Consider the following 115,343-nt stretch of genomic DNA (forward strand, 5'->3'; position numbering starts at 1 on the left):
CCGCAGCGGACGAGTCCCACGCCACCTGATGCTCCGCAGGTGCGCGAAAATCCCACATCGGCACGATCTCTTCGCCAAGCATGGCGAGGAAGAAATCGGCCGCACGCTCCGCTGTCTCCAGATATCGGGCTTCGCCCGTATACCGGAAAGACAGCGCAAACCCGTGCAACGCCCAGGCGGTGCCCCGCGCCCAGGCGGAACCTGGAGCATGGCCCTGCCCGCCATGCTCTCGCAGCTTCTGCCCCGTGTGTGGATCAAACTCCACCACGTGGCAGATGGACCCGTCAGCGCGGATGAATTCGCGCGCCACGGTGTCAGCATGTGCTTCCGCCAGCCAGCGGAAGCGAGGATCGCCGCTCTGCTCGGATGCCCAGTAGAGCAGCGGCAGGTTCATCATGCTGTCAATGATGGCTACGCCGCGCGTATCCATTGCTGACGAGCTGAAGTTCCAGGCGCGGATAAACTCACCGCGCACGTGGAACCGGGCAGCGAGCAGGTTGGCGGCAAGCATGCCGCGCCGCCGTCCATCCATGCTGCCCGTCTGGCGGTAGTTGGCTACGCCACTAAGCAGCCAGATGAACCCCAGATCGTGATCCACCGATTCGGGATCACGCAGACAACCCTCCAGTTGCCGCTCACAGCTTTCGGCAATACGATGTAGCGGAGCGACCGCTTCACTTTCCGGCGCATCCCCATAGACCAGCCATAACAATCCAGGCCAGAAACCTGCTGTCCACCATTCCGGATCATTTCGATCATACGTCCCCTGCGGGGCAGTGTGTGGAAAAGTATCCTTGATCCGCTTTGCATTCCGAATTGTCTTGGTAGCCCCCTGTTGCCACGCTTCCTCGAGCCATTTTACCGACGTTGATGTGTTCATGAACATATCCCTCCTCGATTCAATACCAGACATCTATGCTTGATGCTCCAGCTCATCCTCAACTTATCTATAGCGTTGTATGCCGTAACTACATATCTATCAGTTAAATATCACTAATCATCCACGAATAACACTTTTAACTATCATTCGATATGTTTAGAGATGTTTCGAAATCTAATGATCCTCGACCTAAACGCCTTCATGTTTAATCTCGCCCAATCGGATCGTAAATGACAACCTACGTGCTCCGTTCACTTCAATCCGGGCTTCCTTCAGTAAACCATTACGGGAGGCCACAGCCTGTTCCTCCAGATGAATTATGGCTCCCTGATCCAGCGCTGTAGATTCTACATATGCTCCTCGATACTCCGTTCGTACACTATGATCCGTATGGGTAATCACCGCCTGTTCGCGACCATCATGGAACATCAATGGAATGAGTGCACCTACCGCCGCAATCTCACCTTCGAATTCATACGTTATAGTCAGCACATCCGCCTGTTGCACATAATGGGTACGCAATGTTTTAATTCCGGGTAATGGACCGACCCATGTCACGGCAAAAGCATTCTCCAAGGCGTTCACGCCATCTTCTGCCGCTCTTTCCTCCAGATGCTGCTGCTCCACTTGGTTCCGTGTATCATGGTCCACCTTCTCATATACAATGGAACCACCTCCCTGAGCAGGGTCTAATCCAACATCCCGATCATATGCACCACCGGATGGAATCCCCTCTGCAAGACTGTGCCATACCCCATCTGGTGTCTTCCAGGCAGGACAGTAACTGAGCGGACGGACCGCCCCTTCGGCAAATTCCGTGAATCCGGCCTGCACATGGCTGGCGGCGGACGGACCAATCAGACCAGGTAACCCGGTCTGCTGAATCCGTACCAAACCAGGGATAGTATACGGATCATTCATCGCCGTGTGTAATACCAGTTGCTGACCAGGTACTGATGCAATCACGGTTTCGAACCACCCATCGGTCTGCAAAACCCTGCTGCCTAACTCGGAAGGAAGATACACCTCGCTCACATCGTCTCCCGGATCACTGAGACAAGCGTGGGCCAATGCTGCTGCCGTCCACAGGTTGTAACAGGTATGATTGGTATAGATTTCATACCCGTGCCGATCTTCTGGCGCGTATTCATTGCGTACAATTTTCAAGCGTCCATCATCCATCTTCCAGCGCTCAACAGCAGCAAAACACCGATTGGCCGCACGTGCAAAAGCACCCGCCATCACCGGATCTCCCGCCTCCAGAGCCTGCGTTGCATGTGTGGAGCATACATAAGCTGCGGCTGCTTCATTCCACTGATGCTGGGAGCTGCGACCACGCGGTGGAATCTCACCAAGCGGCGAGAGCGACAGTAGCGAGCTGAAGGCACCATCGCGCAGCTGCTCACGCAACCTATCGGCAGTGGCACCTTCGTAACCAGCTTCAAGCATCACCCCAAGGTGATAACGGGTAGCAATATCATAGGAAAATGGACAATTTGGACGATCCAGCGGTCCATCCTGATACAACCCAAGGGCCGTAAACCGGGGCACATGATAGGCTTCCAGATAACGATCCATCCACGTTGTATCCTCACTCGCCAGCTGTTCATGCCACCGTAGATATTCGCCAGAGATCATAATGGCGTTCCAGTTAATCATGCGATTGGGATTGTTCATCTTGCTCATCGTAAATACATAATCTTGTTCAGGGTGGATCGTCTTAAGTGCCTCAGCCCAGATCTGTGCTTGTTCAGGCAGATGTGATTTCAACAACATATAAGCTCTCATCAAGAGCAACGGAAAAAAATCAGGGTGATTGTCAGGTGCGGTACCATTGACCACGGCATCAATGCTCTGTGACAGGGCTGCCGCTGCGGAATCAAGCAGATCTGTACGGCCCGCATCAACCAGAACTGCCGCAGCCATCGCATAGGCCGGTGTAGAATAATATCTCTCCACACCCGAGAACGGGTCGATAATTGCACCCTGGCTGTCCTGATATGGTGTGTAAGCGCGAACAACACTTTCAACAAGTGCCAACTTGCGCTCCCTATTCCAGCCGTCTGCCGGAGGGCGTCCCGCTTGTTCTGCCAATGTACGGTAACGTTCGAGTTCATCTTTCCATGGATACGTGGACGCGGATGTATATTTACTCACGCATGCTCACCTCGGTTTCTCCCATTTTCGGTTCAATAATGAAGCGCACCTCACATACCGTTTCAAGCGGATTAGAACTTTCTATTCGAACATCCGTCTCATCAATCACACCAGTCCACGATAGTGACGTTCGATAGAATGTGACTGGAACATTGTCATGATCAACTGTGTCCAGTTTCTCCGTAAGAATTTGCCATTGGTTCGCATCATATGTCATATGGACCGTTCCATGTACACCTTGCCAGCGAAGATTACCGCTCTTCACCACCTCAGGCTGTACTCTACTCATCCATCGTTCCACTACGCTCGAACATCCTGCATCTGAATCATCCACCGAAGAGAATCGTTCTGCCGAAGACACCATCCTGCTCTTCCATTGAAAACGGTCAGTCAGACGCAATTCTGCTCTATCTCTGCTACCACCAGAAGCCATCTTCCAATGAAATTGGCGCGTATACCGAGCCAGTGAAGCTGCCCCAGAGTATGCGGATGTTAGATCCATTGTTGCATTCAGCTCACAGCCACCCTCTGCCAGCTTTGCCTCTAACACATGGGCTTGCGCTTGTCGACCGGAGCATTGCTCCTGGCCTTCAATGAGCGGAACGTTATGACCGGATGACGAGATGTGGAACAGCTGCTCTCTGCCTGGTGCAAAATACGCTTGGGTATACAACCCTGCTCCTGGATCACACAGAATATTCTCACCACCGCAATGGATAATGAACTGCCCCAGATCATTATGGTTGTGAGGTTCATCGTTATGCCCGCCTTTAATGGAAATAGCCACATGAAGGGGTGCGCCGTTCGCATGTTTTGTATCCGGAGAATCGAACAATCCTTTTGCAATCATCCATCCCAGATTTTGAAAAATAAATCCTCGTTCAGCCTGCCCAGAGGCACCTTCATCACCGTACACTGGCGGATCGCTCCACATCACGTTCCGCAACAGATGAGCCCAGCGATGACAGGAATCATCGGTAAGCAGTGGAATATGAAGCGGAAGATCTATCTGCAACCCAACCCGGGACGCGAGTAGGGAGAGTAATCCGGGAGGGATCTCTTCCTGCTCGGCACTGTCCGAATAATTTACGAATGTTCCACCTGACAAATGAACTCGCAACGGGAAGGCTGCGATGGCTGTTATTTTGGAACCCGTCAGCAGATCTAGTTCGCCCTCACTGTACTGACGAAGCATCTCGGCATAATAGGTGAAATAACCGAATCCATATACCCAATATCCAATGCCTTCGGCACAGCCGCCATCCTCGCCATATCCGCTCAAGAATGCGTTCATACAGCTGACCGTATGGGAGATCGATTCCTGTAGTGTGAACTCATCCTCGAGCAGCAACAATGCGGCCATTCCACAGCACCCACCGCAGACCGCCGACCAGTTGTGATCCGCTGTCTGCCAGTGGAACTTCCGTTGCTCCCGGTAAAGCGGGATGAAGATTCGCCGTTCTGCTTCAGACCTGATCCGTTCTATGACAAGGCGATCCAGCCGCTCGGTGTGAATGGTCACAATCTCGGCCAGCATATGTACCGTCTCTGCAGCGAACAGATCGATGTTCCCATTCACCTGGTTGACCTCTCCCGTACCCAGATGCGCGGGCAAACACCACGTATACTCACCACACACGTCCCACAACATTTCTTCCAGCGCTTGCAGTGCATCCGGCCTAGCCTTGTCCAAGGCGAGCATCGCCGTAGCAGCAAGTCTGCCCCTTCGATCGAAATAAGCCTCTTCATAGGCTTTTCGCTCACCCCTATCGCTGAACTGTCGATATAGACGGAACGACAAGGAAGGCATGGGTTCTTTCAAGGCACGTTCACCGTAAGCCTTCAAGTCTGTGTATAACGTAGCCAATTCAGGCCGGGATAACTTCTCCAAGAGTCTGTCGGCACTTAAGGAACTCAATGCTCTGCTCTCAGTACCACGTTGGTTTATATTTTCATTTTCGACTTCGTGAATGGAATCTTCCACTGGATTCACCACTCTTCGTTAATGGATTGTCATGCCCATATTATAATGTAATCGATTTCATTTTACCGGATATGATAGCATTTTTGAAGAATTATCCATTAGAACCCTTTCCACGACGTTACTTCCTTCTCCTTCCTAACACAAAAAAACGAAGAACCTTCGTCAGGTTCTCCGTTGTATTCGGCCTGTCACCACAGGCTTTTTATGGTTATCTCATATTCTTAACTATCTTATATCCTCATCCTCAATTAATCCTGAATACCTATAATGCTGCTGCCCATATCGCAACTGTCCGCTGTTGTTATTACACAATCCCAAGCGGAGAATTCTGTACAACAGACAACCACTGGCGTGCAATCAGCTCATGACCTGCGGCGGTTGGATGTACGCCATCCCATAACCAGTACGCTGCATCCGCCTGTTTCAGAGCGTCATTAAACGTCTGCTGCAATGGCACCCACACAGCTCCAAATTCTTCAGCAAGACCTTGGGCCAGCTTCTGATATTGACCGATATACTCTTCCCAGGCTTCCCATTTCTCCGCGGTCGCTCCGGTTCTCAGAATAAACGGCTCCATCAAAATCAGCCCCGTATCCGGCATCACTTCCCGAGTTTCCTCGAGTAAATGGCGATACGCCCGTCCGAAACGATCCGTTACCCCGCTAGGTTCACCATTCATCGTGCGCCAGGCATCATTAACCCCAATCAGGATGCTGATCAGGTCCGGTTTTAGACTAATTGTATCCTCATTCCAGCGTGCGTACAGATCGGATGCCCGATCCCCGCTGATGCCTCTGTTATAGAAGGTTTTTTGCTTGCCCGCCAGTTCCATACCCAGTTTGCTGGAGATTAGATACGCATATCCGTGTCCGAGAAAATGATTTGGATCATCATTGCGTGATCTTCCCCCATCTGTAATCGAGTCTCCCTGAAACAATATAACGGATGGACTTGTACTCATGATTGAAATCGTTCCTTCCTCTTGTGCAAAATGGAAATACTGAACACCTCAGTCTCCATTTTATCCCTTTCGGCTACAATAGAAAATAGCGTTTTCATCACTGAGGGTCGCCATCTTATGACTCTCCTAGCAATTATCCGATCCAATATCGCAGTATCATCATAGCCACAATACCGACCAATACGGTTCCAAGTAGACTGCGTGTCCAGATGGCTACTGCAATCGTAGGCAGGGAGGCCCACAGAGCTGCATTGTGCGTAATCGGCACCAACTGGTTGTCCGACATGAACAGTTCCTGACCAATTAGCGCTGCCATAACCGCTACGGGTACATACTCCAGCCAGCGTAACAACCACATCGGAATCTGTATCTTGCTGAACAGCATCAGTGGCAGTACACGCGGGATAAATGTTAACAGCGCCGAACCCATAATAATCCAGAATACATCCCATCTTACTTCCATCGTTCCATGAACACTCCCATCGTTGCCGCAATGACCGCAGCCACAATGACACTCATACTGCCAAGTGAAGCCATGCTGGCGAAGATTACACAGACAACGGCGATAATCGCCACACTAATGTGTATTTTTTTGTTTTTGCGATGCACCAACTGGAGTACGACCAGTCCAATAAACATCGCTGGCAGGGCATAATCCAGACCCAGTCGTTCCGGGTTAGTGATCCAGCGTCCAAAGTACGCTCCCGCCATATTAGCCACGAACCAGTTCAGATATGCGGTAATATTCAGACCGTGCATCCAGCGTTCACTAAGCCTTTCCCTGCCAATCGCACGTGTCATCGCCACGCCGAAAGACTCATCGGTAAGCAATGAACCAATCCACATATTTTTAAGCGGGGTCAGATGCCGAAAATACGGTGATACAGCTGCACTGAGCAACAAATGACGAAGATTCACAAAAAATATGGTGAACATGATGGCTATTGCTGATCCATTCGATGCGAGCATGCCTGCTGCAATGAACTGAGCCGATCCTGCATATAAAATCAGGCTGAGCAGAGCTGTTTCCGCCAGACTCAGACCTGCGGTCATTTCAATGACACCCGCCGCAAAGCCAATACTCAAATAACCAAGCAGGGTTGGGATACAATCTTTGACCCCCTGCATGAATGTAGCCTGATCCCGGACCTCTTCCATGTTTTCCTGTCCAGATATCTGTAGTGTACTTTGGTCCAACTGCCGTACAACCCCTCTCCAATTTCTGTCTCCATAAACCGATATATATGGATGTAGATCCATCCAGGTACATTCTCCATGAAAACAACTTCTTTATGTATTCAACATGACCAGGTACATGCCTTATGGATTTCGCAATCTGCATAATTCACTTCACATTAATTCAGAAATATACCACAAGATGTGCACTAAGAGAGAGACAGATTACTTTTTATAGAACAGATGTAATCCTAAATACCTACAAAATCGAAAAATATTTTCGTGAAACTCATAAATTATGTTGAATAAACGCGAAATTTGTCATACGATAGCACCAGAAACTTCTGGAAAGGATGGAATGAAATATCTTTTACCAGATGGGCTTGTCCACTAGACATGGGGATGGGTTACACAGAGGGGGAATGTGTATGAAAAAAAATCGTAAACAAGGGGTCAAAAGAACAATGCAGATGAGAGAGAAACTGATTTTGTCATTTGCCATTGTATTGCTCATTCCAACCATTAGTCTGGGCATTATCTCGTTCCAAACAGCTGATGCCAAGGTTGAAGAGAAAATGTATGAGAACGCGATCAGCAGTGTTACTGTGCTCAACCAGACCATTGACCAGATCATTGGTGCAACACGCAAAAATGTTGATTTCCTGGCAAGTCAGCTGGATGCAGGCAATGTCGGACCCAATCAGGGTGACGAAACCGATACCATCCGTACCTTGCTCGACGCGTATAAGGAAACGCATGATGACGTGGAACTTGCCTCCATCGGTACCGATCAGGGCGTGTATATTAACTCCCCTGTAACTGCGGTGAACAAAGAAGGATATGACCCGCGCGAACGCCCGTGGTATCAAGCTGCTACGCAGAACAAAGATGTCCCTACCGTAATCACCCCCTACTTATCAAGCAATACCGGCAATGTTGTTGCTTCGGTAGCTCAGACCTCAGCGGATGGCCATGGTGTCGTCTCTGTCAGCCTATCGCTTGAAGCCCTCTCGAAGACGGTTAATTCCACCAAGATTGGCGAGAAGGGTTATATCTATATCATTGATAATGCCAATAAAATCATTGTACATCCTACCGAAAAACCGGGGACCGAAGGAACCATGGCACCCTATAAAGATATTTTTGCACAGAAAAATGGAAGTCTGACCTATACACTAAATGGAAACCAGGAACACGCCTTTTTCTCCACCAATGAAACGACGGGCTGGACCGTGGTTGGTGTCATCGACAGTGGGGAAGTGACGGCTTCTGTCCGTCCGATCCTATACACCACACTTATTGTTGTAGCGATTGCAATTGCGGTAAGCTCCATCATTATTTTCTGGATTGTGCAATCAATCACCAAACCACTGAACCGCTTGGTGAAGGCATCTGACGAAATTAGTAATGGTAATCTGACCATCGAGGTTGCTGTATTGGGACAGGATGAATTCGGCAAGCTGAGCACCAGCTTCAATAAGATGAGCGAATCCCTGCGAACCGTTATTCAGGACGTGCGACACACGGCTGACGAGTTAACCGCCTCATCCACACAATTGGCAGTCAACTCATCGGAGACAACCAAAGCAACAGAGCAAGTCGCCCTGATCACGGAAGAATCCGCAGCTGGACTTGAGAAACAAACAAGCAGCCTGAAACATACGGCACTACAGATGAATGAGCTTGCTGGAGGTGTGGGACAGGTAACGAACAGCACACAGCAAGTATCCGAAGCTGCCATGCAAGCAAGTGAGCTCGCGGATAAAGGGAATGCTACCATGCAAACGGCCGTATCCGAAATGAGTTCCGTGAGTCGCTTTGTGCAAGGTATGGCAGATACTGCTGGACGACTTGAACAGCATTCCACATCCATTGGTGAGATGGTATCTGTCATTACAGATATCGCTGCACAGACCAATTTGCTTGCTCTCAATGCTTCTATTGAAGCAGCACGTGCAGGTGAGCATGGACGTGGCTTCTCCGTTGTTGCCAGCGAAGTCCGCAAGCTGGCGGAACAATCGAGCCTGTCCGGCCAGAAGATTGTAGAGATGGTCGGAGCGATTCAACAGGAGATTTCAATGGCCAATCACAATGTACAGATCGGGCAACAGGATGTAAGCAACGGCATTCGTGCCGTTCAGTTTGCAGATGAAGCTTTTGCTCAGATTAGTGAGGCTGTTGGGGTCGTCAATCATCAGCTTGAGAACATTGCAGCCGCCTCACAACAGATGTCTGCAAGTACAGCCGAAGTGGTGCAATCCATTGATCAGATCCACGCCATATCGGAAACCAATGCCGATGGAACGGAGAACATCTCTGCTGCTACGGAGGAGCAAGTTGCTTCCATGCAGGAGATATCATCCTCTGCTGATTCCCTTGCCCATCTGGCTCACAAGCTGCAGAAGCTGGTGGAACAATTCAAGCTGTAATCGTTGAACCAAAGATTATTTACACTGACACTACGATGACAGAACAACCTTCCAATCGCTGTTATCGTGCAAACGATTAGTTCGACTTATAAAATTAAGTAGTCTGTAATACCAAAAGCCCCTTTGCCATCATATTGGCAAAGGGGCTTTTGGGTAATGAAAGGTCAGGAACTTTGGATAGGAAATGACTCTCCTATTCAGCAGATTGCTTAATATCTCCGTGGTACCCTTGATCTCCGTAGGGCTCTAACTGTTCAAACCAGCGATTCAGACATTTGGCGAGTGCATCTTTGGGATCGTTATACGGGTTATCGTCTTGTTTCAATGTCTCCAGCACCTCGATCACAAACGCATTCTCTCCATATTCATTCCATTCAGCCTGCAATCTTCGATTCAGATGGCTACCCATCTGTAACATAAACCGTTGTCCGTTAATGGTTTTCAGATTAAGTGTGCTATCGATATAAACTTTGCCGTTACGTTCATTCCGAATTTGGTAGACGCCCGCTTCCGTTTTGACTTCTTTGGCCTGTTCCTGCAATTCTTTGCGACGATTCATCTTCTCCTGCTCCCCCTTTTCTTTGCGCTCCTGTTTTCCAACTTTGGCGCTCTGTTGATCTGTGTGGCTTCCCAACCAATACTGACTGCCGTCTGGCTCACGTTCCAGCAAACCATAGTCGATGAGATACCTCCGTATTTCCACGTAATCATCATGAACTTCCTTCAGCAGCTCATTGACCTGTTTCTCGGAATATTTGCGCTCTGTCTCGAATCGTTTGGCAATCTCGGTGAGCACAATATATTTATGCTTTTGCTGCATATGAAACGTCGTCAGCCGACCGACAGTACCCTCTGGAAAATACTTGTTCAGCACCTTCTCCCGATCCTGTTCTGTAATATCAAATGAGTTCGGATGGATCGTATGTTCATGCCTTGTCACCGGCGCCACCCATTCGGCTGGAGCCTGGGTATCCTTGCTTTTGAGAAGTTCCATTAATGCCAGGAATATCTTGGCCTGCCGTTCCTTCTCCTTTAATACAAACCGATGATTCCGGATCGTGGAAGCACTCCCGATGCCAAGGGTCTTCTGTACTTCAGCATCCTTCTTGCCTTCATAGAATTGTGACAACAAGCCCCGCTGGACATCAGACAATCCGGTTACGCTTTTATCCTGCTCCAGCAAATATTCAAATACCGATCCATGAACCTTCTCAATATGCACTCGCATATAACGGGCTGCCTCATAGAGCACTCCATCTTCAGGATAGATAATCCCCGCTTCCGTCCTGTATCCGCAGCAGACACATATATAGGCAGGACCCTCCTCCATATAACCATGCTTGATCTCTTCCAATGAAGCTGTTTGCAACCAGGGTTCCGATGATTTCATGTAAAAGCTCCTTTTTATCATTGTTATGGTCATTCCAATCGTATATTAATCAAATATTTTATAATTTTGTTTGTTTATTTATAGATATAATATAATTTTGTTTGTTATATGTCAACATAACGGAAAAGAATACTGTGTTTAAAGACATAACGTATGCCCCTTGTTCAACAGAAAAAAGACCGCAGGGTCGCAACCCTGCAGTCTCATTTCAATCCCTGTTACAACTTAAACCGTTCAATCATGCTTTGCAGATCTTCAGCCATACGTGACAATGCTGCCGAAGAAGCTGCAACCTCTTCCATTGTAGCCAACTGTTCTTGAGCTGCCGCTGATCCATCTTCCGTTCCAGAGGCAATTCTGTCCGACAGAACCATTGTATCACTTACTGCCTTGTTGATATGACTCATGCCGCCATCAATCTGCCGGGAAGCCGCGGATACTTCTCCAGCTTGTGCAGCCACCAACTGTACCGCAGTACGAATGTTATTGAATGCTTCGCCCGCTTCTGTAACCATCTGCGAACTCTTCACCATACCTTCTCCCGTACGGGCAAAAGTGGATTGCACCGCATTGGTTTTCTCCTGCATCTCATGCATAAGCACATTAATCCGCTCGGCTGAAGCGCCTGAACTGTGAGCCAGTGTCTTCACTTCGTTGGCTACAACTGCGAATCCACGCCCTTGTTCGCCAGCTCTCGAAGCTTCAATGGACGCATTCAATGCGAGGATGTTCGTCTGCTTGGCAATGGCCGTAATCTCGGCCACAATCACAAGAATCTCTTCATTTTTCGCGCGCAGATCTTCAATCACCACAGACATGGCTTTGCTCTCGTCATTCACCTGCTGAATATGGGTAACCGCTTCTTCCACTGTAACCATACCCGCTTCCGACTTGGTGGAAGCATCCAGAGCGATACGAGCGGTGTCTTCAGCACTGGATGAGATCTCTTTGACTCCAATGGACATTTCGCCCACAAGTTGGCCTGTAGCAGCGAGACTATTGTTCTGCAAAGTCGTTCCTGCAGCTGCATCCTGCATCAGTTCAGCCACCTGTTCTGTGGCTTTTGATGTCTGCTCCGAACTTGCCATCAGCTCTTCCGAAGATGCCGCCAGCTGGCTGGACGTATCATGTACCTCTCCAAGCACATTACGCAGTGAAGTTGTCATCGTGTCGAAGCTTTCTCCAAGCAGTCCGAACTCATCCTTGCGCTGCAAACCTACCCGAACAGTTAGATCACCGGCACTTACTTTCGATGCTGCCTGTGTTAATTGTAGTAATGGCCGATGAATGCTGCGGATAATGAAAACAAGCAGAATCAACCCAATAACCAATGCAGATGCCACAATTGTAATGGAACGAATCAAAATAGGCATTACGGTTTCAGTTGCTTCGGAAGGAACCATCTCGCCAACAATTTTCCAGCCTGTCACCGGATTGGTGAAATACACAGCTTCCACTTCGTGACCATCATATGTATACTTCACGGTTCCGCTTTCTTTCGTATACATCTCATTAATGTAAGCTTCATCCGACTGTGTACCGGATTCAATATTATAGTGGAACAGGAATTTACCCCCGTTATCCAGCATGTACAGTTTTCCTTCTTTACCAATACGTATCTGATCAACGGATTCTTTCAGATGATTGAGACTGACATTGGCACCGAATACCCCTTTGCCGTCAGCCAGCTTGACCGCTGCGGTCACAACCCATTCGCCCGTCGAAGCCGACTGGAACGTATCCGAGATTACCGGTTCATCCTGGGACATACCCATCGTATACCATGAACGTTCTCGAGGATCATAATTCTGTTCCTCGGATTCAGGGGACTTCATCCAGCTGCCATCTTCGGCACCTGCGGTGAGTACACCCAATTCCTTGTGATTCTGAGACATCCGATCCATCTGCCTTTGAAGCGCAGGGGATTTATTAATAATATCGTTTGAAGTAATACCCGCAGCCATCTGCGCTGCGTTATCCTTCTCCATATCCAGCATTTGATTTATCTGCAGACTAAGCATTTCTGTTTTTGCCTGTGCGGAACGAATAATCTCCATTTTAACCTGGTCAGCAGCTTTTTGATAAGACAACCATCCCACGGTAATGCTCGGTACTATCAGGAACAGGAGCAATGCAGCGATCAGGCGTTTTTTTACGGTTAAAGTAAACCAATTTCGAATCCTTTTCTTCATTTAACTATCCCCCATCATAATCTTCACCCATCCTTTTATCGGACAATCGCTGTAAAAATATTATGTATCGATACTAAATTAGTACAAATTTAATTTAAATGATCTGATCAGATGATATGGATTATACCCGCTTAATCGTTTTGACCCTCTACGCGAGATCGTTTACAATGCTCATAAGCTGGTTATTCATGAAACGATTGGAAGGAGAGGATTCAAATCTTACGCAAGGCAAATGAAAGACAACGTATTTCCACGGTATATTCATCCATGTTCCGCATTCTGTTAGCGCTCATCCTGTGCGCAGGCCCAATTCTGGGACAAGCTGGTATTACGGCATCCGCAGCGCAGGCGACGCAAGCAGTTCACATTGAAGTGAATGGTGAGCAACAATCCTGGAAGAACACACCACTTATCATCAAAGGTTCAACGTTTGTTCCACTGCGGGATGTGGTCACATCGGTTAAAGGCACGTTGAAATGGGATAATCGCACCAAGACGGCTACCATTACCGTTGGCAGAGACAAGCTGATCCATCAGGCTGGTAGTAATTCCATTAAAGTAAACAAGGTCGATCTGGCTACAGGTGTGAATTCACGTACCGTTAACGGTACGTTGATGGTACCTGTCCGGGCTATGGCTAACGCAATCAAGGCAGACATCAAGGTCCAACGCACAGCCACGGGGCAGATGAGTGTAAATATGTTCACTGATCAAGTCAGCCTACTGAACAGCGAGGTTGCCAGCGTTGATACGTATCTGCGCGAGATCAACTATCCAGGTATGGCTCTGATCGCCCGCGATGGTGAAGTACTTCTAAAGCAAGGCTACGGACTTGCCGATGAACAGACGCTGAACCGCCCGGATCAGAAGACCCGAATCGCATCGCTGAGCAAATCCTTCACGGCCGCGTCCATTCTGAGTCTCGTGGAGGATGGTAAGATTAATGTGCAAGATCCAATCTCCAAGTATATCTCTGGTATACCGAAGGGAGATCAGATCACGCTGCATATGCTGTTATCCCAGACTTCAGGTCTGCCATCCGCATTTGGTCGGGGTGAAGGAACTTCTATGGAAGAGACTGTAGAAGAGATTCGTCACAAAACGCTGAAGTTTGAACCGGGGAGTGCCTATCTGTACAGCAACAGCGGTTATGTTTTGCTTGCATACGTCGTTGAACAGGTATCTGGCATGAGTTATGCCGACTACGTGCAACAGACGATACTGAAACCACTTGGTATGAAAAATTCGGGAGAGGCTTCCCGTAAAGTGCATACGATTAGTGGTTTTGTTCAAGAAGATAACGCATGGGTAACTGCGCCTTACTATGTGTCTCAATCCGGATCAGGAACCATCTATTCCACGGTGGACGATATGCTGAAATGGGATCGTGCGCTCTATACAGACAAGATTCTAAGCCAGGATACGATTGAACAGATGTATGAGCCTTACTCCGATAAAAACTATGGCTATGCCTGGATTCTCAAAGAGAATGGCGCAAACCGTACCGTCTTCCACAACGGTAGTGGTGGCGGGTTTGCCACAGCCTTTTCACGTAATCTGTCCGATGATATCACCATTATCCTGCTTGGCAACCACGCAGGTATGGACATGACTTCACTTTTGGATGAAGTTGAGGCACAGACAGCCAAAGCACTGCTATTGCAATAATCTATAATTTATAGCTTATAATGAGCAAAGAGACGGTCCTTTAAAGGATCGTCTCTTTGTGTTGTATATGTTCTCATTTTAACGACTCACACTTCCGTTTCGCTCAACCCACAATCCATCTCTTCTCCATCCTGCAAAAGGTAGATTTACTCATATTCTTATTACTGCCTAGGAGACATCCGCTCTTTAATCATCTGTCTGCTTTAATGTTACAGGAAGTTTCCCCGCAAAAGGAATACACCCCATCAGCGCCTGAGCGACGCTATCCACGGCAAGTGGCCGGCTCTCGTAAGCCGCTACATAGACCTGGGCATCCGGAAGCGCCAGCAGATCATAGGGGCTTCGCAATGCCACAACAGCCAGTGGTTTGCCCAATTGCTGTATCCAACCAATCAGCCTGCACTGTGGATCGCCGGAGGGACTTCCCGCATTGTAGGTTCCCACCACAATCTGCCGAATGTCATCTGCTTCCGCTGCCTGAAGCAGACGGGCGGAACGAATGGCGACTTCCTCGGGCGTGACCGTCAGATCGACAACATCCAGACCATACGTGGATAAGGCTGAGCCCAAGGTGAACGTCTGAGTCAGCTGTTCGTCGGCAATTGTCGTCACGGACGTGGCAACCGTTATGACCAGCGTGCGTTCCGGCTTCAAAGGCAGCATATTCAGCTGATCGCGCACCAGTGTGATACTGTTCTCGCTAATACGGCGAGCAACCTCTTGGTGTAATGAACTGTTGCGCTCCGACCCACTGGATAGAGCAGGAGCGTTTGATGCCTTTGGCAATGATGCATTCGATACTACAATATTCACTTTCTCATCACCTGCACCACCCGTTTCACTCTCCAGTAAACCACGCTTCGCCTTGTACATCAGCAAGCGATTCACCGACTCATCAATACGTCTCTCGCTAATCTGCCCGCTCCTCACAGCTGCTAACAATGCTTCAAATGCCTCTGCCTGAAGCTTAGCCGTATGGCTAATTAACACCAGATCTGCCCCGGCCTCTACCGCCATTACGGCTGCATCGACAGTGCCATAATTCACGGCAATGGCATCCATCTCCATGCAATCTGTTACGATCATTCCCTCATAACCCAGTTCCTGGCGAAGCAGACCGCTTAATACGGTTTGCGATAGCGTTACGGGCAGACGCTCCGGCTCCAGTGCAGGGAAATAAATATGCGCCGACATCATGGCATCGACACCTTCGGCGATGGCGGCTCGGAATGGAATCAACTCCAGGCGCTCTACCCGTTCACGATCATGAGTGATGATTGGGAGGTCCAGATGGGAATCGGTATCCGTATCCCCATGCCCCGGGAAATGCTTGGCTGTCGCTGCAATTCCAGCGTCCTGTATTCCCGCAATGGTTTTGGCTCCATATTCTGCAACGGATTGTGGAGATTCGCCGAATGATCGCACACCGATGACCGGATTGGCCGCGTTATTGTTCACATCCAATACCGGAGCAAAGTTCATGTTAATGCCCATGGACTTCAGCTCCAACCCACTGATATATGCCGCCTGATACGCATCGTCAATGGAACCGGCAGCGGCAATGGCCATTGGTCCAGGCATCAAGGTTATCCCTTCGGTAATTCGTGCAACCATGCCGCCCTCCTGATCAATGGATATCCAGAGCGGCACATTACCGCTGCTTTTGGCAATCTGCTGTAGCCCTGACGATAACCGCTCTACCTGCTCTGGCGACTCAACGTTGCGCGCAAAATAAATTACGCCACCGATTGGATACTTTCGGAGAAAGGATTCCACATCGCCAGCAGCTTCGGTGCCATGAAAGCCACAAAGCAGCATTTGCCCAACTTTCTCACGCAAAGTCATCTGTTTCAGCCTCGACTGGTATAACTCTTTTGGCCCACTCATTTCATGCCTCCCTCCGATAACAAACATCCATTCATTGATATAACAAAAACGGCTTTCGCCGCTCCTTCCATTCCGCTGCCTGTACATCCCACGCTTCCATTAAACGAACGAATTCCGCGCGGTCATGAATCGTTTCCCTGACTTCCTTACCCCCTGCCAGCAGGTCGATAAAGTACCTTGAACCCGGCTCTGGTGGCTCCAGCCAGCAGAATTGCTCCGGATAGAGTGACACCAGTTCATGCAAAAGCACCAACCCTGTCTCTACCGCCCGAAATTTCCTGCTGTCCGTTACAAAAATCCTTACGCCACCACACAGCTCACCTGCGTGTTTGGAGAATGTTGGGGACATGTACACTGGATGCACATGTACACCTTCCAGCTTGTATTCCCCAAATCGTTCCGCCAAACGCTCACCCTCAACCCAGGGGGCTCCAACCCACTCGAATGGGCGGGTCGTGCCCCTGCCCTCCGATACATTAGTACCCTCGAACAGGCATGTACCCGCATATACCCGCACACTGTCCAGCGTGGGCATATTGGGAGAGGGCAGCATCCAGGGAAGACCACAATCCGCAAACTCCATGGAGCGCTGCCATCCTTCCATGGAAACCACGTCCAATTCGCAAGGTACATCCATCTCGCTGTTGACCATCAGGGCGAGTTCACCTACCGTCAATCCGGTACGTACAGGTACACGCCAAGCGCCAACGAGTGATTCATACCCCGCGTTCAGCACACCGCCTTCCACAACGTTTCCACCCAGCGGATTGGGACGGTCCAGAATCAGCATGCGTTTGCCTGCTCCAGCACAGGCATCCATCATATGGAACAAGGTTGAGGCATACGTGTAATAACGGATGCCCACATCCTGAATGTCGAACAGCACCGTATCCACTCCAGCCAGCATTGCAGGCGTAGGTTTCTTGTAATCTCCATACAGGCTGAACACCGGAATGTCCAGACGTGGATGAAGCATGTCTCCGAATCTGACACCCGCCTGAAGCTCTCCATACAGTCCGTGCTCACAGGCATAGAGCGCTGTAAGCTCGGTATTAGCCAGTCCGGCGCACACATCTATTGTCGATACAAAATCCGCTGTAATACCAGTCGGGTTTGTAATTAGACCGATTCGATTACCCGTTATCCATGGATGCGATAACCCTCTGGACAGAAGATCAACTCCCGTTTTTACAGCCGGGATCTGCTCGGTCCCATTCAACTGACCCATCACACATTCCCCTGGCTGATCCAGCCTGTATGCTGGTGATCATTACCACCTGTTACGACAGGCTCTTCTTCAGGCTCCAGCACATTAAGAGCAACCTTATGCTGATAGATGGCAAACATACCTCCAAACAGCGCTCCGAAACCAACGACAGTCAGCATCAGCAGAGCCGTCAGGCACATGGCCTGAAAACAAGCGCCCATCGTGTACCCCGGGTGACGGAAGAACAGCTTTACACTTTCCCCCATCGCCTGAACGATGCCCATGTTTTTCTGTAAAACAAGCTGCCAGGTATAGAACTGTGACATCAGCGCCATGAGAACAAAGAACGTCTGGAATGCGCTCACTGCCGTACCTGTAATTCCACCCTGTCCACCGTAATACCACCAGGTTGACCATAGAATGAAACCAAGCACTGCGAAAAGCACACCCAACGAGCCTCCCGGGATTATTCCTTTCAATGTTCCAGCCCAGATATCCTTAAGTCCATTGCGCCGTTGCTTACGTTCCAATCTGTGATGCACGGCATAACAAACACCGAACAGGATGGGCATATATATCAAGGCCAGAAGCAGCACCGCGATCGGCAGCGGAGCAAACATCAGAATGGGAACCAAAACGATGGAGCTAACGACACTGTACAAGGCCACCGGAATAATATCCCGATAGATTTCCGCACCCGACTTGATCAATACTTCACTGAGCTTACGCATTTTTATTCTCCCCTTTCTCACCGTTCCTTCTCCACCAGGCATCGTCTCTTACTCCCGTCCGATCGCAAGCTCCGTTTCTGGATCAAAAAAGTGCGCCTTACGCAGGTCCAGTACAAAATTTTTGTCCATACCTACATAAGCATGTGTTTCCGGGTGAACCTTGGCCGTAACAGTACGGGCACCGGAATGGAAATATACCAAATTCTCGGAGCCCAGATGTTCTACAACCTGAACCCGCGCCTGCAGCATGTGGTCTGTTGGGATATTCGGAGCGACATCATCACCAAAAATATGCTCTGGACGCAGGCCCATAATCACCGGCTTGCCTTGATGACTCTGAAGACGAGCGAGTACATCTTCTGGCAAGGTGAATGATGCACCGTCCACGACAACCTGCGTGCCTTCAATCCGGGCATCAATGAAGTTCATCGCCGGGGAACCGATAAATCCGGCAACAAACATATTCCGCGGACTCGCATACAGTTCTTTTGGTGAAGCCACCTGCTGAATGTCTCCATGATTCATGACCACGATGCGTTCCCCAAGTGTCATGGCTTCTACCTGATCATGCGTCACGTACACAATCGTGGCACCGAGCCGCTTATGCAGCTCGCCCAATTCCACTCGCATCTGTACCCGCAGCTTCGCATCCAGATTGGAGAGCGGCTCGTCGAATAAAAACACCTGCGGATCACGGACGATCGCCCGTCCTACCGCAACACGCTGGCGCTGACCACCAGACAGCTCGCGTGGTTTACGCTCCAGCATCGCTTCCAGTCCAAGAATGGAGGCCGCATTCTGCACCTGTTCATCAATATAGGACTTTGGCTTTTTCAGATTTTTCAGGCCAAAGGAAAGATTCTCACGGATGGTCATATGCGGATAGAGTGCATAATCCTGAAACACCATCGCGATATCCCGATCCTTCGGATGCAGATCGTTGACGAGCCGGTCACCGATCACAATATCACCGCTTGTTTGCTTTTCAAGTCCGGCAATCATCCGCAGTGACGTTGTCTTGCCACAGCCCGAAGGACCCACAAACACTACGAATTCCTTATCCTCTATAACAAAGTCCGAGCCGGCCACAGCCGTGAACGTTCCTTTATGATCGTCTTTGAATTCTTTGCGCACTTGGCGAAACTCCACGCGTGCCATAGGTAGATCCCCCTTTACGTTGTCGCTTGTCCTGAACTAACAGTTAACCTTTTACTGCACCAATCGTAATGCCCTGCAGGAAATAACGTTGCAGTGAGAAAAACAGAATGATCATGGGCAGCGCACCTATTGTCGCCCCTGCCATCATCGCGCCGAAGTCCGTTGATTCGGCAAATACAAACGAGGCCAACCCCACCTGAATGGTACGCATCTCGTTGGAATTAGTAATGAGGAATGGCCAGAAGAATTCATTCCACGAAGCCACAAACGTGAATATCGCCAGCACCGCGATTCCCGGCTTTGCCATCGGCAGAATGACTTTCCAGAAGATGCCGAACTCACTGCATGCATCGATACGTGCCGCATGTATCAGCGATGTGGGCAACGTGGACATGAACTGTTTCATTAGGAATATGTTCCCTACGCTAACGGCAGCAGGCAGAATAATGGCCGTATACGTATCCCCTAAGTCAAACACGTTAACCATCAGAATGTACAAAGGAATTAGTGTCACCTGCGCCGGGATCATCATGGTCCCAAGCAAAGTCCAGAATACCGCCTGACTACCCGGAAACTTCAGTTTGGCGAACGCATATCCCGCCAGGGAGGCGAAGAATACATTTGTTACGGTCAGAATGATCGAGATGAGCAGCGAATTGTATAACCAGCGCCAGGCATCGGTTTTGGCAAAAAAGCGCTCATATGGTGATAACGATAACTGCTCCGGAATCATCTGTGGTTTAAACGAAGCTGACATCGCACTATCCTGCACCGAACCAACGAGCATCCAATACATCGGAATGACCGTCACCAGCGCCCAGACCACCAGCAGAATGGATGCAACAACGAGCAGTATCTTTTTCTGTGTTGATTTCATGGATTTCATTCACCCCCGGATGCTTAATGCAACTACCTCTAATACTCAATATCGCTGGAGAAATATTTGAACTGTATGACGGAGATGACAATGATGATAATTGCCAATACAAACGACTGAGCCGAAGCCAATCCAAATTCATAGAACTTGAATGCCGTCTCATAGATCAGATAAGCGATTGTAGTTGTCGCAAAGTTTGGTCCACCCTGTGTCATCAGATATACCGAGATAAACACCTGGAAGGATGTAATGACACCCGTGACGAGCAGATACAGCGTCGTTGGTTTGAGCAGCGGCCATGTAATCTTGCTGAACTGGGTCCAGCCGCTGGCATGATCAATATCCGCCGCCTCGTACAGCGATTTCGGAATACCACCCATGGCTGCCAGATACAGAATAATGCCCGCTCCGTGCGATCCAAGCCAGTTCATCAGAATGAGGGAAAAGAGTGCCGTTCCCGACTGGCCCAGCCAGATTACCGGGTCAAGGCCGAACAGACCGAGGAAACGGTTGAGCAGTCCTGAATCCGTCGGGTCAAAGATCGCCAGCCATACAATGGAGATGGTCACCCCGGAGGCTACCGCAGGCAGATACATGGTAGCTTTGAAAAATGTCTGCCATTTGCTTTTCATTTGATAGATGAAATAGGAAAGTACAAATGTAATGAGAATATTGACCGGAACTGTGCCTACGGTGAAGATGACTGTATTTTTAATCGACTTCCAGAACGTCTCATCTTTCACCAAACGCTCGTAGTTATCCAATCCAACCCACGTTGAGTTCATAATATTGTATTTCTGGAAGCTCATCACAAGAGCCGTCAGAACGGGATACAGTGTGAAAATGAGAAACAGCAGGACAGGCGCCAAAATAAACAAATACGCCCACCCGTAGTCTCGCCAAAACCGGGCAACCCGGGAAGTCCGGGGCACAGACGGTTTTGGCGCAAGGGCGGTCTGCATGGCGAATCCTCCTCTCCTAATCAGTGTGGTTTTACGTTATGTTTGATTGTCCGAGTTATTGTCCAAACATCTGCTGGCCTTTGCTCTTGAAGTCTTCTGCGATCTGCTCCGGTGATTTTTCACCCGAGAACAGCACCTGGATGTTTGGCTTCACAACCTGTTCCTTGAATTGTTTTTGCTGGGATGCTTTGTCGATATCCAGTTCCAGTACTACCGGCATCGCGATATTCTCTGCCATGACTTTTGCAGCAGCCAGATTATCCGGTTGACCAAGCTCTTTTCCTTTAAACAGATCCACTTGGGACTGTCTTACGAATGGAAGCGCCAGTTCATTGGCCGAGTTCCCTGCTTTGGCACCACTAAGCGCCTCCATGACCAGGAACGTATTTTTGGCATGTTGTTCGCCCTTGTCCTTTTTCTGTTTGAAGGCTACATACCCTTCGCCGCCCATCGTTGTGGCCGCAGGTTGATCATCATTATGCGGTACAGGCAACAGGACAAAATCAATCTTCTCTCCCTGCACCTTGCCATCATCGATGTCCTTGTTGCGGTTCTGAATCATCACATCATAATAAGGAATCGCTTTGGAGATAATCGCCGTTTCCCCCGCGTAGAACATATCTGTCCGTTTCGCTGGCGCGAGAGCCGCCGTTTCCTTCGGCATATACCCTTGATCCATCAGGTTTTTGATAAAAGAGAGGGTATCCAGAATGCGACCATCATTCCATTGGAACGTGCCGTCTTTATCAAGAACATCGATCATCCCGTTGTTACGAGACAGCATTTCGATGAAGTCAAGCGAGGTTCCGTCGGTAACCAGTGCATATTGCTTGGCCCCGCCATCCAGCGTTTTGGTCAGCTTGGCAGCAGCATCGTTGAATTCGGACCACGTCCAGCCATTTTGCTGAATGGACTTCCAATCAATGCCTGCTTCCTCCAGAATGCGTTTGTTCCCACCCCATGCCCATTGGAATTGATACAACGGTAGTCCGTACTGTTTCCCCTGAATCTGGCCTAAATCCAGCGTACCCGGCAGGTAGTCGTCCTTGATCTCAGGTGTCAGGTAGCTGTCCAGCTCAAGTGCCAATCCCGTATTCACATATGTGCCGTCTACGCTATGAAAGTAAAGATCCGGCGGGTTGCCCGCGTTCAAAGCGACATCGAATTTTTTGGGCCCTTCCGCCCAGGAGAGCATTTCCGTCTTCACGGTAATGTTCGGGTGTTCTTTATTGAAATCAGAGATTAGATCCTTCAGTTCATCTTCATATGTGCCATGTACAGGATAGGTCCATACCGTTACCGTATCATCGGCATTCGGATCATCCGAAGCAGCACCTCCGCTATTCCCACAGGCAGTAACCCAGACCATCATCAACAACATCGTCCATACCAGACCCTTCTTTTTCATCCCTTCATCTCCTTTGCATGTCATCATCCGATTCTTTCATTGCCTAACCATGCTACCCCTTTGTGATCGTTCAGCCTTCAAACGCCATCCACCTATACACGCGGCAGTAAGGAAAAGCACCTCCCCTGTAGATTGGGCCTGCCAGTCGCAGGCTAAATCTCTTAAATGCAATATTAACGTCAACTTAATTGACATTAACAGTATTGATTCCTTCCAAAATTGTAGATTGAATTCATTATATGAGTTGTAAAATAAAAATTCAACATTATTTTTTATCATAAAATTTAATTTTACTTTTTCTTTTCATGCAACTATACTATGTAAAAAGAAAACCCAAGCAAGCGAGGTGAGCCACTTTGCGAGTGTATGGAGGTATAGATGGAGGCGGTACCAATACTGATGCAGCAATCATTTCTGAATCTGGTGAAATTCTTGCCCGACTCAGCGGCGGTCCCACAAATCCTCACAGCGTATCAACTGAACAGGCCATTTCCGAACTGCAACGAGTGCTGGAACAGCTATTTAATCTAATAAGTGATTTATCGACAAATTGTGAGGGTATATGCCTTGGTATGTCAGGTGTAGATACGATCCAAGAACGGCAACTTATAGCCGAAGCAGTAAATAACTATATGAAGAGTCGTAATCGACAAGCATCAGAAGGTTGTCCAATCTGGGTTGTATCCGAAGGAGAGATTGCTCTGATGGCCTCTCTCGGACATACGCACGGTGTATTATGCATCTCTGGAACAGGGTCCATCGTGTACGGATTTACGCGGGAAGGCGAGCGATACCGTGCAGGAGGCTGGGGTCACCTGCTCGGAGATGAGGGGAGCGGCTATCGTATTGGGCAGCGTGCACTCCAAGTGGTTATGCAAAGTTATGACGGTGTTCTTCCTCCAACCTGTTTAACCCCGCTTCTTCTAAAGAAGCTGAACCTTCGGGATATATCGGAGCTAAAGACGCGGGTGTATCAGACGGATTGGGGCAAAACCGAGACCGCATCCATCGCCCGCCTAGCTATAGAAGCTGCTGAACTCGGAGATGAGGCCGCCCGGGCATTGATCATTGACGAAGCCTCACAATTGGCGGATACCGCCAAGGCACTGATTGCACGTCATCCCGAATTTGCATCCACTCCGGTTGTCCTGTCCGGATCAATGTTTCGATACGCTGCACTTTTCCGAAGTACATTTATTCAGAAGTTATCGGAATATTATGAAGAGTTGGACTTGGTATATCGTGAAGATGCCCCCGCTCCAGCGGTTGGCGCAGCACAACTGGCAAGAAGACGCTGTTCCCTGAATGAATCATTTTAAAAGAGAGAAGGAGGCCATACGGATGAATCACATGCTGAATTCACTAGTAACAGAACAACCCAATCCACTAACGGATCATATAGATGAATTGCCTTCGGCAGAAATTATGGAACTCATTAATAAGGAAGATCAACGGATTGCGGAGCTCATTCAGCCCCTGATTCCGGTCGTTGCTCAAGCTGCGGATCGGATCTTGGAGGCGTTTCAGTCTGGCGGGAGGCTATTTTATGTAGGCGCAGGTACCAGTGGACGATTAGGGATACTTGACGCTTCGGAATGCCCGCCTACCTACGGAACCCCTCCCTCCATGGTGCAGGGTATTATTGCAGGGGGATTCCGGGCAGTGAAGGACCCGGTTGAAGGTGCTGAAGATAATGAGGAGTTGGGAGCTGCGGACCTTGATGAACATGGCTTAGACAAAAACGATGTCGTGGTTGGCATTGCAGCCAGTGGACGAACGCCGTATGTGCTGGGTGCGATGAGACACGCCAAGGAGATCGGGGCTACGGTGATCAGCCTGAGCAATAATTCAGGCACGCCGATGACCCTGTTGGCTGATGTGAGCATTGAGGCTGTTGTCGGCCCAGAGGTTGTCATGGGTTCAACACGTATGAAGGCAGGCAGCGCCCAGAAAATGATTTTGAACATGCTCACCACTACCGCCATGATTCGTCTGGGCAAGGTTTACCGTAATTTCATGGTTGATCTGAACCCTTCGAACGAGAAGCTTGTCCATCGGGCCAAACGCATGATCCATCTAGCAACCGGAGCGAATGAAGAGGATATTGAAGAGGCTTTTAACGGTGCAGACGGTCATGTAAAAACGGCAATTGTCATGCTGATGGCAGGCGTGGACGCAACGGAAGCCCAGCACAGGCTTGATCTGGCTGACGGATTTGTCCGCAGCGCCATTGCGGGGCCTTCCTGAGCCGCACAAGGGGTATCATTAGAGGTGGTAAGAGAGGAGCCCGACATTAGTCTGGGCTCTTTTATTATTTTTTTATTCTAAAAGCGGATATAATCCGTCAAAAAAATCCCCTCCTGCATAATCAGAAAGGGATTCATATGGTTCTACTTCACTTGTGCTCCAGAATAGCCTGTCGGCTCTTCTCCAAATACTCCACCGACTGGTTATAATCCCGACTGGCAATCGCTAGATACAAAATATCGATCACGTTCAGCTGTGCAATCCGTGAAGAAGTTGCTCCGCTTCGAATATCACTTTCGGTGGAAGTAATCATCAGGGGTACATCCGCCATACTACTGAGTGTATTGCTGCCCCACTTGGTAATGCTGATTGTCGCTGCACCGCCATCGTGAGCATGCTTGAGACAGGAGATTACGTTCGACGTCTCCCCTGAATACGAGATACATACAACCGCATCATCTTCACGAAGCGTCGTTGCGGACGAAATCTGCATATGCGGATCGGCGAACGAAAAGCTTGTGCGATTGATTCGCATGAACTTGTAATGTGCATCCAGCGCAATCAGGTTGGAGGCCCCTACTCCATAGAAAAAGATCCGGTTCGCCTGATGAAGCACGTCCACGGCTTTTTCCACCAGACGTGGGTCCAGAATATGAACCGTATCCTTCACCGACTGAATATTGTTTGCGGACACATGCTGAATAATGCTCTCCATGGAGTCCTGGGGACGAATCTCCGTATATTGATATGGCTCACTCGTCTGCAAATCTCCGGCAATCTTCAGCTTCAGCTCCTGAAAACCCGTTACACCCAGTGATTTGCAGAGACGGATAATGGCAGCTGGGCTGCCTCCACTCCGTTCAGACAACTGGGCCACCGAGGATTGAACAGTTTCTTGCGGGTGATCGAGAATATAAGCTCCGATCTTCCGTTCGGACGGGGTCAAGTCATCCATTAATGCGCGTAAACGCACAAGTCCACCTTTCATGCCTTCCATTCGCTCCTCCTTTCCGTACTGCATTCATGTACAAGCATTTTATCTTATAATTCCACTCGCGTCTAATCGAATTCCTCGCCCTTCCATAACTGAACTCCAATTAAAGTCAGGCCTCACTAAAGTGTGAGATTGCCTGAGATTACGGCGTATTTCGCGCCGGTTACTGCCGGGAGTGTATTGGTTCTTCCCATGAGTGCCTCATGGCCCAGTAGAGCAAATCCAATGGCTTCCCGAGCATCATCGGGTATGCCATAATCTGCTGTTCGTTCTAAACGGATATCCTCAGGTAGTCTCTGACGGATCATCTCCATCAGCGTGGCATTGGAAGTGCCACCACCGCACGCGAGCATGGCCGATATTTGCGCCTTGGGCAGGATAAAATCCTTCACTGCACGCACGATGGTTTCCGCGGTCAGACAAGTGGCAGTAGCCAGCGTATCTTCAAGAGATAAGGAACGCTCTGCGGCCATCTCCATCAGTCTCACTGCATACGCTGCTCCATATACTTCTCGCCCGGTACTTTTCGGTGGAAGTCTTTTGAAATACTCATCCTCCAAACACAGGTCTACCAGACCCTGATCGACCTTCCCCTGTGCGGCAATACTTCCATTCGGATCATAATGCTGCCGCCCATCCGTTGCCTGTCGCACAATGGCGTCCATCACCATATTACCCGGTCCCGTATCAAATGCCGAAATACCTTCGGTAAATGACTCGGAGGGAAGCACCGTGACATTGCCAATGCCGCCGATATTCTGCACCAGCCGTCCTTCCGTCGGGCTACCGAACATCAGAGCATCCGCATAAGGCGTAAGTGGGGCACCTTCCCCACCAGCGGCCATATCCCTTGCCCGCAGGTTGCCAATCACTGGCAGTCCTGTCCGTTCTCGAACGACAGCACATTCACCGATCTGCAATGTCGATACCACATCAATACTTGCTCCCGTTGGCCCTGGAAATGAAGTTGCTACAGGAGCATGCCATACCGTCTGTCCATGCATACTAATCACATCCACCTGCTGCGTTGAGATACCGGCAGACTGTATCAGTTCCGTAACGCTATGCGCATACCACTCCGATACACCAAAATGCGCGGCTGTCAGTTCGTCGACACGAGCTGTTCCCGGTGAACATAACCGGATCAGTACGTCTCTCAATCCATTCGAATACGGCACACAGACGAAATCAACCAGCTCTATCTGCTGTAATGCCCCGCTCATATCGGTTTGAATACGCACCAATGCCGCGTCAGTTCCATCGAGTGACGTTCCTGACATTAGTCCGATGACCAGATGCTCCTGCTTCAAACGATACTTCTCCCACATCGGATAGCTGCCTGTATCCATCCACTTCCAACCTCCTGCAAGACCCAATGAACACGTCATCCTGCCATAATTTCACCCAGTATATGATATTAAATTTCACAAGTCAAACATTATATGAAATTTAATTACATCATTGAAAATAAAAAGAGAGATATTCATCCCATTTGCGATCACACATCATGTTTTCTTCCATCAATTGATAATTAGATATCAGAAGAGAAACATTTTTACATTTTTACCGTTTATACTATGTAGGTATATTTTGGAAGTGAGATATAGATCTAATACTAGTCGAGGTGCATAATGAAGAAAACTATTTTACTACTGTTTTTGAGTCTGTTCTTACTCGTTTTGCTCCCTAATCAGGGAAATGCCGCTGCAAGCACGTCGAAAATCTTTATGGATGGAGAGGAATTAGTCCTCCCAAGTGATGTACAGGTGACGATTATCAATAAAAACGTGATGATCCCGATTCGTGTCGTTGCCGAAAATTTGAAATTCAAAGTCGATTGGAACCAACAAGCACACACTGTAAAAATTCAGCAAGATCAACAGACGATTTCCCTAACCGTCGATCAAAAGCAAGCCATGGTTGCTGACAAACAAGTCACTTTGAACACAGCACCGCAGATTTTGAATAAAACGCTGGTGGTTCCCATTCGATTTGTCAGTGAACAAATGGGGCTTAAGGTGAGATGGAACAATCAAGACAAGATCGTATACTTAACAAACACCAGTAAGGAACCTGCTATTGAACCAGGAAATAGTCCTGGAAAAGGGGATTCAAGCTCTACCGCTCAGGTTACCGATATCCAATTTGCCAACAATCAGCTCGTCTTATCCACGGATGGGGCCGTTCAGCCAGTAGTAACGACCCTCAAGTACCCTGATCGTCTGGTTGTGGACTTGCCCGGAGCCACCTTTGGTGATATCTCCCAGCCGCTGGATCAAGGACTCAATGGCAAGTTGGATGTGAGCGGTTATCCCAATGTGACAGAAGTGAGATATTCACTGTTCAAACGAGAACCGGCACAAGTTCGCATTGTCGTAGAATTGAATAATGTGAAGAATGTCCAGTACAGCCACAATGTGATTGCCGACAAACTGATTGTTGATCTGAATGTTGCGGGTGACAATGTCACACCTGCTCCAGTCACTCCAGTAGGCGACTCAGGACGCAAGGTTGTGGTCATCGATCCAGGACACGGTGGCAGTGATCCAGGGACGATCAGCATCACGAACAAACCCGAAAAGGAATACAATCTGGCAATAGCTCACAAAGTACAAGCCCTGCTGCTCAATGAACCTAATATCGAATTGGTGATGACTCGTGAAGGTGATACCTATCCGACCCGCCCTGAGCGTGTTCAGCTCGCCAATCAATTAAACGCGGATGTATTTGTATCTATCCATGGCAACAGCGTGAAGTCCGCACCCCAAGCCACAGGTACGGAGACATATTATTATCAACGCAGTAACAGCAAGGAATTAGCTACTATCATTCATCAACGTTTGGTGAAAGCCATGGGTCTCAGAGATCGTGGTGTGAAAAATGGCAACTTGGAAGTAATCCGAGACACGACCATGCCTGCAGTGCTTTTGGAAGTGGGATTCTTGAGTAATGTGCTCGATGAAGAACTGATGTCGTCCGAAGTTGTTCAGATGAAAGCCGCTCAAGCGATAGCCGATGGAATCAAGGAGTATTTGGGCCTATAAATCATCAGATAAAGGAAGTGATTCTTTGAATAAGAAGCTAGGTTGTGCACTTATATTATCATGCTTGATCCTTATCGGAGTTGGATGTGTTCAGAAGCCAGTGAGCCAATCCGGTTCGAATGAACCTGCTGTTCAGGGAGGACAGGCGCAGGCGCCAAACCCATCCGAAACGGAGGTGGATCTGGGCACAATGAATACACAAGTCGTCGATGTATATTTGGCAGATTCTCAGGTCCTTGAGCTGGAGAAAACAGAACAGGAAATTGAATACAAGGATGATTCCGAAAAATATGAAAAAACATTTGCAGCGTTGCAAACGAACACCGATTCGGAGCTTGTTTCCCTCTGGGAGCAGGTGGAATTGCTCTCTATCCAATATGCTGAGGGTACAGTGACTTTGGATGTTCATATCCCCGCTGAAGCCAATCTCGGTACCAGTGGAGAATTGCTCGCATTGGAAGCTTTAACAACAACGATGTTTCAATTTGATGAATTGAACAGTCTGGATATACTGGTGGATGGTGAAGCCGTGGATAGTTTAATGGGGCACTCCGAACTTGAACATCCCATTCATCGCGAACCCTGAATGATCACACAACAATGGAAAAAGAACGTCCCCAGGGACGTTCTCAGATAACGAACGCAACACTTCGTTTCATGCACAGTTCACACATATAGCTCGTCACCAGCAGACAGTGAATGTATAACTGTTCCCGGTGAAGGGCTATTTCTGAGCAATCCTTCTTTTAATCTGTCCGTCTCTGCCCGGTAAGCATGCACAAGGACCGTATGCCTTGCTGGAATCTGATGCAGCATCCGCTCGACATCCTTCCAGCCCTGATGCACTTTATAACGTATTTTTCGCACATCACACACTCCATACTTGTCAGGAACCCGTAGCAACTTATCAGCAAATGTACCATGAGCAACATGCCCGGTGAGCAGAATCAGATTCTCCTCCCTGTCCGATAATTGACTATAATACCAACGGGCAAGCGAGGACTGCATCATGCCGTCCGGAATGAACCATAGCGAAGCAGCATGATGTTCCAACAGTTGTTCCCGCTCTTGGGTGTTCGTAGGCAGATCCCATCCTCGTCCGGTCAGAAAGCAATCGATTTCGTCTTTCAACGAACTTCCGATGACATGCTCTCCCTTCTCCCTCAACCAATACGGAACATGCATAAGCTGCTTCATACCGTCCACCAGCCCTTGTTCCACTACGATTGGAACAGCCGGGAATTGTTGTTGTGCCCACAGTATGATCTCCTGTCCACGCCCTACGACAGGCATAGGTAAGAGCACCTTTCCACCTTGAGCAATCGTCTGGCGAATGGCTCGTTCCAGCTGTTCCAGTTTGTCAGCCTGTGCATCTTGGTCCGTACCGTAGGCCGCATCAACGATCGCCAGATCTACCAGCCCGACGGAAGATATTGGCGCAGCGCCTGCAACGTCTGCTATGTTTGCTATGTTTGCTATGTTTGCTATGTTTGCTCTGACTGCTCTATCTGCTCCGTTGGATGTGAAATTCCCCTGCTTCATGGGTATCTCCATGGCTACAAGTGTTCTTGACGACGCCTCTGATGCAACAGATGTCTGATCTTGTGACGTTATGAATTCTCCAGCCTTTTTCCCACTGTTCATAACGATTAGTTCCTCGGCGCCCCACTGTTCGCTGCTCGGAGCATCGGACACAGGATTCTCACGAAGCATGCTTGTCTGCCAGAACGCCTCCGCTGGACAATCCTCCTGTAAAAGCATCGACTCGGACGTGTAGTCCCCGGAATAGAAAATCCGCTTACCTTCCATTTCAACCCCAAACCACACCGATCCAGCCAGATGTCCACTCCGTCCCCACATCACTTTTACTTCAGGAATGGGTTCGAACCAGGTTTGGGATACAACCTCATCCTCCAGATACCGATAACGAATAGCTTGCTCATCTGCTTCATCATAAGGAAGTTCTTCGCCTACACGCTCTACAAACCTACACCAGTTGGCAAAATACGTACGCAGCTGCGCCCTCGTCTCTCTCGTCGTCCACACTTCACCCTGGTAGCCCCTCTTATACAGCAAAGGGATGGCGACCGAATGATCCTCATGGGCGTGGGACAACAGGACCGCATCCAGTTGCGGGACGATCTTCGGGTCAATCAGCGGATACTCCCCCGTACCTTCTTTTTTCACACCACAATCCAGCAAAAGGCGAACATTGCTGCCACTCAGGAGATAGGCGGAACGTCCATGTTCCCCTGCCCCGCCCCATACGTTCAGTTTGATCATGATGCATTCCACTTTCTCTTTGAATTCAGCAGTTCGATTCCCAGCAGCATCAGCACCGTCATACCTACAGTCACAACGGCCATCGCCATTCCCAGTGATACCTGACCTTGTTCAAACTGGGCAAAAATATACGTAGCCGACGTCTGCATCGACGGCGGAAGAATCAACAACGATCCGACCAGTTCCCTTGTTGCAATCGTAAAGGTCATGATCCAACCCGCCAACATGCCGGGTAGGATCAGCGGGATCAGGATACGCCGCAGAATATACAGCGGCTTACCGCCAAAGACTTGCCCAGCCTGGAACAATGTTCCGTCAATCTGGGTAAAGCTCGATTTTACATACTGCACGGTGTAAGGCAAGAAGAGCACAACGTACGTGAGCACAACCATGCCGTAGGTGTTATACAACGTGACTGGCATCCAGGGTGAGTTCCAGAAGAGAATCAGACCCACGACCATCACGATACCCGGCACCGTATTAGGCAACAGACTGAACAAGTCAATCACACGCTGCATGAATGAAGATGATCGGCCGATCGCGAGTGCAAATCCGGTTCCGATAATAACAGCAACAGTTGAAGCCGCGAGGGATAGACCGAGACTGTTCCCGATGGCCTTCATACTCACCGATCCCCAAGATAACAGCTCTTTGTAATGATCCAAGGTCAGATTATCAAATGCAATTCCCGATCCCCGTAACTTCATGGTCGAAGCGGCGATGATGGAGAAATACGGAATACCTATCGACAGGATCAACAGGATTGCAAGATACACCCCGCACAACCATCCTGCTCCGCCACGAAGAGAATATCGCTTCGAACGTTGCCCTTTGCCACCAACCAGACGATACGTGAACTTTCGACTCATGGCAGACTGCATATACCACATCACCAGACAGACGGACAACAGCACCGATGCCAGCGAAGTCGCCTTACCGAAGTCAATCGGCCAACTGGAGATGTACTTATGAATTTCGGAGGTCATGACATAATAGCCAATCTTGCGCCCGAAGGTTGCCGGTGTTCCGAATTCCGCAATCGTTTTGACAAAGACCAGCATGATTCCCATGCCGTAAGACGACAACAACAGGGGTAAAATAATACGTCTGAAACGGTATCCTGCACGTGCACCGTGCACGGCTCCCGCTTCTTCCAGATTGCCACCGATGCGGATCAATGCATCTCGAAGCAGCAGATACAGGAACGGGAACAGGTGCAAGCTCATGATGAGCACCATGCCCCAGAAGCTGAAGAACAGCTCACTCCAGCCCGCAGATGAGGGCACCCATTGCTGGAGATATCCCCCTTTTTGCATAAACAGAATCCAGCCCATCGAGCCGATATACGGCGGGGTCATGAACGGAATCATCAGGATTACATCGACCCAGCGATGCTCGCCCATCCGAGTCTTCGCCATCATCCAGGCCAGCGGTAGCGCCAGCAGTGTGGTTACCGCTACAACGCAGATGCCAAGCCAGACGGAATTCAGCAACACACCGGATAGATGATGACCGGTAATTGTGCGAATTGGAGCCACCCAGTCCCATTGTCCGTCCGGATAGACACTTTGCCAGAAGATCAGCAAGAGCGGCACGCCAATGCTTATGGTCAGCAGAAAGAGGGCCAGAATCACGCCCACTCTCCGAAAAATTCGGTTGTTGTCCATTCCAACAGGTTTCACTACGTTCACCTCACATGACTTTCCACAGACAGCAGGTATTCCTTTTGCCTAGTTGTCTCTATCCTTGTTCTTCTTTCGGTATTTTGCATAATTCGAATCAAATCGCTCGCGGGTACAAGGTATAGACGAATAGAAGCATTTCGATCTATACCTTGCTTATTGAAAGACGCTCTTTGGATTTATGCAAAAGTACCTACTTAAAAGTCTCGGAAAAACGTGCTGCTGTCTCTTCGCCATGTTCGCTCATCCAGTTCCAATCCACTTTAAGTTGTGGAATATCCTTCACATTGGCACGGTTAGTCGCTTCAATGTCTTCGCGGCCCGGAATCAGATAAGCATCTGCAACAAGCTTCTGTGCTTCATCGGACAACAGGTAGTCAATGAACGCTTTGGCGTTCTCTACATTTGGACTGGATTTCAGAATCGCTGCCGGTCTTGGGCTGATTACCGTGCCTTCCTCAGGATATACGATATCCAGTGGTTCGCCTTTTGCCTTGGAGGAATACGCCATGTAGTCCACACCTGCTGCTACGATGCTTTTGGCACCCGTAATGACCGGATCAAGTGCTTCCTGATTGGCGCCTGCCATCGCTACACCATTGGCTTTATAGGCACTCAGCAGATCCCAACCTTTTTCACCGTTCGCGCTCAGGTAGCCTGTGATGAAGTCGAGTGCTGAACCTGATAATGTAGGGTCGGGAATGTTCACTGCATCTTTCCACGCAGGCGTAGCCAGCTCTGCCCAACTTGTTGGTGGTGTAGATACCAGTTTGGTGTTATACACAATGCCCAGTGCGGAAGCACTGCTGCTAAAATAGTTGCCCTCTGCATCCGACCAGTCCTTGTTCAACTTGTCTGCATTGGCTGCTTCAGGGTATGGCATAGTAAGTCCATCGGCTTTCAGAGCCTGTGCGGAAGGTAAAGAGGCCAGGATCACAACGTCTGCAACCGGATTGGATTTCTCAGCTTCCATACGAGCCAGAATTTTTCCTGTCGTCCCCTGGAACATCTCAACTTCGATCCCTGTTTTGTCTGTAAATCCGCTCACGATGTTATCCGCCAGCTTCTGTGGGCCAGCACTGTACAAGACCAACTTGCCACCAGCCGGTTTCGTTGTTTCTGCCGCTGCTGCTGTGTTTCCTTCACCTGCGGGTTGTGCTGCGTTGCCTGTGGTCGAGTTCCCTGTACTACATCCGAACAAACTGATACTCATTACCGCTGTCAATAACAGCATTACGCTCTTTTTTCGTGTGTTCATACCCAACATATTCGTCCATCTCCCCTGGTTTCTTATAAAATGTGTACTTCTGCTTCCAACTGCGTGCTTGTTCAACAATCTAATATGCCACTGCGATCGCTTCGTTCTGCTTCACACTCGGGTGGTCATAACCGTCCATTCGGCATATCCGCTCAGGGGTTACATAGAGCTGCACTCGCTCCCCTACGCGCGCCCTTTGGTTCATATAGGCTGTCCATACGCCCAGCCCTTCCATCTGCACTCGTACTTCATAGCGCTCACCTACATAGCTGACACTAAGCACCGTTCCCGGATAACACAGATCGTCATGACCTGTTTTGTTCCAGGTGACATGCTCTGGTCGCACCATCGATTGATTAGGCGTGAGCCAGTTGGACTTTCCGATAAACGAAGCGACATACGGATCACTTGGCGCCGAGTAGATCGTTTCCGGGCTTCCTTTTTGCAATATCCGCCCCTTCTGCATCACCACAATCTCATCCGACATTGACATCGCCTCAATCTGATCATGTGTGACGTACAGCGCAGTCAGTCCTATGTCCCGAACCAGCGACATCATCTCAATCCGCATCTCTTCCCGGAGTACAGCATCCAGTGCGCTCAGTGGTTCATCGAACAGGATCACACCAGGTCTGACCGCTACGGCTCTGGCAAAAGCAACCCGTTGCTGCTGTCCACCAGACAGCTGATGAGGATATCGATCTTCCATGCCTTGCAGGCGAACCATGCCAAGTGCTTCGTTCACCTTTTGCCGCAGATCAGATTTCTGTTTTCCGGCCTTCAGGCCAAATGCTACATTTTCGTATACGGTCATATGCGGCCATAATGCAAAATCCTGAAACACCATGCCCAGATTACGCTTGTGTGTTGGTATATCAATCCGCTTCGCCGCAGAGTAGATACACTGACCATCTGCACGAATCTCCCCCGCGTCCGGCTGTTCCAGCCCGGCCAACATGCGGAGCAGTGTTGTTTTGCCACAGCCCGATGGGCCGAGCAGTGTCGTGAACTTTCCATGTTCAAGCGTTAGATCTGTTGGCAGCAGTGCGGGTGTTTGATTAAATGATTTTTGAATTCCAGTCATCTCTAATTTCATAAGCATCCCTGCCTGTCTTCTGTTACTTAATCTCTTGCACTGTTCTCAGTCTAACGTCCGCTTTCGCGAGTTGTATGTCTTGTATGTAAAATTGGAATTAACTTTTTAGATGAATTCTGTTGATGTTCATAGATTAAATCTATAGTAGGTGAACTAAATTAATTTTCATGTTGTCGCTCCGATTACAGCACCATCTTCCGATCGCTGTTATCCCCAGATTTCTTATATTCCCTTTATGAAGGGAGAAATCCGGGGATAAAGGCGAACGCTTCGCTTCTTCAGATTGGTTCTGTACTCTCCGTCTTTATGAAAACATTAGATCATCTTATATATTGGGGCTAGTAGAAGTGAGAGGAGTGTTGGGACATTGAATCTGATCAAATTGCAAATTGTTGAACTGATCGACAAGCATCATCACATGACAAGCGTGGCCGAGTTACTGGGGATCAAGCAACCTACCGTTACATTTCATATGAAGTCATTGGAGGAGGAGATGGGTGTGCGATTATTCGAATCGCGTAGTGGAAAGACCTTTTTAACCGAAGCCGGACAGGCTTTGCTCCACTATTCTGTCAAAATAAATGCTCTGACCCAAGAGGCACGACGGGTAGTAAAGGAATATGACAGTCTCTATCGGGGCACCCTGCACATTGGGGCAAGCTATGTACCGGCTACATATTTGCTGCCTACCATACTCAACACCTTTTCTCAGGAATTCCCGGGCATTCGCATTGTCTTATCCGTCAAACCATCACCTGTTATTCGCGAGATGCTGATTCGGCATCAGATTGATCTGGGTGTGATCTCTTCTGAGCCATTTGTTGGACCCGCGCTGCAAGCTGAGACGCTGTGTGAAGATGACCTGGTATTGATCTGTTCTCCGCAGCATGGGTTGGCCCAGAAGGATACATTAATACCTGATCATATCGCACAGATTCCTTTTGCCTTACATGGCAATGAATCCAGTACACGGCGGTTAACCAATCAATGGCTTGCGCAACATGACATTCGTTTGCGGAGCACCGTTGAGATGGATTCCCTGGAAGCGATTAAACAGCTCGTGTTAATCGGGGGGCATGTCTCATTCATGTCTCGGATGGCAGTACAGTGGGAGGAACAGCACGGGCTCATTCAAGTTCTTCCCATTCCCGGAGAGCAAGCGCCGCGCCATATCTATACGGTACATAACAAGGACCGCCACCCTTCCGTTCAGGTAAACCGCTTCAAAGAAGTGCTGCGAGAGGTGAGTCACGGCTTTCCCATTTTCCATGGCTGATTGCCCTGATCCGCTATAAACTATCGTTTGCCATTCATCAAATCTATGCAGGGTTAACGCAATGTGCACTTCCGTTTAATCGCTTTCATATATTCGGGCGATAAAGTGAGTCTGTACGTTAATCCAGATTAGGAGAGTGATTGGTTTTGAAAAAGTGGAAAAAGGTAACTGCCTCATTGATGCTGAGCATCGTAACATTGGGAAGTGGAATGACATTTCTGGGAGCACCCCAGGCTTCAGCTGCTGCCAATGCCGTTCCTGCTTATGAAGTAAAGTTCCTGGCCAAGCCGGAACTTGTATTGAATACAGATGGGACACCACGCAGTGAAGTGATTCAGACACTCGGCCTGAGTTCCACACCGAAAAACATTAACGTAGAGTACTTTGACACCAATGCGCTCGGACTGGATCAACAAGGATGGAACGTTCGTTTTCGCAAAAAGGATGACAAGAATAACTACGAATTGACTTATAAAAAACGCTACCCTGTAATCAATGGCGACATCAACGCAGCGCTGACCCTGGCTAACCAAGAGGGTTTTGATAAATCGGATGATAATTACGAGGCTGAGATTGATTGGGGATACGGAAAACAGACCCTGAGCTTCTCCAACACCAAAAAAGTCGATACCCAAGCGACAGGAGTCCAACTTCCTTCGCAGCAAGAAGCCTTGAACATGTTACTGGACAAGCTTCCGGGCAAATTGAAAAACTGGACTTCCTCCAACTGGGGCAAGCAGCAACTGACTCAATCCCGTGCATATGGCCCAATCACATTCCAACGATATGAAGGTACATGGAATGGTCAAGAGCTTACGCTCGAAGTATGGCCGATTCGTGACGCAGCAGGTACAGGTATTGAGAATATCGTAGAGGTTTCTTTCAAAACCGATGATACTGTAGCCGTATCCGGACTGCGTACCCAACTGTTGCAGTTGCTGGAGAACAACAACTGGCTGATTCCTGCCGATGGCTTGAAGACACAGACGATTCTTGAAAGATACTAATCGCTGGCCCTAATTAAAAAGACAAGTTCCTCTTCCTGCGGACGTCGTAGGAGAGGGCTTGTCTTTTTTGCGTAGTGAATTAAATGATCTGTTATTTAAGTAATTCTACGATTAACATCGGTTAGATTTTTACTGGTTATTCGCTCAACGGTTTGCATGATAGTAACTATGTAATGGCTATTTTCCAACTCGGTAACCTATATCAATTCAATTTATAGTGGAGAGTTACGCGGTTCAATGATCAGAATTTCTAAAGTCTTATAATTCCATCACTTGAGTTTCGTGTGAATAGCTGACCCTCGATTTCCCATAGAAATGCTTTAGCGTGCGCAGGCTTCATAAATCTTAATACTATCGGACGTACCCTACCATTCATCTCGTAGTGTATTACGAGATAATTTCTTGAATTTGAGCTACCTGTTCTTTTTGGATATCCTGCACTCCCGATTTTTCTTAATGAGAGTTCAAACGTTTGCTGACCACTTTGAATATATAAGTTCCCATTACCTATCAGCACATCCACCCGCCTGCCTTCCGCAACTTGTGGAAGCCCCGACTGATGAATCCCTACTGCATGTAACCTTGATCCGAACTGCTGTTTTAGTTTATTGGATCGACTCCTCGTTCGAATACCAAATATCGAAACTAAGATAATAAAACCAAGTATAAACCACATTCTATATACCCCCTTCGCTTTCTCTTTTGTATATCATTTCATATTATCATATGGACTTCTTATTTGTATGACAATATGCGATAATTGATAATTATTCTCAAACACATCATTTGAATGTTACTATTGCAAGTTAAGGAGGGATTCTGGTGACTTTGCAAGTCTTTCCATTGATATCTAACGGTGACCATACCCGTGACCTATATGCAAGATTCAAGACATCCGAAGTTCTAGATCAAGCGTCTTTTCTTCCCCCATTCGTATTAACGGACTCACATCTTCTGCTCATCTGTACTGGCGGTGAAGCCAATATCCGTATTGGGCATAGGCAAAATCATGCCACACTCGGCAAAATGTATCTGATCCTGCCAGGAACAGCGATAGAATATACAACGGATGAGGTTCATCCTTTACAGGGCATCGCGATATATTTTGATATGTTGAAGCCCATTTCAGATATCAACAAAACCATTTCCGGATCTACTGTAATGGAGGTATATCAAAAAGGGTTACTTCGTTCCTCTTACGCAGATGAGTTACCGCATGAACTTTTTCAGGAATGTACCAAAATTGCTTCACAGCTCCATGAATGTATCTCTGTACCTCAAGAAAATCGTCCATTTCGTATTCAGACTTTGATGCATGAATTGTTGACCCATGTGTATGCTCCTCCCAAAGAAAGTGCAATAGGAGATTCCGAACACACCTCTGCTTTGGATCAAACACTTGAACTTATTGAGCTTGGATATGCTGAGCATCTTTCTCGGGAAGTTCTTGCCGGAGTGGCAGGTATGAGTGTATGGCACTATTCGCGGGTATTCAAAAACCGGACTGGCATCAGTCCCATGGAATACGTGAATAGCATCCGCATGGACCGGGCCAAAGAGATGCTGCTTGTCCCCGGCCAAACCATCAAACATATCGCCTCACAGGTTGGTTTTCAGGACGAGTTTTACTTTAGTCGCAAATTCAAAAAATATGTTGGCGTGTCTCCCTCTACCTATCAACGACAGAAACGCAGTAAAATCGCTGCCCTTTCCTTCGGAACGACTGGCCACCTGCTGGCATTACAGATCATCCCCCATGCGGCATTGATCGATAACCGACGGGATCAACACGGGAATCTGTTTTTCTCCAATATCCCTTATCATCTGGGACGTAGCAAACGCATGAATCCTCATATCTGGCAAACCAACGTTGAGTTGTTGATGCAAGCGAGCCCGGACCTCATACTCTGTAATGAGTACGAAGCCCATACGTTAAAAAGGACCTTGCAGCGAATTGCACCTACCATCGTTATTCCATGGAAAGGATTAAGCTGGCGGGAACATTTCGTACATGTTGCCTCCATTGTGGGACAGCAACAAGAAGCTCAGCAATGGTTGGAGCAGTATGATGACAAAGTAACCCATGCCAAAGAGATGCTTAGTCATCTAATCGGTAAGGATACGGTCTCCATCATTCATATCATGATGGGCCATCTGTTAATCTACGGGCGACGCAATGGGGGCGCTGTTCTATATAACGACCTGGGGGTGTCCCCTTCATACGATCTGCTTCCAGGGCAAGTCTATCGTGCATTGGATGAACAGGAGTTGCCTCAAATGGTTGGAGATCGTATGTTACTGATTGTGGATCAGGACTCAGAATCCCAGCAACGTTGGCATAAACTAAAACATACTCAGCTATGGCAACATCTGATGCCCGTGCAGAACCAACATGTATATCTGCTAGATGAAATGCCTTGGTTGGATTATTCACCATATGCTCATGATCAGATCATCGATGAAACCCTGAAACTTTTTGGTAGCACTCAGCACATTAATCCATGACTGGATAGCACAGAAGGCTATGTCTCCCCCAACATTAGACCGCTACAATATATAGTGTACTGAGAATCAATATCAATAGAAACACAGGGGGATTATGATGTACAAACAGCATTATGTCAAAATAACGGGGATCCTGTTCATACTCGCCATGTTACTTGTTGCGTGTGGGCAGACACCTGCAAGCACTTCGCAGCCATCTACAGATGGCGTAAAATCAGCTGCGGGGACAGATGGGGACTCATCCACTGAATCAGCTACTAAGACTGTGGAGAGCGCCAGTGGCAGCAAAGAAATCCCGGCACATCCTGAACGGATTGTGTCCATTAATATGGAGGACATTCTCCTCTCCTTGGAGGTACCACTGGTACTTGCTACACCTATTGGCCGGCAAGATTACCTGAATGAGCAACTTGAAGCCCAAGGCGTGACTGTCGAACCCATCAATGAAAGTGTCAATTTTGAAGCTGTAGTCAGCGCCAATCCGGACCTCATTATTGCCAATGCCGGTTTGGATGCCAAAATTCTCGAACAACTCGAGAAGATCGCGCCTACGATCACTTATGATCGCCGTAATTGGCAGGAATCTATCGTGCAGGTAGCTACTGCGCTGGATATTGAAGAGCGGGCTGAACAGCTTTTACAAAAAAATAAAGACCAAGTAACTGAAGCTCAGAAGCTCGCAGCCGATATCACCAAGACCAAACCTACAGCTGCATTCCTGCGCCTGGAAGAGAAAGATATGCGTTTGTTCTTCTCGTCCATTCCATCCACGCCATTCCCAGCTTCCAATTATGTAGGAGCGGGTTATGAGGTTGGATTCACTCCCGATGCTCTCGTTACCAAACTTGAGGCAGAGAATCCGGAACGGATGAATGCCAGTATCTCGGTTGAGCTTTTGCCTGAAATCAAAGCAGACTATCTGTTCATTGTGTCCATTAGCTCAGATGGGTCAGCTGAAGCATTGCAAAAAACAAAAGATGAACTCAACGAGATCCAGCAACTCCAAGTATGGAAAAGCCTACCCGCTGTCCAAAATGGTCATGTCTATGTCCTCAATGCTAAGAAATGGCTCATTGACGGCCCCATTGCCGAATCGCTCAAACGTAATGAAATGCTCGAAGTTCTTGGACTACCTGCTCCATAATTGTAAACATACCGTCTGTTTCAACAAAAGGAGATCCACCGTTTATTCGGTGAATCTCCTTTATATTTGTTATTCCAAATGGCCTCATTCAGTCCTGTTTCATGAAAAATCATTCTTCATGCTTAACATTTAAATGCACTTCATGTACACCCTTCTCTTCCTGCAATTAATTAGGGATAGGTAATCATCAAATCATATATAACTGTCCGGTTTTTAATAAATCTTAAAGTTCTGGGCCGTTTCGATCCCAAGTGCACTCTGGATAAACGTATTAGCCACTTTCTCTACAGGTACAGGATTAAATCCAATAAAGAAATCCTTATATTTTTCCGCCGACTCTACAAACAGATTAGGACTAACCGAATTCAAACGAATGCCTCTTGGCAACTCAAACGCTGCCGCTTTGGCAAACGAATCAATAGCCCCATTGACCATAGCACTTGATGCGCCTTTCTCAATAGGGTGGTCTTGTATAATGCCACTGACCAGCGTGAAACTCCCGTTGTCGTTAATATAGTGCTGTCCAATCAACACGATATTGACCTGTCCAAGCAGTTTACCCTGCACACTAATCATATTGTTCTCAGGTGTCAGTTCTTCGAGTTTCGCATAATGGGTCTGGCCCGCCGCCACAATGACGTAATCAATATTTCTCACCGTTTCGAAGAGGGTAGTAATACTCTCTGTCGACGTCATATCCACCTGAACATCCCCGGATTGTCTACCTGCTGTAATAACCTCAACGGAATAATCTCTCAGTTTCGCAACAACAGCTTTACCTAATGTTCCGTTTCCACCAATGACCAGAGCTCTTTTCATTACTGTTTGTCCTCCTTTATAAATAAATACGGTTAATCAGATACGAATTGTTCTATTTATTTAAACAAAGATTCCATCCTTAATCAAATGACAATTGACCTTATTTTAAATAAATTACACTTATTCTTTTTAACACAAAAAAAGCCTTTGCTATAAGCAAAGGCTTTTCTATATGTTACTCGGAAGCGGGTGATGGGAATCGAACCCACGCTATTAGCTTGGAAGGCTAAAGTTCTACCATTGAACTACACCCGCAAATAAAAAAAATCGGGATGACACGATTTGAACATGCGACCCCCTGGTCCCAAACCAGGTGCTCTACCAAGCTGAGCTACATCCCGATACTTATGAGAATAATGGCGCGCCCTGAGAGATTCGAACTCCCGGCCTTTTGATTCGTAGTCAAACGCTCTATCCAGCTGAGCTAAGGGCGCAAATATTGGAGCGGAAGACGGGAATCGAACCCGCGACCCTCGCCTTGGCAAGGCGATGCTCTACCGCTGAGCCACTTCCGCAAAACATATGGTGCGGTCGAGAGGACTCGAACCTCCACGGGGGTTAGCCCACACGGACCTGAACCGTGCGCGTCTGCCAATTCCGCCACGACCGCAAAATATAATGGTGAGTCATGAAGGGCTCGAACCTTCGACACCCTGATTAAAAGTCAGGTGCTCTACCAACTGAGCTAATGACTCGTAATGAAATGGCTGGGGATATAGGATTTGAACCTATGCATGACGGAGTCAAAGTCCGTTGCCTTACCGCTTGGCTAATCCCCATTAAAAAATCATGGGGCGATCGAGGGGAATTGAACCCCCGAATGCCGGATCCACAAACCGGTGCGTTAACCACTTCGCCACGACCGCCATAGAGTAAGCCATTCATCCACTAAGAGAATCTTAGTATTAACAATTTCACTTGTAATATACATTCTATCACAAATTCATATGTAAATACTAAAAATGGTGCCGGCGAGAGGACTTGAACCCCCAACCTACTGATTACAAGTCAGTTGCTCTACCAGTTGAGCTACACCGGCACGGTGTATATTAAATTAAAAAATGGCGGAACCGACGGGATTCGAACCCGCGATCTCCTGCGTGACAGGCAGGCATGTTAGGCCAACTACACCACGGTTCCATAGTACTTTCTCAAGGAAAGTATAATTGCGGGGGCAGGATTTGAACCTGCGGCCTTCGGGTTATGAGCCCGACGAGCTACCGGGCTGCTCCACCCCGCGTCGTTATAAAGTTTATATGGTGGAGGCTGAGGGGATCGAACCCCCGACCCTCTGCTTGTAAGGCAGATGCTCTCCCAGCTGAGCTAAGCCTCCATATTATGACCCGTAGGGGATTCGAACCCCTGTTACCTCCGTGAAAGGGAGGTGTCTTAACCCCTTGACCAACGGGCCTTGCTAAAAAAAATTATCTGGCGGAGAGAGAGGGATTCGAACCCTCGAGACGCTTGTGACGCCTACACGATTTCCAATCGTGCTCCTTCGGCCAGCTCGGACACCTCTCCATATGGCTCCCCGAACAGGGCTCGAACCTGTGACAACTCGATTAACAGTCGAGTGCTCTACCAACTGAGCTATCAGGGAATGGTGGAGCCAAGCGGGATCGAACCGCTGACCTCCTGCTTGCAAGGCAGGCGCTCTCCCAGCTGAGCTATGGCCCCATACACTGTGTATTTCATTGTTGTGGTCTTGCTATGGGCCCTGGTGGACTCGAACCACCGGCCTCACCCTTATCAGAGGTGCGCTCTAACCAACTGAGCTAAGGGCCCTAATATATATCCCTTATTCCTTAGCAAGGGGGGCAAAAAAAATACCCCAAAGGGAAATCGCTTGGCGGCGTCCTACTCTCCCAGGACCCTGCGGTCCAAGTACCATCGGCGCTAGAGGGCTTAACGGTCGTGTTCGGGATGGGTACGTGTGGAACCCCTCCGCCATCGCCACCAAACGCGATTTATCGAAGCATAGCTTCTTAAAATCAGATATGGAACTGAAAATCATACACACGTTCTGTGATGTACCAATTTTCATTTCAGAGATCATTCTCTGAAAACTAGATTCGAAACGAAACATGCGAATTACAACTTGCTATTGGATAAGCCCTCGACCGATTAGTACTGGTCAGCTCCATGCATTGCTGCACTTCCACCCCCAGCCTATCTACCTCGTCGTCTTCAAGGGGTCTTACATACTGGGAAATCTCATCTTGAGGGGGGCTTCACGCTTAGATGCTTTCAGCGTTTATCCCGTCCGTACATAGCTACCCAGCGGTGCTCCTGGCGGAACAACTGGTACACCAGCGGTACGTCCATCCCGGTCCTCTCGTACTAAGGACAGCTCCTCTCAAATTTCCTACGCCCACGACAGATAGGGACCGAACTGTCTCACGACGTTCTGAACCCAGCTCGCGTACCGCTTTAATGGGCGAACAGCCCAACCCTTGGGACCTACTTCAGCCCCAGGATGCGATGAGCCGACATCGAGGTGCCAAACCTCCCCGTCGATGTGGACTCTTGGGGGAGATAAGCCTGTTATCCCCAGGGTAGCTTTTATCCGTTGAGCGATGGCCCTTCCATGCGGTACCACCGGATCACTAAGCCCGACTTTCGTCCCTGCTCGACTTGTAGGTCTCGCAGTCAAGCTCCCTTATGCCTTTGCACTCTTCGAATGATTTCCAACCATTCTGAGGGAACCTTTGGGCGCCTCCGTTACTCTTTAGGAGGCGACCGCCCCAGTCAAACTGCCCACCTGACACTGTCCCCGCACCGGATTACGGTACCAGGTTAGAACCTAGATACGATCAGGGTGGTATCCCAACGTTGCCTCCATGCAAGCTGGCGCTCACACTTCAAAGGCTCCCACCTATCCTGTACAGATCGTACCCAAATTCAATATCAAGCTGCAGTAAAGCTCCATGGGGTCTTTCCGTCTTGTCGCGGGTAACCTGCATCTTCACAGGTATTAAAATTTCACCGGATCTCTCGTTGAGACAGCGCCCAAGTCGTTACGCCATTCGTGCGGGTCAGAATTTACCTGACAAGGAATTTCGCTACCTTAGGACCGTTATAGTTACGGCCGCCGTTTACTGGGGCTTCGGTTCACAGCTTCGGATTGCTCCTAACCACTCCCCTTAACCTTCCAGCACCGGGCAGGCGTCAGCCCGTATACTTCGCCTTACGGCTTCGCACAGACCTGTGTTTTTGCTAAACAGTCGCTTGGGCCTTTTCACTGCGGCCCCCTCGTGCTATTCACACTACCGGGGCACCCCTTCTCCCGAAGTTACGGGGTCATTTTGCCGAGTTCCTTAACGAGAGTTCTTCCGCGCGCCTTAGAATACTCTTCTCGCCTACCTGTGTCGGTTTGCGGTACGGGCACCTTCACCTGGCTAGAGGCTTTTCTTGGCAGTGTGAGATCATGACCTTCGCTACTATAATTTTCGCTCCCCATCACAGCTTAGCCTTACAATGTGCGGATTTGCCTACACATCAGCCTTACTGCTTAGACGGACATCCATCAGTCCGCGTCACTACCCTACTGCGTCCCCCCATTGCTCATAACGGCTTACGGTGGTACAGGAATTTCGACCTGTTGTCCTTCGACTACGCCTTTCGGCCTCGCCTTAGGTCCCGACTTACCCTGAGCGGACGAGCCTTCCTCAGGAACCCTTAGGCTTTCGGCGGATCAGATTCTCACTGATCTTTTCGTTACTCATACCGGCATTCTCACTTGTATAATGTCCAGCGCTCCTTACGGTACACCTTCAACCCTTATACAACGCTCCCCTACCCCTGATGCAAAGCATCAAGCCATAGCTTCGGTGGTGTGTTTAGCCCCGTTACATTTTCGGCGCAGAGTCACTCGACCAGTGAGCTATTACGCACTCTTTCAATGGTGGCTGCTTCTAAGCCAACATCCTGGTTGTCTGTGCAACTCCACATCCTTTCCCACTTAACACACACTTGGGGACCTTAGCTGATGGTCTGGGCTGTTTCCCTTTTGACAATGGATCTTAGCACTCACTGTCTGACTCCCGGAAGTAAGTCTATGGCATTCGGAGTTTGACTGAGCTTGGTAACCCTTGCGGGCCCCGCACCCAATCAGTGCTCTACCTCCACGACTCTGTTTTCCGAGGCTAGCCCTAAAGCTATTTCGGGGAGAACCAGCTATCTCCGAGTTCGATTGGAATTTCTCCGCTACCCCCACCTCATCCCCGCATTTTTCAACATGCGTGGGTTCGGGCCTCCAGTGCGTGTTACCGCACCTTCACCCTGGACAGGGGTAGATCACCCGGTTTCGGGTCTACGTCCACGTACTCAGTCGCCCTATTCAGACTCGCTTTCGCTGCGGCTCCGGCTCTTCACCTTAACCTTGCACGGGAACGTAACTCGCCGGTTCATTCTACAAAAGGCACGCCATCACCCCTAAAACGGGCTCTGACTTTTTGTAAGCACACGGTTTCAGGTTCTATTTCACTCCCCTTCCGGGGTGCTTTTCACCTTTCCCTCACGGTACTGCTTCACTATCGGTCGCTAGGAAGTATTTAGCCTTGGCAGATGGTCCTGCCGGATTCATACGGGGTTTCACGTGCCCCGCACTACTCGGGATCCGTCTCGGAGGGAACAGACTTTCAACTACAGGGCTTTTACCTTCTTTGGCGGGCCTTTCCAGACCTCTTCGCTTAACCGGTTCCTTTGTAACTCCATGTGAGACGTCCCACAACCCCAAAGAGCAAGCTCTCTGGTTTGGGCTTCTCCGCGTTCGCTCGCCGCTACTGACGGAATCACTATTGTTTTCTCTTCCTCAGGGTACTTAGATGTTTCAGTTCCCCTGGTATGCCTTTGCATAACCTATGTATTCAGTTATGAGTAACTGGAAATTACCCCAGCTGGGTTTCCCCATTCGGACACCCCCGGATCAAAGCTTGCTTACAGCTCCCCGAGGCAGTTTCGTTGTTCGCCACGTCCTTCATCGGCTCCTAGCGCCTAGGCATCCTCCGTGTGCTCTTAGTAGCTTAACCATTTTGTTCCGGTTTCGGTCGCTCGCTTCCCTTGGTTTGGACTGCGTCCAAATCCAAAAGTCGCTCTCACCCGATACCATCACAAAAGCAATTTGACTACCGTTTTTATTAAAACTTGTTTAACACAAGTTCAGCTAAAAAGGAATGTTCTAATTCGCGTTTGTTTCGTTTCGATATCTAGTTTTCAAAGAACAAGCTCCATGCAAAAGCAAGCTGTTTGAGAGTTTGAGCTCTCAAAACTGAGCAACGAGTGAGTAGTTTGTGCTCTTCATTTCATCCACACCGGAGTGATGGACCGAAATGAAGAGCGGTCGCAGGTTCTTAGAACCTGCTTATTTGAATGTTTCCATTGCAGGAAACGATTCTCCATAGAAAGGAGGTGATCCAGCCGCACCTTCCGATACGGCTACCTTGTTACGACTTCACCCCAATCATCTATCCCACCTTCGGCGGCTGGCTCCTTGCGGTTACCCCACCGACTTCGGGTGTTATAAACTCTCGTGGTGTGACGGGCGGTGTGTACAAGACCCGGGAACGTATTCACCGCGGCATGCTGATCCGCGATTACTAGCAATTCCGACTTCATGCAGGCGAGTTGCAGCCTGCAATCCGAACTGAGACCGGCTTTGTTGGGATTGGCTCCATCTCGCGATTTCGCAGCCCGTTGTACCGGCCATTGTAGTACGTGTGTAGCCCAGGTCATAAGGGGCATGATGATTTGACGTCATCCCCACCTTCCTCCGGTTTGTCACCGGCAGTCTATCTAGAGTGCCCACCCGAAGTGCTGGCAACTAAATATAAGGGTTGCGCTCGTTGCGGGACTTAACCCAACATCTCACGACACGAGCTGACGACAACCATGCACCACCTGTCTCCTCTGTCCCGAAGGAAAGATACATCTCTGTACCGATCAGAGGGATGTCAAGACCTGGTAAGGTTCTTCGCGTTGCTTCGAATTAAACCACATACTCCACTGCTTGTGCGGGTCCCCGTCAATTCCTTTGAGTTTCAGTCTTGCGACCGTACTCCCCAGGCGGAGTGCTTAATGTGTTAACTTCGGCACCAAGGGTATCGAAACCCCTAACACCTAGCACTCATCGTTTACGGCGTGGACTACCAGGGTATCTAATCCTGTTTGCTCCCCACGCTTTCGCGCCTCAGCGTCAGTTACAGCCCAGAGAGTCGCCTTCGCCACTGGTGTTCCTCCACATATCTACGCATTTCACCGCTACACGTGGAATTCCACTCTCCTCTTCTGCACTCAAGTCACCCAGTTTCCAGTGCGATCCGGGGTTGAGCCCCGGGATTAAACACCAGACTTAAATGACCGCCTGCGCGCGCTTTACGCCCAATAATTCCGGACAACGCTTGCCCCCTACGTATTACCGCGGCTGCTGGCACGTAGTTAGCCGGGGCTTTCTTCTCAGGTACCGTCACCTTGAGAGCAGTTACTCTCCCAAGCGTTCTTCCCTGGCAACAGAGCTTTACGATCCGAAAACCTTCATCACTCACGCGGCATTGCTCCGTCAGGCTTTCGCCCATTGCGGAAGATTCCCTACTGCTGCCTCCCGTAGGAGTCTGGGCCGTGTCTCAGTCCCAGTGTGGCCGATCACCCTCTCAGGTCGGCTACGCATCGTCGCCTTGGTGAGCCGTTACCTCACCAACTAGCTAATGCGCCGCAGGCCCATCCCCAAGTGACAGATTGCTCCGTCTTTCCAGTTCTCTTCAGGCGAAGAAAACAACTATTCGGTATTAGCTACCGTTTCCGGTAGTTGTCCCAAACTTGAGGGCAGGTTGCCTACGTGTTACTCACCCGTCCGCCGCTAACCATCAGAGAAGCAAGCTTCTCATCAAGTCCGCTCGACTTGCATGTATTAGGCATGCCGCCAGCGTTCGTCCTGAGCCAGGATCAAACTCTCCAATAAAGTATTGAAAAGAGCGATAAGCTCATTTTGAATCTGACGAGATTAAAAATCTCATTTGTGCTCCAGTTGATTCAAGCCAAGGCTTGTCTCGAACTTTCGCGTTCATTCTGCAAGCAGAATGTTTACTCACTCGTTGTTCAGTTTTCAAAGATCAAACTTGTTTCGTTACCGAATGTCGTTCTCTTCAGCAACTCTTATATAATATCATGTCCGAACCAACTTTGCAAGCTCTTTTTTTAAGTTTCTTTCGAAGCTTATTTCATTCGCTTGCCGCACCGTGTAAACCGTGTTTTCTTGGCCGGAATTAGAATATATCATGTACAGATTTCAATTGCAAGTCTTTTTTCAATAATAATAATCAACCCACACCATCAGTACAATATGTAATCTGACGCTCCTCTTAACTCTCAGCATCCTCATACGGCGCTTCTAATATACTTATCCATTAAACATAACCAGGGAAGCCACTTCCACTGCGAATGCAGTGAACAATTGATTGTGACTAGCCCCGGGTTTTCGGAGATCTCAGATTTCTTTCCTTCTATATAAATAAGACAGTACATTCCTTAGGCACAGCTTACACATTCCGTTTCACTTCTCAGTGCTTACAATATGCGCTTACCAAGTAACGAAGCGATCAGTTCCACTCCAAGCCTTGCCGTATGTCTGTTATGATCAAACAACGGATTCACCTCAACCAGTTCCATCGACGTAACTTGATTTGTGGAAGCAAGTATCTCCAATGCGTAATGTGCCTCTCGGTAATTCAAACCACCCGGCACCGGGGTGCCTACACCCGGAGCTTCCCGCGGATCCAGACAATCCATGTCAAAACTGACATGAATACCATCTGTCCCTTTTCCCGCTGTAGCTACTGCTTGCTCAATAACTTGCTGTATTCCCATACGGTCAATATCATGCATCGTAAATGCTCGGATTCCCAGTCCCTTAATCTGCTCTTTCTCATACTCATCCAGATCACGCAGACCAATATAGACCAAGTTGGACGGATCAATAAACGCGCCTGCTCCAGCAATGTGCGACAGATTGAATGCAGTATGCCCCAAGGATGCAGCCACACTCATCCCATGCATATTACCGGACAAGCTGCGTTCTTCCGTATTCAAGTCTGCATGCGCATCAAACCAGATCACACCCAAATTCGAATAGTGCACTGTTAGCCCGGCAAAAGTACCAATCGCTACACTATGATCTCCCCCAAGCACAAGTGGGAAAGCACCCTCCTCCACTGCACCTGATACTTCACTACACACCTTCTCACTGACCTGACGTACCTCATTTAAATGTTTTACACGATTTCGCTCAATAGGGGCGGCCGGTTCAGAAGGACAATCTACCCGCACTTCTTTGGAAAGCACTAGCCCAAGACTCGCAATCTCCCGCTTCAGTCCAGCTGTAATCAATTCATCAGGCCCCAACTCCGCTCCACCTCTTGCTCCACCGAGTCCAAAAGGAACCTTAATGATAGCAATATTACGTCGCACAGATGTTTGACTTGTATCAATAGAAGTATCTTTTATTCCACCATGGACATCATCATCATTTTTCATGTAGGTCAGCTCCCTCATTGTTGATCAATACCTGCTCAATTCTCTCCAGTGCCCAGTCAATCTCGGACTCTTTAATCGTCAGTGGTGGAGCAAATCGAATGGTTGTCTCATGTGTTTCTTTACACAGCAGTCCAGTAGACATCAAACGCTCACAATAAGGGCGGGCTGGTTCATGCAGTTCAACACCAATAAATAAACCTTTCCCCCGAATATCCCGTATGGCTGAACTGCGAATATCTCGAAGTCTTTTCATAAAATAGTTCCCTAGACGCTCCGATCGCTCGGCAAGCTTCTCATCTTCAAGAACTTTCAGAGCTGCTACAGCCACGGCGCAAGCGAGTGGGTTACCCCCAAACGTAGAACCATGAGACCCCGGCTCAAACAAATCAAGTATCTCCGCATCAGCAGCGATAGCTGAGATGGGCATGACTCCTCCCCCCAGCGCTTTGCCCATAATCCAGATGTCTGGTTCAACCCCTTCCCAGTCGGAGGCAAAACGGCGACCTGTTCTGCCAAATCCGGTCTGGATCTCATCAGATACTGTCAACACCTGCTGACTCTTACACAGAGCAAAAGCTTCTGCCAGATATCCATCAGGCGGGATAACGATTCCAGCTTCGCCCTGAATAGGCTCTACAAGAAATCCAGCCGTATTTGGTGTAATGGCCTTTTTCAGCGCTTCTATATCTCCATAGGGGATAATCCGGAATCCAGGTGTGAACGGTCCAAAATCTTTTTTATACTCCGCTGAAGAAGAAAAGGACGTAACCGTCAGAGTTCTTCCATGAAAGTTACCAGAGCATACGATGATTTCGGCTTGGTTTTCCGGTACACCTTTGCAACGATAAGCCCATCTACGTACCGCCTTCACCGCAGTCTCCACCGCTTCCGCTCCTGTATTCATGGCGAGAATCTTCGATTTCCCCGTGAATTGTGAGAGTTTCTGATAAAAAAGAGAAGCGGAGCTGCTGTGGAATGCCCGTGATGTCAGCGTAACCTGATCTGCCTGATCCTTGAGCGCTTGTATGATTACAGGATGTCTATGACCATGATTCAATGCAGAGTATGCACTTAACATATCCATATAACGGCGGCCTTCAGGGTCTTCCACCCATACCCCTTCTGCCTGTTCAATAACAATAGGGAGCGGATGATAATTAGGTGCAGCATAACGCTCCGACCAATCAATTAACATTTTGGAATCTGACATACACACCCAACACCTTTCCAAAATATTGTATACAAAATACAATAACAATGTATGCGATGCCATCGCCATTTACGACTACATCTCTCTTTTTCCACTCCAGCCTAATCCAAGCCTTTCTCGAATCCAATCCTTTATCAATAGTTAGCGAGAAGTAGAAAGTCTACGTTCCAACCAAGAGAGTAAATTAGCCAGTGTAAATGTGATTATAAAATAGAGGCCGGCGGCAACAAGCAGCGGAGCAAGCGGCTGGAACGTAACACCCTGAATCGTTCTGGCCGTGTATATAATCTCGGCTATGCCGATCATGGAGACAAGCGAAGAATCTTTAATGATAATAATGAATTCATTACCGATGGCTGGAAGCATGTTACGAAAAGCCTGCGGCAGTATAATATAACGAAGTGTCATACCATTTGTCATACCAAGGGAGCGCGAAGCTTCGGTCTGTCCTTTATCAATCGCTTGAATCCCGGCCCTGAACACCTCCGCCATATAAGCCGAGCTATTCATCGTCAGAGCTACCACCCCCGACATAAATGCCGGTAAGTTCACACCTATAACCGTCAGACCATAATGAATAATAAGAATCTGTACGAGCATCGGTGTTCCTCGAATGAGTTCGATATACGCCGATGCCACAAATTTAATTGGCCATATTCGGGATATTCGCATTAGCGCCATGATTACACCCAACAACGTACCAAACAATACACCCAAGAAGGAAAGCTCAAGCGTGACCCACGCACTTCGTGCATAGTCCTGCCAATGTTCTAATAGAAAGGAAAAATCTAAATTCACGGCATATCCCTCACTCGTCCGGTTTATTCACCGAGCATCTCATTCGCTTCAACGACGAACCGTTCAATATCTCCGTTTGTTTTGAGCTTTTCCAATGTAGTGTTGATCTGATCCAGCAGCTTCTGATTACCTTTCTTCACCGCGATGGCCGAACCACCCTCGTCTTCAGCCTGTTCAACCTCCACACCTGCAACAACAAGCCCCTCTTGGTTCTTCACATACTGTTCAGCCACCGGCTTCTCCAGAATGAGTGCGTCTACACGCCCCGTCTGCAACTCCAGAATCAGCTCAGGTATTTTGGCCAGAGAAGTGAGCTTTGCTCCCTCTATTTCCTGAGCAATCCCTTCCTGAATGGAACTCTTTTGCACGCCAACCTGTTTGCCTGATAGATCATCTATGGACTTTAATGCGGTATCTTCCCCTCCTCTAACAAGTACAGCCTGCTCTGCATAATAGTAGATATCCGTAAAATCAACATTCTTCTTTCGTTCTTCGGTAGGGGTTAAGCCTGATATTACAAAATCAACCTTATCTGTACCGAGGGCCATAAGAAGGCCATCAAAGTCCATGTCCTCAATCTTCAGCTCGGCTCCCAGATCAGCCGCAATTGCTTTGGCAATCTCGATGTCAAAACCTACAATGGTATCTTTACCATCGATTTTCTTATGAAATTCATAGGGTGCATAGTCCGCACTGGTTCCAAGTACAATTACTTCCTTTTCTGCTGAGCTACTGCCCGAAGACGAAGTAGCGTCCGATCCGGTTCCTGTCGTTTTTTCCTGCCCACATGCGGACATGAATACAACCACTAACAACAGCATCATTGGCAAAAGCACTTTTTTCACACATCATACCCCTATTCTTTTTTTGAATGAGAAACATAATGATTTGTATACAATATACATAAGACAATATATGGACTTATATGTAAGTAATACTAACAAACAATTTGGTTTATCACAATCATTATTTAAACATTTATACGCTTTAATTCCATAAAATGTGCTATATATAACATAGCATTTACATCGGCTGAAACATGAAGTTTGCTTGCCCAACTTCCCCCTCGGTGTTAAGATGATAAAAACTTGAAACTCCTGAACGGCGCGTACAGTACGGCCCCACACCCATCTATTTATTCACTATACATAGAAAGGAGGATTCGGTATGGAGGTACCCAAATACCGGTCCTTGAAAGATCACGTATACGATTACATTGCCCAGAAGATCCAGGACGGAACCTTGCTTCCCAACCAGAAGATCAACGAGGCCGAGATATGCAAAAAGCTGGACATCAGTCGTACGCCTACTCGGGAGGCGCTTTTCCAGCTGGCTTCAGACAATCTGCTGCAATACATCCCACGCAGGGGATTTATTGTCACTCCTTTTGATGCAGGCAAAAAACTGGAATTCTCCCAAGCGATCGGTGTGCTGGAGGCACTTGCTGCCACACTTGCAGCAGACCATCTCAGACCATCTGAACTTATGGAGATGGAAACTCTGGTTGTTCGAATGGAAGAAGATATCAGCCAGCTTGATCTTGCTGCCTACAACAAGAACCAATATCAGTTCCATAATCTGTACATTCAGCGATGTGGTAACGCCACAGTAATTGAGATGTTAAACACATTGAAGAACAGTTTCATCCGGCAGTCGTATGTTAGTGATAATAAACCAAAGCTATCTGAGGTATTGCTCGAAGTTAATGAAGAGCACCGGCAAATTTTAAGCGCTTTTCGAGCCAAAGATAAGAACCAACTGGAAGCCCTGCTCAAACATCACTGGCGGATTATCGACAACGATATGCTGTAGTACGTGCTGTCGAAACAAACCAAAGGCAACCCACACGATTGTGTGAGTTGTCTTTTTCCTATTTTTCCTTTTCAACCTCCAACGGTGCCCTAGCCGCAAAAACAGCATATCCCAACTTTTTGCCGTATTTCGCGAGCAAACGATCATTGGTTTGACTCATTCGCTGCATACGTTCATCCTCAAACCAATTCATATCGATCTCGCGATGTGGATCATGATCAGCGCCCCATTTTCCCATGGATCGCGAATGTTCTTTGACCTCCACCTTGGTGAAACCACACTGTTTGAGGCGTTTTCTCCATGCTGTGGCCGTAACCAGGGTTCGTATACCATAAAATTGCTTTAATCTGCGACACATCAATTCGGTCTTCTGGCCTGATAGAACCATCTCCCGATCCACTAAAAGTCCTCCGGGTTTCAACACTCTTCTATACTCAGCAAGCGCACTCCGCCATGGGGTGAAGATCGTAACCGACTCCACAAATACCACATCAAAATGGTTTTCCGGAAAAGGTAACGATGTTACATCAGCCTGAACAAATCGAACATCCACCCGTTCTCGTCTCGCTCTCCGAACCGCCTTATCCAGCATATTGCGATGAAGATCAATCGCCGTTACCCGATATCCACTTTTAGCCAAGTAACACGCAGTCCTTCCAGTGCCGCACCCTATCTCAAGAATATGACTACCCACAGGCAGAGATAAGTTATCCAGCAACTTCAGCGTTGCCAAAAATCCTCCAGGATGGGCACTCCCCTCCCCCAACCGAGCCAGCATGTCATGATAATCCACGCGACACCCCCTCCTCACTACTCCCAGTGTATGGAGCAGATTCAAAAACGGCTCCTCCCCATTCGATTTTCCGGGTACTCGTCCATACCAATTGCTCTTCTTTTTACTATGATATACAAACCGTTGAATTCAAGCGGCAACCGCATCTAATGAGGAGGATTTGCATGTACAGAATTAATCGGGTATGTGAAGAAACGGTTTCTCCGCACGTTGGACGTTCCGTTTGTCTCGTTATGAACGACGGTAAGCATATGTATGGTACGCTTAGTCAATGTCGTGATGGCAAAATTTATTTGAACGGGTGTTTCGAGGGACCACGGCTGTGTTCAGTCAAATCCAAACAGCAGCTGGTAAAAAGCAGCAAGAAAAACGCTGTTGCAACAAAAAAGGTTAAATCTTCGGCCTACGGTCGATATGGTTACGGAGGATACGGTGGGGGTTACGGCTATGGAGCAGGAATCGATCTGGCTCTGGTAGCAACATTGTTTCTGCTGCCGTTCCTGTTCATCTAAATTCCAATCTGATCGTGGTAAAATTGTAGTCATAACAAAGACCCTTTTTGCTTATAGCAAAAGGGGTCTTTATCTTTTTCATACGATTCACGTCAATTACACTATATTTACTGTAAAAAATGATACAAAAAAAGGCATTCGCCAAAACGAATGCCGGGAACTTCATATTTAATACCCTTACCATCGCACAGGGTGTCTGTTTGATCTTAAAAAAAAACACCTCGTTAGAGGCGGGTAAGCTATGTTAAATCCGATTTCCTTTAGGCATCGTTTTCAGATTACTATTCGAATTCTCAAGCAATGGTAGCATCCTAGTCGTGCTGACCATCTCAGAAGCACATATCGGACAAGTAGGTACGTTATCAAACGCAAAATTGTCCCGCATCCATCCTTTGCACGTATCACTCGTACATTCCCAGATTGCCGCATCAGCTTGTGGAATCTCTTCCAACGGTTTTTTGCGATTATACATGACTTCTACCCCCTTTGTTATGGAAAAACATCTAACCGACGTTATTTCACAGAAGCCTACACTTAGCGGAAGTTTTACATCCCACCGAACTCCTGCCTCGACAACTAATGGGTCGACTTTTATATAACTGATCAAAAAAAAGAAGCTGCCTTTACCATTTTAACATGTTAAAGGCAGCTATGCTTTAATTACAGTTTTACAACTTCTTCTGCTTGAGGACCACGGTTTCCTTGTACAATTTTAAATTGCACGCGTTGACCTTCGTCCAGAGTTTTGAAGCCGTCGCCTGTAATAGCGCTGAAGTGTACGAATACATCTTCTCCGCCTTCAACTTCGATGAAACCGAAGCCTTTATCAGCGTTGAACCATTTTACTGTTCCGTTTTGCATGTGAATTACACCTCCAAATAAAAATTAACATGTTCCTTTGTTCTTTGCAGCAAGCAAATAAAAATTCACACATTGAAAAAGGTACCAGTCATAAACCTATAAGTGATCGCCCTTTACAATATATGAATTAGGTTTTCCACTCTCTACAACTTGTTTTTATTATAACTCCAATTCAGAAAAAAAGCAAATCTTTGTATTTTCTTTTCAAACAGCTTTGGAAATACATGTTATTAACTGGCACGGGGACAGGGTTTATCACACTTAAGTGGCCGGTCGCTCGTGTGCAGTCTTATGAAAGGATATGCAAATCTGATCCAACTTATACATATTTATATAAAATTTCGTCATGCATATCCAACACAACCAAAGAATCATCTTACTACACTTTACCCACTATGTCCATGCCCACATAAATGCATCCCGATCCCAGGCGATCTGTCCACGATGAAGCTTCCGGAAAGCCTTCTTCACTTCTTTGGACAATGACGAATTGCCGTTCTCATTCATAAAAACAAACTCTTCACCAAAATGGGTCTTCACATATACTATGGCAGCTTCCTGATGAAGTGTTCCTGTGAATTTAATCTCCTGTACCATCCATTCTGCTACACCTTGTGCTGTCTTCTCCACTATATCACCTACTGTCTAAACCTAATGTACGGATAGGCAGACCTCGTATCATGAACATATCTGTCTTCCCGCCAGACTGAAGTATACCATGATCCAACTGCTGACGGGGAACTGTATGATAACTACTTTCAAGCAATACCCGCAATACCCTTAATGAACAACCGTATTCGCTTGCTCACTCCCTTTGGATGGAATAGACGAATCTGTTCGAATGCTCCACACTAACCATGCACAGTAAGCAATCAGTACTGCCAGTATAAAGAGATCGTAAGGAAGTGTACCTGTGTCCTCCAGATCATTCCCTAGAAATTGAATCAGATTATGTATGAAATGAAACAATATAAGCGGTACGATATTTCCGTTCTTCAGCATTAATAACGCCAGTACAGCTCCCAGGAGCAGCGCATAGATCAATTGTATGATTGTATCCGTCATATCCTGACCAGACAATGCGTTCAACAGATGTGTAATCGAAAACAAGATGCTGGAGGTCACAACTGCGGACACTGCACTTTTTTGAAGCAATGTTTTGAAAATAAGCCCCCGATAGATCGTTTCCTCAACAAAAGCTACGAGCAAGGTAAAAAAGATGAAAAAGGCTACCCGTGACAAGCTCAGCTCCCCAAATCCCTTCAGGGCAAGTGTACCCAGTACAAGGAGTAGTGGAATATAATACTTTGCGTGGCCAGCCGGGATACTTCGCAAAGATCGGAAGCCAGTCTCTCCCCACTTGCGCCTTAACGTCAGATAGATCATCAGAACAATTGCGATGGGTGTAAAGGAAATGAGTACAGGGGAAGTGTAGTCCAGTTGTTTTATCGTTGCAATGGCCCCTGCTGCAAATACGGCTAACAGGAGAAACAGCTCAATAATTACAACGGTGAGCACAGGTTTGCGCTCGGAAAAGGAATGTTTTGGCTTGGATCGCGCATTAATCATACATTTGCCACCTCGTTTCATTTATATTTTCCGTTGTCATAAGAACTTATATGCCAATATAGTTGTATCACATCATCTGTACATTGAATATCCCTATTATGGATAAAACTATAAAAGTAACAAAAAAGAGACTTATCCTAACCTCTTTTCCCCTAAAATCAGGTATGGCTTATACCTTTATCTGTCCATTATAGTATTACAATAGTTCAAAGTTGCAGGGGTGTGGCGACTCTTCAGCGTCTTATATCTATGAAGTACCCATAACGATAGACTCACAATGCATAATGAAATCAGGGGGATACTATGAAAGCATTCTTTCAGCGCTGGGGGCATTTACTGGCTATTCTGTGCATACCACTCCAAGGCTCCATTTACGTATTTCTAGGCAGTAACACCGGAAGTGATGTCTTCTACAATTATGCCTGGATTGATACACAGATTCCTTTTCTCAAAGAATTTATTTATCCGTACATTAGCTGGATGCCCATTCTGTATCTTGGATTTCTCTATTTGGGTCTGACGAACAAGTCGCTATTCTGGCGTACGTTGATTACCTATAATGTTGGTGTCATGGCTGCCAATGTCTGTTTTGCGGTGTTCCCTACCCATGTCCCGCGTCCGGAGATCGGCGGAACTGATCTGAGCAGCGTGTTAGTGCAGTTTATCTATACAAATGATGCGCCCTTCAACTGTTTCCCAAGTGTTCACGTTCTGACCAGCTACTTGCTGTTTATTGTGATTAACAGACACTTGAACTTTAAGCCTTTGGCACGGATTTCTTGGTCGGTATGGCTGTGGTTGATTATTGCTTCAACGGTGTTTGTAAAACAGCATTCCTTGCTGGACATCGCTGGAGGCATTTTGTTTGCTGAGGCCGCGTATTGGACTGTACATGTCTTTGCTCTTCGTCTTGGGCAAGTACGAAAAAAAGGCAAGCAGCCACTCACAGCTTCTAACCCAAGCAGTCATGTATAACGACATTTATATAAGTAACAGGTAGGATGATGATCATGCTATACAGCAAAAGAGGGCCTAGGCCCTCTTTTTTTGTACTCATTTAATTAAACCTACTTATATAGAAGAACTTTATTTGGGTTGGACTACGCGTTTCATGCTATAGGTGGCCGTTCATGAAGAAGGTCAGACGGTGGACTTCCGGTTATACGTTTGAATATGCGGTAAAAATAAGACAGATCCCGGTAGCCGAGAAATTCGGCAATTTCCTGGATGGAGAGTTGTGACTCGGTGAGCAGATATATGGCTCGTTTCATCCGTTGATCATGGACATATTGACTGATGGTCTGATTTGTCATGCTTTTGAATAATGCGGCAGCATAATTGGGAGTTTTATTGATCTCGTCCCCGAGTTCTTCCTTCGTCACTTTCTCCCGATAATGCCGCTCAATATATCGCTTCATCCGTTCAACATGATTATGCCTCTCCGGCGGGATAACTCCACGATCAAGCTCCCTGTTCATATAAATCAACACTTCCATCAATAAGGCTTGGCTCATCATGACATAATAAGACGGACGCTCCTGCCATTGTTGATAAATAGCGCTCATGCGTTGATGGATCAGCTCATAACATCCAGGTTTATGCCGCAAAGCCTCATACCGTTCCAGTGCAGGCAGAGTTTCCGTATGGTCGCGTTGCAGTTGAATTACAATCTGTGTGTGCGTTACTGTAGGAATACTCTTGCCGTAATATGGGGTACCACCTGGAATGAGGAGCAATTCACCCTTTTCCATGATCTGTTTATCACCGTTCACCCAATATACACATTTTCCATAAGTAACCAAGCTAAGCCGCCAAGTTTCTTGAGATTGCACAGCTTCTTCGTACCAACCGACACCATTAATATGTCGTACTTCAAGTGGAGTGACCATAACACACCTCATTATCGGACTATACTCTAATCATTGTACTATAGTTCATACCCTGATTCGACAGAAAACGCTACAATACACATATAAGCTTAAATATGAGGAGGAAATTAGCATGTTAAAAACAAAAATTATTTGTACCATGGGACCTGCTTGTGACTCAATCGAATTGTTAAAAGTAATGATTCAGGAAGGTATGACCGTTGCCCGTCTGAACATGGCTCATGGCGAACTGGAAGATCACGTTACACGGATTAACAATATCCGCAAAGCAGCTTCCGAACTGAACACCTATATACCGATCATGATGGACATCAAAGGGCCGGAAGTACGTATCGGTAAACTGAAAGAAGCATCATGCCATCTGCAAGCTGGTAAAGAGCTGATCCTGACTACTGAAGAAATTCTTGGTGACGCTGAGCGTATCTCGGTAAACTATCCGGAACTGAACCTCGTTGTGAAACCTGGCGATCGTATCCTCATCGATGATGGCCTTGTGGATCTGACTGTACTGTCTGTGGAAGGATCCGATATCCATTGTAAAATCATCAGTGGCGGCATTCTGAAACCACGCAAAGGGGTTAACTTGCCAGGAATTAAAACGACATTGCCAGGTGTAACCGAGCGTGACGTTATGCACATCGGATTTGGGATCGAAAACGATATCGAAATTATCGCAGCATCCTTTGTTCGTAAAGGCGATGACATCCGTGAAATCCGCAGCATTCTGAAAGAACGCGGTGTAGACCACGTACAGATCATCTCCAAAATCGAAAACCAGGAAGGTATGACGAACCTGGACGATATTATTGAAGCATCTGACGGTATCATGGTAGCTCGTGGAGATCTCGGGGTTGAAGTGCCGATCGAAGACGTACCAATGATGCAAAAAGAAATGATCGATAAATGTAACCGCGCTGGTAAACCGGTTATCGTAGCTACACATATGCTGGAGTCCATGCAAGTGAACCCACGCCCTACTCGTTCCGAAGTTAGTGACGTGGCCAACGCTGTACTTCAAGGTGCTGACGTTGTGATGTTGTCTGGTGAATCGGCTGCTGGTAAATATCCGGTACAATCCGTGCGCACGATGGCTGCTGTTGCTCGCCGTGCTGAAACAATGATTGATTACAAAGAGCAATTCGCACAAAAATCTGCTCAACAGATCGCTGATATTACTGAAGTTATCAGTCAGGGTGCTGTAAGTTCTTCCCTCGTACTGAATGCAAAAGCAATCATCACTTCGACTGAGAGTGGATTCACAGCACGCATGATCTCCAAGTATCGTCCAAAAGCGCCAATCATCGCAGTTACACAACATGAAGAAGTATTGGCGAAAATCTGCCTGCTCTCCGGTGTTATTCCGGTTATGGGCGACAAAGTAACCACTACGGATGAAATGTTCGAGTCTGCTACGCGTAACGCAATCAAAACTGGTTACATTGAAAAAGGTGACATCATTGTGTTGTCCGCTGGTGTTCCAATCGGTCAATCCGGTAATACAAACCTGATCAAAGTTCAACAAGTATAATTCAATAGCTGAAACTGTAGCTATACATCTTAGCTATAAAATAGAAATACAAAAAACCACCGGGAGCAGAAATGCTTCCCGGTGGTTTTTTGTTGATGTTGTTGCCAATGATCGTGATGTTACAACAGACGGCTTCGAGATTATAGATTCCGCGAGTAATTAACCAGATCCTGTGACATAGTGTTGATCTCATCCATTGAAGCATTCACCTGTTGTGTCAGAGCAGCTTGATTTTGCGTTAACGTGGACATATTACCGATATGTTCAAGAATCTGATCAATCAATGTTTTCATCTTCTGCATGCTATCTTCGATATTTACTGTGGCCTCCGAACTGTGATCAGCCAGTTTCCGCACTTCACCTGCAACGACGCCAAATCCCAGTCCCAGCTCTCCCGCTCGCGCGGCTTCAATGGCTGCATTCAACCCGAGCAGATTGGTCTGACTCGCAATCTCTCGAATAAACACAGTGATATTCTTCGTATCATCTGCACTGCTTTTCACTTGAATGGCTGCATCGGCAGATAATTCCTGTGCAGTCACCAGATCCTGTGCCTGATCGGTAATCGAGTTGATTCCACGTACCATCTCGCCAATGGACTCCGATAATTGTTTTGTTTTCAGATTCATGGCTTCCACGATCTGTTCCTTATTCTTCTCATGGGTGACATCTCGAATGGTTCCAGCTACACGGAGTGGTACTCCATCCTGATCCCTAATGGTCTCCCCACCGGCGTGATACCACCGATACTCCCCGTCTTTGCGCTGCAGACGATAATCCAGATCGTACGGTGTACGACCACTGTAATCGTTCATATGTCTGGCAAATTCGTTGATTGTCCGATCATGGTCTTCCGGATGAAGTCGGCTGCTCCAGCTGCTGAACACATTCGGGAAATCCTGCTCGTCTTTAAACCCTAATTCTTTACGGAACTGGGGTGACCACCAAAATTCATTGTTCGGATTAACTACATCTCCAGCCACAACGGTCATATCCCACGGTGCCTCCACCAAGGCGCGGTTAACCAGATCATATCGGGTGACGAGTGCTTCCAGCTCATCAGACTTGCTCTTCTCCTCATGAATATCAAACATGATGCCCAGAAGTTTGACCGGAACTCCAGCCTGATTTCGGATGACTTGTCCAAGGCATCGGAACCAGCGGATTTCTCCACTTTTTGTAATCATACGGCTGATGACGTTATAGGCAGTTGTTGCTCTTGTGTCATTCACATGTTTCATAATCTCCTGCACCAGTTGAGGTCTGTCATCCGGATATATCGATTTCGCCCAGCTTGCAAATGAATCGGGATAATCCTTGGCATTATGGAAGCCTAACATTTGGCGGAATTCATTCGAAAATGCGACGATATTATTGTTATCCAGTGGATCACCAGCAACAATTTTAGATTCCCATAATCCCACATTCATTGCCTGATTCAGCATTCTAAGACGCATTTCCACGGCTTCGTTTTGTGCTTTCATCATATGTACTGCTTTTTTGATATTACTAGCTATTTCATCAGTATCCTGAAACTCAATGCCATCTTCGATCCATGCGTCATAGTCGCCCTTTTCTGCGTTTGCTACCAGTTTACGACTATACTCCAGTAAATTCTGATGCGCATCTGTACGAAGGTGTTTGGTCGATTCAGTACGTTTACGAAACATGCTCATTTCTCCTCTTAGCTCATATGATATATATTTCGACATTATCAGACATTAAATGTAGAGCAATAGTCTTAATTTTGCATAAAAACAAGAACCAGCGCTGAAACACTGGTTCTTATATTAATTGCCCTTTATCTTTTATGAAAATAAATCTTAAATGACTGCCTCATACCAGCTACCAGCCAAAATTCAGTGTTTTCCCCGTCTCTACCCAAGTTTTGATGCTGCTTAGAATCATCCACCAGCTGCTCTGTGCATTCGCAATAGAAGGATGGTTATCTGTAAATTGATCATTAATCAGTGTCAGCTTCGTACACTCACCTACAGTTTCCAACTGGAAGACCACTCTGGATTGAAGCTCGGCATGATTCGCATGGTACGACGGTCCAGGATGCTCCTGATAACTAAGTCTGGACAGAGGTTCAAATTCTAATATATCTCCATACACATGGACAGTCTCCGCACCATCATTGCCTGGCCCTACATAAGCAAACGGCTGGCCTGGTTGGAAATTGGTGCGAAGTTCGCTGCCGAAAAAGCTGTTCCGTGTGCCGTCTGGTGATATTAGAGCATTCCACACCTCTTCCAGTCCTGCATTGATATAGAATTCATATTTCAGTTCCATGGACTCACTCCCTTTATGTATTGGATAAGCGATCTGCCAACCTCGCACTCCTATCCTATCGTTATACCCCAAAGGCCGTATTGTAAAAACGCGACAACAGGTAAAATATAAGCTCTTTATGTTTTCGGGAATGTTATACCATGATCCAAACGGATTGCGCCCATATAGTGCTTTCCCAGAAGATCAGATATACTAAACTGGAATGAAATAACAGGTCTGTTCAAGGTAATGCGACTAATTTAGAAAGGAAATGAGATATGAGCCAATCAACAAATATTATGGGTATCCCTTTTCCCAATGTCACGATGGATCAAACCGTTGCGATCCTTGATAAAGTCGTAGATCAGGAAAGCAATGAACTCTTCCATGTCATCACAGGTAATCCCGAGATTGTTATGTCCTATCAAAAGAATGCATCTCTTCGGAAAGTCGTCGATCAAGCCGGGTTGGTCACAGCTGACGGTGCTGGCATTGTGATGGTATCCCGTTTTCGGGGCGGTCAATTGACTGAACGGGTAACCGGTTGTGATCTGCTGTTTCGTTTATTGGAGGAAGGCAATCAAAAACACTGGTCATTCTACATGCTGGGAGCAGAGGAAAGTGTCAGTGAAGAGGCCGTGAAAGTTATTGCGCAACGTTATCCGGGAGTTGTTGTAAAAGGTAGACACCATGGTTACTTCCAGACAGATGAGGAACAACAGATTGTGGAAGAGATTTGTACTGCTCAACCAGACTTTCTTATCGTGGCTCTTGGCGCCCCCCATGCGGAACACTGGATTAACAAGTATCGCCACCAGTTGAACGCTCGTGTAGCCATAGGTGTTGGAGGCAGTCTCGATATCGTGGCTGGCAAAACCAAACGTGCCCCTGCGATATGGCAGAAGCTTAACCTGGAATGGCTCTATCGCCTCCTCAGTCAACCTTCGAGATGGCGCAGGCAACTCATTTTACCCCGTTTTGCTGTGCGGGCATTGTTGTTCAGAGAACCTAAATAATGTGAGATGAGCAGGAGGGATGATTCGGATGAAACAGGTAGAACAAGGAGACAGACCAAGTATGGGCCTGTTGAATCTGAATGAAGGTGACCATAAATATCAACTGACACGCCATGCTCCTTCCGAAGCACTTCGCCCTTTTGTTAAACATTACTGGATCGTATCGTGGGATCTGACTGGACTTGAACCGTATCCCCAACATGTCGTGCCTAACCCCTGTGTCAATCTGGTTGTGGAACGGAACAATACGTTTTTCTTCGGACCATCGGGACGTAAATTCTCCTATCTTGTGAGCGGAAAAGGTCGTGTATTTGGCGTGAAGTTCAACCCAGGAGGGTTTTATCCCTTCCTTCGGGTTCCTGTTTCTTCATTGTACGGACAACCGATGAATGTATCCAATATTCTTGACGTCACAGCGGAGTCCTTGGAAGACCGGCTTCTTGGGGCGGGGGTTGATGCGGATAAAACCAGTTACATCGACCAGCTATTGTGTGCACACCTTCCTGCTGAAGATGTTCAAGCGAGAATGGTTCATGATATTGTGCAACAGATCGAACAGAACCGAGAGATGCTGAGAGTGGATGATCTGTCTTCCTATTGGAATATGCATACCCGAAAGCTTCAACGCCTGTTCAATCAGGATGTGGGCATCGGACCTAAAACCGTAATTAAGTTGTATCGTCTGCAAAATGCTGCAGAATGGATGGACCGCGGTCTTCACTGTGACCTGATTAAGCTATCTCAGGATCTTGGATATCATGATCAATCCCATTTCATCCGAGATTTCAAGTCCATTATTGGCAGTACACCAGAGGAGTACTTACACTCTAAACATCCGAATGGTGAGCGCCGAGGGCTGATCAATTAGAAACCTGTCCTGAAAATCAGGACAGGTTAATGACTTCTATGGTATCCCCCGTATGGATTACACCTTCCCGTTCAACCGAGCATACAATCCCACGTTTTTTGCGAGCCGCAGGCACGAATTTTTTACGCAAACCGTCCTGTTCGTAGAATTGTTCAATCATTTTCCCCGGATGTACACAGGGAAGGTTCTCCCCTTCGCATATTAACCCTGTCCCGTTTGGAAATAGGAGCCGCGTTCCAGCAGGCAGTTCCGTCAATCGATCAATGCCACGGACCAGTATATTGGCACCAAGCCACTCTGGACGCACTTCAGGAATGTTCATTTTCTCAGCAATAAGAGCACATTCTTCCTCAGACACAATACTGATCTGGCGGCGATTCGCAATCGGTGTGCCACGCTTGTAGATTTTCTGACGTGAGTCCGCCGGACGAAGCAGACCATAATGACGGTCACCCGGAATTCCTGCAAGCTCAATGTCGATAAAAGGTACAACTCGGGTCACAAATGTGGATGGATCATCAGCCAACATGACGAATTGAACCGTTCCCATAGTAATCTCCTCCCTTTCCTGAGCAATATTACTTCTTTATTGTTCATTATTACCCAATGAATGGATTGTCGACAATCGGCGTATGCTTACCTTTGTAACCATTTTTTAGTTTCAACATCATAATTCAACTGGAAAATGATAAAAATTTTAAATAATACACAATTAAATTGTTACAAATTAAATTTGCTCTTTCCGTTCTTGTTGCAAACATTTATACTAGGATGGACAAGTAAATAAATTACATATCAGAAAGCAAGGTGTTTCCTTTGATTAGTATCATTTTTGTAGCTCTTGTAGCTGTCGAACACTTCTATATTATGGTGATGGAGATGTTTATGTGGACTCGTCCACGCACAATGAAAACCTTTAATCTCACGCCGGAATTCGCCAAATCCACCAAATCTCTCGCGGCCAATCAAGGTCTTTACAATGGATTTCTTGCGGCAGGTCTGATCTGGGGACTCGTATATCCGGATGCTGCCGTTGGACAGCATATTCAGATTTTCTTCCTGGCGTGTGTAATTATTGCGGCTCTTTATGGAGGAGCAACTTCTTCACGGTCGATCATTATCAAACAAGGTTTGCCTGCGATCATTGCGTTGTTGCTAGTTCTGTTCCTGTAATTTCTGTCGAATGGTGCATTGCTTCGATTCATGTTAACTCCTTTATGGTAAGGTATTGAATAGATAGCAGTGTACAATGACCAGAATCGTTCTGGAATTGGAAGGAGAACATGTCATGGGATTGTTTGACAAGCTTCGGCGGCGAAAAAAGGAGAAAGTACCTGCAGGTGGTGCTGTCGAATCGACGAATTACAGTGAAACCATCGTGGGTTTTGTCCTGCTGGAGCGTGACGATTGTGATTTTGACCTCTTCATCAGAAATATGAGTAACGAATGGAATATCGAGATTGAAGAACGCCCGGAGGAGGGCAATCTCTTTTTCGAAGTGAATGGGATGCAGGTGGTATGTGCCCACATTCCTGCGCCTGTGCCTGACCGTGAAGTTGAGGAGAATGCCAAACTCAACATCCTTTGGCGAGAAGCGGAGCAAGTTACCTCACGGCACCAGTCTCAGATTATTGTCTCTGTTCTGAACGCAACAAATGCTATTGATGGACATGTTCTGTTCACTCAAACAGCAAGTGCCTTATTACAGTTGGATCACGCGCTGGCAATATACATGGCCCCACTTGTTGTTGAAGCCAGTCAATATGTCGAAACCAGCCGTGGGATCAAACATGATGAGTTGCCCGTCTCGCTCTGGATTTTCATCGGATTATTCCAAAATGCCGAAGGCGCTTCAGCTTACACTTACGGACTACGTAACTTTGGCAAAGAAGAGATGGAGATTATGCAATCGTCGGAGTCCTTAAGCGATGTATTTGAGATGATGTTTATGACCACAACGTATGTGGTTGAGAACGACGTCACACTGCATGACGGGGAAACACTTGGTTTCTCGGCAGAACAAAAGCTGAGCATTTCCCTTTCCAAAGGTGTAGCTACGGAAGGTAACAGTTTGAAGATTGGATTTTAGCTTACGTAGTTATCTTAACTTTATCTTGTCACAGTTGTAGAAGCCGTCTGGAGTTCATACTCCGGATGGCTTTTAGCTATTCAACCTTCCCTCCAATGACGATATGATAACAATCCCTGAATTTAACTTCCCTAGGAATGAGTAGTCCATAAGAACCACTATATTGTGAATTCAGTTTTCATTCTCGTTATAAAAAGGTATAATTAATAGGCTTATAGTCTCATATATTACATATTATTTTATTATCGAGGAGTTGCCTACATGTCTGTTAGACGTTTGGATTCAACTAAACCTATTATTGAAATTATCTGGGAAGGTATTGTTTCTCCTGAACATGTCGAACAAGCGAATTCAGAAATCCAGAGAATAGCGGAACAATTGGGAAGTTCGTTTGATGTGCTAGTAGATATGCGGAACATGAAGGCTTTCCCTCAGGATACCAAAGAAAAAATTGTGGAACACCAGAAATTACTGACACAGTGGGGTATGAAGCGAGCCAGTGTAGCGGTAGGTGGTGCAATCGCCAAAATGCAATTGAATCGGATTTCCAAAGAATCGGCGCACCAGACTGAATTCCAATGGGAAACGTATGACGAGGCTTTGGCATTTTTGTTGAAATAATATTGAAGTGATACGGCGTAAGTATAAAGAGAGCTACTGATGCTGTACATGGCACAAAGGAAGAGGCGTTCCCCATGAGGAAGCGCCTTTTTCTTTTGCAGTTCCACGTGGCTTACTCAGTTTTGCCAGTGATACGACCGCTCATCATTTAAGATTCAAGTTTACTTACACGCACCATCGTTACCGATGTACCATTTAGGCACTCCTCCACAAATCCTAACCGCTTATATAAGCGAATCGCTTGGTTATCCGGGTCAACACTGAGCGAGACTGCTGCAATTCCCCGCCGTTCAACCTCATCTAATGCGGTCTGAAGCAGTAAGGAACCTACTCCTTTTCCACGTGCATCTTCCGTTACAGCCATCCCCATCTCTGGCGTAGCTGCATTCACATAACCGTATCCCGCATTCTGGTCCGTATAGAATCTTAATGTTATTGAACCTAGTCTCTTGCCTTGCTGGTCAACTGCAACATACCCGAAGTCCCCTTCTCTGCCCCAGTCTTCTACGTATTTGGAGAGTCCGGGAGTATGAATACTTTCGATTGGAAAAGGTTCATCACCTTCTCTTCTATGCAGGGATGCGTATAACATCTCCCACAGAAAGGGGATATCCTGTTCTTCAATAGGGCGTACATAATAGTTGGTTATGATGGTCATGTTTGCTCCTCCTTCAGCTTTTCAAAAAGGCGGTCCATCTCATTCAGATTAAACTCATTGGTAATCTCGTAGTCCTGAAATTTGTCTCTCGTTTTTGCCTCGCTGTAGATTGAGATGGATTTTTCATTATAAAACGTCAGTCCAAATCCATCGGTAAAGCGACCTTCTTTATTAATAGTAAGTCGCCACTCATAGTAATGCGGATTCCTTTCAGAAACGTCGAATTCCCGTAATCTTTTGAGATCAACATCCTTTAATAGCTTCAGCATGTCTCTAATCTCTTTGGGATCTGTAATCGTTATTTCATCATCTTCATTATACGGTTCATTGTCGGAGATTTTCCTAATCGTCAGTCGATCCAATGTATCCAGCATCGTCATATGATCTGTGACCTCTGCTCGAAACGTCGTGTGTTTGCTGGGGATATACTTAGTATATTGACCAGAGGTATACATACGCACTGCAATAGCTAAAAAAACAATAATCATGACGATACCCATAATCATCTTGATTTGTCTACTCATCCCAATCCCCTCTCTAGATCTACATAAAACATATAAATTGGTAATTATTGATATATTCCAGTATAACATCTCACTCCTTCTGTTCCAATGTCATTTCTTATCTCTGGTTCCTCAATTACGATACGTTTTGGGCTACACTAAAATTTAAGGTTTAAATGAACAAGCCGCGTTCTCCCATAGGTGAACGCGGCTTGTTTGTTAACTTTGTTATATTGTTTTATTACCTATTCATAACCAGGTAAGACGATAACCCTTATCCCGAGCATGAATATGACACACGTAGACTTGGCCTCACAACTGATCAAATTACATCAGAAACCTAATTGTTTTCAGCTCAATACACGACCTGCTGATTCTCGGATGACCAGCTCAGGCTTCAGCACAATCTTCTGTGGCTCTTTTTGTTCATCCTTTAACTCTTCAATCAACAGATCTACAGCGCGATATCCCAGTTCTTCAATTGGCTGGGCAACGGTCGTAAGCGGTGGACTGGTTACCGAAGCCAGAATGGTATTATCAAACCCGATAATCGATACATCCTCTGGTACGCGTAGGCCCAGCTCTTTGGCTGCCTGGAGGGCACCGATGGCCTGTATGTCATTACAACAGAACAAACCTGTCGGGTGATCCTTCTCACCGAGCAGCAATAGCGCCTCTTTTTTGGCCGAGCTCAGGTCAGCTGCCGATTCTCGGATCTGATTCGGTTCCAGCGTATGACCTGCCTTAATCAGTGTTTCACGGAATCCACGTACACGTTCCTGACTGCTGCTGACTTTGGACGGTTCCGACAGAACCGCTACACGAGTGTGCCCAAGTTCAAGCAAATGCTCCGCTGCGAGTGCTCCGCCGAGTATGTCGTCAATGGTGACTGTATGAACCGACAGGGATGGCATATGGCGGGCAATCAAAGCGACAGGGATAGACTGCTGCAAGAGGGGTGACAAAATTTCAGCATTATCGATCCCGGTTCCGATCATCATGCCATCGACCCTTTTTTGCTGGAGCAGATTCAGGTAACGCTCTACCCGCTCGTCCTTATTATCCGTACTGCAGATGACCACGCTGTAACCCAATTGACGGCTTCGATCCTCAACGGCTCTTGCGAGTTCTGCGAAATACGGGTTTGAGATGTCCGGTACGAGCAGCCCCAATGTATACGTCTGCTTACCTGTAAGTGCAGCTGCGATCGCGCTGGGTTGATAGTGAAGGCGTTCCATGATCTCCATAATCTCGGCGCGCCGCTTCTCACTGATCTTGCCTTTGCCATTAATGACCTGCGAGACGGTTGCAATGGATACACCCGCCTCGCGTGCGATATCGTATATGGTTGCTTTCATTGTTTTTTTCCCCATTTGTGCTATATATAAATTTCGTTATACATAGATAATTGTTCTCTTCTCATTATGCAGGGGGAAGTCTGCATACGCAACTTGAAGCGAGCACAATGTGCGTAGCATGAACTGTTTTACTTTTTCATCAACCACTCATGGTCAGGGTCATTATGGAATTTCCAGGTCCGGGTTGGTCCAGCCATCACGTTCAGATAGTAGACCTCATACCCCGGAGGAGCACCTACCGGATGATATCCGTCCGGAACAAGCACCACTTCTCCGTTCTTCACTGCTAGCGTCTCATCCACAGAACGATCATCCGTGTATATGCGCTGAATGGCAAACCCCTGCTCAGGCTGCACACGGAAATAATACGTTTCTTCCAGCAAAGATTCATCCGGGAGTGCGTCCCGATCATGCTTATGTGGCGGGTAGCTGGACCAATGCCCATCTGGTGTGAACACCTCAACAACGAGCAAACTGTCCGCTTCCTTTTGTTCCGGCAAAATGTTGTGAATCTGGCGTTCCAGATTACCATACCCTCGCGCCTCTACCCCTACATCTTCGGGTGCAATGAGACGAGCCGGGTGCGTTCCTTTACCGGGTGCAACACATATAGCGATTTCCAGTTCGGTACGTGCTGTGATCTGTACTTGATCGGAAGTTGAGACGTAGACCGAGTACGGAGGTATTTTCTCGAAAACACTCATTCTTTTTCCGATATTATCCCATGTGTGCTCCCGGGTACTTACATTGGCGAAACCACTGAGAAGCACCACACAGAGTTCCTGATCACCGCTCTCACGGGTTAGCGTCTCCCCCTCCGCCAGCTTCGCTACCTGAAAGCCAACATATTCCCACCCCGCCGACTCCGGTGTTACGTTTATAAGTGTACCGTCTCCCTCCGGGTTGACCACGGGTTTCACAATACGTTCTGACATCTTGCCATCCACTCCTTTCTGTAGTCGTCCACAACAACCTGATACTTATAAAAACAAAAACCTGGACTATTCATGCCCTCTATTAGAAAAAGTGACTTTAATCTTCTACTATGGCGTTGCTGTTTGCGATTCCAGTGACACCCCAGGAACTTCACTCAGCTTCACAGGTCTTCCCCGCTCCATGGACAGTTTTGCTGCCAGCGCAATTCGTTCTGCCTGTACTGCATCGTGGCCATCTACGATAACTGGTGTATCATGGAGGATTGCATCGATAAAGAGGGCTGTCTCCTGTACATACGCTTCATTGTAGCGTTCCAGGAAAAAGTGTAACGGTTTGTCGCGCATGAGCCCGGCCGCTGTACTGATCTCAGCCGTATTCGGATGATCATTCGCCGCTGCGGCGCTGCCCATAGAACCAAATACTTCAACACGCTGATCGTATCCGTATACAGCCTGACGGCTGTTATCAATAACACCAATCGCTCCATTGGCAAAAGTCATCGTTACAATCGCTGTATCAACGTCACCATGTTCCGCAAAGACCGGATTGATCAGCACGTTGCCCTGAGCATATACTTCTTCCACTTCACTCCCGGACAGATACCGTGCCATGTCAAAATCGTGGATCATCATGTCCATAAAGATCCCGCCAGACACCCGGATGTACTCCGCAGGAGGCGGACTCGGGTCGCGAGACGTGATTTTGATAATATGCGGATCACCAATCGTACCATCCTGCACATGTGCACGTATCCGTCTGAAGTTGTGATCGAAGCGGCGGTTAAATCCAATTTGCAGCTTCACGCCAGCCTTCTGAACTGCCGCTACAGCCGCTTGGGTCTGTGCCAGATCCATGCTGACCGGCTTCTCGCAGAAGATATGTTTGCCCGCCTGGGCGGCCTGTTCGATCAGCGGCACATGTGTATCTGTTGAAGAACAGATCAGCACCGCGTCTACATTAGGCATCGAGATCAACTCGCTGCTGTTCGTTGTTACAACAGGGATGCCACGACTGGAGGCCCAAGCCTCCAATTCAGGACCTGCAAACAAGTCACTGATTCCCACAATCTCGGCATGCGGGTTACGCAGGAGATTGTCTGCATGAATTTTGCCGATCCGTCCAGCACCGATGATGCCAATTCTCACTTTGTCCTTGCCCATTCCGTTATCCTCCCTATGTGCGTCCATATGGGCTGGGCGTTCCCCTTAGCCCGAGTGATGCTCTGGTTGTTACCAGCGCGCCGTTACCATCTTCTTGCGAGTGTAGAATTCAACACCATCCGTACCATTGGCATGCAGATCACCATAGAAGGACTTTTTCCAACCGGAAAACGGGAAAAATGCCATTGGCGCAGGTACGCCCAGGTTAATACCCAACATGCCCGCATCAATCGTTTCACGGAATTGACGCATACTCGCCCCGCTGCGGGTGAACAGACACGCCCCGTTGGCAAAGTCGGAACGGTTCGCAAGCTCCACAGCTTCCTCTAGCGTAGACACTCTTGCCACCGAGAGTACCGGAGCAAAGATCTCATCCTGCCAAATTTTCATATTGCTATCAACTTGGTCAAATACCGTAGGCCCTACAAAATAACCGGATTCACCTGTCGCCTGATCCTTACGTCCATCCCTGATCAATGCCGCCCCTTCCTGCTCTCCGGCTTCAATGTAACTGAGTGTACGCTCTTTATGTGGTCCACGGATGACAGGACCGAGGAACACGCCCTCATCCATGCCGTTACCAATGCTAATGCGGTCTGCAGCTTCCACCAGCTTTTGTACCAGTTCGTCAGCCACATCACCCACAGCCACAACAACCGCACATGCCATGCAACGCTCCCCTGCTGAACCAAAAGCTGCACTGGTAATCTCTTTCACGGTTAGATCGAGATCGGCGTCTGGCATAACGATGGAGTGGTTTTTGGCACCAGCCAGTGCCTGTACCCGTTTGCCATGCTTGGATGCAGTGGTGTAGACGTATTCAGCTACAGGTTGTGATCCGACAAAGGAGATCGCTTGAACATCCTTATGTTCCAGCAACCCGTTCACGACATCATGCGCACCGTGAACGATGTTGAGCACGCCGTCCGGAAGCCCTGCTTCCTTAAACAGCTCTGCCAGGCGGCCTGCCAGTAGCGGTGTGCGCTCGGACGGCTTCAGGACAAAGGTGTTACCGCACGCAATAGCCAGTGGGAACATCCAGCACGGTACCATCATCGGGAAATTGAATGGGGTAATTCCCCCAATAACACCGATCGGGTAGCGGTACATGCCCGACTCCAGTCCTGTAGCGATATCAGGCAGTTGTTTGCCCATCATCAGATTCGGGGCACCTGCCGCGAACTCGACACATTCAATGCCACGCAATACCTCGCCGTAGGCTTCGGCATAACTTTTACCGTTCTCCAGCGTCACCAGGCGGGCGAGTTCCTCCCAATGTTCAACCAGCAGCTGCTGGTAGCGGAACAGAATACGTGCACGGCGTGGAACCGGTGTGCTGCTCCAGGATTTGAACGCTTCTCGTGCTGTCTGAACCGCCAGATCCACGTCCGCTTGTTCAGACAGTGGCACATGTGCAATAACCTCTTCTGTAGCCGGATTCACCACTGGCTCCGTGCGAGTTGACGCTGGGGTTACCCAGGCACCTCCGATCCAGTTTTGTACCATTGTCGCTGTTGCAGACGCTTCAGAAATTCCTTTTCCCATAGCCCTGTCTCCCTTCGCTTATGTGTGATCCCTTATGTTCAACTTATATCATTGATGTTGATCTGTATGAGTGTGTTATTCAAAGTATTGCAAGTTGCTTCAAGACACGGTAATCTCGCCCCGATTACAACGTTCAATGTAGTCATTTACCTGTTCCACCGTTGGCATCGCATCCGAACAGCTGTGGCTTGAAATGACGATACTTGCTGCGCCACTGCCATAGGCCATACTGCGCTCAATCGTCCAGCCCTGCATCAATCCATACAGGAACCCTGCTGCGTAGGAGTCGCCTGCCCCGAACGTTTTGACCACTTTTGCCGGATAGCTGTCCGCACGGTGAGAAAGCCCTTCACGCGTATAAGCAATGGACCCTTCCTTGCCGTGTTTGATTACTACAATATTTGCTGAGAAATCAAACCATTTCTGTGCAGTCACCTGATCGCTATGATCCGGATTGTGGTCGAATGTCTCCATCATGTCGAACTCTTCACGTGTACCGAGGATGATATCGCATTTCTCAGCTGCGAGGTTGTAATAGACCGCTGTCTCTTCATCTGATGTCCAAGTGTATGGGCGATAGTCTAGATCAAACACAATAACTGTGCCATGTTTTTCCGCATACGTTAGTGCCTGTAATACAGCTTCACGGGATGGGCTCTGCGCGAGGGCTGTGCCTGAGATCAGCAGCACTTTGGAGTCAGCAATCAACTGCTCTTGCACCTCTTGCGCCTGTAATAACAGATCAGCTACATTGTCCCGGTACATCAGGATACTGCAATCCGTTGGGCTTTTGATTTCGGTAAAAGCAAGCCCTGTCACCGCTCCAGTGTCATCTTTAACTACATTTGATGTGTCGATGCCGTTCTTCTCCAAATAACTCTGGATGAATCTGCCCATCTGGTCGCCCGCGATTTTACCGATAAAAGCCGTCTCCATACCCAGTCTGGACATGCCAATCGTAATATTGGCCGGAGAGCCGCCAACATACTTCGTGAACGTCATCGTCTCTTCCATCGGGCGATTGATCTCATTGGCGTTCAAGTCGATGCACAAGCGGCCAATCGCGGTGAAATCCTTCTTCCTGGATACCGGAAAGGATACGTAAGTCATTGCATGTGAGCCCCTTTCTGTAGTGGGATTTTCCATGTTCTATATGGATATCTAGACTAGTTACTCATTCCATCGTAAGAACTCGTAAACGGCTAGAGTAAGTCATTTTTATTTTCCAATCGTAAATTTATACTCTTGCTGGCCTTCTTCCTTTTTCACTTCATAGGTGTGGCCTCTGACCGCTGCAATGCTAAACGAATCAGCTGTGTTGGTATAACGACTCCATATAGTTCAAAGATTGCTTCGCATACTCATATGGGTTATGAATCGCAGGGTCCTGCTCTCCTTCAAGCATCGCCCAGCCATCGTACCCTCGTGTGATCAGTTCTTGCAGAATTGGTGCAAAATCAATGCATCCATCTCCTGGTACGGTGAACACTCCTTTACGAATACAACCGACAAAGTCAGACTGCTCCGCGCGTGCTTCATCCAGCACATGCGGGCGGATATCTTTCAGATGGATATAAGCGATCCGATCATAATGTTTGCGTAGCAGTTCAAGTGGATCGGCTCCGCCATAATAGGCATGACCAGTATCATAGAGCAGGTACACGAGAGAAGGGTCTGTCAGCTCCATCAGTCGATCAATCTCATCCGGTTGCTCTACCACTGTGCCTCCATGATGATGATACGTAAGCTTCAACCCATGTTCGCGGGCAATAGCTCCTGCTTCGTTCAATCCTTCAGCGAGGATATGCCATTCAGATTCGCTGAGTCTGAGCACTTCTTTTTCATTCGGTGTCCGTCTTGGATCAAAATGAAGTGACCCGCCTACCTCCGCCGTACTGATCACCTTACTGCCCATGGATTGCAGAAACTCCGCATGTCTGCGATAACTGTCCAGCTCCGACTGACGATACGCCGGATCGGAGAACAGTACCGATTTCCACTGGGAGACCAACTTGATATTCCTTTGACTCAATTCCTCACGCAATATAGCAGGGTCAGTCGGATATTTACGTCCCATCTCTGTACCTGTCAGCCCAAGACGCTGAATGTCATCCAGAATCTGTGCACACGTTGTCGCGTCACCATGCTCCTTCACATCTTCACCGACCCAATTGATCGGATGAATCCCAAGCTGGAATGGCAGCTTGCTCATTGCTCCACGTCTCCTTTGTCGTTCAACATTGTGGTTCACTATATTAAACCGGATTAAATCGGTCTTGCTTTGATGCGGTTGGCTTGCATGGTTTGATGAGCATGAACTACCTTTTCCTCAGCAGATACTTCTGGCACACCTACATTCCACCATGACTCGTATCCACCTGCGTTGGTTCCGGGCACGACCGGAATCTCAATCAACGTACTTACTGTTTCGTTCTTCGCATCTCGGAGTGCTTGTTCCAGCTGTTCTGCTGTCTCCGCTCTATAGGATTTGGCTCCCATGCTTCGGGCGTGAGCTGCAAAGTCCATTGGCATGTAATCCCCGGTCAGTCGTCCACTCTCGGATTCCCGATAACGGAATTCATTGCCGAACCCGTCACTACCATGTTCTCGCTGCAAATTATGAATACATTGGAATCCATTGTTGTTGAATAATAAAATAGTCATCTTCTTCTGTTCCTGCAAACTGGTCACAAACTCCGAATGCAGCATCAGATAACTACCATCCCCTACCATGGCGTACACTTCACGATCCGGCTCGGCAAGTGCTGCTCCGAACGCTCCACTTACCTCGTACCCCATACAGGAGAACCCATACTCCATGTGATACGTCTTTGGTTCAGCCGCACGCCACAGACGATGTAGATCACCCGGCAGACTGCCTGCCGCACACACTATGACGGAAGATGGATCAATGGTCCGGTTAACGATGCCGACTGCCGTGGTCTGTGCCAGCCCTGCTTCATGTTGAGCTGCATACAGCCGATCCACTTCTGCATTCCACTCAGCGCGGAGATCAGCGATTTCAGATGCGCCATATGCACTTCGGTATTGTCTTTCCTGCAATTCCTTTTGCAGAGCCTGCAGTCCTTCGCGTGCATCTGCCAGAATGGCTTCCCCGCCTAACTTGGCGGCATCCATGCCGTTCAGGTTAATGTTGATGAATGAAGCTTCTGGATGCTGAAAAGCAGAGCGGGACGCCGTCGTGAAATCCGAGAACCGCGTACCGACGCCGATCACCACATCCGCGTCTCTCGCCAGCCTGTTGGCCGCCAGAGAGCCGGTAACCCCGATGGCCCCCACATTCAGTGGGTGGTCCCAAGAAACTGCGCTCTTGCCCGCCTGCGTCTCGGCGATCGGAATACCAAATGCCTCGGCGAACTCCACGAGTTGAACGGACGCCTCAGAGTACAACACACCGCCGCCTGCAACGAGCAGCGGCTTACTGCCTCGGGCAATCTGCTCCGTTGCCCGTTCAATGGCTGCCTGTACCGGGGGGCGACGGTCCAGATAATGTACTTTGCGGGCAAAGAACGATTCCGGGTAATCGTACGCTTCTGCCTGCACATCCTGCGGCAATGCGAGCGTTACTGCTCCCGTCTCTGCTGGATCGGTTAGCACACGCATCGCCTGTGTAACAGCAATCATCAGCTGTTCGGGACGAACAATGCGATCCCAGTATTTACTGACGGCTTTGAATGGATCAGTGGCTGAGATTGTATAATCACTGCTCACTTCCAACTGCTGAAGTACCGGGTCCGGTTCCCGTGTAGCAAAGTTATCTCCAGGAAGCAATAAAACCGGAATTCGGTTCACCGTTGCAGTAGCTGCCGCTGTAATCATATTCAAAGCACCAGGTCCAATGGATGTTGTACATGCATAGATCTGTCTACGGTTCTTCTGCTTGGCATAAGCCGCTGCCGTATGCACCATACCTTGTTCGTTCTTGCCTTGCATATACGTCAGGCTTCCCGGACTACGCTCCAGCGCTTCTCCAATGCCTGTTACATTGCCATGTCCAAAAATACCGATGATTCCCTTCACAAACTTGGTTTCCACCCCGTCAACCGAGATATATTGCTGATCCAGGTATCTAAGCAGTGCCTGAGCCATCGTCAGTCGAATTGTTTTCATGAATTTGATCGCCGTCCTTTCCTTTACGGGTTAAGCGCTTAATCTACGTTAAGTTTAAGCGCCTTACCCCTAAAGGTTAAGCGCTTAATTGATATGGTATTACAGGTTAATGATTTACGCAAGCTATTTTTGTAAGCGTTTTTATAAAATGTGATAAAGAAAATATATTCTTGTGTTCGAACATGTGTTAGACCTTCTCTATTCGTACACTTAAAAAGTGACTAAGAACAGACTTAAAAAAGGGGGAAATATATCGTGAGGATGGGATACATGTTGGTACATGCTAATCAGCCATATAGTCCGTGATCTTCGTATACAATCATGATCATTATGCCTGTGAATGCAAAAAAAGAAAGAGATGGTATTTACCGTCTCTTTCTTTTTCAATATATAAGCGGGTGATGGGAATCGAACCCACGCTATTAGCTTGGAAGGCTAAAGTTCTACCATTGAACTACACCCGCATAACAACAATCGGGATGACACGATTTGAACATGCGACCCCCTGGTCCCAAACCAGGTGCTCTACCAAGCTGAGCTACATCCCGTTATCTATACCGGCGAGAGGACTCGAACCTCCACGGTTTCCCACTCGATTTTGAGTCGAGCGCGTCTGCCATTCCGCCACGCCGGCAAAATATGAAGTTATAATGGCGCGCCCTGAGAGATTCGAACTCCCGGCCTTTTGATTCGTAGTCAAACGCTCTATCCAGCTGAGCTAAGGGCGCAAAATATTGGAGCGGAAGACGGGAATCGAACCCGCGACCCTCGCCTTGGCAAGGCGATGCTCTACCGCTGAGCCACTTCCGCAAATAAAGGATGCGCGTGGAGGGACTTGAACCCCCACGTCAAAGACGCTAGATCCTAAGTCTAGTGCGTCTGCCAATTCCGCCACACGCGCATATAATGGTGAGTCATGAAGGGCTCGAACCTTCGACACCCTGATTAAAAGTCAGGTGCTCTACCAACTGAGCTAATGACTCATAGAAAAACTGGTGGAGGATGATGGATTCGAACCACCGAACCCGTACGGGAGCAGATTTACAGTCTGATGCGTTTGGCCGCTTCGCTAATCCTCCAGGATTACATGGTGCCGGCGAGAGGACTTGAACCCCCAACCTACTGATTACAAGTCAGTTGCTCTACCAGTTGAGCTACACCGGCGTATTACATGGTGTTATAAATGGTGGCTCGGGACGGAATCGAACCGCCGACACGAGGATTTTCAGTCCTCTGCTCTACCGACTGAGCTACCGAGCCTTACTACATTAAAAAAAATGGCGGAACCGACGGGATTCGAACCCGCGATCTCCTGCGTGACAGGCAGGCATGTTAGGCCAACTACACCACGGTTCCAGATCACTTTCTCAAGGAAAGTATAATTGCGGGGGCAGGATTTGAACCTGCGGCCTTCGGGTTATGAGCCCGACGAGCTACCGGGCTGCTCCACCCCGCGTCGTTATAAAGTTATATGGTGGAGGCTGAGGGGATCGAACCCCCGACCCTCTGCTTGTAAGGCAGATGCTCTCCCAGCTGAGCTAAGCCTCCATAATATGACCCGTAGGGGATTCGAACCCCTGTTACCTCCGTGAAAGGGAGGTGTCTTAACCCCTTGACCAACGGGCCTTACTGGCTCCCCGAACAGGGCTCGAACCTGTGACAACTCGATTAACAGTCGAGTGCTCTACCAACTGAGCTATCAGGGAATGGTGGAGCCAAGCGGGATCGAACCGCTGACCTCCTGCTTGCAAGGCAGGCGCTCTCCCAGCTGAGCTATGGCCCCATACTCTGGTGTATTTCTTGTTGTGGTCTTGCTATGGGCCCTGGTGGACTCGAACCACCGGCCTCACCCTTATCAGAGGTGCGCTCTAACCAACTGAGCTAAGGGCCCTTATCAATTTTCGAAAAAAAATACCCCAATGGGGTTTCGCTTGGCGGCGTCCTACTCTCCCAGGACCCTGCGGTCCAAGTACCATCGGCGCTAGAGGGCTTAACGGTCGTGTTCGGGATGGGTACGTGTGGAACCCCTCCGCCATCGCCACCAAACGCATAGCTGAGCTTACATTCAGAGATCGTTCTCTGAAAACTAGATTCGAAACGAAACATGCGATTTAGAACTTGCTATTGGATAAGCCCTCGACCGATTAGTACTGGTCAGCTCCATGCATTGCTGCACTTCCACCCCCAGCCTATCTACCTCGTCGTCTTCAAGGGGTCTTACATACTGGGAAATCTCATCTTGAGGGGGGCTTCACGCTTAGATGCTTTCAGCGTTTATCCCGTCCGTACATAGCTACCCAGCGGTGCTCCTGGCGGAACAACTGGTACACCAGCGGTACGTCCATCCCGGTCCTCTCGTACTAAGGACAGCTCCTCTCAAATTTCCTACGCCCACGACAGATAGGGACCGAACTGTCTCACGACGTTCTGAACCCAGCTCGCGTACCGCTTTAATGGGCGAACAGCCCAACCCTTGGGACCTACTTCAGCCCCAGGATGCGATGAGCCGACATCGAGGTGCCAAACCTCCCCGTCGATGTGGACTCTTGGGGGAGATAAGCCTGTTATCCCCAGGGTAGCTTTTATCCGTTGAGCGATGGCCCTTCCATGCGGTACCACCGGATCACTAAGCCCGACTTTCGTCCCTGCTCGACTTGTAGGTCTCGCAGTCAAGCTCCCTTATGCCTTTGCACTCTTCGAATGATTTCCAACCATTCTGAGGGAACCTTTGGGCGCCTCCGTTACTCTTTAGGAGGCGACCGCCCCAGTCAAACTGCCCACCTGACACTGTCCCCGCACCGGATTACGGTACCAGGTTAGAACCTAGATACGATCAGGGTGGTATCCCAACGTTGCCTCCACGCAAGCTGGCGCTCACACTTCAAAGGCTCCCACCTATCCTGTACAGATCGTACCCAAATTCAATATCAAGCTGCAGTAAAGCTCCATGGGGTCTTTCCGTCTTGTCGCGGGTAACCTGCATCTTCACAGGTATTAAAATTTCACCGGATCTCTCGTTGAGACAGCGCCCAAGTCGTTACGCCATTCGTGCGGGTCAGAATTTACCTGACAAGGAATTTCGCTACCTTAGGACCGTTATAGTTACGGCCGCCGTTTACTGGGGCTTCGGTTCACAGCTTCGGATTGCTCCTAACCACTCCCCTTAACCTTCCAGCACCGGGCAGGCGTCAGCCCGTATACTTCGCCTTACGGCTTCGCACAGACCTGTGTTTTTGCTAAACAGTCGCTTGGGCCTTTTCACTGCGGCCCCCTCGTGCTATTCACACTACCGGGGCACCCCTTCTCCCGAAGTTACGGGGTCATTTTGCCGAGTTCCTTAACGAGAGTTCTTCCGCGCGCCTTAGAATACTCTTCTCGCCTACCTGTGTCGGTTTGCGGTACGGGCACCTTCACCTGGCTAGAGGCTTTTCTTGGCAGTGTGAGATCATGACCTTCGCTACTACAATTTTCGCTCCCCATCACAGCTCAGCCTTACAATGTGCGGATTTGCCTACACATCAGCCTTACTGCTTAGACGGACATCCATCAGTCCGCGTCACTACCCTACTGCGTCCCCCCATTGCTCATAACGGCTTACGGTGGTACAGGAATTTCGACCTGTTGTCCTTCGACTACGCCTTTCGGCCTCGCCTTAGGTCCCGACTTACCCTGAGCGGACGAGCCTTCCTCAGGAACCCTTAGGCTTTCGGCGGATCAGATTCTCACTGATCTTTTCGTTACTCATACCGGCATTCTCACTTGTATAATGTCCAGCGCTCCTTACGGTACACCTTCAACCCTTATACAACGCTCCCCTACCCCTGATGCAAAGCATCAAGCCATAGCTTCGGTGGTGTGTTTAGCCCCGTTACATTTTCGGCGCAGAGTCACTCGACCAGTGAGCTATTACGCACTCTTTCAATGGTGGCTGCTTCTAAGCCAACATCCTGGTTGTCTGTGCAACTCCACATCCTTTCCCACTTAACACACACTTGGGGACCTTAGCTGATGGTCTGGGCTGTTTCCCTTTTGACAATGGATCTTAGCACTCACTGTCTGACTCCCGGAAGTAAGTCTATGGCATTCGGAGTTTGACTGAGCTTGGTAACCCTTGCGGGCCCCGCACCCAATCAGTGCTCTACCTCCACGACTCTGTTTTCCGAGGCTAGCCCTAAAGCTATTTCGGGGAGAACCAGCTATCTCCGAGTTCGATTGGAATTTCTCCGCTACCCCCACCTCATCCCCGCATTTTTCAACATGCGTGGGTTCGGGCCTCCAGTGCGTGTTACCGCACCTTCACCCTGGACAGGGGTAGATCACCCGGTTTCGGGTCTACGTCCACGTACTCAATCGCCCTATTCAGACTCGCTTTCGCTGCGGCTCCGGCTCTTCACCTTAACCTTGCACGGGAACGTAACTCGCCGGTTCATTCTACAAAAGGCACGCCATCACCCCTAAAACGGGCTCTGACTTTTTGTAAGCACACGGTTTCAGGTTCTATTTCACTCCCCTTCCGGGGTGCTTTTCACCTTTCCCTCACGGTACTGCTTCACTATCGGTCGCTAGGAAGTATTTAGCCTTGGCAGATGGTCCTGCCGGATTCATACGGGGTTTCACGTGCCCCGCACTACTCGGGATCCGTCTCGGAGGGAACAGACTTTCAACTACAGGGCTTTTACCTTCTTTGGCGGGCCTTTCCAGACCTCTTCGCTTAACCGGTTCCTTTGTAACTCCATGTGAGACGTCCCACAACCCCAAAGAGCAAGCTCTTTGGTTTGGGCTTCTCCGCGTTCGCTCGCCGCTACTGACGGAATCACTATTGTTTTCTCTTCCTCAGGGTACTTAGATGTTTCAGTTCCCCTGGTATGCCTCTACACAACCTATGTATTCAGTTGTGAGTAACTGGAAATTACCCCAGCTGGGTTTCCCCATTCGGACACCCCCGGATCAAAGCTTGCTTACAGCTCCCCGAGGCAGTTTCGTTGTTCGCCACGTCCTTCATCGGCTCCTAGCGCCTAGGCATCCTCCGTGTGCTCTTAGTAGCTTAACCTCGTGCTCCGGTTTCGACTGCTCGCTTCCCTTGTTTTGCTTGCGCAAAGCCAAAAGTCGCTCCCATTCGATACCATCGTACGTGCAATCTACCGTTTTTATTGAAACTTGTTTACACAAGTTCAGCTAAAAAGGAATGTTCTAATTCGCGTTTGTTTCGTTTCGATATCTAGTTTTCAAAGAACAAGCTCCATGCAAAAGCAAGCTGTTTGAGAGTTTGAGCTCTCAAAACTGAGCAACGAGTGAGTGTTTTGCAGCTAAGCTGCATATTTGAATGTTTCCGTTGCAGGAAACGATTCTCCATAGAAAGGAGGTGATCCAGCCGCACCTTCCGATACGGCTACCTTGTTACGACTTCACCCCAATCATCTATCCCACCTTCGGCGGCTGGCTCCTTGCGGTTACCCCACCGACTTCGGGTGTTATAAACTCTCGTGGTGTGACGGGCGGTGTGTACAAGACCCGGGAACGTATTCACCGCGGCATGCTGATCCGCGATTACTAGCAATTCCGACTTCATGCAGGCGAGTTGCAGCCTGCAATCCGAACTGAGACCGGCTTTGTTGGGATTGGCTCCATCTCGCGATTTCGCAGCCCGTTGTACCGGCCATTGTAGTACGTGTGTAGCCCAGGTCATAAGGGGCATGATGATTTGACGTCATCCCCACCTTCCTCCGGTTTGTCACCGGCAGTCTATCTAGAGTGCCCACCCGAAGTGCTGGCAACTAAATATAAGGGTTGCGCTCGTTGCGGGACTTAACCCAACATCTCACGACACGAGCTGACGACAACCATGCACCACCTGTCTCCTCTGTCCCGAAGGAAAGATACATCTCTGCATCGATCAGAGGGATGTCAAGACCTGGTAAGGTTCTTCGCGTTGCTTCGAATTAAACCACATACTCCACTGCTTGTGCGGGTCCCCGTCAATTCCTTTGAGTTTCAGTCTTGCGACCGTACTCCCCAGGCGGAGTGCTTAATGTGTTAACTTCGGCACCAAGGGTATCGAAACCCCTAACACCTAGCACTCATCGTTTACGGCGTGGACTACCAGGGTATCTAATCCTGTTTGCTCCCCACGCTTTCGCGCCTCAGCGTCAGTTACAGCCCAGAGAGTCGCCTTCGCCACTGGTGTTCCTCCACATATCTACGCATTTCACCGCTACACGTGGAATTCCACTCTCCTCTTCTGCACTCAAGTCACCCAGTTTCCAGTGCGATCCGGGGTTGAGCCCCGGGATTAAACACCAGACTTAAATGACCGCCTGCGCGCGCTTTACGCCCAATAATTCCGGACAACGCTTGCCCCCTACGTATTACCGCGGCTGCTGGCACGTAGTTAGCCGGGGCTTTCTTCTCAGGTACCGTCACCTTGAGAGCAGTTACTCTCCCAAGCGTTCTTCCCTGGCAACAGAGCTTTACGATCCGAAAACCTTCATCACTCACGCGGCATTGCTCCGTCAGGCTTTCGCCCATTGCGGAAGATTCCCTACTGCTGCCTCCCGTAGGAGTCTGGGCCGTGTCTCAGTCCCAGTGTGGCCGATCACCCTCTCAGGTCGGCTACGCATCGTCGCCTTGGTGAGCCGTTACCCCACCAACTAGCTAATGCGCCGCAGGCCCATCCCCAAGTGACAGATTGCTCCGTCTTTCCAGTTTCCTTCAGGCGAAGAAAACAATTATTCGGTATTAGCTACCGTTTCCGGTAGTTGTCCCAAACTTGAGGGCAGGTTGCCTACGTGTTACTCACCCGTCCGCCGCTAAGTATCAAGGAAGCAAGCTTCCTATCAACTCCGCTCGACTTGCATGTATTAGGCATGCCGCCAGCGTTCGTCCTGAGCCAGGATCAAACTCTCCAATAAAGTATTGAAAAGAGCGATAAGCTCATTTTGAATCTGACGAGATTAAAAATCTCATTTGTGCTCCGGTCGATTCAAGCCAAGGCTTGTTTCAAACTTTTGCGTTCATTCTGCAAGCAGAATGTTTACTCACTCGTTGTTCAGTTTTCAAAGATCAAACTTATTTCGTTACCGGGCGTTGTTCTCCTCGGCAACTTTTATATCATAACACTTCCGAACCAACTTAGCAAGCTCTTTTTTTAAGTTTCTTTCGAAGCTTATTTGTTTTGCCTGCGGCACTTTGTTTCCCGTGTTTTTTTGGCCGGAAATAGAATATATCATATACACAACACAATTACTACTTGTAAAATATCCCATTAGAAAACTAACTATATATTTGATTCAATCTCTTTATAATCTCTTTTTCCAATCGCAGTATCCTCTTACTATATCCTATATACACTCACCGGTCTAATCTATTGCAATATAGATTGTGAATAGACTCATTCAACATCATTACATTCGTTCTATAAAATAAGAAACATAATACATCTTCTCAATAACACTGCTATCTATTATGTCGGTATCAAATCTAATAATTAAACTCCATAAGCTGTGGGCTTATATAGATTCTGCTTTTCACTTTTTATACCATTATAATTCTCTGAACCTGCCCATCACTATCGTGTCGTAATACTGTCCATCCGCATGTCTACGATCCTTTTTCAAAATACCTTCGATCTCGAAGCCACTCTTTTGGTATAACTCGATTGCCTTTTCATTGGATGCTAGCACGTTCAACGTTATCTTCTCTACACCAGTCTGGTCTGCCCATTCTATCGACTTCTCCAACAAGTTCTTGCCAATCCCGTGCCCCCAGAACTCTCGGGCTACACACACGCCGAACTCAACTTTATGGCAAAAGCGCTTCAGCACTGTACCTTCACATCGGGAGTATCCCACAACCTCCCCTGCCACTACAGCAACAAGGAATAGATTCCGTGACTTCTCAGTGTCCAAATGGATGATCCGCCTAAACCCGGTTGCGTCGATATACGCCTCGCCCTTTTCACGATCCATGTTCTCGGTTTCCCCATCGATTTGTACACGTAGTGAAGGCAAGGCCTCAGCATCCTTTTCCTCTGCCGATCTAATGGAGTAAGATAAGCCTTTAATGTAATATTCCTGCTGATCGATCATCATAAGAACCATACCTCCTCTTCCACTTTGTATAATTACTATACCTGTATCGCTCTACCCTACCTCAGATGGACTCTTGCCTGTAAGCATTTTGAACACTTGGCTGAAATACGTCGCATTACGGAACCCCGTCATCTCGCTCACCTCATATACCATGTAATGTCCCGACTGCAACAGTTCCAACGCTCTCTGAATTCGGTATCCGTTCAAATAACTCACGAAATTCTCACCGGTCACCCTTTTGAACAGTTGACTCAGATACTTCGGATGTACGAACAGCCCCTTGGCTATCGCTTCAAAACTAATCTCTTCGGCGTAATGAAGCTCTACATACTGTTTCACCTGCTCGATAAGTTTATTGCTTTTCTTCTCGCCCATCTCTTTGCGTATCTGTTCCAGCCAGTCGCAGATAATACGATCCATCCAGCTTACCAGATCGGGCAAAGCATATTTCGATTGAATTTCACGCAAAAAATCACTCATCGCCAGCGGCGGCGTTAACATAGGATGAAGTCGGTTCCAGCTATGCATCAACGTGTCGAACAGACTGACGGCCACAACCTGTACATCCTGTATCCCAACACATTTCCCCTCTTTCAGCAAAAGGCAAATATGATGCCATACCTCTTCCGCCAGGTCAGGTCGAATATCCGCCCAAGCCTCATTCCATTGACGAAGCAATAATGAATAATCGGTCACACTTGGTTCTGTTTCCTTTGATGCTTCATAGTGGTAGATACGACTTCCACCTTGAAACTCTGCTGTTTCCACCGCTTCCCTGCTCTCGAGATAGGAATCTATCACCTCACATGGGTGACTCTTGGATCTCCCGATTCCAGCACTCACTTCAACTTTCAGATACGTAAAGATCTGATCGATCATCCTCTCAACGAGTGGCAGGCATTCCTCCAGATGATCTTTATCTCCTAATAGAAGCAACACAAATACCTGATCCGAATAATCAACAATCTCTACCTGACCATTCATGCGCGCCGCTTGCTCCTTCACCGTCTCCTGAATAATATCGGCCGCCCCATAGCGGAGAAGCTGCCAATCCCGTTCTTTCATTCGTGTCAAAAATACGGGGCGATTCAGTTGCAGACTAATGGCGCGTGTCTGTGAGGACATATGAATGCCTATATAGTCCATGCGTTCTTTGGGCAGCTCGTCTGCCCGATATCGCGTAGTCAGCAGTTCGTGAAGAAATTGTTTGCGCAAATACGGAAGTACCCGTCCAACCTCCTGCTTGTACGTCTGCTCCAGTCGCTCATGCCGCTCTCGCACATCTTGTTCCAGTAACACCTCACGCAGCACAGACTCAATCTCCTCAACCTCTGCCGGCTTCAGCAAAAAGTGATTCACCCCCCAGCGCATGGCTGCCCGGGCGTTCTCGAATTCGTCATATCCACTAAGAATGATGATCGGCAAGTGGGGATGATCACGTCGCAACGTCTGTGTGATCTCAAGCCCGGTCATCCCCGGTAGATAGACGTCAGTCATAACGACATCTGGATGCATGCGGTGAAACAGCTCCAGCGCATCCAAGCCATTGGAAGCAGTGCCTGCAATACTGAGGCCCAGAGAAGGCCAATCGATATGATCTGTTAATGCCTTTACAATATGAGGATCGTCATCAACAAGCATAATGGTCTTCATCATTTTTCACCGTCCAGCCATAGATTTAATTGCTCGTCGGTCTCAATACGCGGCAGCGTAATGGTCACTTCCACGCCACCTGACTCTCTATCGCTCAGTTGAACGCCATATCTCTTCCCGCAATAAAGCTGAATGCGCTGATGTACATTCCGTACACCGATGCCACACGTCTCTTCGAGTCTCCACCCCTCCGGCAACCCCCGCCCATTATCCGTGATACGAATGACGATATCCTGATGCTGGCCTTCCACTTCGTGCATATGCACCTGAATTCGAAGTGTGCCTTCTTCAGGGTGCCCGTGCATAACGGAATTTTCGATAAAGGGCTGCAAAATGATCTTGGGAATGTAACAACCGCGGATATGCGGATCGATCTGCTCCTGATATTGAATGGAGAACGGTAGCCGCTCTGACTGGATGTTAACGTAGCAACGGGCATGTTCCAACTCATCACGAACCCGTATAAACAATCTCCCTCCACTCAGTCCGATCCGTAATAACTTACTAAGCTGTACAATCATGCGACTGATATCCTTGGCTTCGTAATCAAGTGCGCGCCAGTGGATCATGTCGAGGGTATTGTATAGAAAATGGGGTTTGATCTGGGCCTCAAGCAAGCCCGTCTGGGCTTCACGCTTAGCCCGGTTCTCATCCTTCACCTGTTCCATCAGCGTCGTGAGCTGTGAAGCCATGTGATTAAAGCCATAAGCCAAATGGGCATATTCCTCCGTAAACGAAAGTTGGACCCGGGTATCGAAGTCCCCTTTCTCCAGTTGTCTCATTCGTTTGATTAATTGTCGCAAAGGCCGGATGATCTGCCTTACAAACAGGTACGCCAGCACAGCCGAGCATAATAGTCCCAGCACGGCGATGCCGAGGATCTGCCAGCCTGCTTGTCTGAGCGGAGATAACAGTGTATATACCGGAATAGTCTGTACGAGGCGCCACTGAAGCATCGCTGGCCTGGAGTACAGCACCAATTGAGCACCTCCGGGTTGGCCGGAAACTACTTCGTACCCGTCTGCACCATGCTGGACATGTTCCTGAATCCATGCACTATCTATAATAGAAGAAGATGAATTTACAGCTTCACCCGTTTCCTGTACTGTACTCGCTTCATTTCTTATATCTACTCGTTCCTTCTCCCTTGCTGGATCAACCCTCCCCATCTGCATTACGACATTACCAGCCGTATCCACCAACAGCACTTTTCCATCAAGCACCATGGGTACATCGGCAAACCTGCGTACGATGTCCGCTCTACTCAGTCGAATGAGCACATAAGCAACCGTTCCACCACGACTGTCGAAAATCCGTTGGGCGTATCCGACCAGGGATTGGCCAGATTCGTTCTCACGCAGCGGAACCCAAGCCGCATCAGCCTTTTCCAGCGTAGCAAACCAAGAGTCATGTGCGATGGTGTCCACCGGAAATATGCGATCAGCCATAGTCACTGTCACTTCATTGAAGACATCCGTATACAGTTCGATGGAAGTGATGCCTTCACTCACGACCATGGTATGGTCCAGAATTCGAGAGACCTCTCTCCGCTGGTGAATCTGTGCAAGCCTGCCCGTATCAGCCATTTCGAGCAGACTGGACAGTTCCCGATTGCTTGCCAAAGCATAGGAAGTTCCGGTTACCCCTGTGATGAAATCAAATCCCCGACGTGTGCTTTCGTTCAGAAGAGCCAGACGTGCTTTGCTAATCTCGGCAAATGTGACCGTGGAGAAAGACTGATATGCCAGCCAGACAACAACCGAGACAAGCAACAGGTTAAACGTAATAAAGCAAGTCACCATCAACGTGGAGAGCTTGCTTTGTTGCAGCTTTTGTTTAATGAAAGAAAACCATCTTCCTTTCCCCATGGAAAAATCAACTCGTTTCGTCTTGGAATTACCCTTTGAGCCCAGAAGTCGCAATTCCTTCCACGAAGTACTTTTGACACACGATAAATACAATGAAACATGGAACCAACGATAACACCGACATGGCAAACATCGGACCCCAATCGGATTGAGAACTGGAATCAAGGAACAGACGCAGACCCAGCGGCACGGTGTATTTGCTCACGTCACTCAAGTAGATCAACTGACTGAAGAAGTCGTCCCATGTCCACAAAAACGTAAAGATCATCGTGGTAACCAATGCTGGAAAAGCAAGTGGAATGATGATTTTGGTGTATATTTTCACAGGACCGCACCCATCAATAGTTGCCGCCTCATCCAGCTCTTTAGGCAATCCCCGGAAGAACTGTACCATGAGAAAAATGAAGAAGGCGTCTGTCGCCAACCATTTTGGCACCACAAGCGGCAGATACGTATTCACCCACTCCAGGTGGTTGAAAAGAATATACTGCGGGATCAGCGTCACATGATGGGGCAGCATGATCGTCATAAGCATCAGTCCGAAGCAGATGGCTTTGAAACGAAAATTCAATCGGGCGAAGGCATACGCCGCCATAGAGCAGGAAATCACATTGCCCAGTACGGCGCCAAGCGACAGGATGACAGAGTTGGTCAGAAAGCGGGCGAACGGATTACCCTGAATACCCGACCAGCCATTCGTGTAATTTTGCCAATTCCATTCCTGTGGCCAAAACCAGGTCTCTGTAAAGATCATATGTCCCGGTTTGAATGAGCTGCCCAGCATCCAGAGGATCGGGTAGAGCATGACAAAGGCGATGCCTGAGATCAACACATGTTTGCTGACGACCCATGCTGTAGAGTTCCGTTGTCCAATCATGATTTCCCACCATCCTCATAGTGCACCCACAGCTTGCTGCTGCGGAATACGAGCAATGTAAATACGCCAATCAGGATGACCAGCACCCAGGCCATCGCAGAAGCATAACCCATCTGAAAGAATGAAAATCCTTTTTTGTACAGATACAGAGAGTACATTAGGGTTGAGTTCACTGGCCCTCCGCTACCATTACTGATAACAAAAGCCTGCGTGAACGATTGAAAGGACGTAATCAGCTGCATGACAAGATTGAAGAAGATAACGGGTGACAGAATCGGCAACGTTATATAGAAGAATCTCCGCAGAGGACCTGCACCATCTACCGCTGAGGCTTCATCATACTCGGGTGGAATCTGCTTCAGGCCTGCCAGGAAAATAATCATGGATGATCCAAACTGCCATACGGATAACAGCACGATGGAGTACAGGGCATACTTCGGATTAGCAACCCAATCGGGCGCCTTAATGCCTACCATGGCAAGCACACTATTAAGCAGCCCGTCACCGCCCAGCATTTTACGCCACAGCATTGCAATCGCAACGCTGCCTCCAAGCAATGTCGGAATGTAATAGACGGTCCGGTAAATACCAAGCCCTCGAATCCCTTTATTGAGCAGCATGGCTACCAGCAGTGCAAAGATCAACTTGACCGGTACCGATACAGCGACATACGTGAAGGTGACTTTGAGCGACTGGGTAAACAGTTTATCCGATGTAAACATCGTGGTGTAGTTATCCAGACCGACCCAGGAAGGGGCGGCCAGGATACTGTAATCGGTGAATGAGATGTATAACGATACCAACATTGGACCTAAGGTGAGAAATAACAATCCCACAAGCCATGGGGCGAGGAACAAAAGCGCAGCTCCATTATGCGCATATCTCCGTTTGACCCGCCGGGTAGTTACACGCTCGATTCGGGCTTGACTGACCTCTGATGTGTTCATCTTCGCAACCTCCCCGCAGTATTAGAAGTCTGAGACAGTTCCAATCGTTATTGACTTGATCCAAGTGTAGCCTTGGCTCCTTCAATAAACTGGGCAATGACATCTGGCGTATCGCCTTGACCGAAGGCAATCTGCTCGCTTGCGCTCTTGAAACTTGTGTCCACTTCAGCAAATCCTTGCGGGTATGGCGGGTCAATCTCGCTGGAGTTCTTCGATACAGTATCGATAAATTGGAAAATGGTTTGCTCCGCTTCCGGCAGCGTAGGCTGCATCTGTTCACGAATGCTGGAATTGACCGGCACCCCACGTTCAGAACCAAGAATAGCGGTTGCTTCTGGATCATTGACCATGAAATCAATGAACATGGCAACTTCCTTTGGATGTTTGGTTTTGCCATAACCTGAGAGGAACTGGCCTGGTTTCAGATATTCACCGATTTGCTTTTCACCTACACCATGCGGAAGCACTTGTATGCCAAGCTTATGATCCTGGTTTTTATTCACCTGCTGGAATGTCAGCAATTGATTGGACCATGCAAAATCCATGGCAGCTGTGCCCAGTGAGATAGGGCGTGTCTCCAGCGCATTGGTTGTGGATGCCGTTATCTCCGCTGTGGTCACTCCACCATTCTCGCGTAGGGCGCTCCACATATCGAACCATTGCTGAAGCTCCTCGCTGGTAGCGGTCATTGTGCCACCATCAAACAATCCTTTCCCGGATTGCCGAATAAACACTTCAAACATGTTCGTTGTACCGGAAATGTCTGCCGATCCATAGAACCCCTCACCTTTGGCTGCGGCGATCTTGGTCGCAATATCCCCAAAATCCTTCCATGTCCAACTCTCTTGTGGTTCTTCTATACCTAATTCCTGAAATACGGTGGCGTCATAGATGACACCTGGTGCGTTAACTCCGAGGGTAATCGCATATAATTTATCGTCAATCGAACCGGCTGTAATCATGCTCTGATCATGATCCTCTGTCCGCAGCTCTTTGCTCTCTGCAAACGGGGTTAGGTCAAGCAAAGCACCACGCCGGGCAAAGTCAGTCAAAAAGGCGTAATCCATCTGGATGATATCTGGTGCATTTGAACCGGCTACCTGTGTAGTCAACTTGTCAAAGTAACCGTCCCAACCGGAATATTCAGGCTTAATGGTGATTCCCGGATGTTTCTCTTCAAACAATTGGATCACTTTGGTCGTCAGATCATGTCTGGTCTGTGATCCCCACCAGGTCATGCGCAGTTCAATCTTGCCTGATGAATCTCCTTCACTTCCACTTGCTTCCCCAGAAGAAGATGGTGTATCGGTGGCCCCTCCAGAACAGGCTGTAGCGAACAATAACAGGGACAGGCAGAACAGGGTTACCCACTTTTTTGTAATCATCATAAATGAATTTCCTCCCCTTCTTGCATTTATGGAATCGCTTACAAAACCTATTGTATCGGTCTATTACTGCACATGACATAAACAAAAGTAAGCTTTCCTGTCAAAAAAGTAAGGAGTTACAGGAATCAAAAACCACCAGGAATGATATTCCCGGCGGTGATGATCCCGTCTCAAATATGATTACGGATATACAACCGTATTACGTGGAGCAGAAGACAACTTGTTGTATAGGAACGATAGTATGAAAATCAGACCTCGGTGGTTTGGTCTGTCAGGAATGTGAGACCGCAGGTGAAGACACCCTGTGTTCAGCCAGATGTTTCTTCATTTTTGCCACTTCAGTTCCTGCCAGCATCATAATGCCTATTCCGTGATTGTCATTGGTGACGGTACGCAAGTCCTGATCATAATACTCTGCCGTAAACGCATATCTCGAACCGCTGCACACGCCATGCACATTCCCTTGACGGTCAATTGCTTTGCAGATGAGTCCTTTCCAAGCCCGCTCGGCAGCTGTGACGTAAACTTCAGGGTCTTTGAACCAGCCAAAGCGTACACCTCTCGCAAAACCATAGGCAAACATCGCCGTGCAGGAGGCTTCTTCATACGTCTGCGGAACATTCAACACCTGATGCCACAAGCCGCTTTCCCCTTGAAGCGCTGCGTACCCCTCACACAGCTCATTGAAGAAATCTATTAAAGCTGGGCGCTCGGGATGCTCTACTGGCAAAGCTTCCAGTACCTCCGTCAAGGAAAACAGTGTCCAGCCATTTCCCCGTCCCCACGGAATCTGCGTTGCCTGTCCGTATTTGAAATCATACACATGGGACATGATCTTGAACTCAGGCATAAACAGATACTTCCGATACAGTGAAAATTGTCTGGCGGCTTCATCCAATGCGGCAGAGTTGCCTGTCACCCGTGCATAACGAACGAGAAACGGCGTGCTCATATAGAGGTCATCTGCCCACATGGTATTCTCGGCATACTCCCCTACACATGTGCGATAAAATGCACCATCCTCCTGCCGTTCCAGGCGGGAAAGCATGAAATCTGCAATCCGTTCAGCAATCGGAAGAAACGTTGGTTCATGACACTCTGAATACGCTTCCAGCATGGCTGAACCAAAAGAACCGCAGTTATCCAGCATTTTCAGCATGACCAATTGTTGATTGACTGCCGGGAAACCATACTGCTCCCGATCCCATAATGAGTACTCATACATCTGGGTACATGCCTGCACATGCTCAGCCGCATAACGTGTAATGTCCGGTCTCTGCAAATAACGCCCAGTCCGTAATAGACCATACACAGTGACACCCAATGGATAATCCCAGCGACCATAATTGGTCACACTGCCCACTGTCCATTTGTTGCTTAACATAGCGTTTTCATAATAGGGTCTGATCCAAGCATCCGGTCGATCTAAGCGCCAATATGTCTGTCCTTGCCCCGTTTGATACACTCGGTCCGTTCGAGTCAGATCCGCCAAGTCCGGTTCAACCTCCGACTCAAAAGGGCCGACATATAACCAAGATTCTCCGGAAGCACCGTGCACACGCTGAGGAAGTTCCAGTGAAAGCGGCTTACCCGACACGGTTGCGTTCAAATTAAAATGCCAAGGTCCCGCCGTTTCAGTGCATTCACTTCGGACAAGCAGGTCACTCCGTCCAAAAGAGGCTGGTACATCCACCTCGAACGGACCCGCTTCCTTCAATTGCGCCACAGGCTTGCCGCTAATCCATATACTCAGAGAACCGGAAGATTGACCTGACAATCGCACCGCATTCCCGGTTGAATCGTTATTGTTCAGATGGGTCCAAGCATACACATGACGTCCAGGAAGATGCTCGTATATTCGTTCAAGAGCCGGCTTGGTTTTATCTTCATCAGACCAGCCTGTCTCAGGCAGCCAATTCAAGCTGTAGTCTGATTCTTTTCCAAGCAGGTCCGGTTGTTTACTCGTGGCTGGGTTCGGTTGGGAGAACACCCACCCCGCTTGCCCCTGTCTCTCCTGAAAAGGAGCAAATACATTCAAAATGCGCACTTTTCCTTCATCTGACCCAAATTGGCAGCCAAATCCGGCAGGGGTGTTTTTCATCTCCAGCCAAATGGTGTTCCAACCAGGCTTGATATCGATGCTGAGCTTCACCGTTGCGTCTGGACTAATCTCATCCATTACGGTTGAGCGATAGACCATCTGCTCATTGAAATAGAAACGAACAGGCCCATAACAGCGGACCAGTACATCCAGGTTTCGGTCCTCGTCCCCCCAAACCAGTGCAGCTGCGTAGGATATATGGTCTTTGGGTGTATCAGGAAAGCGTTTACCTAAATTCAGATCATAAAGCCCTTTTTCATTTTGCAAAATACCAGACTTCTGGAATACCCGATATACAAAATCAGCCTGCGCATTGGCTCCAATATACCTCTCGGCTAGCACCTTCAGCACCTGATCCTGATCTTCTCCAAATCGGTAATACATGCTCTGTGGTTCACTGAAATAGGTCGTCATCGATGGCACACATCCTTCTTCTGTTGAAATAAAGTCTTATATCATAGCATTCATACCATCCACACTGGAGCACCAAACTAATATGCAGTAATAAAGTATAGCGCTTAACCTAGGTGGGTAATCCCCTTACCGGGAAATAGGTATGTCCCTTGGTTATCTTCTGAATAGCCGAATAATAATCCCAGTATAACTGACATGTTCGGTGGTGGCTACAGATTTTTGATTACGCTTACAATTATGTTGGATTTAGTCGCCTTTTCTCCCTAGGTTAACTTAAATTTAAACAATGGTTTAAAAACGAGAAAACGTTACCGATATAAATACTAGATTGAAAAATTCCACTTTTTGTATCGGGAAGGAAAGATGCACATTGAATACTCTTGAATCTCTGGTAAATGCTATGCCTTTTGTTAGCCAAATGTTCCGTGACGACATATCCATATCCATTAATGATCATGAGAAAGTATTGTATTTTTCCGAAGCAAAAAGTCTGGAGATTGGCGTGAAGGTTGGGGATGAGCTGCATGATGATTATAAACATTTCAAAATGCTGACTAACAGAGATTCCCGTACCGTGGCACGCATGCCTGGTGATCTGCAGGGCAGACCTTTTGATGCCATTCTAATCCCTATTAAAGAGAACGATCAGGTCGTGGGTATATTGGGTGTGAACTACGCACTGGATAGTCACATGACACTGGAAACGCTGATCCGTGAAAATGAAACAACCATTAATGCGCTCGTCGGCGGCATTCAGCAGATTGCGGCACATTCCGAAGAACTCTCCGCGACCTCGGAAGAGATTCTGCGCAATTCCAAAAAAGCTTCAGAGAACTCGGTCAGTGTAAGTAAAGTAACAACCGTCATTCGTGAAGTATCGGAACAAACTAATCTGCTTGGACTCAACGCCATGATTGAGGCAGCACGTGTTGGCGATCAGGGAGCCGGATTCGGTGTGGTTGCCAGTGAAGTACGTAAACTGTCGGATCATACGAAACAAGCAGCAGCTGATATTGAATCATCACTCGGCAGTGTACAAGATTCCATGAAACATATGGAGCAGGAGATCGGTCAGATTACAACCGCAACAGTGGATCAGGCCAAGCTTGTTACCGAGTTCATGGAAAGTATCGAACAGCTTAGTGAGACAAGCGCGAATCTGAAAAAGTTTGTACATCAGATGCTGGCGCTCGAATAACAATACAGTTCCACAACAGAAAGAACAAACGATATGAAATGTACATAACAAATGATTTAGAATGTGAAAAGCCTCCGGCCACTTCCCTTTACAGGAAGTCAGCGGAGGCTTTGTTTCGTATTTGCGATGATATCCCTTTACGGTTTATGCTCACACGGCTGTTATATCTCTACAGCGACGCCAAAATGGTCGGACACGACCGGCCCGTTTTTACCGTTCAAGACCACGGTGGAAGATTTAGCCTGAATCGGACGATTGGAGAAAATATAGTCGATCCGAAGATCGCTTTTATTGTCTGCCCAGCCGGCAATGGCCTTCACCACGGTTGCTCCTTCATCCTTTTGCAATGCTGTGGTGTACAGGTCATTCCAGCCTTTGCTCATCATATAATCATAACCTTCATCACGCACTTCCGCGACATTATTGAAATCACCCATTATATATAACGGCTGATCCATGTAGGGGGCAAGCTTGCTCTCCGTCAACTCCCACTGTCCCTTGAAAGGTTCCTGCGCATCATCCCACCAGTTATAGTGACCGTTCACAAACCAGGTTGCTTCACCTTGGACGACCGTCTGGATTCCCACAATTTTGCGTGTACGATAGTTGTTATAATCTCGCATGTGGGACACGTATTCCCCAAAAGCCTGCGTAATCGGCGTCCGGCTAAGGATCGCCAGTCCTTCATCGTATTTTTGAAACCCGACATGCGCGGGAATCCACGTCCAGTAATATTGCTCTGTCAGCTGCTGAAGCAGGACGTAGGCATAGTTGTCTTTTTTAATCACTGCATCGGGTTCAGTAGCATAATACATCTTCAGTTCTTCTTCAGAAAGCGCGACTTCCTGCATCGATTGGTTGACCTCCTGCATGGAGATCACATCGAATTGATGTGTATTAATAAACTCAGCCAGCTGACTGATCTTGTTCAGTTGATCCTCTTCCGCCCAAGCGTGTGTGTTTAACGTAAGTATTTTCATATGCTCTCTCCTGTTGTGTGTAATATGGCCGTTTCCCCGGCCTGCATCGTTCCTGAAAGGAATACATACCATAAGCATACACAATATGGTGCAATCATGCATTCCGTCCGCCAGCAGAACCGACGTGTTCATCCTGATTCCAGTTGGTCTAAAATAACTTCAAATTCTTCATAACCCATGCACGGATTGGCTCATAACTGATATGATGGATACAACAAATTTACAACATCACGTCATAGACGTGGTGATTACTGAACCTATGTTTACCCCAGGAGATGGAATGATGAACATACCGAATAACATGAGGATGGATGATGCGCAGTGGCAACAGTTGATCAGGCAGGTTGCAGAGCATTTTAATAACCTGACGATCATGCGCGGATTCCAATATTATAAACAAAAACGTGTCGGACCATTAACCTATTCCGAACAACAAGGGATCTCGGCCGTTGTACAAGGATCGGAAGAGTACGAAGTAACATTGAGCATGCAGTCCCTAACTACAAGTCATTGTACCTGCCCGGTGAGTTCCGTATGCAAACATATGACTGCTGTATTGATGAGTTATGCCGAGCAACTGGAGCGACCTGTGCATGCGATTGTGAATGCACACTCCAGTACTGCACTCAAGCAAACGACCAAACCCGTCGGGGCCATGTCCGCAGGAATATCCAGCTATGCAGATGCCGATGAACAACAGGATATGGACATTCCGGACAACCAATACAGCCAGATCAAGGAACGTGCAACAGAGCTTGCTGATCTCGAAATCTCGGAATGGCACGAACTATTCCACTCCTGTCTGAGACGGCTGGGTACTGGCACAGCAAGCACATCCTACGTACAGGAAGCAACGGACGAGCTGTATGCCATTAAACCAAGGCTGTCCGCTGCAATGGACCAACTTTTTGAACTACATGTGCAGCTGCACCTCATCCGATTCTGCGTGCCGCCGGCTCGTAATTCAATCACTCATACCCCCGTGTACTTGAGCTACCCTGCCCAGCTCGCGGTGGATGCACTTCAGAAAGACATTGAACGGATCTTTAACCATCCACTAGACCTGTCAGGTCTAAAGGGAAACAAGCTTGAACAACTTTGGAACAGACTGTCTGAAACCTCAGCTTATTTACGTAAACAGATGATGCCTGAGACAGCCAGCATGATGTTCTTCACTCCGATCTATCGACAACTGTGGTTGAACTGGATCGTACCTGAGCTGCAAGGGTCGCGGGACATGTTAGTGTCGGAACAGGCCATCTTAGATGATATAGAACGCAATATAACCGCCGCTTCGTCACCTTCCCAGTCAGGTGGGAGTGTCTTGGGTAGCGCTCAAAATAATGGAAGTAGTAGTGATAGACCAGGCAAAGCCGTAACACTGCCTTTACCACTCATACTCGCGCAGAGCTGGATGCACTTCCATCTGGGGCAAGATGATCAGGCATGGCAGCGACTCATCCATGGAAGCTCGGCCTACGGCTTCCCGCCAGAACAACTGTTGCATTTTCTCCATGTACTCGCAGATTCGGCTGAATGGAAGCGACTTGGGGATTGGTTGGTACAACTTGGCCCCCTTCTGGCGAATCGGCGTAATACACCTTTGAATGATTACATGCATCTATGGGATACGGCCATTCAACATCTGCCCGATGCAGAGAACCGTATGTGGGACACGCTTGTCAGTATGCTTCCCCACTCCCGCCCCGCCTACGAGGATGCTATGCATTCGCGTGGACAGTGGCGCAGATGGATTGATTTTCAGCTGAGTACGGGAACGGAACCTCTCGAATTCCGCGTAGCGATGCTGCAACCAATCGAAAAAGATGCACCTGAGCTGCTGCTTCCCTTCTATCATCAGGCAGTGGAGCGTTATATCGGACAAAAAAACAGGGACGGATACAAAGCAGCGGTGAAGCTATTGAAACGTCTGTCCAAAATCTATAAAAAAATGAAGCAAGAAGCGCACTGGGAGCAATTCATCACCTCACTTGCCGTTCGTAACAGTCGGCTGCGCGCCCTGCAGGAAGAGCTTCGGAAAGGTAAACTGATCTCATGAGCTTAATTCATCCTTACACAGAAACGATTGAGGTTCATGTCGCTTTAACCGGATATGGCGATGCTTTGTTTTACGGAGCACTCAACACACACCACTTTGTACCGGGACAGTCGCTTAAGCAGCGATTGTTCGCCTGGCATGCGCCTTCCTTCTACGGTACCGAACTGGAAGTTCGGCAGATTGAGGAGATTGAGCTGGTTGTTCTGCCTGCGGAAGAAGTGATTCCCTTCTTTGCCGAGATGCATACCCTGCTTCATATTGAATGGAAGTGGGACGAGCAAGCGGAACATCTGATTCGACTGGCCCCGGCACTCGCAGCATCTATCGAAAAACGCAAATACGTACCTAGCTTCGAGGCCTATCGTACAGGACAGCTTCAGTGGACCTGGGACCCGGATAGCTTGAAAAAGCAAGAGCGGGCTTCGCTTACCAAAGCGATTCAGCAAACGGACGAGAGTTATGCCGAAGGACTCGGGGCGGCTTACTCCGCCTTCGTATTCCAACGCTGGTACAGTTCGGAAGAAGCGGCAACCGATCTGCGACGTGAATTCCCTCAGTTGTTCCCAGAGCGCGGCACTCTACCTAAGACAGCCGGGATGGATGCTCAGTCCTGGCTCGTATCCATTGGCTGGAAGGCAGATGCCGCACCATTCAGACCTATGCTGCAGTTGCAGGAGCCGGACGAGGATGAGCCATCTTGGCGGCTGCGATTGGTGTTGCAGAATAAGCTGGATGCCGCTGTATTGGTGCCCGTCATGCTGGATTCACGGGGCCGGCTTGAAGGAGAATGGCCAGAGGTATGGACACCGTTCATTCTGGATCGCTCCGCCGGATGGCTGGATCAGCTGCGTGCCCATCTGCCGCGTCTTGGAAGCTCCATTAGCGGTAGGCGGGATGTGCTGAGTGACCCTTTGGGAGATCAGGAAGCCTGGCAGTTTCTGACGCAGGATAGCGGCAGGTTACTGGCGGCGGGCTGGCAAGTCCTACTTCCAGGTTGGTGGGAAGCAGCCCGTAAGAAGAAACCAAAGCTGCGTGCTAAGGTACAGCCGGAGGAAGGTAGTGAGCGGGGCCAATCGTTCTTCGGACTGGACTCGATTATTCATTTTGACTGGCGAATTGCGATTGGTGACACGGATCTTAGCGAAGATGAATTCGCCGACCTTGTTGCCCGTAATGAACGACTGGTTCGCTTCCGAGGAGAATGGGTTCCTCTCGACCCCGACCTGCTGGAACAGATACGTCGTGCCATGGGCGGTGTAGATCGGGAACAGGGACTCTCATTCCAGGATATTCTGCACCTGCATCTGCTGCACAATGAGCAACGGGAATATCGCAACCAGAAATGGAAGGAAGGACAACAAACCGAGGAAGAGCAGCCACCACAGGATGATCAGAACATTCGGCTGGAAGTAGAGCTGAATGAGCATCTGAACCGGGTTATTGCACAACTCGGGGGCGGACAAGGCGGTGCGCCTTCCCTGCCCATTCCGACAGGGCTTCATGCCGAGCTGCGATCGTATCAGAAGGAAGGTTTTGCATGGCTTGGTTTCCTGCGCAGATTCGGCCTTGGGGCATGTCTTGCCGATGATATGGGCCTTGGTAAGACCATTCAGTTCATCACGTATCTGTTACACATCAAGGATCATGAACCACGTAAGCCGGGACAAGCACCGGTACTTCTGATCTGCCCAACTTCCGTGCTGGGCAACTGGCAAAAGGAAATTAGCCGCTTCGCACCCTCCATTAATGTCAGTCTGCATTATGGCGCACGCCGATTAAGTGGAGAAGAATTCCGGGAGCAGACCGAGCAGGTGGATATTATTATCACGTCCTTTGCTACGGCTACACTGGATCAGGAGATGTTACAAACCTATACCTGGTCATGCATCTGTCTCGATGAAGCACAGAATATCAAAAATGCTCAGACCAAACAGTCCTTGGCTGTCCGCAGTTTCCCGGCGAAACACCGCATTGCCATGACAGGGACGCCAATCGAGAATCGGTTGTCCGAGCTGTGGTCGATCTATGACTTTATCAATCCAGGATATCTGGGCAGCGGACGGGCATTCCAGACTCGCTTTATCAGTGCCATAGAGAAGGATAAGGATGAGCAGCGGATGCAGGATCTGCAGCAATTAGTGAAACCGTTCATGCTGCGCCGGAAGAAAAAAGATCCAAATATCCAGCTGGATCTGCCGGACAAAAACGAGATGAAAACCTATATTCACCTCACGGGCGAACAAAGTGCATTGTATGACCAATCCGTACAGGCCCTGATGGATAAAATGAAAGAGCTGGAAGGTATCAAGCGCAAAGGCGCAATCCTATCGGCGTTAACCCAGCTCAAGCAGCTGTGTGATCACCCACTTCTGCTGACCAAAGAAGCCTTGCCAGAGGAACTGCCCGAAGACGGCGCATTGACATCTGCTTATGACGTGTACAGCCCGCAGGATATGGCGATGCTGATTAGTCGCTCCGCGAAGCTGGAAAGACTGATGGAACTTGTCCGCGAATTACGGGACGAGGGCGAGCGATGCCTGATTTTCACCCAATATATCGGTATGGGACAGATGCTGCAACAGGTACTGCGTCAGGAGTTGCAGGAGCCTGTGCTGTATCTGCACGGGGGCACGTCCAAGACGGGACGGGATCGTATGATTGAGGAATTCCAATCCCGTACATTGCCTGAGGATAAGCAACCGTCCGTCTTCATTCTGTCCATCAAGGCAGGCGGTGTGGGATTGAATCTGACCGCAGCCAATCATGTCTTCCATTTTGACCGATGGTGGAACCCTGCTGTTGAGAATCAAGCCACCGACCGAGCTTATCGGATGGGTCAGACCAAGGATGTTCAGGTGCATAAGTTCATCTCTCTTGGCACATTGGAGGAGCGGATCGACGAGATGTTGGAGAGCAAACAGCAGCTCAGCGATAACATCATCACAAGCTCCGAGAACTGGATTACCGAATTATCCACGGATGAGTTGCAGGATCTGTTCACTCGGCGTCGTGACTGGTCGGGCTAACTTGGATTAGATGAGATATATCATAAAAAAGAGAAATACAAAAAGAGCGAAGTTTCGGAATTTGAATTCCGACTTCGCTCTTTTTGTGTTGTTGCAGTTAATCATCCGTTCTTAACGCATGTTACCGATGATGGATGATCTTGAATCCTGCATTTTTTTGACAAAGTTTGTCATGACATCAAACGCTTCATTGCGCTTGTTGGACATGGACTGCAGACGAAGCATGTCCATCTGTTGGGAATTGCCCGCTGCATCAATTTGGCCTTTCAGCTTTTGAACAGCTGCTTCATCCCCGTTTTGCTGGGCTATCTGCAATTGAGAGTTCAACTCCGCGATCTGTTGATTACGGTTCTGTACTTCCTGGATTTGCGTTTGCAATTGCGCATCCAGCAATTTGGCGCGTTCGCTCTGAACCATCATCAAAGCCGTTTCGATATCCATACTGCTAATGTTAATAGGTGTTACGCCAGAGATGTTGGAGACTGAAACTGTGCTCGCTGAAGCTGAAGAGACGATGGATACTGCAGCAACAGCAGCAACTACTGTTGAAGCGAAAAATTTGCCTGAACGTTTCATGAATGTTCCTCCAAGTATATATGTAATTTGTACCAGTTTCTCGTTGGCATCTTCCGCCATTCTAAAACAAAAGAACTAGTTGTTCAATCAAATTAACTTCAAATTTGAATTAATTCCGATATCCCTTACACACGCCTACCTCCGCTTACAATTTGAGTAAATTAAGCAGGGCATACTAAGTAAAAGCGCATTCTTACGGGCATATTCACTACGACTGGATTGTTCTTTACTCCTACGCTTGAAAGTCACATTGGAGATCGACGACATGCTCATGATTTTACTTTAGAAAATGGTTATGTTATATTTAATAATATATTTTACACAATTTAATTTTGTGATATTTATTATAAATTGATGTTATATATTTTACGGGAGGTTTTAATATGAAAAAGATACTGGTTGTTCTAACAAATGTAGATAAGTACGCAACAAAGGACGAGCCTACTGGCTTGTGGCTGAGCGAAGCAACTCATTTTATTGAAGAGTTTGACCATAATGACAATGTTCAGATCGATCTGGTTAGCCCTAAAGGCGGGAACGTACCTCTTGATCCGAAAAGTCTGGGCGACTCTCTGGATGAGAGCACCAAAGCCTATTTCGAGAACGAAATGTTCATGAACCAATTGAAAAATACGTTGAAACCTAGCGAAGTAAACGCGAGTGACTACGATGCAATCTACTTCACAGGAGGTCACGGTACAATGTGGGATTTCCCGGACAATGCCGAACTTCAAGAGCTTTCTCGTGATATCTATGAAAAAGGTGGCGTTGTATCCGGCGTGTGCCACGGGGTTACAGCCCTGTTGAATGTGAAGCTGTCCAACGGCCTGCTTTTGATCAACGACAAAACCGTTTCCGGCTTCACGAATGAAGAAGAAACATTGGCTCAACAGACCGAGTATGTTCCTTTCCTGCTGGAAGATGCGTTGAGAGAACGCGCTGCACAATATGATAAAGCTGCTGCCTTCAGTTCCTATGTCACAACAGATGGCCGCGTGGTCACAGGACAGAATCCGCAATCTAGCAAAGCTGTAGCTGAAAGTGTTAAACAACTGCTGGGTCTGTAAAATAAACCGATCGATCCCTCTCCTCCCCCAGGAGATCATATAGATGTACAAAGCAAAACAGCACGTGATCCGTCATGACCTGACAGAACACGTGCTGTTTTTTTCTAGTGATTTGTTGATGCAGAAGCTTCCGTCGTTGTTCCTCCAGCCAAACGCTTCACGATATAAGGTACGGTAACCGACGTCAGGATCACAGCAAAGGCAATCTGAGCGATAGCTGTGTCCACATATGGCGCATACGCCGGATTAAACCCGGCAGCCATCGAGGGCACCACCATGGACAAACCAGCAACCGAACATGTCGCAGCCGCTGCGTAACCGGGTCGTCTTAATATCGCGCGATCGATCCCAATGAGCGGCAGCATGCAGATCAGCAAAAATAACACCGTGACCAACAAACCGGATAGACTGGATTGAAATGCAATACGCAGATCAATATTTGACCCGAAGCTGGTACCTAGAAAAGGCAGCAGAATCAGTGTTCCCGGAGCGAACATTTTCTGTATATTGCTGTCCAGATTACCAAGCAGTATCCCGATGAAGAAAGGTACTAGCGTAGCAAGTACACTGAGATAATCGATACCCACGCCACTTGCCGAATTCAATATCATGACCGGAATAACCGGTACGGCGATCAGATTCAGAATGCCAAACGCAGCACGATCCACATCATCTCCGTACGTGTTCATCAAGGCCAGATATAATCCCGGATTACAACTGGTCAGAACGGCAATGAAGGCTACCGCTGACACACCTCCAATCCCACTTATGCCAAAAAAGTATACAAACGCCCAGCCGAACAGGCAGCTGATGAGGATACGTGATATACAGAGCACCCCTGCTCTCTTCAAAGTCACCAGAAGCTGTGACAAGTTAAGCTGTGTTCCTGATATCAGTAATATCATACCGATCAGCACCATGGTACCTTTTGATGTGAACAGCGCTGTTGTTGGATCTCCGATCTGAAAAAACGATGGAAACACCGTGTTGATGACCGCGGCGGCCAGCATAGGAACAATCAGCAAGCCGCCGGGTATTTTTTTGATACGACCCAAAATGTTCATGGTGCGTTACAGTTCTGCTCCGTTGGTACGGATCACATTCTGATACCAGAAGAAGGAATCCTTACGATATCTTTTCAGCGTACCATTGCCATAGTCGTCCTGATCGACGTAGATAAATCCGTACCGTTTGCTCATCTCGGAAGTCCCTGAACTGATCATGTCGATGGGCCCCCACATCGTGTATCCCAACACCTCGACCCCATCCGCAATGGCGAGTCCCATCTGTTCGATATGTTTGCTCAGGAAATCAATCCGGTAGGGATCGTTGATCGTTCCGTCTTCATTCAACTTATCGTAGAATCCTGAGCTGTTCTCCAGAATGAAGACAGGTTTTTGATACCGATCATAGACGAGATTAAGCGTATAACGCAGGCCAATCGGATCAATCTGCCAACCCCACTCATTAGCGGGCAGATGCGGGTTTTTATATACACTGTGTACATTGCCGGCCGTTAGTTCGAGTTGCTCTGTATCACTGCTGGAAATCATTGAGTTGTAATACGACATCCCCACGAAGTCAGCCGTATGTGCGCGAATGCTTTCCAGATCGCCATCTTCAATGTTCAACTGGATCTCCTTGTTTTTGAAATACGTTTTACTATAGTAAGGGTATTCCCCTTTGTTGAGCACATCGAGATAGAACTGATTTTTCATCTGATCATCCTGCTGCATCTGAAGTGCGTCCTCTGGCTTGCATGTGTATGGATACGTTGTAAAATAAGCCACCATACTTCCGATCTGGTTATTCGGATCAATCTCATGGGCCATTTTGGTTGCTCTGGACGCAGCTACAAATTGATGATGCAACCCCTGGAACAGCATTTCTTCATAATTCGGAGCATCATAATCAATGATTCCCAGCGTTTTGGCCGATGCTTTCACGCTCATGTTGATCTCGTTAAACGTCACCCAATATTTCACTTTGCCCTTGTAGCGATTGAACAGCACATCACAATAGTTCACATACAGATCGATTAATTTGCGGTTATACCATCCTCCGAACTTGTCCATCAATACGATAGGCGTATCAAAATGGCTGATGGTAATCAGAGGCTCCATACCATGTTTCAGACATTCATCAATAACCTGATCATAGAACTCTAGTGCCTTTTCGTTCGGAGCGGCATCGTCGCCACCTGGAAATACTCTGGCCCATGAAATGGAATAACGGAAGACTTTGAATCCCATCTCGGCAAATAAAGCGATATCCTCACGGAAAGTATGGTAGAAATCAATTCCCCGGCGCTTCGGATATTTCACGGTATCCGGGTCATTTCTGGCCTCTTCAATCATCTCCCAATTAACCCGGATCTGCTTGGTCACCTTGCGGTCGTTCTTCTCGTTAAACTTCATCACTTCTGGGATGGTCAGACTCTTGCCGTCCACATTATAAGCTCCCTCTGCCTGACAGGCAGACAGTGCACCGCCCCACAAAAAATCTTTTGGAAAATTGGAATTTGTCATTTTAGTTTCCTCCTGTTGTTACGTGTTATTAAGTCTTATTAAGACCATCTAGCTTGTAACTCGTAGCTTAACCAATCAAAAGATAAACAGTTCTTACGGAATCAGCTTGATCAAAGGTTCACTCTCCCGGATCGGGCCGCTAGTCGCTGTAGTCAGCACATCTCCGTACTGTTGCATGTTGGTTACCACGATGGATGTAATGATGTTATAGCCTGCTGACGTAATGCCTTCTGGTTCAAACTCCACCAATAAATCGCCGGCTTGGATTGTCTGTCCCTGCTCGATATGGGCGTTAAAATATTTACCTTTCAGACTGACGGTATCCACCCCGATATGAATCAGAATCTCGACACCATTCGCAGCTTTCAATCCGATGGCATGTTTGGTGCGATAAAGCGCCTCAACTACTCCGTCAAATGGAGCGTATACCTTGCCATCTGTCGGAACGATTGCAATGCCTTTACCCATTAACTCTTGGGCAAATGCCTGATCTTCTACCTCAGAGATGGGTTTAATCTCCCCTGTCATTGGACTAACGATAAGCATGTCAGAAGATGTGGATGTCTGTGATGATACGGACGCTGGAGTTACCTCTGTGGCAACGATTGTCTGATTGCTATTTACTTTATCCGTAGCTAGCTGCTTCGATTTATTTACATCTGTATCTTCCTTGATGCCCGCCAACAGCGTGAACACAAACCCCAGTACAACTGCGGCAACACAACCAATAACGACATACATGTAACGATCCGATGTATACGTGCCAATTGCCAATACACCTGGAAGTGAAATTGCGTTCGCTGTTGTATGCACCAAGCTGTAGAATCCACCGACTAAACCACCTGCCAGACAACCTGCGAAAAAGGGACGTTTGTATTTCAGCGTTACACCATAGATCGCCGGTTCGGTAATCCCGAATAATGCGGTGAATCCACTCGAAGCAGCCGCTGACTTCATCGTTTTATTCTTCGTTAGGACAAACACACCGAAGGCTGCTCCAGCCTGAGCCAAATTCGCCGCCAGTGCCGTTGGTAACAGCACGGTTGCACCCAGTGTAGCCACTTGTTGAACCTGAATCGGCATGATGGCATAGTGCATACCAAACATGACCATGATCGGTTTGAAAAATCCAAGAATCGCACCAGCAAGAACACCTGCAGTGGAGAACAATGAGTTAATGCCATTCGTCAACCAGTCACCGATATATGATCCTACTGGACCAAGCACGATTAATTCCAGTGGAATCATAATGAACAAAACAATCATTGGGGTAAGCAGGACCTGCAGAAACTTGGGAATCACTCGATTGACGATCGGATACACATAACTCATAATCCATACCGCCAAAATGATTGGAATGACGGAAGAGGAATATTTCATCAGCAGAATCGGCATGCCGAGAAAATCGATACTATTTACACCCGTCTCAGCAATCTGAGCCGCACCGTTCAAAATAGTTGGATGCATTAATCCCGCAGCAAGAGCTACCGCCAAGTAGGGATTGGTTTTGAAACGGTTTGCTGCACTAACAGCCAGGAAGAATGGCATGAAATAGAAAATGCAGTCCCCGATCATGTTAATGATCGTCAGGAAACCGGAACCTTCCAGGTAACCCATGGCAGTTATAACGGTAGCCAAACACTTGATCATCCCGCAACCAACAAGTGCTGGCAGAACAGGGGTGAATATACCTGCGATGGTTTCAAGCACTACGTTAACGGGGTTGCGTCTCTTTTTCGGTCCACTGTCTGTAGACTCCGTGAGCTCGCCAATCTTGTCAGAAGTTAAATTCTTCACTTCACTGTATACCGCGTCTACTTTGGCACCGATAACAACCTGAACCTGTCCACCGGAATTCTGTGCCTTGAGCACGCCTTCGAGCTGATCCAGCGCCTTGAGGTCTGCTTTGTTATCATCCTTCAATACGAATCTCAAACGGGTTGCACAGTGTGTTAGCCCGGATATATTTTGCTCGCCGCCAACGAGATCAAGTACGTTTTTAGCCAAGTCTTTGTTGTTCATGACCCTTCTCCTCTACATGAATAAATTGGATATATAAAAAATGACCAAGCCGGGGAATCGTCATTCCCTACGCTTGGTCATGCCTGATCGAATCAGTAACAGTCCAATATGGATTATTCGGTTAGTTCCTTCACTAGTTCATTCCGTTGGTTCATTTGAGATCAATCGTTGGATATGCAGAATCAGATATAATTTTTCATCATCCGAACAGGTCCAGCCATAGTTATTTTTCAGAAAGTCCGCGATCTTCTCCACACAAGCCAGTTCTTTCGGAAACTTCTCCTTCACCATCAGGAACAGAGATTCATTCTCATCCTTGAGCGACTTACCGCTCATCTGCCGCATGATGAAGTATCTGATATGTGTTGCAAATCGCATGAAATGGATGGAATCCTCCTGAAAGTCAATTTTGAGCGCATATTTGATCACGGACAGGATCTCGCCCGTAACTGTGGTTACCTTGGTGGTATCCGTCATCTCTCCTGAGCCCACCTGTGCATTAACAAAATGCAGAGCAATCAGTGTTGTTTCGGCTGTTGGCAGAGCGATATCCGTTTTTTCCTGAATCAGTTTCAGGGCAGCCTCCCCCACCCGGGTCTCGTCCGGATAGAGTGTCCGCACTTCCCATTCCAGCGGGTTTTTGATACGGATACCTTCTCTGGTTCGGGTTAATGCAAAACTGATATGGTCGGACAGGGTGAGAAGCAGATTCGGGTTAAATGTTTTATTCAGGATCTGACTACCCAGCTTGATGACTTCCTCCGCGAGATAAATATCCTCAATCGGAATACTGTTCAGCAGATCATACATACGGATGTTCTTTGGTGCCACAAATATTTTTTCCACCAAGTCCGTCTCCGTCAGCTCATAAGGGGCTTTCAGAAATCCTACACCCTTGCCTACGACAAAAACCTCTTCGTTATGTTCATTAATAGCGATGGCTACGTTATTGTTTACTTTCTTGATAACCTTCAATGTTCTCACCCCCCAACAAAAATAAAAAAAGACCGAAAGCGATTACAGTAAAGCAATCGAATTCGGTCATGCCTGGTTTCCCCAGTAACAGTCCGTGTTATGAATATAAGTTTATTATAGTGCTGTTTTAAAAAAAGTCAATCATCCAATCCTAGGGAATACATCCCTCTCCAAAGCAGATGAAAAAAGCAAAGCGCTGTGGTACAATGAAGGAATTGTGTATTCACAGACAGACATGTGGGTAAAGGTGCTGAATCGATTGTGGAACAGTGCTCTTTATCCATGATTATGCTGCCATTCTAGGGAGGCTTATGGAACAACCATGCTCATTATTGGTATCGCCGGAGGAACCGGCTCCGGTAAAACGACGGTAGCTCGCTCCGTCATAGACCGTCTGGGATCAGGTAAAGTCACGTTTATATCCCAAGACAATTATTACAAAGACCAGTCGCAGCTCACACCTGAGCAACGCCGACTCACCAATTACGATCACCCGTTTGCATTCGATAATGATCTGTTGATTGAGCATCTCACCCTGTTAAAAAAAGGCCAAGCGGCGTATGCTCCCGTATATGACTTCACCATAGATAACCGTGCTGCCAATGAGACGGTTGAACTGGCACCGAACCATATTGTCATTGTAGAAGGATTACATGTGCTGATTGACGAACATCTTCGCAGTCTGATGGACATCAAAGTATTCGTCGATACTGATTCCGATGTGCGGATTCTGCGGAGAGTACTGCGGGACATTGAAGAACGCGGACGTACGATCCAATCCGTGTACAAACAGTATCTCGAAACGGTAAAACCAATGCACGATGCGTTTATCGAGCCATCCAAAAAGTATGCTGATATCATTATTCCAGAAGGCGGACATAATGAAGTAGGTATTCAGATGTTATCCATCCTCACTGAGAAATACCTCACCGGTGAAAATTGGAATGGCGCTTAATTTGCTGCAAAGCAACACAACAGAAATCCAGGTTACGATACAGCGTAATCTGGATTTTTTGTTGATTTTTCATATATAATAATCCCCATCATTGAAAGGAGATCCCCCTATGGCTACTTTTGAAGAGTTCATGCAGCATGACATCCGGGTTGGTACCGTGGTGGAAGCCGAACCCTTCCCCAAGGCTCGCATACCCGCTATTAAAATGACGATCGACTTCGGACCACTTGGCCTGAAACGTTCCAGCGCTCAGATTACCCAGCGATACACGCCTGACATGATCATTGGCAAACAGGTCGTTGCTGTAGTTAATTTTCCACCCCGGCGGATTGCCGGTTTTGTCTCTGAAGTACTTGTGCTAGGCGGCGTGCCTGGTGAAGGCGATGTTATCTTGCTCACACCGGATAGTCCATTACCTAATGGAACACCGATAGCCTGACTTTAATTTGAGTAAGAAGAATAGGGCTTTTCAAATGTTTGGAAATCGAGTATTCTTGATTTATTGATTATTGATGGAACTACATATGTTAGAGACCTTAAAGCATAAGGCTATGGATCTGCGGATTCGTGGCCTTTTTTTGTGTTTTTTGAGGAAATATAGGTCTTGAGCATTAGTAGAAGTTGTGTGGAGAGGAGGAAATATATTGATAAATCATACCAACAGCCTAGTTTTACATGGTAGAATATTGATTATTATTACAAATTTAGTATCTAGTAGCCTGAAAAGTACATATCAAGGAGAGAAATTCACAATTGAGAGGAGTAAGATTCATGAGAAAAATGATGATTTCTTGCGTAACGGTATTAGCTTTATTAACAGGGGGTATCGTAGGTTTTGGAGGTGTTGGGAGTTCTGTAGAAGCCGCACAAGCTACAACTAAATTCAAGGACGTTCCAGCTACACACTGGGCATCCGCAGCGATTAATTCGGCCGTGGAACAAGGTTATTTCAAAGGGTATGCCGACGGGACATTTAAACCAAGTTCACCCGTCACCAAAGCTGAAATGGCAAGTATCCTGGGACGTTTGTCCGACCAGCCTAATGCAACGACACAAGAACAAAACAATTTCACGGACATACCCGAATGGGCCAAAAGCGGTGTCTCTATTGCTATCGCAAAAGGTTTTATCAGCCCTTCTAATTACAAGGGAAAATTGGATGCACAAGGCGCTCTTCAACGAGGCGAAATGGCTACTTGGCTGACGCAAGGGCTAACCGTGGTTGATCCTGATTACAAACAAGCACTCTCTGATGTGACGAACACCGTTGTGCCCGCAAAGGAATATTTCACAGGTAAACTCGCAAGCGGTCAAAAAAATGCAGTAGCCGTTGCCCTGGGAACAGGGCTGATGAGTGTAGCAAACGATAAAACATTTGGTGTCGATCGTACCACCACTCGGGCGGAAGTTGCTGTGTTGATTGCCCGTTATGCAGCCGTTGCCAAGACAAAACCTGCCGATTTTCAGGGTTTAAATGAGCTGCGGGCGGTAGGATTGACGGGGACCAATTTGAATGTTATTGCGCCATCGTACAAAAAAACACCTGAGAAAAAGGTTAATCCTAACATTGACTATGATTCTGTAACAGAGGATTTTTCAAAAATAAGAAATAAAAATCTCGTAACACTAACAAATTATTCCGATCTCAAAATCCACAATTGGATTGTTGTTAGCCCTTATGCAGTAGGAGCAAAACGGAGTATTTATTATCCCGTATTTGTTGATGAAGGAGTTATTACAACTTTACGAGGTGCTTATCACTCATTTGTCGAATTTGAATTAAATATTAAAAGTTCATCTATGAATCAGTTACAAGCTGGAAGTCTATTGAACTCAAGTGCTGTTGATCCTCTTCTTTCCCCAAAAACAAAAACTAGTGCTTCATTTGGAATACCGACTAATATTGAATTTCTAAAAAGTAAAGGAGTTTTCACTGTCAAAGATCCTGTATTCTGGGGAGATGGACTACTACATTTCGATAAAGCTCTGATTTCTGCAATTACCCTCACAACTAAAGAGGGAGTTACATTTAGTGTGATCGATAATAAATAAGGATGGGATGATTTTGGCATTAAAAAGTAATTTAAGTCGATTTCTTTTAGCAGCCTTTACAATAAGTGCATTATTAGCCCCCTTTTCAACGATTGAAGCTGGCGGGGGGCCAGGCACTAAAGAAGAAGTTAAACCTTTTCACATGGAACCCTCAGGACCAGCAAAGTCCCAGAAGAAAGTTATTCCTCTTGAAGGAGAAGCAAAAACAAATCTTGGTATCTATATCTTTCAACTCGATAATTTGGATTGGAGGGTAGAAGGTCAGTGTAACGGCATTGATTTACTTAATGAAAGTTCAACTAACTTACCTAAATCATCAAGAGTATGTGTACAGTTAGATCTCGATAAAGATGTATACAAACCAACAGAGTACAAAGATAAAAACAATGAGCAGCCCCCTTCATCTACAATAACTGAAAGATCAAAGAAACCGCACTACATGGATAACACTAGCTATTATAGAATTGGAGATCCAATTTTGATTTCTGTAGATGAATTCGATGGATTGAGCACCAAATTCCAAATGCAAATTGGGGGCGCAATCGCCCCTACTGCATCAAGAGAGTATAACCCTCCGAAATGGTCAGCGGACTACATTTTCAGAACTGATCTTTATTGGAAGGCATTGGCTGAAATAACCAAAGAGATCAACCTCACAGCTGGCGGGCAACTTAACTTGAACCAGTCCAAACAATTAAATGCAACGGTCAAAACGAAAAATGGAGATGGAAATTTTGGAGCAGAGACCAATGTAAACACTGGAAGCGGTGGTACAACTACATGGGAATCATCCAATCCTGGTGTCGCTACCGTTAATAATTCCGGATTAGTTCAAGCTGTCAGTAGGGGAACTACAACCATCACTGTATTGTGGGAGAAGGACGATTTTCAGTTAACTACCACAACAAACATTGGTGTTGAAGAGAACCCAGGTACTGGCGAGGGCGACGGTAACGGGGGCGGTGGTGGAGGTTGCACGCCAACGATTGGACCACCTTCTGCTGGAACCATCATGAGCATGAATGATCTTGATCCAAATGCCAACGGTGTTATTAAGTCAGATAACAGAGATAATGAAACATTCAACGTGTTAAAAGGAATCCCTACTTCCGAGTCACTCTACACAAATGCCTTTGCTGACAATTATCTGTTTAAACAAGCTTGGGCGAAAATGAGCGGTAAAGTTACATACAACTGTAATGTCACAATCTCGTACGACAGAGAGTGGACAGTACCTGGACCAGAGGAATGTGACGATGATGGTTGTACACCAGGGCCACCTGTACCCGCGAACGACACGGTACCCAAGCCATACAACTTCCAGATCACAAGAGACTACTCCTACTGGAAAATTAACAATCTGGAAGTATACAAGATCGCTAAAGCAACCATGAATAATTACGCTTTGCCCGGTGAGACCGTTACGATGAATCCAACAGGATACACACCACCAACACTAGAGTCTAAAAATGATGAATCCGTAGAAAGCCA

Annotated in this window: 85 protein-coding genes, 34 tRNA genes and 6 rRNA genes (2 of these 125 cut by a window edge); 27 read left to right on the forward strand and 98 right to left on the reverse strand. The window is 47.8% G+C overall.

Translation table 11 applies throughout. From position 1 onward, the window contains the following. The 6 genes from ACDJ59_RS24130 to ACDJ59_RS24155 all read right to left on the reverse strand — a co-directional run. Positions 1–880: the 5' portion of a glycoside hydrolase family 88 protein gene (locus ACDJ59_RS24130; protein WP_413406366.1), read on the reverse strand. 257 nt of this gene lie to the left of the window's left edge; only the first 880 of its 1,137 coding nucleotides appear in the window; its start codon is at positions 878–880; its stop codon lies off the left edge, out of view. A 189-nt stretch (positions 881–1,069) separates the two neighbouring features. Next, positions 1,070–3,037, reverse strand: coding sequence for a glycosyl hydrolase (locus tag ACDJ59_RS24135; protein ID WP_413406368.1), 1,968 nt, complete (start codon positions 3,035–3,037; stop codon positions 1,070–1,072). After that, positions 3,030–5,030, reverse strand: coding sequence for a heparinase II/III family protein (locus tag ACDJ59_RS24140; RefSeq protein WP_413406370.1), 2,001 nt, complete (start codon positions 5,028–5,030; stop codon positions 3,030–3,032). The genes ACDJ59_RS24135 and ACDJ59_RS24140 overlap by 8 nt, the downstream gene beginning before the upstream one ends. 295 nt (positions 5,031–5,325) lie before the next feature. Next, positions 5,326–5,982: an SGNH/GDSL hydrolase family protein gene (locus ACDJ59_RS24145; RefSeq protein WP_413406372.1), complete on the reverse strand. Its 657-nt coding sequence runs from the start codon at positions 5,980–5,982 to the stop codon at positions 5,326–5,328. A 133-nt stretch (positions 5,983–6,115) separates the two neighbouring features. After that, positions 6,116–6,445 (reverse strand): AzlD domain-containing protein, encoded by a 330-nt coding sequence (locus ACDJ59_RS24150; RefSeq protein WP_062837141.1) that lies wholly within the window; start codon positions 6,443–6,445, stop codon positions 6,116–6,118. Next, the gene (locus ACDJ59_RS24155) at positions 6,436–7,140 is read right to left on the reverse strand and encodes an AzlC family ABC transporter permease (protein WP_413409906.1); all 705 of its coding nucleotides are present in this window, start codon (positions 7,138–7,140) and stop codon (positions 6,436–6,438) included. The genes ACDJ59_RS24150 and ACDJ59_RS24155 overlap by 10 nt, the downstream gene beginning before the upstream one ends. 446 nt (positions 7,141–7,586) lie before the next feature. Here ACDJ59_RS24155 and ACDJ59_RS24160 point away from each other — a divergent pair, with 446 nt between their 5' ends. Then, positions 7,587–9,587: a methyl-accepting chemotaxis protein gene (locus ACDJ59_RS24160; protein WP_413406374.1), complete on the forward strand. Its 2,001-nt coding sequence runs from the start codon at positions 7,587–7,589 to the stop codon at positions 9,585–9,587. A 193-nt stretch (positions 9,588–9,780) separates the two neighbouring features. On the opposite strand, the gene ACDJ59_RS24165 is transcribed toward ACDJ59_RS24160, so the two are convergent. Beyond that, on the reverse strand, positions 9,781–10,977 hold the full coding sequence (locus ACDJ59_RS24165) for a DUF2087 domain-containing protein (protein ID WP_413406376.1): 1,197 nt from the start codon (positions 10,975–10,977) through the stop codon (positions 9,781–9,783). 218 nt (positions 10,978–11,195) lie between these two features. Beyond that, the gene (locus ACDJ59_RS24170; RefSeq protein WP_413406378.1) at positions 11,196–13,169 is read right to left on the reverse strand and encodes a methyl-accepting chemotaxis protein; all 1,974 of its coding nucleotides are present in this window, start codon (positions 13,167–13,169) and stop codon (positions 11,196–11,198) included. 267 nt (positions 13,170–13,436) lie between these two features. Here ACDJ59_RS24170 and ACDJ59_RS24175 point away from each other — a divergent pair, with 267 nt between their 5' ends. Continuing rightward, positions 13,437–14,837, forward strand: a complete 1,401-nt coding sequence (locus tag ACDJ59_RS24175) for a serine hydrolase (RefSeq protein WP_413406380.1) — start codon at positions 13,437–13,439, stop codon at positions 14,835–14,837. A 186-nt stretch (positions 14,838–15,023) separates the two neighbouring features. Here ACDJ59_RS24175 and nagZ read toward each other — a convergent pair whose 3' ends face one another. The 7 genes from nagZ to ACDJ59_RS24210 are packed head-to-tail and all read right to left on the reverse strand — an operon-like array spanning position 15,024 to position 23,067. Further along, positions 15,024–16,724 (reverse strand): beta-N-acetylhexosaminidase, encoded by a 1,701-nt coding sequence (gene nagZ, locus ACDJ59_RS24180; protein WP_413406382.1) that lies wholly within the window; start codon positions 16,722–16,724, stop codon positions 15,024–15,026. Positions 16,725–16,755: 31 nt separating this feature from the next. Further along, positions 16,756–17,952 carry an exo-beta-N-acetylmuramidase NamZ domain-containing protein gene (locus ACDJ59_RS24185; RefSeq protein ID WP_413406385.1) on the reverse strand — a complete coding sequence of 399 codons (1,197 nt, stop codon included), beginning with the start codon at positions 17,950–17,952 and terminating at the stop codon, positions 16,756–16,758. Beyond that, a complete protein-coding gene (locus ACDJ59_RS24190; protein WP_413406387.1) occupies positions 17,952–18,662 on the reverse strand; it encodes a hypothetical protein in 711 nt (236 codons plus the stop codon). Before ACDJ59_RS24190 ends, ACDJ59_RS24185 begins: the two co-directional genes overlap by 1 nt. Positions 18,663–18,710: 48 nt before the next feature. After that, on the reverse strand, positions 18,711–19,820 hold the full coding sequence (locus tag ACDJ59_RS24195; RefSeq protein WP_076253940.1) for an ABC transporter ATP-binding protein: 1,110 nt from the start codon (positions 19,818–19,820) through the stop codon (positions 18,711–18,713). A 43-nt stretch (positions 19,821–19,863) separates the two neighbouring features. Then, positions 19,864–20,697 (reverse strand): carbohydrate ABC transporter permease, encoded by an 834-nt coding sequence (locus tag ACDJ59_RS24200; RefSeq protein WP_017691096.1) that lies wholly within the window; start codon positions 20,695–20,697, stop codon positions 19,864–19,866. 38 nt (positions 20,698–20,735) lie between these two features. Further along, a complete protein-coding gene (locus ACDJ59_RS24205; protein WP_017691097.1) occupies positions 20,736–21,659 on the reverse strand; it encodes a carbohydrate ABC transporter permease in 924 nt (307 codons plus the stop codon). A 55-nt stretch (positions 21,660–21,714) separates the two neighbouring features. Further along, positions 21,715–23,067 carry an ABC transporter substrate-binding protein gene (locus ACDJ59_RS24210; RefSeq protein WP_413406390.1) on the reverse strand — a complete coding sequence of 451 codons (1,353 nt, stop codon included), beginning with the start codon at positions 23,065–23,067 and terminating at the stop codon, positions 21,715–21,717. Positions 23,068–23,429: 362 nt separating this feature from the next. Here ACDJ59_RS24210 and ACDJ59_RS24215 point away from each other — a divergent pair, with 362 nt between their 5' ends. After that, on the forward strand, positions 23,430–24,386 hold the full coding sequence (locus ACDJ59_RS24215) for an N-acetylglucosamine kinase (RefSeq protein ID WP_413409907.1): 957 nt from the start codon (positions 23,430–23,432) through the stop codon (positions 24,384–24,386). A gap of 22 nt (positions 24,387–24,408) precedes the next feature. Beyond that, positions 24,409–25,314 carry an N-acetylmuramic acid 6-phosphate etherase gene (murQ, locus tag ACDJ59_RS24220; RefSeq protein ID WP_413406392.1) on the forward strand — a complete coding sequence of 302 codons (906 nt, stop codon included), beginning with the start codon at positions 24,409–24,411 and terminating at the stop codon, positions 25,312–25,314. Positions 25,315–25,462: 148 nt separating this feature from the next. Here the strand turns inward: murQ and ACDJ59_RS24225 are convergent, their stop codons facing one another. Both ACDJ59_RS24225 and ACDJ59_RS24230 read right to left on the reverse strand, forming a co-directional pair. Next, the gene (locus ACDJ59_RS24225; RefSeq protein ID WP_036616797.1) at positions 25,463–26,302 is read right to left on the reverse strand and encodes a MurR/RpiR family transcriptional regulator; all 840 of its coding nucleotides are present in this window, start codon (positions 26,300–26,302) and stop codon (positions 25,463–25,465) included. 125 nt (positions 26,303–26,427) lie between these two features. Next, positions 26,428–27,657, reverse strand: a complete 1,230-nt coding sequence (locus ACDJ59_RS24230) for an anhydro-N-acetylmuramic acid kinase (protein ID WP_413406394.1) — start codon at positions 27,655–27,657, stop codon at positions 26,428–26,430. Positions 27,658–27,939: 282 nt separating this feature from the next. Between ACDJ59_RS24230 and ACDJ59_RS24235 the strand changes: the two genes are divergently transcribed. Together ACDJ59_RS24235 and ACDJ59_RS24240 are read left to right on the forward strand one after the other, a co-directional pair. Continuing rightward, a complete protein-coding gene (locus ACDJ59_RS24235) occupies positions 27,940–29,352 on the forward strand; it encodes an N-acetylmuramoyl-L-alanine amidase (RefSeq protein WP_413406396.1) in 1,413 nt (470 codons plus the stop codon). Between the two features lie 100 nt (positions 29,353–29,452). Continuing rightward, a complete protein-coding gene (locus tag ACDJ59_RS24240) occupies positions 29,453–29,938 on the forward strand; it encodes a GerMN domain-containing protein (RefSeq protein WP_413406398.1) in 486 nt (161 codons plus the stop codon). A gap of 80 nt (positions 29,939–30,018) precedes the next feature. Here ACDJ59_RS24240 and ACDJ59_RS24245 read toward each other — a convergent pair whose 3' ends face one another. From ACDJ59_RS24245 to ACDJ59_RS24260, 4 genes are all read right to left on the reverse strand, one after another. Then, a complete protein-coding gene (locus ACDJ59_RS24245) occupies positions 30,019–31,635 on the reverse strand; it encodes an MBL fold metallo-hydrolase (protein ID WP_413406400.1) in 1,617 nt (538 codons plus the stop codon). Further along, entirely contained in the window at positions 31,632–33,302 is a 1,671-nt protein-coding gene (locus ACDJ59_RS24250; RefSeq protein WP_413409909.1) for an ABC transporter permease, read from the reverse strand. Before ACDJ59_RS24250 ends, ACDJ59_RS24245 begins: the two co-directional genes overlap by 4 nt. A 208-nt stretch (positions 33,303–33,510) precedes the next feature. After that, positions 33,511–34,584 (reverse strand): ABC transporter substrate-binding protein, encoded by a 1,074-nt coding sequence (locus ACDJ59_RS24255; RefSeq protein ID WP_413406402.1) that lies wholly within the window; start codon positions 34,582–34,584, stop codon positions 33,511–33,513. Positions 34,585–34,654: 70 nt separating this feature from the next. Then, complete coding sequence (locus ACDJ59_RS24260; RefSeq protein ID WP_413409910.1) at positions 34,655–35,671, reverse strand: ABC transporter ATP-binding protein; 1,017 nt, start codon at positions 35,669–35,671, stop codon at positions 34,655–34,657. A gap of 367 nt (positions 35,672–36,038) precedes the next feature. Between ACDJ59_RS24260 and ACDJ59_RS24265 the strand changes: the two genes are divergently transcribed. Together ACDJ59_RS24265 and ACDJ59_RS24270 are read left to right on the forward strand one after the other, a co-directional pair. Next, entirely contained in the window at positions 36,039–36,947 is a 909-nt protein-coding gene (locus ACDJ59_RS24265; protein ID WP_413406404.1) for a LysR family transcriptional regulator, read from the forward strand. A 146-nt stretch (positions 36,948–37,093) separates the two neighbouring features. Next, complete coding sequence (locus tag ACDJ59_RS24270) at positions 37,094–37,954, forward strand: hypothetical protein (protein WP_413406406.1); 861 nt, start codon at positions 37,094–37,096, stop codon at positions 37,952–37,954. A 250-nt stretch (positions 37,955–38,204) separates the two neighbouring features. On the opposite strand, the gene ACDJ59_RS24275 is transcribed toward ACDJ59_RS24270, so the two are convergent. Then, the gene (locus ACDJ59_RS24275) at positions 38,205–38,630 is read right to left on the reverse strand and encodes a hypothetical protein (protein WP_413406408.1); all 426 of its coding nucleotides are present in this window, start codon (positions 38,628–38,630) and stop codon (positions 38,205–38,207) included. A 146-nt stretch (positions 38,631–38,776) separates the two neighbouring features. Between ACDJ59_RS24275 and ACDJ59_RS24280 the strand changes: the two genes are divergently transcribed. Next, positions 38,777–40,459: an AraC family transcriptional regulator gene (locus ACDJ59_RS24280; RefSeq protein WP_413406410.1), complete on the forward strand. Its 1,683-nt coding sequence runs from the start codon at positions 38,777–38,779 to the stop codon at positions 40,457–40,459. A gap of 94 nt (positions 40,460–40,553) precedes the next feature. Beyond that, positions 40,554–41,603, forward strand: a complete 1,050-nt coding sequence (locus ACDJ59_RS24285; RefSeq protein ID WP_413406412.1) for an ABC transporter substrate-binding protein — start codon at positions 40,554–40,556, stop codon at positions 41,601–41,603. Between the two features lie 213 nt (positions 41,604–41,816). Here ACDJ59_RS24285 and ACDJ59_RS24290 read toward each other — a convergent pair whose 3' ends face one another. The 25 genes from ACDJ59_RS24290 to ACDJ59_RS24410 all read right to left on the reverse strand — a co-directional run bounded on the left by ACDJ59_RS24290 (position 41,817) and on the right by ACDJ59_RS24410 (position 53,801). Continuing rightward, positions 41,817–42,422, reverse strand: coding sequence for a short chain dehydrogenase (locus tag ACDJ59_RS24290; protein WP_413406414.1), 606 nt, complete (start codon positions 42,420–42,422; stop codon positions 41,817–41,819). Between the two features lie 184 nt (positions 42,423–42,606). Then, positions 42,607–42,677 (reverse strand) — tRNA-Gly (locus tag ACDJ59_RS24295). A 12-nt stretch (positions 42,678–42,689) separates the two neighbouring features. Beyond that, positions 42,690–42,763, reverse strand: a tRNA-Pro gene (locus tag ACDJ59_RS24300). Positions 42,764–42,779: 16 nt separating this feature from the next. Further along, positions 42,780–42,856 (reverse strand) — tRNA-Arg (locus ACDJ59_RS24305). A 6-nt stretch (positions 42,857–42,862) separates the two neighbouring features. After that, positions 42,863–42,937, reverse strand: a tRNA-Gly gene (locus ACDJ59_RS24310). A gap of 8 nt (positions 42,938–42,945) precedes the next feature. Next, positions 42,946–43,032 (reverse strand) — tRNA-Leu (locus ACDJ59_RS24315). A gap of 9 nt (positions 43,033–43,041) precedes the next feature. Then, a tRNA-Lys gene (locus ACDJ59_RS24320) sits at positions 43,042–43,117 on the reverse strand. 9 nt (positions 43,118–43,126) lie between these two features. Then, positions 43,127–43,201, reverse strand: a tRNA-Gln gene (locus ACDJ59_RS24325). 11 nt (positions 43,202–43,212) lie between these two features. Further along, positions 43,213–43,288 (reverse strand) — tRNA-His (locus tag ACDJ59_RS24330). A 97-nt stretch (positions 43,289–43,385) separates the two neighbouring features. Further along, positions 43,386–43,461: transfer RNA gene (locus ACDJ59_RS24335), tRNA-Thr, on the reverse strand. 23 nt (positions 43,462–43,484) lie between these two features. Continuing rightward, positions 43,485–43,562 (reverse strand) — tRNA-Asp (locus ACDJ59_RS24340). A gap of 26 nt (positions 43,563–43,588) precedes the next feature. Then, positions 43,589–43,662: transfer RNA gene (locus ACDJ59_RS24345), tRNA-Met, on the reverse strand. A gap of 17 nt (positions 43,663–43,679) precedes the next feature. Further along, positions 43,680–43,755 (reverse strand) — tRNA-Val (locus tag ACDJ59_RS24350). 6 nt (positions 43,756–43,761) lie between these two features. Next, positions 43,762–43,833: transfer RNA gene (locus ACDJ59_RS24355), tRNA-Glu, on the reverse strand. 18 nt (positions 43,834–43,851) lie between these two features. Then, a tRNA-Ser gene (locus ACDJ59_RS24360) sits at positions 43,852–43,943 on the reverse strand. 3 nt (positions 43,944–43,946) lie between these two features. After that, a tRNA-Asn gene (locus ACDJ59_RS24365) sits at positions 43,947–44,022 on the reverse strand. Between the two features lies 1 nt (position 44,023). Further along, a tRNA-Ala gene (locus ACDJ59_RS24370) sits at positions 44,024–44,099 on the reverse strand. Between the two features lie 34 nt (positions 44,100–44,133). After that, positions 44,134–44,207 (reverse strand) — tRNA-Ile (locus ACDJ59_RS24375). 59 nt (positions 44,208–44,266) lie between these two features. Continuing rightward, positions 44,267–44,383: ribosomal RNA gene (gene rrf / locus ACDJ59_RS24380) — 5S ribosomal RNA — on the reverse strand. A gap of 143 nt (positions 44,384–44,526) precedes the next feature. After that, positions 44,527–47,452 (reverse strand): 23S ribosomal RNA (locus ACDJ59_RS24385). A 372-nt stretch (positions 47,453–47,824) separates the two neighbouring features. Further along, a 16S ribosomal RNA gene (locus ACDJ59_RS24390) occupies positions 47,825–49,377 on the reverse strand. The 16S, 23S and 5S rRNA genes sit together here with 17 tRNA genes alongside, the layout of an rRNA operon. Before the next feature lie 605 nt (positions 49,378–49,982). After that, positions 49,983–50,948: an arginase gene (rocF, locus tag ACDJ59_RS24395; RefSeq protein ID WP_413406416.1), complete on the reverse strand. Its 966-nt coding sequence runs from the start codon at positions 50,946–50,948 to the stop codon at positions 49,983–49,985. After that, complete coding sequence (locus ACDJ59_RS24400; protein ID WP_413406418.1) at positions 50,938–52,158, reverse strand: ornithine--oxo-acid transaminase; 1,221 nt, start codon at positions 52,156–52,158, stop codon at positions 50,938–50,940. Before ACDJ59_RS24400 ends, rocF begins: the two co-directional genes overlap by 11 nt. Before the next feature lie 141 nt (positions 52,159–52,299). After that, positions 52,300–52,956 carry an amino acid ABC transporter permease gene (locus ACDJ59_RS24405; RefSeq protein ID WP_413406420.1) on the reverse strand — a complete coding sequence of 219 codons (657 nt, stop codon included), beginning with the start codon at positions 52,954–52,956 and terminating at the stop codon, positions 52,300–52,302. Positions 52,957–52,979: 23 nt separating this feature from the next. Continuing rightward, positions 52,980–53,801 (reverse strand): transporter substrate-binding domain-containing protein, encoded by an 822-nt coding sequence (locus tag ACDJ59_RS24410; RefSeq protein ID WP_413406422.1) that lies wholly within the window; start codon positions 53,799–53,801, stop codon positions 52,980–52,982. A gap of 322 nt (positions 53,802–54,123) precedes the next feature. On the opposite strand from ACDJ59_RS24410, the gene ACDJ59_RS24415 reads away from it, so the two are divergent. Continuing rightward, positions 54,124–54,768 carry a GntR family transcriptional regulator gene (locus ACDJ59_RS24415; RefSeq protein WP_413406424.1) on the forward strand — a complete coding sequence of 215 codons (645 nt, stop codon included), beginning with the start codon at positions 54,124–54,126 and terminating at the stop codon, positions 54,766–54,768. A 58-nt stretch (positions 54,769–54,826) separates the two neighbouring features. On the opposite strand, the gene ACDJ59_RS24420 is transcribed toward ACDJ59_RS24415, so the two are convergent. Continuing rightward, positions 54,827–55,561, reverse strand: a complete 735-nt coding sequence (locus tag ACDJ59_RS24420; protein ID WP_413406426.1) for a class I SAM-dependent methyltransferase — start codon at positions 55,559–55,561, stop codon at positions 54,827–54,829. Positions 55,562–55,725: 164 nt separating this feature from the next. On the opposite strand from ACDJ59_RS24420, the gene ACDJ59_RS24425 reads away from it, so the two are divergent. Further along, positions 55,726–56,073, forward strand: a complete 348-nt coding sequence (locus ACDJ59_RS24425) for a hypothetical protein (RefSeq protein WP_074093127.1) — start codon at positions 55,726–55,728, stop codon at positions 56,071–56,073. A gap of 244 nt (positions 56,074–56,317) precedes the next feature. Here ACDJ59_RS24425 and ACDJ59_RS24430 read toward each other — a convergent pair whose 3' ends face one another. From ACDJ59_RS24430 to ACDJ59_RS24445, 4 genes are all read right to left on the reverse strand, one after another. Then, positions 56,318–56,545, reverse strand: a complete 228-nt coding sequence (locus tag ACDJ59_RS24430) for a cold-shock protein (protein ID WP_017691121.1) — start codon at positions 56,543–56,545, stop codon at positions 56,318–56,320. Between the two features lie 188 nt (positions 56,546–56,733). Beyond that, entirely contained in the window at positions 56,734–56,934 is a 201-nt protein-coding gene (locus tag ACDJ59_RS24435) for a cold-shock protein (RefSeq protein WP_017691122.1), read from the reverse strand. A gap of 393 nt (positions 56,935–57,327) precedes the next feature. After that, entirely contained in the window at positions 57,328–57,564 is a 237-nt protein-coding gene (locus ACDJ59_RS24440; RefSeq protein ID WP_413406429.1) for a DUF6953 family protein, read from the reverse strand. Between the two features lie 150 nt (positions 57,565–57,714). Further along, a complete protein-coding gene (locus ACDJ59_RS24445) occupies positions 57,715–58,503 on the reverse strand; it encodes a CPBP family intramembrane glutamic endopeptidase (protein WP_413406431.1) in 789 nt (262 codons plus the stop codon). Between the two features lie 303 nt (positions 58,504–58,806). On the opposite strand from ACDJ59_RS24445, the gene ACDJ59_RS24450 reads away from it, so the two are divergent. Continuing rightward, positions 58,807–59,478: a phosphatase PAP2 family protein gene (locus ACDJ59_RS24450; protein ID WP_413406433.1), complete on the forward strand. Its 672-nt coding sequence runs from the start codon at positions 58,807–58,809 to the stop codon at positions 59,476–59,478. Between the two features lie 134 nt (positions 59,479–59,612). Here the strand turns inward: ACDJ59_RS24450 and ACDJ59_RS24455 are convergent, their stop codons facing one another. Then, complete coding sequence (locus tag ACDJ59_RS24455) at positions 59,613–60,392, reverse strand: helix-turn-helix transcriptional regulator (protein WP_036607966.1); 780 nt, start codon at positions 60,390–60,392, stop codon at positions 59,613–59,615. A 112-nt stretch (positions 60,393–60,504) separates the two neighbouring features. On the opposite strand from ACDJ59_RS24455, the gene pyk reads away from it, so the two are divergent. Continuing rightward, positions 60,505–61,920 (forward strand): pyruvate kinase, encoded by a 1,416-nt coding sequence (gene pyk / locus ACDJ59_RS24460; RefSeq protein ID WP_036607968.1) that lies wholly within the window; start codon positions 60,505–60,507, stop codon positions 61,918–61,920. 140 nt (positions 61,921–62,060) lie between these two features. Here the strand turns inward: pyk and ACDJ59_RS24465 are convergent, their stop codons facing one another. Continuing rightward, a complete protein-coding gene (locus ACDJ59_RS24465) occupies positions 62,061–63,590 on the reverse strand; it encodes a PAS domain-containing protein (protein ID WP_413406436.1) in 1,530 nt (509 codons plus the stop codon). Between the two features lie 175 nt (positions 63,591–63,765). Further along, positions 63,766–64,215 (reverse strand): SRPBCC family protein, encoded by a 450-nt coding sequence (locus ACDJ59_RS24470; RefSeq protein WP_017691129.1) that lies wholly within the window; start codon positions 64,213–64,215, stop codon positions 63,766–63,768. 257 nt (positions 64,216–64,472) lie between these two features. Between ACDJ59_RS24470 and ACDJ59_RS24475 the strand changes: the two genes are divergently transcribed. Next, entirely contained in the window at positions 64,473–65,210 is a 738-nt protein-coding gene (locus ACDJ59_RS24475) for a WecB/TagA/CpsF family glycosyltransferase (RefSeq protein ID WP_413406438.1), read from the forward strand. 28 nt (positions 65,211–65,238) lie between these two features. Continuing rightward, positions 65,239–66,078, forward strand: coding sequence for a DUF6597 domain-containing transcriptional factor (locus tag ACDJ59_RS24480; RefSeq protein ID WP_413406440.1), 840 nt, complete (start codon positions 65,239–65,241; stop codon positions 66,076–66,078). 16 nt (positions 66,079–66,094) lie between these two features. Here ACDJ59_RS24480 and ACDJ59_RS24485 read toward each other — a convergent pair whose 3' ends face one another. Beyond that, positions 66,095–66,628, reverse strand: coding sequence for an MOSC domain-containing protein (locus ACDJ59_RS24485; RefSeq protein ID WP_413406442.1), 534 nt, complete (start codon positions 66,626–66,628; stop codon positions 66,095–66,097). A 266-nt stretch (positions 66,629–66,894) separates the two neighbouring features. On the opposite strand from ACDJ59_RS24485, the gene ACDJ59_RS24490 reads away from it, so the two are divergent. The 3 genes from ACDJ59_RS24490 to ACDJ59_RS24500 all read left to right on the forward strand — a co-directional run bounded on the left by ACDJ59_RS24490 (position 66,895) and on the right by ACDJ59_RS24500 (position 68,788). Beyond that, positions 66,895–67,251, forward strand: coding sequence for a DUF1304 domain-containing protein (locus tag ACDJ59_RS24490; protein WP_036608019.1), 357 nt, complete (start codon positions 66,895–66,897; stop codon positions 67,249–67,251). Between the two features lie 76 nt (positions 67,252–67,327). Further along, entirely contained in the window at positions 67,328–68,167 is an 840-nt protein-coding gene (locus tag ACDJ59_RS24495; protein ID WP_413406444.1) for a DUF4261 domain-containing protein, read from the forward strand. A gap of 261 nt (positions 68,168–68,428) precedes the next feature. Beyond that, positions 68,429–68,788: a hypothetical protein gene (locus tag ACDJ59_RS24500; protein WP_413406446.1), complete on the forward strand. Its 360-nt coding sequence runs from the start codon at positions 68,429–68,431 to the stop codon at positions 68,786–68,788. A gap of 148 nt (positions 68,789–68,936) precedes the next feature. Here ACDJ59_RS24500 and ACDJ59_RS24505 read toward each other — a convergent pair whose 3' ends face one another. From ACDJ59_RS24505 to ACDJ59_RS24680, 36 genes are all read right to left on the reverse strand, one after another. Further along, positions 68,937–69,446, reverse strand: coding sequence for an N-acetyltransferase family protein (locus ACDJ59_RS24505; RefSeq protein ID WP_413406448.1), 510 nt, complete (start codon positions 69,444–69,446; stop codon positions 68,937–68,939). Beyond that, positions 69,443–69,970, reverse strand: coding sequence for a hypothetical protein (locus ACDJ59_RS24510; protein WP_413406450.1), 528 nt, complete (start codon positions 69,968–69,970; stop codon positions 69,443–69,445). The genes ACDJ59_RS24505 and ACDJ59_RS24510 overlap by 4 nt, the downstream gene beginning before the upstream one ends. Before the next feature lie 329 nt (positions 69,971–70,299). Next, positions 70,300–71,307 (reverse strand): LacI family DNA-binding transcriptional regulator, encoded by a 1,008-nt coding sequence (locus ACDJ59_RS24515; RefSeq protein WP_413406452.1) that lies wholly within the window; start codon positions 71,305–71,307, stop codon positions 70,300–70,302. A gap of 128 nt (positions 71,308–71,435) precedes the next feature. Next, positions 71,436–72,242 carry a 5-deoxy-glucuronate isomerase gene (gene iolB / locus ACDJ59_RS24520; protein WP_036607990.1) on the reverse strand — a complete coding sequence of 269 codons (807 nt, stop codon included), beginning with the start codon at positions 72,240–72,242 and terminating at the stop codon, positions 71,436–71,438. A 108-nt stretch (positions 72,243–72,350) separates the two neighbouring features. After that, positions 72,351–73,403: an inositol 2-dehydrogenase gene (gene iolG / locus ACDJ59_RS24525; RefSeq protein WP_413406454.1), complete on the reverse strand. Its 1,053-nt coding sequence runs from the start codon at positions 73,401–73,403 to the stop codon at positions 72,351–72,353. Positions 73,404–73,472: 69 nt separating this feature from the next. Beyond that, on the reverse strand, positions 73,473–74,948 hold the full coding sequence (locus tag ACDJ59_RS24530) for a CoA-acylating methylmalonate-semialdehyde dehydrogenase (protein ID WP_256704413.1): 1,476 nt from the start codon (positions 74,946–74,948) through the stop codon (positions 73,473–73,475). A gap of 99 nt (positions 74,949–75,047) precedes the next feature. Then, positions 75,048–76,058, reverse strand: coding sequence for a 5-dehydro-2-deoxygluconokinase (iolC, locus tag ACDJ59_RS24535; RefSeq protein WP_413406457.1), 1,011 nt, complete (start codon positions 76,056–76,058; stop codon positions 75,048–75,050). A gap of 199 nt (positions 76,059–76,257) precedes the next feature. Next, on the reverse strand, positions 76,258–77,160 hold the full coding sequence (gene iolE / locus ACDJ59_RS24540) for a myo-inosose-2 dehydratase (protein WP_413406459.1): 903 nt from the start codon (positions 77,158–77,160) through the stop codon (positions 76,258–76,260). A gap of 53 nt (positions 77,161–77,213) precedes the next feature. Further along, entirely contained in the window at positions 77,214–79,079 is a 1,866-nt protein-coding gene (gene iolD / locus ACDJ59_RS24545) for a 3D-(3,5/4)-trihydroxycyclohexane-1,2-dione acylhydrolase (decyclizing) (protein WP_413406461.1), read from the reverse strand. Between the two features lie 393 nt (positions 79,080–79,472). After that, positions 79,473–79,543, reverse strand: a tRNA-Gly gene (locus ACDJ59_RS24550). A 10-nt stretch (positions 79,544–79,553) separates the two neighbouring features. Then, positions 79,554–79,627 (reverse strand) — tRNA-Pro (locus tag ACDJ59_RS24555). 7 nt (positions 79,628–79,634) lie between these two features. Beyond that, a tRNA-Leu gene (locus ACDJ59_RS24560) sits at positions 79,635–79,713 on the reverse strand. A 17-nt stretch (positions 79,714–79,730) separates the two neighbouring features. After that, positions 79,731–79,807, reverse strand: a tRNA-Arg gene (locus ACDJ59_RS24565). Positions 79,808–79,814: 7 nt separating this feature from the next. Then, a tRNA-Gly gene (locus ACDJ59_RS24570) sits at positions 79,815–79,889 on the reverse strand. 10 nt (positions 79,890–79,899) lie between these two features. Continuing rightward, positions 79,900–79,980, reverse strand: a tRNA-Leu gene (locus ACDJ59_RS24575). Between the two features lie 6 nt (positions 79,981–79,986). Continuing rightward, positions 79,987–80,062: transfer RNA gene (locus ACDJ59_RS24580), tRNA-Lys, on the reverse strand. Positions 80,063–80,072: 10 nt separating this feature from the next. Further along, positions 80,073–80,158, reverse strand: a tRNA-Tyr gene (locus tag ACDJ59_RS24585). 9 nt (positions 80,159–80,167) lie between these two features. After that, positions 80,168–80,243 (reverse strand) — tRNA-Thr (locus ACDJ59_RS24590). Positions 80,244–80,263: 20 nt separating this feature from the next. Further along, a tRNA-Phe gene (locus tag ACDJ59_RS24595) sits at positions 80,264–80,339 on the reverse strand. Between the two features lie 18 nt (positions 80,340–80,357). Beyond that, positions 80,358–80,435, reverse strand: a tRNA-Asp gene (locus ACDJ59_RS24600). 26 nt (positions 80,436–80,461) lie between these two features. Then, positions 80,462–80,535 (reverse strand) — tRNA-Met (locus tag ACDJ59_RS24605). 16 nt (positions 80,536–80,551) lie between these two features. Then, positions 80,552–80,627: transfer RNA gene (locus ACDJ59_RS24610), tRNA-Val, on the reverse strand. 6 nt (positions 80,628–80,633) lie between these two features. After that, a tRNA-Glu gene (locus tag ACDJ59_RS24615) sits at positions 80,634–80,705 on the reverse strand. Positions 80,706–80,709: 4 nt separating this feature from the next. Then, positions 80,710–80,785 (reverse strand) — tRNA-Asn (locus ACDJ59_RS24620). Between the two features lies 1 nt (position 80,786). Continuing rightward, positions 80,787–80,862: transfer RNA gene (locus ACDJ59_RS24625), tRNA-Ala, on the reverse strand. A 34-nt stretch (positions 80,863–80,896) separates the two neighbouring features. After that, positions 80,897–80,970, reverse strand: a tRNA-Ile gene (locus ACDJ59_RS24630). Between the two features lie 38 nt (positions 80,971–81,008). Continuing rightward, a 5S ribosomal RNA gene (gene rrf / locus ACDJ59_RS24635) occupies positions 81,009–81,125 on the reverse strand. Between the two features lie 78 nt (positions 81,126–81,203). Next, a 23S ribosomal RNA gene (locus ACDJ59_RS24640) occupies positions 81,204–84,129 on the reverse strand. Positions 84,130–84,434: 305 nt separating this feature from the next. Further along, positions 84,435–85,987: ribosomal RNA gene (locus ACDJ59_RS24645) — 16S ribosomal RNA — on the reverse strand. Positions 85,988–86,617: 630 nt separating this feature from the next. Next, positions 86,618–87,166: a GNAT family N-acetyltransferase gene (locus ACDJ59_RS24650; protein ID WP_413406463.1), complete on the reverse strand. Its 549-nt coding sequence runs from the start codon at positions 87,164–87,166 to the stop codon at positions 86,618–86,620. Positions 87,167–87,217: 51 nt separating this feature from the next. Continuing rightward, positions 87,218–88,822 carry a response regulator gene (locus ACDJ59_RS24655; RefSeq protein ID WP_413406465.1) on the reverse strand — a complete coding sequence of 535 codons (1,605 nt, stop codon included), beginning with the start codon at positions 88,820–88,822 and terminating at the stop codon, positions 87,218–87,220. Then, on the reverse strand, positions 88,819–90,687 hold the full coding sequence (locus tag ACDJ59_RS24660) for a histidine kinase (RefSeq protein ID WP_413406467.1): 1,869 nt from the start codon (positions 90,685–90,687) through the stop codon (positions 88,819–88,821). The genes ACDJ59_RS24655 and ACDJ59_RS24660 overlap by 4 nt, the downstream gene beginning before the upstream one ends. 28 nt (positions 90,688–90,715) lie before the next feature. Beyond that, positions 90,716–91,564, reverse strand: a complete 849-nt coding sequence (locus tag ACDJ59_RS24665) for a carbohydrate ABC transporter permease (RefSeq protein WP_413406469.1) — start codon at positions 91,562–91,564, stop codon at positions 90,716–90,718. Then, complete coding sequence (locus tag ACDJ59_RS24670) at positions 91,561–92,511, reverse strand: carbohydrate ABC transporter permease (protein ID WP_413406471.1); 951 nt, start codon at positions 92,509–92,511, stop codon at positions 91,561–91,563. Before ACDJ59_RS24670 ends, ACDJ59_RS24665 begins: the two co-directional genes overlap by 4 nt. Positions 92,512–92,558: 47 nt before the next feature. Continuing rightward, complete coding sequence (locus ACDJ59_RS24675; protein ID WP_413406473.1) at positions 92,559–93,899, reverse strand: ABC transporter substrate-binding protein; 1,341 nt, start codon at positions 93,897–93,899, stop codon at positions 92,559–92,561. 271 nt (positions 93,900–94,170) lie between these two features. Beyond that, positions 94,171–96,414, reverse strand: coding sequence for a glycoside hydrolase family 88/105 protein (locus ACDJ59_RS24680; RefSeq protein WP_413406475.1), 2,244 nt, complete (start codon positions 96,412–96,414; stop codon positions 94,171–94,173). A gap of 370 nt (positions 96,415–96,784) precedes the next feature. Between ACDJ59_RS24680 and ACDJ59_RS24685 the strand changes: the two genes are divergently transcribed. Continuing rightward, entirely contained in the window at positions 96,785–97,612 is an 828-nt protein-coding gene (locus tag ACDJ59_RS24685) for a methyl-accepting chemotaxis protein (RefSeq protein WP_413406477.1), read from the forward strand. Positions 97,613–97,773: 161 nt separating this feature from the next. On the opposite strand, the gene ACDJ59_RS24690 is transcribed toward ACDJ59_RS24685, so the two are convergent. Continuing rightward, positions 97,774–98,592, reverse strand: coding sequence for an endonuclease/exonuclease/phosphatase family protein (locus ACDJ59_RS24690; protein WP_413406479.1), 819 nt, complete (start codon positions 98,590–98,592; stop codon positions 97,774–97,776). 280 nt (positions 98,593–98,872) lie between these two features. On the opposite strand from ACDJ59_RS24690, the gene ACDJ59_RS24695 reads away from it, so the two are divergent. Together ACDJ59_RS24695 and ACDJ59_RS24700 are read left to right on the forward strand one after the other, a co-directional pair. Further along, positions 98,873–100,651: an SWIM zinc finger family protein gene (locus ACDJ59_RS24695; RefSeq protein WP_413406481.1), complete on the forward strand. Its 1,779-nt coding sequence runs from the start codon at positions 98,873–98,875 to the stop codon at positions 100,649–100,651. Positions 100,652–100,656: 5 nt separating this feature from the next. Beyond that, the gene (locus ACDJ59_RS24700) at positions 100,657–103,677 is read left to right on the forward strand and encodes a DEAD/DEAH box helicase (protein WP_413409911.1); all 3,021 of its coding nucleotides are present in this window, start codon (positions 100,657–100,659) and stop codon (positions 103,675–103,677) included. A 111-nt stretch (positions 103,678–103,788) separates the two neighbouring features. Here the strand turns inward: ACDJ59_RS24700 and ACDJ59_RS24705 are convergent, their stop codons facing one another. After that, positions 103,789–104,253: a hypothetical protein gene (locus ACDJ59_RS24705; protein ID WP_413406483.1), complete on the reverse strand. Its 465-nt coding sequence runs from the start codon at positions 104,251–104,253 to the stop codon at positions 103,789–103,791. A 383-nt stretch (positions 104,254–104,636) separates the two neighbouring features. Between ACDJ59_RS24705 and ACDJ59_RS24710 the strand changes: the two genes are divergently transcribed. Beyond that, entirely contained in the window at positions 104,637–105,320 is a 684-nt protein-coding gene (locus ACDJ59_RS24710) for a type 1 glutamine amidotransferase domain-containing protein (RefSeq protein ID WP_127546516.1), read from the forward strand. A gap of 104 nt (positions 105,321–105,424) precedes the next feature. Here the strand turns inward: ACDJ59_RS24710 and ACDJ59_RS24715 are convergent, their stop codons facing one another. The 4 genes from ACDJ59_RS24715 to ACDJ59_RS24730 form a co-directional block, all read right to left on the reverse strand. Then, positions 105,425–106,384 carry a 2-keto-3-deoxygluconate permease gene (locus ACDJ59_RS24715; RefSeq protein WP_413406485.1) on the reverse strand — a complete coding sequence of 320 codons (960 nt, stop codon included), beginning with the start codon at positions 106,382–106,384 and terminating at the stop codon, positions 105,425–105,427. Positions 106,385–106,390: 6 nt separating this feature from the next. After that, positions 106,391–107,848 carry a glycoside hydrolase family 1 protein gene (locus ACDJ59_RS24720; RefSeq protein WP_413406487.1) on the reverse strand — a complete coding sequence of 486 codons (1,458 nt, stop codon included), beginning with the start codon at positions 107,846–107,848 and terminating at the stop codon, positions 106,391–106,393. 93 nt (positions 107,849–107,941) lie between these two features. After that, positions 107,942–109,870, reverse strand: a complete 1,929-nt coding sequence (locus ACDJ59_RS24725) for a beta-glucoside-specific PTS transporter subunit IIABC (RefSeq protein WP_413406489.1) — start codon at positions 109,868–109,870, stop codon at positions 107,942–107,944. A 138-nt stretch (positions 109,871–110,008) separates the two neighbouring features. Further along, positions 110,009–110,845, reverse strand: a complete 837-nt coding sequence (locus ACDJ59_RS24730) for a PRD domain-containing protein (protein WP_413406491.1) — start codon at positions 110,843–110,845, stop codon at positions 110,009–110,011. 322 nt (positions 110,846–111,167) lie between these two features. Between ACDJ59_RS24730 and udk the strand changes: the two genes are divergently transcribed. From udk to ACDJ59_RS24750, 4 genes are all read left to right on the forward strand, one after another. Further along, the gene (gene udk, locus ACDJ59_RS24735) at positions 111,168–111,800 is read left to right on the forward strand and encodes a uridine kinase (RefSeq protein ID WP_017691162.1); all 633 of its coding nucleotides are present in this window, start codon (positions 111,168–111,170) and stop codon (positions 111,798–111,800) included. A 109-nt stretch (positions 111,801–111,909) separates the two neighbouring features. Then, positions 111,910–112,239: a chaperone CsaA gene (gene csaA, locus ACDJ59_RS24740; protein ID WP_100526488.1), complete on the forward strand. Its 330-nt coding sequence runs from the start codon at positions 111,910–111,912 to the stop codon at positions 112,237–112,239. 332 nt (positions 112,240–112,571) lie between these two features. Next, positions 112,572–113,852, forward strand: a complete 1,281-nt coding sequence (locus ACDJ59_RS24745; protein ID WP_413406494.1) for an S-layer homology domain-containing protein — start codon at positions 112,572–112,574, stop codon at positions 113,850–113,852. Between the two features lie 478 nt (positions 113,853–114,330). Further along, positions 114,331–115,343, forward strand: partial view of a DUF5704 domain-containing protein gene (locus tag ACDJ59_RS24750; RefSeq protein ID WP_413406496.1) — the start only. 1,891 nt of this gene lie beyond the right edge of the window; the window shows 1,013 of its 2,904 coding nt (coding positions 1–1,013); it begins with the start codon at positions 114,331–114,333; its stop codon lies off the right edge, out of view.

The organism is Paenibacillus amylolyticus (genome assembly GCF_047302515.1).
GTDB classification, from domain to species: domain Bacteria; phylum Bacillota; class Bacilli; order Paenibacillales; family Paenibacillaceae; genus Paenibacillus; species Paenibacillus amylolyticus_G.

Excerpts from the sequence above, each read along its gene's own strand:
- ACDJ59_RS24165 (WP_413406376.1), bottom strand. The coding sequence starts at position 10,977 with ATGAAATCATCGGAACCCTGGTTGCAAACAGCTTCATTGGAAGAGATC.
- ACDJ59_RS24690 (WP_413406479.1), bottom strand. The coding sequence starts at position 98,592 with ATGAAAATACTTACGTTAAACACACACGCTTGGGCGGAAGAGGATCAA.
- murQ (WP_413406392.1), top strand. The coding sequence starts at position 24,409 with ATGAATCACATGCTGAATTCACTAGTAACAGAACAACCCAATCCACTA.
- ACDJ59_RS24505 (WP_413406448.1), bottom strand. The coding sequence starts at position 69,446 with ATGACCATCATAACCAACTATTATGTACGCCCTATTGAAGAACAGGAT.
- iolE (WP_413406459.1), bottom strand. The coding sequence starts at position 77,160 with ATGAGCAAGCTGCCATTCCAGCTTGGGATTCATCCGATCAATTGGGTC.
- ACDJ59_RS24720 (WP_413406487.1), bottom strand. The coding sequence starts at position 107,848 with ATGACAAATTCCAATTTTCCAAAAGATTTTTTGTGGGGCGGTGCACTG.
- ACDJ59_RS24235 (WP_413406396.1), top strand. The coding sequence starts at position 27,940 with ATGAAGAAAACTATTTTACTACTGTTTTTGAGTCTGTTCTTACTCGTT.
- ACDJ59_RS24425 (WP_074093127.1), top strand. The coding sequence starts at position 55,726 with ATGTACAGAATTAATCGGGTATGTGAAGAAACGGTTTCTCCGCACGTT.
- ACDJ59_RS24245 (WP_413406400.1), bottom strand. The coding sequence starts at position 31,635 with ATGATCAAACTGAACGTATGGGGCGGGGCAGGGGAACATGGACGTTCC.
- ACDJ59_RS24170 (WP_413406378.1), bottom strand. The coding sequence starts at position 13,169 with ATGAAGAAAAGGATTCGAAATTGGTTTACTTTAACCGTAAAAAAACGC.
- ACDJ59_RS24195 (WP_076253940.1), bottom strand. The coding sequence starts at position 19,820 with ATGGCACGCGTGGAGTTTCGCCAAGTGCGCAAAGAATTCAAAGACGAT.
- ACDJ59_RS24275 (WP_413406408.1), bottom strand. The coding sequence starts at position 38,630 with ATGTGGTTTATACTTGGTTTTATTATCTTAGTTTCGATATTTGGTATT.
- ACDJ59_RS24480 (WP_413406440.1), top strand. The coding sequence starts at position 65,239 with ATGAAACAGGTAGAACAAGGAGACAGACCAAGTATGGGCCTGTTGAAT.
- ACDJ59_RS24650 (WP_413406463.1), bottom strand. The coding sequence starts at position 87,166 with ATGATGATCGATCAGCAGGAATATTACATTAAAGGCTTATCTTACTCC.
- ACDJ59_RS24470 (WP_017691129.1), bottom strand. The coding sequence starts at position 64,215 with ATGGAACTGAAATATGAATTCTATATCAATGCAGGACTGGAAGAGGTG.
- ACDJ59_RS24675 (WP_413406473.1), bottom strand. The coding sequence starts at position 93,899 with ATGATGATTACAAAAAAGTGGGTAACCCTGTTCTGCCTGTCCCTGTTA.
- iolG (WP_413406454.1), bottom strand. The coding sequence starts at position 73,403 with ATGGGCAAGGACAAAGTGAGAATTGGCATCATCGGTGCTGGACGGATC.
- ACDJ59_RS24260 (WP_413409910.1), bottom strand. The coding sequence starts at position 35,671 with ATGAAATTAGAGATGACTGGAATTCAAAAATCATTTAATCAAACACCC.
- ACDJ59_RS24190 (WP_413406387.1), bottom strand. The coding sequence starts at position 18,662 with ATGCGTAAGCTCAGTGAAGTATTGATCAAGTCGGGTGCGGAAATCTAT.
- ACDJ59_RS24205 (WP_017691097.1), bottom strand. The coding sequence starts at position 21,659 with ATGCAGACCGCCCTTGCGCCAAAACCGTCTGTGCCCCGGACTTCCCGG.
- nagZ (WP_413406382.1), bottom strand. The coding sequence starts at position 16,724 with ATGAGTGGGCCAAAAGAGTTATACCAGTCGAGGCTGAAACAGATGACT.
- ACDJ59_RS24285 (WP_413406412.1), top strand. The coding sequence starts at position 40,554 with ATGATGTACAAACAGCATTATGTCAAAATAACGGGGATCCTGTTCATA.
- rocF (WP_413406416.1), bottom strand. The coding sequence starts at position 50,948 with ATGAAAAATGATGATGATGTCCATGGTGGAATAAAAGATACTTCTATT.
- ACDJ59_RS24200 (WP_017691096.1), bottom strand. The coding sequence starts at position 20,697 with ATGAAATCAACACAGAAAAAGATACTGCTCGTTGTTGCATCCATTCTG.
- ACDJ59_RS24695 (WP_413406481.1), top strand. The coding sequence starts at position 98,873 with ATGATGAACATACCGAATAACATGAGGATGGATGATGCGCAGTGGCAA.
- ACDJ59_RS24665 (WP_413406469.1), bottom strand. The coding sequence starts at position 91,564 with ATGATTGGACAACGGAACTCTACAGCATGGGTCGTCAGCAAACATGTG.
- ACDJ59_RS24145 (WP_413406372.1), bottom strand. The coding sequence starts at position 5,982 with ATGAGTACAAGTCCATCCGTTATATTGTTTCAGGGAGACTCGATTACA.
- ACDJ59_RS24680 (WP_413406475.1), bottom strand. The coding sequence starts at position 96,414 with ATGACGACCTATTTCAGTGAACCACAGAGCATGTATTACCGATTTGGA.
- ACDJ59_RS24500 (WP_413406446.1), top strand. The coding sequence starts at position 68,429 with ATGTCTGTTAGACGTTTGGATTCAACTAAACCTATTATTGAAATTATC.
- iolB (WP_036607990.1), bottom strand. The coding sequence starts at position 72,242 with ATGTCAGAACGTATTGTGAAACCCGTGGTCAACCCGGAGGGAGACGGT.
- ACDJ59_RS24210 (WP_413406390.1), bottom strand. The coding sequence starts at position 23,067 with ATGAAAAAGAAGGGTCTGGTATGGACGATGTTGTTGATGATGGTCTGG.
- pyk (WP_036607968.1), top strand. The coding sequence starts at position 60,505 with ATGTTAAAAACAAAAATTATTTGTACCATGGGACCTGCTTGTGACTCA.
- ACDJ59_RS24445 (WP_413406431.1), bottom strand. The coding sequence starts at position 58,503 with ATGATTAATGCGCGATCCAAGCCAAAACATTCCTTTTCCGAGCGCAAA.
- ACDJ59_RS24655 (WP_413406465.1), bottom strand. The coding sequence starts at position 88,822 with ATGATGAAGACCATTATGCTTGTTGATGACGATCCTCATATTGTAAAG.
- ACDJ59_RS24465 (WP_413406436.1), bottom strand. The coding sequence starts at position 63,590 with ATGTTTCGTAAACGTACTGAATCGACCAAACACCTTCGTACAGATGCG.
- ACDJ59_RS24430 (WP_017691121.1), bottom strand. The coding sequence starts at position 56,545 with ATGTATAATCGCAAAAAACCGTTGGAAGAGATTCCACAAGCTGATGCG.
- iolD (WP_413406461.1), bottom strand. The coding sequence starts at position 79,079 with ATGAAAACAATTCGACTGACGATGGCTCAGGCACTGCTTAGATACCTG.
- ACDJ59_RS24515 (WP_413406452.1), bottom strand. The coding sequence starts at position 71,307 with ATGAAAGCAACCATATACGATATCGCACGCGAGGCGGGTGTATCCATT.
- ACDJ59_RS24160 (WP_413406374.1), top strand. The coding sequence starts at position 7,587 with ATGAAAAAAAATCGTAAACAAGGGGTCAAAAGAACAATGCAGATGAGA.
- ACDJ59_RS24255 (WP_413406402.1), bottom strand. The coding sequence starts at position 34,584 with ATGTTGGGTATGAACACACGAAAAAAGAGCGTAATGCTGTTATTGACA.
- ACDJ59_RS24435 (WP_017691122.1), bottom strand. The coding sequence starts at position 56,934 with ATGCAAAACGGAACAGTAAAATGGTTCAACGCTGATAAAGGCTTCGGT.
- ACDJ59_RS24400 (WP_413406418.1), bottom strand. The coding sequence starts at position 52,158 with ATGTCAGATTCCAAAATGTTAATTGATTGGTCGGAGCGTTATGCTGCA.
- ACDJ59_RS24710 (WP_127546516.1), top strand. The coding sequence starts at position 104,637 with ATGAAAAAGATACTGGTTGTTCTAACAAATGTAGATAAGTACGCAACA.
- ACDJ59_RS24150 (WP_062837141.1), bottom strand. The coding sequence starts at position 6,445 with ATGGAAGTAAGATGGGATGTATTCTGGATTATTATGGGTTCGGCGCTG.
- ACDJ59_RS24530 (WP_256704413.1), bottom strand. The coding sequence starts at position 74,948 with ATGGGAAAAGGAATTTCTGAAGCGTCTGCAACAGCGACAATGGTACAA.
- ACDJ59_RS24185 (WP_413406385.1), bottom strand. The coding sequence starts at position 17,952 with ATGGGTCAGTTGAATGGGACCGAGCAGATCCCGGCTGTAAAAACGGGA.
- ACDJ59_RS24485 (WP_413406442.1), bottom strand. The coding sequence starts at position 66,628 with ATGGGAACGGTTCAATTCGTCATGTTGGCTGATGATCCATCCACATTT.
- ACDJ59_RS24725 (WP_413406489.1), bottom strand. The coding sequence starts at position 109,870 with ATGAACAACAAAGACTTGGCTAAAAACGTACTTGATCTCGTTGGCGGC.
- ACDJ59_RS24495 (WP_413406444.1), top strand. The coding sequence starts at position 67,328 with ATGACCAGAATCGTTCTGGAATTGGAAGGAGAACATGTCATGGGATTG.
- udk (WP_017691162.1), top strand. The coding sequence starts at position 111,168 with ATGCTCATTATTGGTATCGCCGGAGGAACCGGCTCCGGTAAAACGACG.
- ACDJ59_RS24660 (WP_413406467.1), bottom strand. The coding sequence starts at position 90,687 with ATGGGGAAAGGAAGATGGTTTTCTTTCATTAAACAAAAGCTGCAACAA.
- ACDJ59_RS24175 (WP_413406380.1), top strand. The coding sequence starts at position 13,437 with ATGTTCCGCATTCTGTTAGCGCTCATCCTGTGCGCAGGCCCAATTCTG.
- ACDJ59_RS24705 (WP_413406483.1), bottom strand. The coding sequence starts at position 104,253 with ATGAAACGTTCAGGCAAATTTTTCGCTTCAACAGTAGTTGCTGCTGTT.
- iolC (WP_413406457.1), bottom strand. The coding sequence starts at position 76,058 with ATGACTTACGTATCCTTTCCGGTATCCAGGAAGAAGGATTTCACCGCG.
- ACDJ59_RS24475 (WP_413406438.1), top strand. The coding sequence starts at position 64,473 with ATGAGCCAATCAACAAATATTATGGGTATCCCTTTTCCCAATGTCACG.
- ACDJ59_RS24715 (WP_413406485.1), bottom strand. The coding sequence starts at position 106,384 with ATGAACATTTTGGGTCGTATCAAAAAAATACCCGGCGGCTTGCTGATT.
- csaA (WP_100526488.1), top strand. The coding sequence starts at position 111,910 with ATGGCTACTTTTGAAGAGTTCATGCAGCATGACATCCGGGTTGGTACC.
- ACDJ59_RS24745 (WP_413406494.1), top strand. The coding sequence starts at position 112,572 with ATGAGAAAAATGATGATTTCTTGCGTAACGGTATTAGCTTTATTAACA.
- ACDJ59_RS24225 (WP_036616797.1), bottom strand. The coding sequence starts at position 26,302 with ATGAAAGGTGGACTTGTGCGTTTACGCGCATTAATGGATGACTTGACC.
- ACDJ59_RS24415 (WP_413406424.1), top strand. The coding sequence starts at position 54,124 with ATGGAGGTACCCAAATACCGGTCCTTGAAAGATCACGTATACGATTAC.
- ACDJ59_RS24290 (WP_413406414.1), bottom strand. The coding sequence starts at position 42,422 with ATGAAAAGAGCTCTGGTCATTGGTGGAAACGGAACATTAGGTAAAGCT.
- ACDJ59_RS24455 (WP_036607966.1), bottom strand. The coding sequence starts at position 60,392 with ATGGTCACTCCACTTGAAGTACGACATATTAATGGTGTCGGTTGGTAC.
- ACDJ59_RS24230 (WP_413406394.1), bottom strand. The coding sequence starts at position 27,657 with ATGGATACAGGCAGCTATCCGATGTGGGAGAAGTATCGTTTGAAGCAG.
- ACDJ59_RS24450 (WP_413406433.1), top strand. The coding sequence starts at position 58,807 with ATGAAAGCATTCTTTCAGCGCTGGGGGCATTTACTGGCTATTCTGTGC.
- ACDJ59_RS24510 (WP_413406450.1), bottom strand. The coding sequence starts at position 69,970 with ATGAGTAGACAAATCAAGATGATTATGGGTATCGTCATGATTATTGTT.
- ACDJ59_RS24250 (WP_413409909.1), bottom strand. The coding sequence starts at position 33,302 with ATGGACAACAACCGAATTTTTCGGAGAGTGGGCGTGATTCTGGCCCTC.
- ACDJ59_RS24155 (WP_413409906.1), bottom strand. The coding sequence starts at position 7,140 with ATGGAAGAGGTCCGGGATCAGGCTACATTCATGCAGGGGGTCAAAGAT.
- ACDJ59_RS24670 (WP_413406471.1), bottom strand. The coding sequence starts at position 92,511 with ATGAACACATCAGAGGTCAGTCAAGCCCGAATCGAGCGTGTAACTACC.